Origin of the sequence: Antarctobacter albus (assembly GCF_900101505.1) — a bacterium.
GTDB classification, from domain to species: domain Bacteria; phylum Pseudomonadota; class Alphaproteobacteria; order Rhodobacterales; family Rhodobacteraceae; genus Antarctobacter; species Antarctobacter albus.
Genome location: NZ_FMZI01000007.1, coordinates 1 through 113435 on the forward strand (window position 1 = coordinate 1; position 113435 = coordinate 113435).

Here is a 113435-nt window from a genome sequence, read left to right on the forward strand (position 1 = left end):
CCGTCGGTTCGGGCGTCGTGTCCAAGATCATCGAGTAAGGCGCCCGCCGCCACTCGGCTGAAAGCATTGGAAGGGCGCCCCGACCGGGGCGCCCTGACACTTCCGGGTTCGACGAAGGTTTGCGGTGGTCGCAGATCCTCCTCTCAACCCCAACATCGTGAACAAGGCTGTTCAATGAACCAGAACATCCGTATCCGGCTCAAGGCGTTCGATTACCGCGTGCTGGACGCCAGCACCCAGGAAATCGTCAACACCGCCAAGCGTACCGGCGCAACGGTCCGCGGTCCCATCCCGCTGCCGAACAAGATCGAGAAATATACCGTTCTGCGCGGTCCGCACGTCAACAAGAAGTCGCGCGACCAGTTCGAGATCCGCACGCACAAGCGTCTGCTGGATATCGTCGATCCGACCCCGCAGACCGTGGACGCCCTGATGAAACTCGACCTCGCCGCCGGCGTGGACGTCGAGATCAAGGTATAAGGGAGGCCGATGAACATGCGCTCTGGAGTGATCGCAAAGAAGATCGGCATGACCCGGCTCTTCATGGAAGACGGCAAGCAGATCCCCGTCACCGTGCTGCAACTCGACAGCCTGCAGGTTGTCGCGCAGCGCACCAATGACCAGCACGGCTACACCGCCGTCCAGCTGGGCGCAGGCACCGCAAAGGTCAAGCGCGTCAGCCAGGCGATGCGCGGCCATTTCGCCGTTGCCAAGGTCGAGCCCAAGCGGAAAGTCGTGGAATTCCGCGTCGACCCCGAGAACCTGATCGAAGTGGGTGAGGAAATCATCGCCGACCACTACTTCGAGGGTCAGTTCGTGGACGTCAGCGGCATCACCATCGGTAAGGGTTTTGCCGGCGGCATGAAGCGCCACAACTTCGGCGGTCTGCGCGCCACGCACGGCGTGTCGATCTCGCACCGTTCGCACGGTTCGACCGGCCAGTGTCAGAACCCCGGCAAGGTGTTCAAGGGCAAGAAGATGGCCGGCCACATGGGTTCTGTCCGCGTGACCACGCAGAACCTGCAGGTTGTCCGCACCGACAGCGACCGCGGCATCATCATGATCAAGGGCGCCGTTCCGGGCCCCAAGGGATCCTGGGTGACTGTCAAAGACGCGGTCAAGAAGCCGACCCCGGAGAACGTCATTCTCCCCGCCGCGCTGATGAGCGCCAAGCGGGAAGCGATGAAAGCCGCCGAGGAAGCCGCAGCCGCCGCAGCCGCCGAAGCCGAAGCCGAAGCCAAGCGTCTTGCCGAAGAGCAGGCCGCCGCCGAAGCCGAAGCGCTGAAGGCCGCCGAGGCTGAAATCGAGGCCGAGAAGAAGGAAGGCGACGAATGAAACTCGACGTGATCAACCTCGACGGCGGTTCCGCTGGCGAAGTCGAGCTGGACGAGGCCCTGTTCGGGCTGGAGCCGCGCGCCGACATTCTCCACCGCGTCGTCCGCTGGCAGCGTAACAAGGCGCAGGCCGGCACGCACAAGGTCAAGACCCGCTCGGAAGTGTCCTACTCGACAAAGAAGATCTATCGCCAGAAGGGCACGGGCGGCGCACGCCACGGCTCGCGCAAGGCGCCGATCTTCCGCAAGGGTGGCATCTACAAGGGTCCGACCCCGCGGTCGCACGGCCACGAGCTGCCCAAGAAGGTCCGCAAGCTGGGCCTGATGCACGCGCTGTCGTCCAAGGTGAAGGACGGTTCGCTGGTGGTGATCGAAGCCGCTGCATGCGACGGCAAGACCAACACCCTTGCCAAGCAGGTCGCGAACCTGGGCTGGAAGCGCGCGCTGATCATCGACGGCGCCGAGGTCAACGAAAACTTCGCCCGTGCAGCGGCCAACATCGAGGGTCTCGATGTGCTGCCGAGCCAGGGCGCAAACGTCTATGACATCCTCAAGCGTGACACGCTGGTTCTGACCAAGGCGGGTGTCGAAGCACTGGAGGCTCGTCTGAAATGAGCGCGAAGGCAGAACACTACGACGTGATCCGCAAGCCGATCATCACCGAGAAATCGACGATGGCGTCTGAGAACGGCGCCGTGGTCTTCGAGGTGGCGATCGACGCGGCCAAGCCGCAGATCAAGGAAGCGGTCGAGGCGCTGTTCGGTGTCAAGGTGAAGGCGGTCAACACCACCATCACCAAGGGCAAGCAAAAGCGTTTCCGCGGCACCCTGGGTCGCCGCAAGGACGTCAAGAAGGCCTATGTCACCCTCGAAGAGGGCAACACGATCGACGTGTCGACCGGGTTGTGAGGTCGGCGGGATGAACCCCGCCCTACGAATTCGGAGAGGCCCTCGCAGAGATGCGGGGGCCTTTTCCTTTGAGGGATATCCGCGCTCGGACGGTCAGCGGTACAGAGAAGTCAGGGGTTTACCGGGGCGCTTAAAACGACTGTTCACGCTTGGGCCAATCCGAGCCAGGGGACGATGTGCTGCATGTGGGGCCGCCTTGCGGTTGGTCGCCAGTATGGCTGCCCTCCGGTCATCCGCATTTGGCCATCGCGAAATCGAAGGCCCTGGAGAACCCGATCGCCGAAAAGGTGTAGAGTGGCTTTCCTTCCTGCGCCAGAAACAGACTAGAGCCGGGCGCGGTTTCCGCGGCTTTCATGGCTGCAACAGCCTTATTCGCATCGGATCGATATTGAATCCAGATTTCTTGCGCGCCGTTTCGGACCATGCTCGTCACCCGAAATGCGTTCTGACCGATCACCAGACGCAGCTTCCTGGCCGGTTGCAGGCGTTTCCCGGGCAGGAGATAGATCTCGGGGCGCGCATCGCCGCGATGTCTCCAAACATATAGCAGTGTGTTGCGGTCCTCCCGCGCAGGTGTAACCGCCCAACATACCCGGCGGCCATCGTGGGTTTCGACGAAAGTGGACCAGTCGCTTTCGGCAGCGCGGCCTGGGCCAGTTCCGCAGATTGCCGATACGCTCAGGGAAAGAAGAAAAACGAGAACCGTTCTGATGACGAGGTGTCTCTGCCTCATGAACCCAGCCTCCGAACCTCATTGCCCGGTATTTCGTGATGCGGACAATCCACGCGAGGCTTGCACGTCTGCCCCGCACCTTGCCAAATGTACCCAAGATTGGGTTCCGCGTCTTTGATGTACCGCAAAGGATCTGATCCGCTTTGTTCGGAAGACAGGACCCGGGGCACTTGACCCCACGCGCTTCCTCCCTTACCAGACCGCATCCGCAGCAGCCCCGGATTCGTCCGGGGCTTTGCTATTGTCTGCGGATGTTGAGATTCGGGCACCTTCGGGGGCCTATACCACCGGGCACCTGCGGACGTAAGTCGAGGGGCCTTTCACATAGCCCCGGACACTTTCCGGGGCGCTAGCTAACGGAAGACAGAAAGCATGGCACTCAAGTCGTACAAGCCGACGACGCCGGGCCAGCGCGGGCTGGTGCTGATCGACCGTTCGGAGCTGTACAAAGGACGCCCCGTCAAGGCCCTCACCGAAGGTCTGACGAAGAAGGGTGGCCGGAACAACACCGGACGGATCACCGCTCGCCGCCGCGGCGGTGGCGCAAAACGCCTCTACCGGATCGTCGATTTCAAGCGCAACAAGTTCGATGTCAACGGCATCGTCGTGCGCATCGAATACGACCCCAACCGTACCGCCTTCATCGCGCTCGTCCAGTATGACGATGGCGAACAGGCCTACATCCTCGCCCCCCAGCGCCTGGGCGTGGGCGATAAGGTCGTCTCCTCGCAGAAAGCGGACATCAAGCCCGGCAACTGCATGCCCTTCAGCGGCATGCCGATCGGTACCATCGTCCACAACATCGAGCTGAAGCCCGGCAAGGGTGGCCAGATCGCACGCGCCGCGGGCACCTATGCCCAGTTCGTCGGCCGTGACGGTGGTTATGCCCAGATCCGCCTCAGCTCGGGCGAGCTGCGCATGGTCCGCCAGGAATGCCTGGCCACGGTTGGCGCGGTCTCGAACCCCGACAACTCGAACCAGAACCTCGGCAAGGCCGGTCGCGTCCGCCACATGGGCAAGCGTCCCTCCGTCCGCGGTGTCGTCATGAACCCGATCGACCACCCGCACGGCGGTGGTGAAGGCCGGACCTCGGGTGGTCGTCACCCGGTGACGCCCTGGGGCAAGCCGACCAAGGGCAAGCGCACCCGCAACACCAACAAGGCGTCGCAGAAGCTGATCATCCGCTCGCGCCACGCCAAGAAGAAGGGGCGGTAATCCATGTCGCGTTCCGTCTGGAAAGGTCCGTTCGTCGATTCCTACGTCCTGAAGAAGGCCGAGAAGTCGCGCGAGTCGGGCAAGAACGAAGTCATCAAGATCTGGTCGCGCCGCTCGACGATCCTGCCCCAGTTCGTGGGCCTGACGTTCGGCGTCTACAACGGCCAGAAGCATATCCCGGTCAACGTGACCGAGGACATGATCGGCCAGAAGTTCGGCGAATATGCACCGACCCGTACCTACTACGGTCACGCAGCCGACAAGAAAGCGAAGAGGAAGTAAGCCATGGGCAAGGATAAGAATCCCCGCCGCGTGGCGGACAACGAAGCGATGGCAAAGCTGCGCATGCTGCGCACCAGCCCGCAGAAACTGAACCTCGTCGCACAGCTGATCCGCGGCAAGAAGGTGGACAAGGCCCTCACGGACCTGACCTTCTCGAAGAAGCGGATCGCTGTTGACGTGAAGAAGTGCCTGCAGTCGGCCATCGCCAACGCCGAGAACAACCACGGTCTGGATGTCGACGAACTGGTCGTCGCCGAGGCCTACGTGGGCAAGAACCTGGTCATGAAGCGCGGACGCCCCCGGGCCCGTGGTCGTTTTGGCCGGATCAACAAGCCGTTCTCGGAACTCACCATCAAGGTGCGCCAGGTTGAGGAGCAAGCCTAATGGGTAACAAGACCAATCCGATCGGCATGCGCCTGCAGGTGAACCGCACCTGGGACAGCCGCTGGTACGCCGACACCAAGGACTATGGTGATCTGCTTCTCGAGGATCTGAAGATCCGCGAGTTCATCTTCAACGAGTACCGCAACCCGCCGAAGCAGGCCGGCATCAGCCGCGTGATCATCGAGCGCCCGCACAAGAAGTGCCGCGTCACGGTGCATACCGCGCGCCCCGGCGTCATCATCGGCAAGAAGGGCGCGGACATCGAGGTGCTGCGCAAGAAGCTCTCGTCGATGACCGACTCGGAACTGCACCTCAATATCGTCGAGGTCCGCAAGCCCGAGCTGGACGCACAGCTGGTCGGCGAGTCGATCGCTCAGCAGCTGGAGCGCCGTGTCTCCTTCCGTCGCGCGATGAAGCGGGCCGTGCAGAACGCCATGCGCATGGGCGCCCTGGGTATCCGGGTGAACGTGGCTGGCCGTCTGGGTGGTGCAGAAATCGCACGGACCGAATGGTACCGTGAAGGCCGCGTGCCGCTGCACACGCTGCGCGCCGACATCGATTATGCCAACGTCGAGGCGACTACGCCTTACGGCATCATCGGCATCAAGGTCTGGATCTTCAAGGGCGAGATCATGGAACATGATCCGCAGGCCCGCGACCGCAAGAACCAGGAACTCCAGGACGGTCCGGCCCCCCGTGGTGCCGGTGGCGGCCGCCGGGATGATCGGAGGTAACCATGCTTCAGCCAAAGCGTACTAAATTCCGCAAGGTTCAGAAGGGCCGGATCAAGGGCCAAGCCAAGGGCGGTTCCGATCTGAACTTCGGCGGTTACGGTCTGAAGGCTCTTGAGCCTGAGCGCGTTACCGCGCGCCAAATCGAAGCAGCCCGTCGTGCCATGACGCGTCACATGAAGCGTCAGGGCCGCGTCTGGATCCGTATCTTCCCGGACACGCCCGTGACCGCCAAGCCCATCGAAGTGCGTATGGGTAAAGGTAAGGGCTCGGTCGACCGCTGGACCTGCAAGGTCAAGCCCGGCCGCGTGATGTTCGAGATCGACGGCGTGAACGAGGAAATCGCTCGCGAGGCCCTGCGTCTGGCCGCGATGAAGCTGCCGATCAAGACCCGCGTCGTGGTCCGCGAGGACTGGTGACGTGATGGGTCGATGACCCATCCTACGGAAATTGGCCCCCGGCGCGAAAGCGGCGGGGGTTTTTCTTTGCTCAGCCGGGAAAGATCGCGGCCATCGCCCCGTCGAACCGTGCCCATGTCATCGTTGCCTTGTTGCCGGCGTAGCCCTCGTAATAGCTTTCGCCCGAGGGCAGGGGCAGCCCGGCCCAGACCTTGGCCAGACGGTACATGAAACTGCGGCGGGTGATCTCTCCACGCTGGAAGGCGAGGAACCCGGCGTCGGCCAGCAGTTGATCGGCCAGGCGATCCTGCAATTCAGGGGTAAAGCGCATCCGCTTGTCGATGTTCAGTTCGGCCACCAGAAAGCGCAGCGTGTCGGGGATGAACTGGTAACGCCCTATGGCATGCGGTTGTCCCGGTGTGGCGGCGATCCAGTCGAGGATTTCCTGAACGGTCAGCTCTGTCGGGCGTTTCGGGGGCTTTACGCGAGCACCGTGAATGATCGCGTCATAGCCGTCAGGCCCTGCCTCGGCCTCGGCGATCAGGCTGCGCAACCGGGCGACCGCGGACTTGTCGGTCAAAGGCCCGGGGGATGGAGCCGGGGCAGGACCCGCGTCCGACATGGGCGCGAGGAATCCCAGACGCCCTTCGTCGGCGAACAGGCTGGCGGGCCGGGCCGGTTTTGGCTGTGCCGCTGTGCGCAGGGCGATCAGCGGGGCGCGCGCGCTGCTTTCGCCGCGCGGAAAGAGCGAGGCGGATTGAGCCGACGCAATTCCGCCAAAGGCGAGCAGCGCCATCAGGATCAGGCAGCGGATCGGGAACATTCTGTTCTCACCTCTCGTTTGGCTGCGACCATGCCGCCGAGAGGTTGAGATTCCATTTCCCCCGGTGTCCGGCTTGGGCTAAAGCGCGGACATGACCAAGATCCGTTCGCTTTTTGCCACCCGTCTTTACCAGGCCCGGCTGTCCGAGCATGGCGCCATCGACACCGATGAACTGGAAGGTTCGTGCTATTCCATCGCCGAGGATGACGAGGCGGGGCAGGACTGGTGCGAGGAACAGGGCTATCCCGGCTACACCTCTTACGCATCGCTGACGGACCTGCCCTGGCGCTTTCCGATCTTTTCCGACCTGGTCAAGGTGCTTGACAAACACGTGGCGGGTTTTGCCGAGGACCTGGAATTCGATTTGGGAGACAAGAGCCTGGTGCTTGAGGATATCTGGATCAACATCCTGCCGGAGGGCGGTACGCATTCCGGCCATATCCATCCGCATTCGGTGATTTCGGGGACGACCTATGTTGCCATGCCCGAAGGCGCCTCGGCGCTGAAGCTGGAGGATCCCCGGCTGGCGATGATGATGGCAGCACCCACCCGCAAGAAGGGCTGCCGCGAGGAACTGAAGTCTTTCGTCTACGTCGCCCCCCAGGTGGGCGATGTGCTGCTTTGGGAAAGCTGGCTGCGGCACGAGGTGCCGCTGAACATGGCCGAGGAAAACCGCGTCTCTGTCAGCTTCAACTACAAGTGGGAATGAGGCCCGGTTCGGGATTGCCTGAAGCTAATGCTGTCCGGAATTTGACTGCCGACCGAAAGGTCGCTGTCAGACCTCGGGGTTGACGGTCCGTCGGCGCGCGGAGGTGGCTGTCTCCAACAGGGTCGTGATCGCGGCGCGCAGCTCCGGGGCGGGCACGGGTTTCGCCAGGACCAGGTCGATCCCTGACCCCTCGCCACCTGTCCCGGGCTTGGCAAGGCCCGTCAGAAGAATCGTCGGTGTCGCCGGGTGCCTGGCCTTGATTTGTGCCGCGATCTCGGCCCCTGTGACGGCGCCGGGAACATGGTTGTCCAGCAGGGCAAGGTCAAAGGTGGCGCCGTCGATGGCCAAAAGAGCCTCTTCGGCATTGGCGGTGGCCGTGACCGTGAAGCCCCAGCTGCGCAGGTTGCGCAGCAATACATTGCGGATCGATGCCTCGTCTTCCAGCAGCAGCAGGTGCAACTTGTCGAATTTCGTGGAGTCGCCGGCCGGCGCGGGGGCCGCGGCCGTGCATTTTCCCCGGTGCAAGGGAAAGAACAGACGCACGCACGTCCCGACATCGGGCTCTGACTCGATGGCGATCTCTCCCCCTAGTTGCCGCATGAAACCCGCCGCCATCGACAGGCCCAGGCCAGACCCCTTGGAGCGCGGCTTGGTCGTGAAGAAGGGTTCGGTGACACGGGCCAGGTTTTGGGCGGCTATGCCCTGACCATCGTCCCGGATCGACAGGCAGGCGTATTCGCCTATGGCGACCATCGGACTGGCCGCCGCTGTTTCCGCCCGGACCCGGATCGTCCCGCCCTCGCGGATGGCATCCAGCGCGTTGATGAGAATGTTCAGGATCACCGATTGCAGGTTGTCCCGATCGGCAAAGATCGGAATGGCCGCCGGGGCGCGGTCGACGATCATGGTGGGCTTCTTGAGGGAGGTCCGCTCGAACATGGCGACGGCGCGGGCCGTTTCTTCGCCAAGGTCCAGCGCCACGGGCCGGATCGTTGCCTTCTGGGCAAAGTTCAGAAGGCTGCGGGTCAGGGTGCCCCCACGCTTGGAGGCGGTGACGATTTCCGTCAGCAGTTGGTCGGTCAGCTCGCCGCCGGCCTCTTGCTGCAACAGTTCGGCGTTGCCCATGACAACGGCAAGGATGTTGTTGACGTCATGCGCGACGCCCGCGGTCAGTTCCCCAAGGGCGGCGAGGCGGTTGGCCTGGGCGCGGCGTTCCTCGGCCCGCCGGGCATCGGTGACGTCCAGGCTGCTGCCGAGGCCGCGCACGATCTCACCGGTTGCGCTGACTTCGGGGGCAACGATCTCGCGGATATAGCCAAGGCTGCGATCAGGGCGGAAAAAGCGGTACTCCATCTCGATGGTCTCACCCTGCAGGAGGCGCTGATAGGCCTCGCGCAGCAGGTTGCGATCCTCGGGGTGAATCATCTCCATCTCGCCTTCCAGGCCGCTGACCGAGGCGATGAATTCCTGCGGTGTCTGGCCAAAGATCGCCGCGTGGCGGACCGAGCAGACCTCGACGATGGATTGCCGTACATTGAAGACGAAATAGCCCAGCTGTGCGATGCGCGCGGCCTGTTCCAGCATCAGGGCATGGGACTGTCCGTCGATCCCGATCCGGCTGTAAAGCGCGTCGTCGCCAGAGGTCGGCCGATCTGACATGCGCTGCATCCCCCTGCTCGTCAGGTGCAAGTATACCGAGGCCGCGAATACCCCTGCAAGCGGTCAGAACGGGGCGCGGGAAGAGGCCGCAGGCGCGGGTTGGGCATCAATCCCTTGTTTGGATCATGAGTCCCACGCAAGCGTTGAGCATTGGTTAATTTTTCCGGGCATTGTCATCTCTAATCGCTGACAGTCTGCATTTCGCCGTAGACCAATGTTTCACCTTTGCCGTCGCATTCTGGCGACAGAGACACTTCGGGGGTTCAGATGGATATTCAAGTTTCCGGGGGCGGGCGGCTGGCCGCGAAGCTGCATCAATGCCAAGCTTATTCGCAGCGGTCAGGTCCTAGCAAGTCAGCCTATTCCGTGGGCCATCGCGCCAAGGCGCTGGTGCAACAGGCCTGCGCAAACGGCGAGAGCTTGCGCCAGGGGCAGGTGGCGTCAGGGATCGCGCGCAGGGCAGAGGAGAGTGCGGTGATCGAGGCCAGTTTCGTCAACCTGACCTACAATGCGACGACGATCATCGCGCATGACGATTCCGATTTGCCTGTCGACCCCGTACCGGCAGCGGCAGAGGGCGTGACCCCGGAGGGGTCGCAAGGCGCTACCGAGGGGGTCTCTGCCTACGATGCATCGGCCATCTTCGTCTCGGCTCAGATCACATATTCCGCCGCAAGCGTGGCCTTGGAATTGTTGCGTTAGCCGGTAGGTGACCGGTGTAATCTTTCCGACAATACCGGTTGGCGGGCGAAGGCAGCAGGGATACGTTGCCGGTCCAGAACTCGTTCGGTGACTGTGCGCCGATGTCCGACAAATGGGGCAAACCAACAAGTGCTCAGGCGGCTCTCCTGCCCGAGCGCTTCAGGGATTTTCGCGCGGGCCTGATGACCGGGGAGAGTTTTGTTTTCGAGCTGACCGATTTTCGCGGATCGCGCTCGAACGCGCGTTTTCCGGAAACCACGCCGGGCGACAGGTTCGGCCATGTCATCGGCGGTCGCGGAGCAAGCTGAGCGCGCGGGTGGGCCTCATCGCAGATAGTCCTTGCATGGACAGGGATTCTGGCCTAATGGGGCCGCTCATCCACGGACTCCACCGGAATCAGGGTGACCCTGCATGCTCGCAGGCAGGGGCCTACCGGTGATGTTGCAACAAAGGAGAGGCGCATGAACGCCCAGGAACTCCGTGACAAGTCCCCGGACGAACTCCGGGACCAGCTTGTCCAGCTGAAAAAGGAGGCTTTCAACCTCCGCTTCCAGGCGGCCACGAGCCAGCTGGAAAACACGGCGCGCATGCGCCAGGTGCGCCGCGACGTCGCGCGCATCAACACCGTTCTGAACGAAAAAGCCGCTGCTGCGGCCTCGACTGCGGAGGCGTAACGAATGCCCAAGCGTATCCTGCAAGGCACCGTCACTTCGACCGCCAACGCCCAGACCGTGACCGTTCAGGTTGTCCGTCGTTTCAAGCACCCCGTGCTTCAGAAGACGATCAAGAAATCCAAGAAGTACCGCGCCCATGACGAGGCCGGTGCTTTCAACGTCGGTGACGCGGTCTCGATCCGTGAATGCGCGCCGAAGTCCAAGACCAAGCGTTGGGAAGTGATGACCGACGCCATGCTGGAAGAGCACAACAAGGCGCGCGCTGAAACCGCCGCAGCCGAACGTGCCCGTTTTGAGGCCCAGAAGGCCGCAGAGGCAGAAACCGCCCAGTAAGGGCAGAGTCGAGCCCCCTTGCGGGGCTCGGTTGCATACGAAACCCCCGGGTCAATGTCTCCTTGACGAGCGGCCCGGGACGTCGGGAGAAAACTTATGATCCAGATGCAGACCAATCTGGATGTTGCTGACAATTCCGGAGCCCGGAAAGTTCAGTGCATCAAGGTTCTGGGCGGTTCGCACCGCCGCTATGCCTCTGTCGGCGACATCATCGTGGTGTCGGTGAAGGAGGCCATTCCGCGTGGCCGCGTGAAAAAGGGTGACGTCCGCAAGGCCGTCGTCGTGCGCACCGCCAAGGAAGTTCGCCGCGAAGACGGCACCTCGATCCGCTTTGACCGCAACGCCGCCGTGATCCTGAACAACGCAGGTGAGCCGGTCGGCACCCGTATCTTCGGACCGGTGGTGCGTGAGTTGCGCGCCAAGAACTTCATGAAGATCATCTCGCTCGCCCCGGAGGTGCTGTAAGATGGCCGCGAAACTGAAAAAAGGTGACACCGTCATCGTCCTGACCGGCAAGGACAAGGGCAAGACCGGTGAGATCGTCAGCGTCGACCCCAAGGCCGGCAAGGCCGTCGTCGACGGGCTGAACATCGCCATCCGCCACACTCGCCAGACCCAGACCAGCCAGGGCGGTCGTATGCCCAAGGCGCTGCCGATGGACCTGTCGAACCTGGCCTTCGTCGACGCCAACGGCAAACCGACCCGCGTCGGCTTCCGCATGGAAGGCGACAAGAAGGTCCGCTACGCCAAGACCACGGGGGACGTGATCGATGCTTGATATGGAAAGCTACACCCCGCGCCTGAAGGCCCAGTATCGTGAGACCATCAAGGCCGCGATGAAGGAGCAGTTCGGCTACACGAACTACATGCAGATCCCGAGCCTGCAGAAGATCGTGCTGAACATCGGCTGCGGCGCCGAGGCGGTCCGCGACTCGAAAAAGGCCAAGTCGGCCGTCGAGGACCTGACCAAGATCGCCGGCCAGCAGGCCGTCGGCACCAAGGCCAAGCACAGCCACGCCCCGTTCCGCCTGCGTGAGGGCATGATCATCGGCGCCAAGGTCACCCTGCGTGACGTGCGCATGTATGAATTCCTCGACCGCCTGGTGACCGTTGCAATGCCGCGTATCCGCGACTTCCGCGGTGTGAAGCCGTCCTTCGACGGTCGTGGCAACTTTGCGATGGGCCTGAAGGAACACATCGTGTTCCCCGAGATCGATTTCGACAAGGTCGACGAGGTCTGGGGCATGGACGTGATCATCACGACCAATGCGAAGGAATATGGCGAGCACTCGGCCGACGCACAGGCCAAGGCCCTGCTGACCCATTTCAACATGCCGTTCACCAAGGCGTAAGAGGAGCGATATCATGGCTAAAAAAGCAATGATCGAGCGCGAGAAGAAGCGCGAGCGCCTGGTGGCCCGGTATGCCGCCAAGCGCACTGAACTGAAAGAAATCGCAAACGACGAATCGAAGCCGATGGAAGAGCGCTTCAAGGCCCGCCTCAAGCTGGCCAAACTGCCGCGCAATTCCTCGCCCACCCGGCTGCACAACCGCTGCCAGCTGACGGGCCGTCCGCACGCCTACTACCGCAAGCTCAAGATCAGCCGTATCGCCCTGCGCGACCTCGGTTCGAACGGCAAGCTGCCCGGCGTCGTGAAGTCGAGCTGGTAAGGAGGGGATGAGATGAACGATCCTATCGGCGATATGCTCACCCGTATCCGCAACGCACAACAGCGTGGCAAGTCCACGACGTCGACACCGGCGTCCAAGCTGCGCGGCTGGGTTCTGGATGTACTGGCTGACGAGGGCTATATCCGCGGCTACGAAAGCAGCACGGACGAGCGCGGCCACCCCGCGTTCGAGATCAGCCTCAAGTACTTCGACGGCACGCCTGTCATTCGCGAAGTGAAGCGGGTCTCCAAACCCGGTCGTCGCGTCTACATGAGTGTCAATGACATCCCGCAGGTCCGCCAGGGGCTGGGTGTGTCGATTGTCTCCACCCCCAAGGGTGTGATGTCGGACGCAAACGCACGCGCAGCCAACGTCGGCGGCGAAGTGCTCTGCACCGTATTCTAAGGAGGCCTGAACACATGTCTCGTATTGGTAAGAAGCCGGTCGAACTGCCCTCGGGCGTGTCGGCCAGCGTCTCCGGCCAGACCATCGAAGTGAAGGGCCCGAAAGGCACCCAGAGCTTTACGGCCACGGATGACGTGACCCTCAAGGTCGAGGAAAATGCAATCTCGGTGGAACCGCGCGGCAAGTCCAAGCGTGCCCGCCAGCAGTGGGGCATGTCCCGCACTGTGGTTGCGAACCTCGTCCACGGCGTCCAGAACACCTTCAAGAAGGAACTGGAAATCCAGGGCGTGGGTTACCGGGCTCAGCTGGCAGGCAAGGTCCTGAAGCTGAACCTGGGCCTGTCGCATGACGTGGATTTCCAGATTCCCGACGGCATCACCATCACCTGCCCCAAGCCCACCGAGATCATCATCGAAGGGCATGACATTCAGCAGGTAGGCCAGGTTGCGGCGAACATCCGCGACTGGCGCCGGCCCGAGCCGTATAAGGGGAAGGGTATTCGCTACAAGGGCGAGTACATCTTCCAGAAGGAAGGCAAGAAGAAGTAAGGACGCAAGGCAATGGCAAACAGCAAACGTGTACTGTTCCAGAAGCGCCGCCTGCGCGTCCGGAACAAACTTCGCAAGGTCAACGCAGGTCGCGTTCGCCTTTCGGTTCATCGTTCGAACAAGAACATTTCTGTCCAGCTCATCGACGATGTGGCGGGCAAGACCCTGGCAGCAGCATCCTCGCTGGAGCCGTCGCTGGGTGTTGTCGGCAAGAACAACGTCGAAGCAGCAGCCAAGGTGGGCGCGGCAATCGCCGAGCGCGCCAAGGCAGCCGGTGTCGAAGAAGCATACTTCGACCGTGGCGGCTTTCTCTTCCACGGCAAGGTGAAGGCCCTGGCCGACGCTGCGCGTGAGGGTGGCCTGAAGATCTGAAGTTTCGGTGCGCAGTCTCTGCGCACCGTTCGCAAGCTGCGCCTCCGGGCGCAGCTTATTTTGCAGGCGGGAACGCCTCGATGATCGAGGGGCCGGACGGCCCACTGCGATTGAACAAACCGGTGCTCTTGGGCACCACGAGAAAAGGAATGCCTTATGGCAGAACGTGAGAACAAGCGTGGCGGCGGCCGCGGTCGTCGTGACCGCGAGGAGCAGGCGCCCGAATTCGCCGATCGCCTGGTGGCGATCAACCGTGTGTCCAAGACCGTCAAGGGTGGTAAGCGCTTCGGCTTCGCCGCGCTCGTCGTCGTGGGCGATCAGAAAGGCCGCGTCGGCTTTGGCAAGGGCAAGGCCAAGGAGGTCCCCGAGGCCATCCGCAAGGCCACCGAGCAAGCCAAGCGCAAGATGATCCGCGTGCCGCTGAAAGAGGGCCGCACCCTGCACCACGACGCCAAGGGCCATCACGGCGCAGGCAAGATCACCATGCGGACCGCCCCCCAGGGTACCGGTATCATCGCAGGTGGTCCGATGCGTGCCGTCTTCGAGATGCTGGGTGTTCAGGACGTCGTTGCCAAGTCGACCGGCTCGCAGAACCCCTACGCGATGATCCACGCCACGCTGGACGCCCTGCGCAACCAGCAGTCGCCGCGCAACGTTGCGCAGCGTCGTGGCAAGAAGGTCGCCGACATCCTGCCCAAGCGTGATGACGCGCCCGCAGCCGAGACCGAGGAGGCCTGATCATGGCTAAGACCATTGTCGTCAAACAGGTCGGTTCGCCGATCCGCCGCCCTGCCATCCAGCGTCAGACCCTGGTCGGCCTGGGCCTGAACAAGATGCACCGCGTGCGCGAGCTGGAAGACACTCCGGCGGTTCGCGGCATGATCCGCAAGATCCCGCACCTGGTGGAAATCGTCGAAGAGCGCGACTGAGCCTCTTTGCCGATGTGAACAAAAAGCGCCCTCCGGTTCGTCCGGGGGGCGTTTTCCGTTTTACGGGGGCTATCTCGGAAAGTTCAATTTGTCGCCGGGCGGGGTCGCACTACCGTCTCCCGGGAACAGAACACTGGGAGCGCTACACATGACCTTCACCCGACGCAATTTTCTTCATACCGCCGCTGCCGCCGGCAGTATCACGGTTCTGCCTTTCGCGGGTCGTGCCGGTGGCCACCTGCCGAACGAGTTCAAGACCTCGGAAGGCACGGTTCTGGTGCATCCCGTGCACCATGCGTCCATCGTGCTGGAGACGCCGGTGGGCACGATCTACGTCGATCCGGTGGGCGAAGTCTCGGAATACGAGGGCTTTCCGGATGCCGATCTTATCCTGATCACGCACCAGCACGGCGATCACTACAATGCCGATGTGTTGGCCGCGCTGAAGGGCGAAAACACCCAGATGCTGACCAATCCAGCGGTTTTCGACATGCTCTCGGACGAATTGAAGGTGAACACCAACGCACTGGCCAATGGCGCCAGCGCCAGCCTGACCGACCTTCAGGTGGACGCCATCCCGGCCTACAACATGACCGAAGGGCGCGAGAACTTTCACCCCAAGGGGCGTGACAATGGCTATGTCCTGACGATGGGCGATTTCCGCATCTACGTCTCGGGTGATACCGAGGACATCCCGGACATGCGCGCATTGGAAGGCATCGACCTCGCCTTTGTCTGCATGAACCTGCCGTTCACCATGACGGCCGAGGCCGCAGCGGACGCGGTCCGCGAATTCGCTCCGACCTATGTCTATCCCTACCATTATCGCGGCCGGGACGGCGGCACGCAGGACCCGGCGATGTTCGCAGAGATGGTCGGTGACGCGGCCACGGTGAAGATGGGTGACTGGTATGCCCCGGGCGAGCTTGGCTGACAGCGCCTCTTGCCGAACCGAATGGCCTTCCGCAAAATCCTTGCGGGAGGCTTTTTCATGGCACTGGATGTTTCGACCTTCGATCTCAACGCGATCGGCCCGGATTTCATCGAAAATCCGCACCCGGTCCTGCACCGGCTGCGGCAGCAAAGCCCGGTCCACCGCAACGCGGACGGCTCTGTCTTTCTGACCCGCTTCGACGATTGCATGGCCGTCTACCGAAGCCGCGACATGCTGTCCGACAAGACAGAGGCCTTTGGCGAGAAATTCGGCCAGTGCCCGCTGCAAAAACACCACACGACCAGCCTGATCTTCAACGATCCGCCTTATCACACGGTGGTGCGCAAGCTGATCTCCGGCGCCTTCACGCCGCGCAAACTCGCCGAGTTCGAACCGCTGATCGACAAGATCGTGGATCGTCTGCTGGACCGGGTCGAAGACCTGGGAGAGCTGGACCTGATCGAGGACTTCGCCAAGGTTCTGCCGACCGAGATCATCAGCTTCATGCTGGGCATCCCTGAGGAATACCGAGCGCGGCTGCGCGGTTACTCGCTGGCGATTCTCGGTGCCCTGGACCCGGTGGTGCCGGAGGAGCGGCTGGCCGAAGGCAACCGCGCGGTCGAGGAGTTCGGAGAGATCCTTGGCGATCTCATCGACCATCGCCGCCGCAACCGCGAGGGCGCGCATGAAGGCGAGGTGCTGGAATCGCTGATCTTTGGCGAACACGAAGGGCGGCGGCTGACGCAGGAAGAGCTGATCCAGAACTGTATCTTCTTGCTGAACGCAGGCCATGAGACGACGACAAGTTTCGTCGGCAATTCTGTCGGCCTGTTGATGGACAACCCTGACCAGCACCGGATGCTGTTGGACGACCCGGACCTGATCGGTTCGGCGGTCGAGGAGTTCCTGCGGGTCGAAAGCCCGCTTCAGATCGGCAATCGGCTGGCTGGCGAGGAAATCGAGCTGTCGAGCGGGGTATTGCCCAAGGGCACATATATCCACACCTCCATCGCTGCGGCCAACCGCGATCCAGATGTCTTTCCCGATCCCGACCGGCTGGACATCACGCGCAAGCCCAACCGGCAGATCGCTTTCATCACCGGAATTCACGTCTGTCTTGGCGCCTCTCTGGCGCGGGTCGAGGGCAAGATCGCCCTTGGGAAATTCGTGCGGCGCTTTCCCAGGCTGGCGGCGAATGGCCCGCGCGCGCGGGTGCCGCTGGCCCGGTTCCGCGGGTATGCGACACTGCCGGTCCGCGTGCGATGAGCGACGCGCCCCGGGTCGACCTGGACCCCGCAGAACTGGTTGCCGATCCCTATCCGTCGCTCGCCCGTCTGCAGACCGAGACGCCCATCGCCTTTGTCCCGCAACTGGGGGCCACACTGATCACCCGGCGGAACGTGATCTTTGAGCAGGAAAAGCGGATCGAGGTGTTTTCCTCGCGCCAGCCGCAGGGGCTGATGACCCGGCTGATGGGCGAGAACATGATGCGCAAGGATGGCGAGGAACACGGGGCCGAACGACGCGCCTGTTTCCCTGCCTATTCGCCCCGTACTGTGCGCGACCGCTGGTCCGACGCCTTTCGCAAAGCGGCACAGGATGCGCTGGAGGACATGGCCGGACAGGGGGCGTGCGATCTCGTGCGCGACTACGCCATGCGCCTGTCGGGAGAGGCCTTGCGGGCAATCACCGGGCTGCACGGGCTGACCTGGCAAGAGATGGATGCCGTCAGCCAGGGGATGATCGACGGGATCGCTAATTACACCGGCGACCCGGAGGTCGAGGCCCGGTGCCACGCTGCGACGGCCCGGATCGATGCGGCCATCGACGCGCAGGCGGGCGATCCGCCGGAAATGTCCCTGTTGGATGTGCAGATGCGCGCCGGGCTGCCGATGGACAGCGTTCGGGCGAATATCAAGCTTGCGATCTCCGGAGGCCAGAACGAACCGCGTGACGCGATTGCGGGCTGTGCCTGGGCGCTCTTGGCCCATCCGGCAGAGCTGGCCCGGGTGCGGGCGGGCGAGGCAAGCTGGCAGGATGCTTTCGAGGAGTTTGCCCGCTGGATCGCCCCCATCGGCATGAGCCCACGTGAGGTTGCGCGGGAAGATGTGGTGGAAGGGGTGCGCTTCGATCCCGGCGACAGGGTGTTCCTGATGTACGGCATCGGAAACCGCGACCCGGAGGTTTTTGAGCGGCCAGAGGTCTTTGACGTGACGCGCGACACCCGGCCGAGCCTGGCGTTCGGCGCTGGTCCGCATTTCTGCGCAGGGGCGGCGGCGTCGCGATCGCTGATCGCCGAGGTCGCGCTGCCGATGCTGCTCGAGAGGTTTCCGGGGATGGAACTGGCCGGGCCGGTGGCGTTCACCGGCTGGGCGTTCCGGGGGCCGAAATCGGTCCCCGTAAGGCTCGGGGGCGCCGTTTAGCGCCCCCGGTCGAACTCAGGCCGCCTTGGAGCGGCGGGTGCGGCTGCGGCGCGGGCGCCCGGGTTTCGCGGCGTTGCCACCGGGGCGATTGCCGGGGCGCCGGTTTCCGCCGCCGCCACCGCGAGAGGGCTTCTTGACCGGCTCCCACGGTTCACCGCCCGCCACTGCGATGTCGCGGCCCATGACCTTGAGGATCGCATGGAACTCACCCATCTCGGTGGGCGCACAATAGGCGATGGCCGTGCCGTCCAGGCCGGCGCGCGCGGTACGCCCGATGCGGTGGACATAGTTGTCGGCAACGTTCGGCAGATCAAAGTTGTAGACGTAGCGCACCGAGGGAATATCGATGCCGCGCGCGGCCACATCCGTAGCGACCAGCACCTTCAGTTCGCCGTCACGGAACGCCTTGAGCGCGCGGTCGCGCTGGCCCTGGCTCTTGTTGCCGTGGATCGACCCGGCGGCAAAGCCCTTGGCTTCGAGGTGCTTCTTCAGCTTCTCGGCGCCATGCTTGGTGCGCGAAAAGACCAGCGCGGCCTCTGTGCGGTGTCCGTCCAGGTGGTTGACCAGCAGGGAGGCCTTGTGCGCCTGTTCGACGAAATGCACGCTCTGCTCGATGCGCTCGACGGGTTTGCCCGGAGGTGTCACCTCGATCCGTACGGGATTGGTCAGGTAGGCGGCCGCGATCTCTGCCATCTGCTTGGGCATGGTGGCCGAAAACAGCATGGTCTGACGTTCTGCGGGCAGATGCCTGGCGATCTGGCGCAGCGCGTGGATGAACCCGAGGTCCAGCATCTGGTCGGCCTCGTCCAGCACCAGGAACTCGGTCCCGTCAAGGCGCACCGACTTGCGTTCCATCAGGTCGATCAGGCGGCCCGGGGTGGCGACCAGCAGGTCGGTGCCCTTGGCCAGCCGCTGTGCCTGCGCGTTCAGCGATGCGCCGCCGGTGACGATGCCGATCTTGACCGGGGTGCCGGCGGCGTAGATGCGCAGGTTGTCAACGATCTGCTTGGCCAGTTCGCGCGTCGGCGCAAGGATCAGCCCGTGCACGGACTTGGCGGCGGGGCGCGCCTGCTTGCGCATCAGGGTCGAGATCAGCGGCAGGCCGAAGGCGGCGGTCTTGCCGGTGCCGGTCTGCGCCAGGCCCATGACATCGCGGCCGTTCATGGCGTGCGGAATGGCCTGGGTCTGGATCGGGGTGGGTTCGGTGATGTTCTGTTCGGCCAGGTTGGCCAGGAGGCGGGGCGGCAGCCCCAGCATGTCGAAATCCAAGAGTACGTCCTTTAGTGCGGGGGATGCCCGCGAAATCATGCGTTTCCCGCCACGACAGGTGTCGCGGCGCGCACGGGTGAGACCGCAGACCTGGGCGCGGGGCATCGTGCCATCGCGCCTGTTGCGGTTCTGGACCCCCGCGTGAAATGGGAACCATGTTGGAAAGAATGTGCCGAGAGGGCGCTTTCGCCCGTCAGCCCCGCTCACGCGGCGGGTGCGGCAACTGGAGCGTACATGCGGTGCTGCGGTGCAGAAGTCAAGGGTTTCGGTGTTCGCTCGGTTGTACGAGCAACTTGTACGCCGGAAGGACGCGACGACTAAGGCCAGTGTCAGGAAGACTCTTGGCCGCCCAAGAAACAATCCTGCAGCGCTTCCGTCAACCAGATCAATGTTAGCGGGGTAGCAATTACGTTGTCGCCGTCCAATCGCACAACTGTGTGTTGCTCTATCCTGCTTTCAAAGTATCTGAATACACTTCCTCCGCTGGAGTGACGGGCCGACAGCCACTCCAAGGCGGGTCTGGCCTCTGGCGCGAAACGACCAATCTCATCATTGCTCCATATCTCCAAACCAATATGAGAAGCTTGTCCTTCCAAGCCAAGGCTTCGGGCTTTTTCAAGCCTTTTGTCTCGTTCTTCCTTGAGTGTCTCTATCCACCTTCTCCTGACAATCTTGGCAAGATCCGCCGCTGAACCTGGAATGTTCCGACATACTTCATCGAAGAGGCTACGTAGGTCATGTCCGAATTTTTCGACTGCGGGTATGGCATGCCCTAGGCGCAAGAGGTGAGACTTCAACGTTAACTCCAAGCCGTGGGCAATCAGCAGGTAGAGAGGGTCAGCGCTCCGCAGAGCCAAGGTTTCCTGAGCCTGCCAGATTGCATGCGCAGATTTCACATAGTCGACGGACCGAATGTGATATGCCAAATCCGTTCTGTCTGCTTTGCCAGCCATCAGTTCTCCTTGCACGCTTGTTCGCGATTTACTATACGCCCCCGGTGGTCCGAGGGGACCCGATTCACAACCAAGAAACGCCGTGGTCTGTCCATCATCGCTTCGCGGGCAGCATCCGGCATAGGAGAAGCGACATGAAACTCAATGAACTGCGCGACAATCCCGGCGCAACCAAGCGCAAGCAGCGCATCGGCCGTGGCCCCGGTTCGGGCCGTGGTAAAATGGGTGGCCGTGGTATCAAGGGTCAGAAATCGCGTTCGGGTGTGGCCATCAACGGTTACGAAGGCGGCCAGATGCCGCTCTACCAGCGTCTGCCCAAGCGTGGCTTCAACAAGCCGAACCGCAAGGCATATGCCGTCGTCAACCTGGGCCTAATCCAGAAATTCGTCGACGCGGGCAAGCTGGACGCCGGCAACATCACCGAAGAAACGCTGGTTTCCTCGGGTCTCGTCCGCCGTTCGCTGGACGGTATCCGCGTCCTCGCCAAGGGCGAAGTGACCGGTGCCCTGACCATCAACGTCACCGGCGCGTCGAAATCGGCCGTCGCCGCCGTTGAAGGCAAGGGCGGTTCGCTGACCGTCACCACCGCGGCAGCGGCGGAATAACGACTTGTGAGCGGCGCGCCCGCCGCTTACATGTCCAACAGTTTTCCATTGCGCGCCGCCCGACGGAAAACCCGTCGTGGCGGCGTTTGACTGAAAAGAGAGATCCGCATGGTATCCGCAGCAGAGCAAATGGCCGCCAACACCAGCTGGGCGGCGCTTGGCAAAGCAACCGACCTGCGCAATCGCATCTTCTTCACCCTCGCCCTTCTGATCGTCTACCGCCTTGGCACCTACATCCCCGTTCCGGGGATCGACGGCGCCGCGCTGCAAGAGTTCGTCGAGCAGGCAGGGCAGGGCGTTGCGGGCATGGTGTCGATGTTCACCGGCGGCGCGCTGGGACGCATGGGGATCTTTGCGCTGGGCATCATGCCCTACATTTCGGCCTCGATCATGGTGCAGCTCCTGACGGCCATGGTGCCGGCACTGGAGCAGCTCAAGAAAGAGGGTGAGCAGGGCCGCAAGAAGATCAACCAGTACACGCGTTACGGCACGGTGGCGCTGGCGGTGATCCAGTCCTATGGCCTTGCGGTCAGCCTGGAGGCCGGGGATCTGGTGACAGATCCGGGCTGGTTCTTCCGCGCGGCCTGCATGATCACTCTGGTCGGCGGCACCATGTTCCTGATGTGGCTGGGTGAGCAGATCACCGCGCGCGGCATCGGCAACGGCATCTCTCTGATCATCTTCGTCGGCATCATCGCCGAGGTTCCCGCCGCGCTGGCACAGTTTTTCAGCCAGGGCCAGTCCGGCGCGATCAGCCCGGCGGTCATCGTGGGCGTGATCCTGATGGTGGTGGGCGTCATCACCTTTGTCGTCTTCATGGAACGCGCGTTGCGCAAGATCACGATCCAGTATCCGCGCCGCCAGGTCGGCATGAAGATGACCGAGGCCCAGCAGAGCCACCTGCCGGTCAAGGTGAACCCCGCGGGCGTCATCCCGGCGATCTTCGCCAGCTCGCTGCTGCTGCTGCCGGTGACGATCTCGACCTTCTCTGGCGGGTCGGACACCGGGCCGATCATGTCGACGATCCTTGCCTATTTTGGCCCCGGACAGCCGCTTTACCTCCTGTTCTTCGGCGGCATGATCGTCTTTTTCGCCTATTTCTACACGTTCAACGTTTCGTTCAAACCCGATGACGTTGCGGACAACCTCAAGAACCAGAACGGTTTCGTTCCGGGCATTCGCCCGGGCAAGAAAACCGCGGAATACCTGGAATACGTCGTGAACCGCGTGCTGGTCCTGGGCTCCATCTACCTGACGGCTGTTTGCCTTCTGCCCGAGATCCTGCGCACCCAATACGCCATCCCGTTCTACTTTGGTGGTACTTCGGTTCTGATCGTGGTCAGCGTGACCATGGACACCATTCAACAGGTCCAGAGCCATCTCTTGGCACATCAGTACGAAGGTCTTATTCAAAAGTCGCAGCTGCGCGGCAAGGGTAAGGGCCGCAAGAAACGGGGGGCACCAGCGCGTCGATGAACATAATTCTTTTGGGACCGCCGGGGGCGGGCAAGGGCACACAGGCACGTATTCTCGAAGAGAACCGTGGCATGGTCCAGCTGTCGACCGGCGACATGCTGCGCGAGGCCAAGGACAGCGGCACCGAGATGGGCAAGATCGTCGCTGACGTCATGGCCCGCGGTGACCTGGTCACGGATGAGATCGTGATCGGCCTGATCCGCGAAAAGCTGGAAACGGTCTCGGCCAACGGGTTCATCTTCGACGGCTTCCCGCGGACGCTGGCCCAGGCGGACGCACTGGGCAAACTGCTGGCCGATGAGGGTCAGACGCTGGACAAGGTGATCGAACTGCGTGTGGACGACGATGTCCTGGTGCAGCGCATCACGGCGCGGTCGACCTGCGGCAGCTGTGGTGAGGTCTACAACGATCTCACCAAGCCGATCCCCGAGGACGGCAAATGCGTGAAATGCGGCGGAACAGAGTTCAAGCGCCGCGCCGATGACAACGAGGACAGCCTGCGGACGCGGCTGATGGCCTACTACAAGCAGACCTCGCCGCTGATCGGCTATTACTACGCGCTGGGCAAGCACAGCAGCGTCGACGGGCTTGGCGAGATCGCCGATATCCAGTCGGCGATTGCCGGACAGCTCGACGCATGAGGATCGGACGGACGGCGGCGGCTCTGCTGATCGGCGGGCTGACTGCCGTCGCCCCCGCCCTCGCCGAAGAGATCCTCGACAATCCGGGCTACTGCGATCTGCCCTACGAGGATCGCGAACTGGCGGATATCGTGACGCTGACGCCCACCGGGATCGAAAGCCACGGCGCGCGCTGTTCTTGGTCCGGCGCGCGGTTTGTTTCGGGCCAGTCCCTGTCGGTCACGGCGACCTGTGACGACGGAGGCAGCCAGTGGCAGACTGGGCTCTGGATCAGCGAGACAAAGGGCGGCTACGTTCGGGTCGTGCCCGACGGAATCTTCCCTTTGCCAGAGATCTATTTCCCCTGTTCGCAATGGTCGCGAAAATAGCCTTGACAGGGGGTTGACCTTCTGGGCCCTGCCCAATAGGTAGCCCCATCCCGCAAGGGAGCCATTGCCCGAATCGTGGATCCAGGATTCGGGAAGATCACCTGAGTTATGACAGACGCCCGGCAGCCGCATGGCCCGGGCTTCCGTTGTGAAAAAAGGGCCTGGAGCTACGGGCTCGCAACGAAAGGAACAGAGACTTGGCACGTATTGCCGGCGTCAACATCCCGACCCACAAGCGCGTCCCGATCGCGCTGACCTATATCCACGGCATTGGCCCCGCCACTGCCAAGGAAATCTGCGCAGCCACCAACATCGACGTGGCACGCCGCGTCAATGAGCTGAGCGACGCAGAAGTCCTGGCCGTCCGTGAATTCATCGACGCCAACCTGACCGTCGAAGGCGACCTGCGCCGCGAAGTTCAGATGAACGTCAAGCGCCTGATGGACCTCGGCTGCTACCGTGGCCTGCGCCATCGCCGCAACCTCCCCGTCCGCGGTCAGCGGACCCACACCAACGCACGCACGCGCAAGGGCCCCGCAAAGCCCATCGCAGGCAAGAAGAAGTAAGGGGAGAACGGAACCATGGCACGCGATACTCGCCGCGGTGGCGGCAAGAAGAAGGTCTCCAAGAACATTGCAGCCGGTGTGGCGCATGTTAACTCGTCCTTCAACAACACCAAGATCCTGATCTCGGACGTGCAGGGCAACGCGATCTCCTGGTCGTCGGCCGGCACGATGGGCTTCAAGGGTTCGCGCAAGTCGACCCCCTACGCCGCTCAGCTTGCTGCGGAAGATGCCGGCAAGAAGGCGCAGGAACACGGCGTGAAGACGCTGGAAGTCGAAGTGCAGGGCCCCGGTTCGGGCCGCGAATCCGCGCTGCGCGCGCTGGCTGCCGTCGGCTTCAACATCACGTCGATCCGCGACGTGACGCCGATCGCACACAACGGTTGCCGCCCGCCGAAGCGCCGCCGCGTCTGATCCATCGGACAGTTTTTCGCGGGGCCGGGCCTTTTGCCCGGCCTCGCGCCGTCGTTTTGAAACCTCGGGCGTCGGTGCCTTCGGACATGGGGCGCTGGCAGGTATGGAGGGAACTGCATGATCCACAAGAACTGGGCTGAACTGATCAAGCCGACGCAGCTTGAGATCAAGCCGGGCGCCGATCCGTCGCGCATGGCCACCGTCGTTGCCGAACCGCTGGAGCGCGGCTTTGGTCTGACTCTGGGCAACGCACTGCGCCGGGTCCTGCTGTCGTCGCTTCAGGGCGCGGCCATCACCAGCGTGCAGATCGACAACGTGCTGCACGAATTCTCCAGCGTGGCCGGTGTGCGCGAAGACGTCACCGACATTATCCTGAACCTCAAGGGTGTGTCGCTGCGCATGGAAGTCGAAGGCCCCAAGCGCCTGTCCGTGACCGGCAAGGGCCCGGGCGTCGTGACCGCTGGCGATATCGCCGAAAGCGCGGGCATCGAGGTGCTGAACCGCGAGCATGTGATCTGCCACGTCGACGAAGGCGCCGAAGTGTACATGGAATTCACCGTGAACACCGGCAAGGGCTATGTCAGCGCGGACAAGAACAAGCCCGAGGATGCGCCGATCGGTCTGATCCCGATCGACGCGATCTATTCGCCGGTCAAGAAGGTCGCCTATGACGTGCAGCCCACCCGTGAGGGCCAGGTGCTGGACTACGACAAGCTGACCATGAAGATCGAAACCGACGGCTCGATCACGCCCGAGGACGCCGTGGCCTTTGCCGCGCGCATCCTGCAGGACCAGCTGTCGATCTTCGTCAACTTCGAGGAACCGGAGTCGGCGGGCCGCCAGGACGAGGACGACGGGCTGGAATTCAACCCGCTGCTTCTCAAGAAGGTGGACGAGCTGGAACTGTCGGTGCGTTCGGCAAATTGCCTGAAGAACGACAACATCGTCTATATCGGCGACCTGATCCAGAAAACCGAAGCCGAGATGCTGCGCACCCCGAACTTTGGCCGCAAGTCCTTGAACGAAATCAAGGAAGTGCTGTCGGGCATGGGGCTGCACCTGGGCATGGACGTCGAGGACTGGCCGCCGGACAACATCGAGGACCTGGCCAAGAAGCTGGAAGACTCGTTCTGAACCAATCGTAGGATGGGTGGTATCACCCATCCTACCGGGCATCCGCCCCAAGGAGAGCCGGTGACACGCATCGCCGGCCGGACAAAGCAAAACCGCCCGTAGAGGGCAAAAATCGGAGTAAAAACAATGCGTCACGCAAAAGGTTACCGCCGCCTGAACCGCACCCACGAGCACCGCAAGGCGCTGTGGGCAAACATGGCCGGCTCGCTCATCGAGCATGAGCAGATCAAGACCACCCTGCCCAAGGCCAAGGAACTCAAGCGCGTCATGGACAAGCTGATCACCCTGGGCAAACGTGGTGACCTTCACGCCCGTCGCCAGGCGCGCGCGCAGCTGAAGGAAGACAAGGACGTCGCCAAGCTGTTCGAGATCCTGGGCCCGCGCTACGCCGAGCGTAACGGCGGCTATACCCGTGTTCTCAAAGCAGGTTTCCGCTACGGTGACATGGCCCCGATGGCCATCATCGAGCTGGTGGACCGCGACGTGGACGCCAAGGGCGCAGCCGACAAGGCGCGCGTGGCAATGGCCGAGGCCGACGAAGAGTAATCCTCTCTTCCACGGAATTCATGAAGGCCCTGCCGGTGACGGCGGGGCCTTTTTCATGCCGTGCTTTTTCATGCCGGCTGGGCGTCCCGGAATTTTGTACAAAACGTACGAAACGTACGGCGATTCCAGCATTTTGTACAAACGGGTAAGATCCGGTTCACCCAGGTAAACCGCTTTCGATTTTCCAAATCCGTGACGGTGCAGCTCCGGGGCCGATCACTTGGCCGTGGGCAGGTCCCGCATGTCGCGGGCCAAGGCCTGCAACTCGCTGCCGAAACCTTCGGTCAGCCTGTCGGCGGCGGCAAGCCGGACCTCTTCGGGTTTGTTCTGGCCCAGCTTGAAGGTGCTCTGGACCTCCGTGATCTCCAGCCGGAAGGGCAGGATCATCCGCAGGAACCGCGCCTTTGTCTCGGCGCTCATCTTGTCCATCGTCCAGGGCGCCTTGTCGGGCAGCCGGGTCTCGAAGGCGGCGCTCTGGGCGGCCAGCAGCGGCTCCAGTTCAGAGACCGGGCGCGGGTGCAGCGTGCCGATGAGGTGGACGGCGGTGTAGTTCCAGGTAGGCACCTGGTCGTCGATCCCGTACCAGTCGGGTGAGACGTAGCCGTCCGGCCCGCTTACGACCAGCGTGACGGGTTGCGGCGTGGCGCAGGACCGCGCGATTGGGTTGGACCGGACAAGGTGCAGGTCGGCCTTTGTCCCGCTCTCAGACAGGAGGAAGGGGACATGCGCAAGCAGCGGCGCGCCCTCGGTCGAGAGAGTGAGCACCCCGAAGGAGCGGGCGCGCACAAGCGTCAATGCGGTGTCCCTGTCGGTCTGCCGGAAGGTCGGGTTGGGATGCATGGCTCAGGCCGTGAGTTGCTGGCCGTCAAAGCCGGTGATCCGCGCCTGCACGATCTGGCCGACGGGCTGCGGGGCGGCAAAACGCACCTCTGTGAATTGTTCGGTCCGGCCCATGTCCGGCGCCTCCATCAGCACCGCGTGGTCGCGGCCGGCCTGGGCGGCAAGATGCGCCTGCACCTGCGATTCTCCGGCGGCACGCAGGCGGGCGGCGCGTTCCTTGATGACGTTGCCGTTGATCTGCTGCGGGATGCGCGCGGCGGGGGTGCCGGGCCGGGCCGAGTAGGGGAAGACGTGCAGCCAGGTCAGGTCGCAGTCCGAGACCAGTTTCAGCGAGTTCTCGAAATGCGCCTCTGACTCGGTCGGGAAACCGGCGATGATGTCGGCGCCAAAGGTCATCTCGGGGCGCAGGCGCCGCGCCTCTTCGCAGAAACGGATCGCATCGTCGCGCAGGTGACGGCGCTTCATGCGCTTCAGGATCAGGTCGTCGCCGTGCTGCAGGCTGAGGTGCAGGTGGGGCATCAGGCGCGGCTCGGAGGCGATGGCCAGCATCAGGTTGTCATCGGCCTCGATCGAATCGATCGAGGAGATGCGCAGGCGCGGCACGTCGGTCAGCCGCAGGATGCGCATGACCAGATCGCCCAGGCGCGGTTCCCCGGGCAGGTCGGCGCCCCAGGAGGTCAGGTCGACCCCGGTCAGCACCACCTCGTTATAGCCTTGGTCCACGAGGCGCCTGATCTGGTCCACGACCACACCGGCGGGGACCGAGCGCGAATTGCCCCGGCCATAGGGAATGATGCAGAAGGTGCAGCGGTGATCACAGCCGTTCTGAACCTGCACATAGGCGCGCGACCGCGATCCGAAGCCGTCGATCAGGTGGCCGGCGGTTTCGGTCACCGACATGATGTCGTTGACCTGCACCTTTTCCGTCTCGCCGATGAAATCGCCCGCGAGGCCCTTCCAGGTGTCGGGGGCCATCTTTTCGGTGTTGCCGATGACGGCGTCGACCTCGTCCATCGCGGCAAAACTCGCCGGGTCGATCTGGGCGGCGCAGCCGGTGACGATGACGCGGGCGTCCGGGTTTTCCCGGCGCAACCGGCGAATTTCCTGACGGGCCTTGCGCACGGCCTCCTGCGTGACGGCGCAGGTGTTGACGACCACGGCGTTGCCCATGCCCGCCGCCTCGGCGAGATCCTTCATCGCCTCGGTTTCATAGGCGTTCAGGCGGCAGCCCAGGGTGGTGAACTTGGGCGCGCTCATGGGTTCGCGTCCAGCCAGTCTGCGGTGAACTGGCCGTCAAAGACATGCGCGGTGCCGCCGGTCATCCAGACGCCATCCTCGCGCCAGTCGACTTGCAGCGTGCCGCCGTCGAGGTCGATGCGGACGCTACGCCCGGTCAGGCCGCGCCGGGCGGCGGCGACGGCGGTGGCGCAGGAGGACGAGCCGGAGGCCAGTGTCACGCCCACGCCACGCTCCCAGACCCGCATTCGCAGGTGGTTTTCGCCCAGCAGGCTGGCCACCTGCACGTTGGTGCGCTGCGGGTACAGCGGGTGGTGTTCGTAGCGCGGGCCGAATTGTTCCAGCGGGATCGCCTCGGCATCCTCGACGAAGAAGGTGCAATGCGGGTTGCCCATGCCGGTGGCGGTCGGTCCGCCCTCGATGGGCAGTTCCAGCGTGTCCATTTCCTCGGCCAGCGGGATCTCGGCCCAGTCCAGTTGCGGCGGTCCCATGTTCACCGAGGTCAGCCCGTTGCCGGCATCGACGGCCTCGAGCGTGCCGCGATCGGTGGTCAGGCTCAGGCGGGTCTCTCCGGTCAGGTCCATCAGGTGCCGGGCGATGCAGCGGGTGGCATTGCCGCAGGCCGCCGAGGTGGAGCCGTCGGAGTTGTAGAAGGTCAGGTGCGGCTGGTTGGCGTTCTGGGTGATGACGGCCAGCTGGTCAAAGCCCACGCCCCGGTGCCGGTCGGCGATGGCCGCGATTCGCGCAGGGGTCAGCGCCGCCTCGCGCTGCCGCGAGTCGATCACCACGAAGTCATTGCCAAGCCCGTGCATTTTCATGAAGGGCAGTGCGCGCGCGTCCTGTGTCATGGCGCGCGATATACGCCTGTCGCGGGGTGGTTTCCAGTGTCCCGGCGAGCGATGAGAAAAAGCCTGCAAGATTCCTGATTTTTTGGCTTGACCCCGACCGGGCATATTCATAGTTAGGCCGCCACAGTGGGCCGTTAGCTCAGTTGGTAGAGCAACTGACTTTTAATCAGTGGGTCGTAGGTTCGAATCCTACACGGCTCACCACTGAATCAAGGGCTTGGTCAGAAATGGCCAAGCCCTTGTTCGTTTCCGGGGCACACTGCGCAGCTTCTTCGTGACCTTGATTGCCCGGGGATTGCCCGGTCTTGCGGGTTTGCACATTTCCACGGCAGCGCGCCGCGCTTTTTCCTTGTGATCGGGCAAGCGCCGCGCGGTTCTTGACGCCGATCAAGGGGCTGCTTTTCCAGACGTGGGATGACGGGGCAGGGATCAGACCCGGGAACAGGAGCGCCGGACGGATGGCGGATCAGGAAGAGGTCGTGACCTTGCTGCAGCAGCCCGCGCTGTACGCCGGCGCCGCGGACGTGGACGTGGTCCGGACGCATGGGGCCTATGTCTTTCTCGGCGGGGACACGGCGCTCAAGATCAAGCGGGCGGTGCGCTACGACTACCTCGACTACTCGACGCCGGAGCTGCGCGCGGCGGCCCTGCGGCGCGAGCTGGAGCTGAACGCGCCCGCCGCGCCGATGATCTATCGCGACATGGTGGCGGTGACGCGGGGGGCGGACGGTGCGCTGGCGCTGGATGGCGCGGGCGAGGTGGTGGAATGGGCGCTGCGGATGTGGCGGTTTCCGGACGAGGATCAGCTGGACCGGGTGGCAGGGCGTGGCGCGCTGGACCGGCCCCTGGCCGAGACGCTGGGCGAGAGCATCGCGCAGTATCACGCGGCGGCCCCGGCGCTGGCCGCGCCCGATGGTGCGCGGCGGATCGGAGACATCCTGGACGAACTGGGGCGCGAATTCGCGGGGATGGAGGGCGCGTTGCCCGCCGAGGGCATCGCGCGTTTTCTGGACCGGGCCAGGGAGGCGCTGGCGCGACAGGCGGCCCTGCTGGACAGCCGGGCAGAGGCGGGCCACGTCCGGCGCTGTCACGGTGACCTGCACCTGCGCAACATCGTCCTGATCGAGGGCCGGCCCGTGCCCTTCGACGCGCTGGAATTCAGCGAGGAGCTGGGCACCTGCGACGTGCTCTACGACCTGGCCTTCCTGCTGATGGACCTGCGCCACCGGGGGCTGGCCTGGGCCGCGAACGAGGTGCTGAACCGTTACCTGTTCGCCGCCGCGACCGATGACCATTATCGCGGGCTGGCCGCCCTGCCGCTGTTCCAGGCGGTGCGCGCGGGCATCAGCGCGATGGTGGCGGTCCAGACGGCGCGGGCGCAGGGCGGCAGCGCGCCCCTGTTGCGGGACGCCGGGCGCTATCTTGACGACGCCATTGCCGTGCTGGAGCCGGCGGCACCGAGGCTGGTGGCCCTGGGCGGGTTGTCCGGCACCGGCAAGACCACGGTGGCGCGCGGGCTGGCGCCGGACCTGGGGGCGCCACCGGGGGCGGTGCATCTGCGTAGCGACATGATCCGCAAGGCTCTGTGCGGGATCGATCCCCTGACGCCGCTGGATGCACGCGGCTATAGGCCGGAGGTCAGCGCGGCGGTCTATGACCGGATGGACGCGCTGGCGCGCGAGGTTCTGCAGGCGGGACAGACGGTGATCGCGGATGCGGTCTTTCTGAACCCGGACGAACGCGCCGCCATCGCGCAGGTCGCCCAAGACCTTGGCGCGGGCTTTGCCGGGCTGTGGCTGGAGGCAGAGGGGGCGGCGCTGGTCGCCCGCGTGTCGGACCGCCGGGGCGATGCCTCGGACGCGGATGCAGAGGTGGTGCGGACCCAATTGGCACGCGATACCGGACCCATCGGCTGGGCCCGTGTCGATGCCTCCGGCGCGGCGGACGAGGTGCTTGTCGCCTGCCGTGCCGCGCTTGGGGGGACTGGGCAGACGCCCGCCTGACGCGCGCTCAGGTCTGCAGAACGTAGCTGCCCGGCGCGGTCATCAGTGGCGGCAACCCGGCCTCTGCCCGGCCCATCGGCGGCGGGGCGCCCCTTTCGCCGGTGCTCTTGGCCTCCAGCCAGTCGAACCAGACCGGCCACCAGGACCCGTCCTGGGGATCGTGGCGGGTCAGCCAGGTGTCCGGGTCCATGTAGTTGCGGCCCGGCGGACGGTGCCCCCGGCGGAAATGGCGGTGGGGCTGTCCCGGCACGCTGAGCACGCCGCCATTGTGCCCGCCCGAGGTCAGGACAAAGGTCAGGTCGCCATCGGTGAACAGGGCCGTCTTGTAGACAGAGCGCCAGGGCGCGATGTGATCCTTTTCCGTGCCCAGCACAAAGAACGGGGCGGAAATGTCCTTGAGCGCGATCACCCGCCCCTCGACCGAGAACCGCCCGGCGGTCAGGCGGTTTTCGAGGAACAGCCCGCGCAGGTATTCCGAATGCATCCGGTAGGGCATCCGCGTGGCGTCCATGTTCCAGGCGGAGAGGTCGAACATCGGGTCCTCTTCGCCCAGCAGGTACCGGCGCAACAGGCGGCTCCAGACCAGGTCGCGCGCGCGCAGGATCTGGAAGGCGCCTGCCATCTGCGGCGCGTCCAGATAGCCCTTGTCCCACATCATGTCCTCGAGAAAGGCGATCTGGCTTTCGTCGACGAAAAGCATCAGCTCGCCCGCCTCGGAGAAATCGGTCTGCCCGGCCAGCAGCGTGACCGAGGCCAGCCGGTCGTCGCCGTCGCGTGCCATTGCCGCCGCCGCGATGGCCAGGATGGTGCCGCCCAGGCAATAGCCGCAGGCATGGACCCGGGGCGCCCTGGTGATCACCTGCACCGCCTCCAGCGCCTCCATCACGCCGCGGCGGCGGTAGTCTTCCAGCGACAGTTCGCTCTGCTCGGCGGTGGGATTGCACCACGAGATCGCGAAAACGGTAAATCCCTGCGCGACCAGCTGCGCGATCAGCGATTTCGGCGGGCTGAGGTCGAGGATGTAGTATTTCATGATCCAGGCCGGGACGATCAGCAGCGGCTCGGCGTGGACGGTTTCGGTCTGCGGGGCGTACTGGATCAGTTCGAACAGGTCGTTGCGATAGACCACCTGACCGGGTGTGACGGCCAGGTCCTTGCCCACGTCGAACCCCTCGGGGCGCGGGGCGGGCTGTTGCGCGATCATCCGGGCGCTGTCTTCGGCGAGGTGCCTTGCGCCCTCGACGAAATTGCGGCCGCCGGTCTTCAGCGCGGCCTCGACCACCTCGGGGTTGGTCAGTGGAAAGTTCGAGGGCGAGACCATGTCGAGCCCCTGTCGCACCATGAAATTCACCCTGTCGGCGCTGATCTTGCGCATGCCGCGAATTTCGGCGGTGGCCTCCGTCCACCAGGCCTCTTGCGCCAGGAAGGCGGTCTTCATCGCGCGGAAGGGGGGCAGGGCCCAGCCCGGGTGGTCGAAGCGATGATCGCCGGGCGCGGGCTGCGGTCCCTCTGAGCGTCCGGCAAGGGCCAGCGCGGTTTCACCCGCGATGCGGGAGGCTTGCTGGGTCAGTGCGGTCATCCGGCCGGGGGCCGCGGCCAGGTGGGACAGCCAGTCCATCCAGGCCGAGGCGGCGGAATGCGGCGAAAGGCCCCCGGTGGCCCGGGCGCTGGTGGCGCGCAATGCGCGGTCCAGCGTGTTGCTGTCGGTGTCGGTCATGGCTGGGTCCTGCGGTCGCTTGCCGGAAAGGTGAGTCGGGGGCACCCTAGGGGAGGTCCTGCAAAACCCCGATGACGTGGATCAAAGTTTCGGCGTGTCGCCGCGCGCGGCGGCTTGACGTGCGTCAAATCGTGCGGATCGCCCATGCCCTAGGTTGCCCGCGAACAGGACGCGCGTGATCCTGAAACCCTGAACAGACGGACGAGGTGCGGCATGATGGCGGACACTGGCGGGGCAGCCTATGGGCTGACCTCCACGCAGGCGGCGGACCGGCTGGCCGAGGTCGGGCCGAACCAGCTGGCGGAACGCAAACCGGTCTCGCGCTGGGTGATCCTGGCGCGTCAGTTCACCAGCCCTCTGATCGTGATGCTGATTGCCGCCGCCGGGATCGCCGCCGCGCTGGGCGAGACGGTGGATGCCGTGGCCATCGTGCTGGTCGTACTGCTGAACGGAGTGCTGGGCTTCGTGCAGGAATGGCGCACGGAAACCGCGCTGGCGGCGCTGCGGAACATGCTGGCGACAGAGGCGCGGGTGGTGCGCGACGGCGCCCAGGTGATGATCGACACGCGCCAGATCGTGCCGGGTGACCTGGTGATCCTGGACAGCGGCGACAAAGTGCCTGCCGACCTGGTGCTGACCTCCGGCATGCGGCTGAAGGTCGACGAGAGCGTGCTGACCGGGGAATCGGTGCCCGTGGACAAGCACCTGGGTGACGAGGACGTGCCCCTGTTCATGGGGTCGAACGTGGTGGCGGGCCGGGCCGAGGGCGTGGTGCGCGCCACCGGGCCGCGCACGGAATTCGGCCATATCGCGGAGCTGACCGCCTCGATCGACGTGGGCGAAACCCATTTGCAGGCGCAACTGGCGCGGCTGGCGCGGCTGCTGGGAGGTCTGGCGCTGGGGCTGGCGGGGCTGGTGCTGGTGGCCGGGCTGCTGTCGGGGCGCGAGTTGCACGAGATGTTCCTGACCGCGATTGCCCTGGCCGTCGCGATGGTGCCCGAGGGGCTGCCGGCGGTGGTTACGATCACGCTGGCTCTGGGCGCCTCGGCGATGCTGCGGCGGCAGTCCTTGGTGCGGCGGTTGCAGGCGGTCGAGACGCTGGGTGCGGCGACGGTGATCTGCACCGACAAGACCGGAACGCTGACCGAAAACGCCATGACCGTGACGCGGATCTGGACGCCCGGGCGCAGCTACGAGGTCACGGGCACGGGCTATGACCCGGCGGGCCATATCGCGGCGGAGGGCGAGCGCCTGCGCGCGGCGGATGATCCCCGTCTGGCGGACCTGATCGACGTGGCCCTGTCCTGCAACCACGCCGAGCTGGGCCACCGCGACGGCGGCTGGCACATGGTCGGCGACCCGACCGAAGGGGCGCTGGTCACGCTGGGGTTCAAGGGTTGGTCCGATTTGCCGAACCCGGCGGACCGGCTGGCCGAGATCCCCTTTGACGCCGAGCGCAAGCGCATGAGCGTGGTGATGCGAAGGGGCACGGGGCTGGTGCAGATGGTCAAGGGCGCGCCGGAATCCGTTCTGGACGTCTGTACGCAGGTGCAGGGGGATGGGGGCGCTGTCGAGCCCCTGACCGCCGACCGCCGGGCCGGGATCGAGGCGGTCGCGGCAGAGATGGCCTCGGACGGGCGGCGGCTGTTGGGGCTGGCGATGCGCCCTGTCGAGGACCCGCTGGCGGGGGAAGAAGGTCTGATCTTCCTGGGACTGGTGGGCATGATCGACCCGCCGCGCGCCGAGGTGAAACAGGCGGTGTCCCTGTGTCGCCGTGCCGGTATCCGCGTGGTCATGATCACCGGGGATGCAGCCCCGACAGGCGCCGCCATCGCGCGCGAGATCGGGTTGCGGGTGGATCGCATGCTGACCGGCGAGGATCTTGACCACCTGTCCGAGGATGAGTTGCACGAGCTGCTGAAGGGCGACGTGCATTTCGCCCGGACGGCCCCGGCGCACAAGATGCGGCTGGTCGGGGCCTTGCAGCAAAGCGGCAACCTGGTTGCGATGACCGGGGACGGCGTCAATGACGCGCCCGCCCTGCGGCAGGCCGATATCGGCATCGCGATGGGCAAGCGCGGCACGGACGTGGCCAAGGATGCCAGCGACCTGGTGCTGCTGGACGACAATTTCGCCACCATCGTCGGCGCCGTCGAAGAGGGGCGCCGCCAGTTTTCCAACATCCAGCGGTTCGTCCGCTACCTGCTGTCCTCGAACGCGGGCGAGGTGCTGGCCATCGTGGCCAACCTCTTCCTGGGCGGGCCGCTGATCTTCCTGGCGACGCAGATCCTGTGGATGAACCTTGTCACCGACGGGGTGACGGCGGTGGCGCTGGGCATGGAGAAACCGGCGCCGGACCAGATGGACCAGCCGCCGGTGCCCGCGGATCATCCGATCCTCGATCTGCCGGGGCTGGCGATGATCGCCTGTTTCGGCCTCTATACCGGGGGCGTCAGCCTGTGGCTGTTCTACGGCCACCTGGGACAGGGAGAGGACCTGGCGCGGACGATGGCCTTCGCGGGGATCGTGGTCTTTGAAAAGGCCAGCGTCTTTGCCTTCCGATCGTTCCGCCTGCCGATGTCGGGGATCGGCTACCTGTCGAACCGGCCCCTGTTGCTGGCCTTTGCGGTGACGATGGCGATGCAGGTGGCGGCGATCTACTGGCCGCCGCTGCAACACCTGCTGCACACCGTGCCGCTGAGCTGGGAGCAGCTGGGCCTGCTGGGGGCGCTGGCGCTGCCGCTGCTGTTGGTGCCGGAACTGGTGAAATACGCCCGCCGGTCGCGGGCGCGGGGGCTGACGGTGGCGGCGCGTTGACCTGAATCAACGAAGCCGGGCGCGTTTCTACTACCCTTCGGTCATTCCGAGGGGAGGGAGGACCCGATGGCTGACATGGACACGGACGACAGGCGCACCCTGATCTGGTTCGAGCATCTTCGGCGCGGGGACGTGGCGCTGGTGGGGGGCAAGAACGCCTCGCTGGGCGAGATGGTGCAATCGCTGGATGCCAGCCGCATCCGGGTGCCGCCGGGGTTTGCGACCACCTCCTCCGCCTATCGTGCCTTCATCGCGGCCAACGGGTTCGGCGCGGTGCTGCGGGAGGAACTGGCGGCGCTGGGCGAGGGGCGCAAGACATTGGCGCAGGCGGGCCGCGCGATCCGCGAGACGCTGGCGACAGGGGCCTTTCCGCCGCAGATCGAGGCTGACATTCTTGGTGCCTACCGCGAGCTGGGGCGGCGCACGGGGCGGGAAAATCCCTCTGTCGCCGTGCGCTCCTCGGCCACGGCCGAGGACCTGCCCGACGCCAGTTTCGCGGGCCAGCAGGAAACCTTTCTGAACGTCGAGGGCGAGCGCGCGCTGCTGATGGCCTGCCGCCGCTGCTATGCCTCGCTGTTCACGGACCGGGCGATCACCTACCGCGAGATCAACGGGTTCGATCACCTCGACGTGGCGCTGTCCATCGGTGTGCAGTTGATGGTGCGATCGGATATCGCCGGGTCGGGGGTTATGTTTTCCATCGACACCGAAAGCGGCTTTGACAGGACGGTGCTGATCAACGCGGCCTGGGGGCTGGGCGAGAACGTGGTGCAGGGCGCGGTCAGCCCGGATGAATACCAGGTCTACAAGCCCTTCCTGGCCCGGCCCGAACTGGTGCCGATCACGCACAAGGCGCTGGGCGCGAAAGAAATCAAGATGATCTACGGCACGGGAGACGGCGCGGCAACGCGCAACGTGCCGACCTCGAAGGCGGAGCGTGAGAGTTTCGTGCTGTCCGACGGCGAGATCCTGGAACTGGCCCGGGCGGCGGTCGAGATCGAGGCGCATTATGGCTGTCCGATGGACATGGAATGGGCGCGCGACGGGATCGACGGGCAGCTGTACATCGTGCAGGCGCGGCCCGAGACGGTGCAGTCGCGCCGGGGCGCGGGCGCGATGAAGACCTACAGCCTGGGCGCGCATGGCGAACGGCTATTGACCGGGCTCAGCGTCGGCGGGGCGGTGTCCTCTGGCGAGGTCATCATCATCGAGAGCGCGGCGGACATCGACCGTTTCGTCGACGGGGCGGTGCTGGTGACATCGACCACGGACCCGGACTGGGTGCCGGTGATGAAACGGGCCGCCGCCATCGTGACGGATCACGGCGGGCGCACCTCTCATGCGGCCATCGTCAGCCGGGAACTGGGCGTTCCGGCGGTGGTCGGCACCGGCAATGCGACCCATGTCCTGCACGATCAACAGCAGGTGACGGTCTCCTGCGCCGAGGGCGAGGAGGGGGTGATCTACGCCGGACGGGCCGAGGTGACGGTGGAGGAACTGGACTTGGCCCATGTCCCTGAGACCTGCACGCAGGTCATGCTGAACCTCGCCAACCCCTCGACCGCGGCGCGCTGGTGGCGGCTGCCGGCGGATGGGGTCGGACTGGCGCGGATGGAATTCGTGGTCTCGAACGAGGTCCGGGTGCATCCGCTGGCACTGACCCGCTACGAGCAGGTGGTGTCCGAGGAAGACCGGGCGGCGATCGACGCGCTGACCAGGGGCCATGCGGACCGGACCGCCTATTTCGTCGAGACGCTGGCGCGGGGATTGGCGCGGATCGCGGCGGTCTGGCATCCGCGCCCGGTCATCGTACGGATGAGCGATTTCAAGACCAACGAATACGCCGACCTGCTGGGCGGGCGGGCCTTTGAACCGCAGGAAGAGAACCCGATGATCGGGTTCCGGGGCGCCTCTCGGTACTACTCGGAAGGGTATCGCGACGGGTTCGAGCTGGAATGCCGGGCGATCCGGCACCTGCGCGAGGGGATGGGCTTTGACAACGTGGTGGTCATGATCCCCTTTTGCCGCACGGTGGGCGAGGCGGACCGGGTGCTGGAGGTCATGGCGGCCCAGGGGCTGGAACGCGGCAAGGCGGGGCTGGAGGTCTACGTCATGTGCGAGATCCCCTCGAACGTGATCGAGGCCGAGCGGTTCGCCGAACGGTTCGACGGGTTTTCCATCGGGTCGAACGACCTGACCCAGCTGACGCTGGGCATCGACCGGGATTCCGAGGCGCTGGCCGAGCTGTTCTCGGAACGGGATCCGGCGGTCTTGTGGATGATCGAGACGGTGATTGCCAAGGCGCGCAAGGCGGGGCGCAAGATCGGGCTGTGCGGTCAGGCGCCCTCGAACGATCCGGGGTTTGCGCGGCTGCTGGTGCAGGCGGGGATCTCATCGATTTCCGTGACGCCGGACAGCTTCCTGGCGGTGAAGCGGAACGTGGCAGAGGCGGAGGCGGGCTGAGCGGCCGGTGGGCGGCGCTTGCGATGCGGCGTCCGCTTGCGGGGGCGACGGGTTTCAGGGGGAAAGGGGGACCTCCGTCCCCTGCTTGATCCGGCGCAGGACAAACATCGTGGCTGTGCCGGCGACGTTTTCATGTTCCAGAACCCGGCGCATCAGGATCGATTCTAGGTCCGCGATGTCGCGCACCACGAGGTGCAGCAGGTAATCCCATTCGCCGGAGATCGAGTAGACCTCGGTGATGGCCGGTTCCGCCTCCATCGCGCGCTGGAATTCGGCGCGGGCGGCGGCGTCCTGGGATTTCATGCGCACCTGCACGAAGGCATCCATGCCGCGCCCCACGGCGGCGGGGTCGACGTGGCGCACCGGCGGGCCGATCACGCCGCGATCCTCCAGCGCGCGCAGGCGGCGCCAGCAGGTCGCCGGAGAGCTGTTCACCGCCTGTGCGAGCTCCTGCATGCTGCCCGAAGCGTCCTTTTGCAGGACGGCCAGGATGCGACGGTCGAGATCCGAGAGTTGAGGCATTTCGTTCGCTTTTTGGCCTGAGAGTGAATGGTTCACTGCAAGATGTGACCCAAGACTGAGAGATTGGAAGGTCTTTTTCAGCAGAACAGGTAAAAATCCCCCGATCCGCGACAGGGAGGATGCCATGACGGACCAGACGCCGATTCTGACCGATTACGCATTGGAAGACCGTTATACCCGCACCGAGGGCCGGGTGTTCCTGACCGGGACGCAGGCGATCCTGCGGATCGCGCTGGACCAGGCGCGGCGCGACCGGGCGCGGGGGCTGGACACGCGGGGCTATATCTCGGGCTATCGCGGCTCTCCGGTGGGCGGGGTCGACCTCGAGGTGTCGGGCCATGCCAAGCTGGTCGAAGAGGCCGGGATCACCTTTCTGCCCGCGATCAACGAGGAACTGGGCGCGACCCAGATGATCGGCACGCAGCAGGTGGAGACCGACCCGGACAAGACCTGCGAGGGGGTCTTTGGCCTGTGGTACGGCAAGGGGCCGGGGGTGGACCGGGCGGCAGATGCGCTGAAACACGGCAATGCCTACGGATCTTCGCCGCATGGTGGCGTGCTGGTGGTGGCGGGGGATGACCACGGCTGTGTCTCTTCGTCGATGCCGCACCAGTCGGACGTGGCCTTCATGAATTTCTTCATGCCGACGCTGAACCCGGCCAACGTGGCCGAGTTCCTGCCATTTGGCGAATGGGGCTATGCGCTGTCGCGGTTCTCGGGCATGTGGGTCGGCTTCAAGGCGATTTCCGAGACGGTGGAATCGGGCATGTCGGTGGAATTGCCCGCCGACCGGGCGTTTGTCGCACCGGACTACACGCCGCCCGAAACCGGGCTGCATTACCGCTGGCCCGACCTGCCGGGGATGCAGATCGAAGAGCGGATGGAGGCCAAGAAAAACGCCGTGCTGGCCTTTGCCCGCGCCAATCCCATCGACCGGGCGGAATGGGGGCACGAGGCCCGGTTCGGCATCGTGACCACCGGCAAGGCGCACTTGGACACCCTGGAGGCGCTGCGCCTGCTGGGGATCGATGAGGATCTGGCGCGCGAACTGGGCATCGACCTTTACAAGGTGGGCATGGTCTGGCCGCTGGAGGATCGCGGCGCGCTGGGCTTTGCGCATGAAAAGCAGGAACTGCTGGTCATCGAGGAAAAGCGCGGGATCATCGAGAGCCAGCTCAAGGAATATTTCTACGATTTCCCCGGGCAAAAGCCCGAACGCATGGTCGGCAAGCGCGACGAGCACGGTGACCGGCTGATCCCCTGGACGCATGAACTGGGCGCCGTGATGCTGGCGCGGATCATCGCGAAACGACTGGACCTGAATCTTGGCACATCACTCACGGAACGTGCCGAGGCGCTGGTGCCGCCCCCGAACCTGATCGAGGTGCCGGGGGCGGCCCGCACGCCCTATTTCTGCTCGGGCTGTCCGCACAATACGTCCACGAAAGTGCCCGAGGGCAGCCAGGCGCTGGCGGGGATCGGCTGTCACTTCATGGCAAGCTGGATGGACCGCAACACGACCTCGCTTATCCAGATGGGGGGCGAGGGCGTCAACTGGGTCGCGCGGTCGAAGTTCAACGGCAACCGGCATGTGTTTCAGAACCTCGGCGAGGGGACGTACTATCACTCGGGCTCGCTGGCGGTGCGGCAGGCGATTGCGGCGGGGACCAACATCACCTTCAAGATCCTGTTCAACGATGCCGTGGCCATGACCGGCGGGCAGGTGGTGGACGGGCCGATTTCCGTGCAGGCGATTGCGCAGACGGTGCTGGCCGAGGGGGCGAAACGGGTGGTCGTCGTTTCGGACCAGCCTGAGAATTTCCGCAAGGGCGACTTCCCGGCGGGGGTCGAGATCGAGCATCGGCGCGAGATGGACCGGGTGCAGCGCGAATTGCGCGAGATTCCCGGGACCACGGTGCTGATCTACCAGCAGACCTGCGCGACAGAGAAACGCCGCCTGCGCAAGCGCGGCAAGATGGAGGACCCCAAGCGGTTCGCCGTCATCAACCCGCTGGTCTGCGAGGGCTGCGGCGATTGCGGGGTGGAATCGAATTGCCTGAGCGTCGAGCCGCTGGAGACGGAATTTGGCCGCAAGCGGCAGATCAACCTGAACTCCTGCAACAAGGATTTCACCTGCCTCAACGGCTTCTGCCCCAGCTTCGTGACCGTCGAGGGGGCGACGCTGAAGAAGGGGCGCGGCGTGTCCGAAGCGCAGTTGAACGAGATGGTGGCCGGGTTGCCGGCGCCGATCGTGCCGTCGCTGGACACGCCCTGGGATATTCTTGTCACCGGCGTTGGCGGGACGGGGGTCGTGACCGTGGGCCAGTTGATCGCGATGGCGGCGAACCTCGAAGGGCGGGGCGCCAGCGTGCTGGACTTCATGGGGTTCGCGCAGAAATTCGGGCCGGTGCTCAGCTACCTGCGGATGTCTTCGCGCCCCGAAGACGTGAACCAGGCGCGGATCGAGCCGTCCTCGGCGGATGCGCTGATCGGCTGTGACCTGGTGGTAAGCTCTTCGCCCAAGGCCTCGATGACCTACCGGGCGGGGCATACGCGGGCGGTGGTGAACACGGCCCTGATGCCGACCGGGGATTTCACGCGCAACCGCGATGCGGACCTGAAGGCGGGCGACCGGCTGGCGCGGATTTCCGGGGCGGTGGATGGCAAGGCGCTGCAATCGCTGGATGCCAATGCCCTGTCAGAGGCGCTGCTGGGCGACACGGTCTTTGCCAACGTCCTGATGCTGGGCGCGGCCTGGCAGGCGGGGCTGGTGCCCCTCACCGAGGCGGCGCTGATGCGGGCGATCGAGCTGAACGGGGTCAAGCCGGAGCTGAACAAACAGGCCTTTGCCTGGGGACGGGTTGCCGTGACCGATCACGAGGGCGTCGAGCGGATCGCCGGGATCGAGGCGCGGCCCGTGCAGACGCTGGAGCAGATGATCGACCGGCGGGCGGATTTCCTGGGTGACTACCAGAGCCGGCGCTGGGCGCGGCGCTATCGCGATGACCTGCAAAAGGTGATCGAGGCCGAGACCCGCGTGGCGGGCGCGCCGGGCGCCCTGTCCGAGGCGGCGGCCAAGGGCCTGTTCAAGCTGATGTCCTACAAGGACGAATACGAGGTCGCGCGGCTGCACGCGCAGACAGGTTTCCTGGACGGGTTGAAGGACCGTTTCGAAGGCGAGTTCACCGTGCGCCACCACCTTGCGCCGCCAATTCTGTCCTCGGGCACGGATGCGCGCGGGCGGCCTCTGAAACGCAGCTTTGGCCCCTGGGTGCAGGTGGCCTTTCGCCAGCTTGCGCGGATGAAGCGGCTGCGGGGCACGGTGTTCGACCCCTTTGGGCGCACCGGGGAGCGGCGGATGGAACGGGCGCTGATCGGGGAATACCGCGCTCTGCTGGATCGGCTGGTCAACGGGCTGACGTCGGACAACCGCGAGGAGGCGGCGCGGATCGCTGGGCTTGTCATGGAAATCCGCGGCTTTGGCCCGGTCAAGGAGGAGGCCACGGAAAAGACCCGCAAGGCGATTGCCGAGGCTATTACGCAGTATGCTGCCTAAAATCCTTTAACCGACCGCGCGTTTGGGTTATCTCCGGTGCAGGACGCCCGTGGCAGGGGCGAGGAGAGGAGCCTTGACCATGACTACCGACAGCCCCGTTACCGTCACCCGCGAAGGCGATCTGGCCTGGGTGACCATCGACAATCCGCCCGTCAACGCCACCAGCACGGCGGTGCGCAAGGGTCTGGCCGAGGCCGTGAACGCGGTACAGGGCGCGCGTGTCGCAATCTTGACCGGCGCGGGGCGGACCTTTGTCGCCGGCGGGGATATGTCGGAGTTCGACGCGCCGCCCGTGGAACCGCATCTGCCCGATGTTGTGCAGATGATCGAGGACAGTGAAACGCCCTTTGTCGCGGTCCTGCACGGCACGGTGCTGGGCGGCGGGTTCGAGATCGCGATGGCCTGCGCCTGGCGGCTTGCGCAGGCGGGAACCCGGTTCGGTCTGCCAGAGGTCAACGTGGGGCTGATCCCCGGCGCCGGCGGTACGCAGCGCGCGCCGCGACTGATCGGGATGGAGGCCTCCATCGACATGGCGGCCTCGGGGCAGATGCTGGATGCCGCGACGCTCAAGGCGCTGGGCGGGCTTGATCTTGTGTTCGAAGGGGACTTGCAGGCGGCGGCGCGGGAGTTTGTGGCGGCTCTGCCGGAGCGGCCCTCCAAAGTGTCGGAACGGGTGACAGAGCCGCTGGCGGTCGACGCGCTGGAGGTCAAGCGCGAGGCGGTGATGAAACGCGCGCGCGGGCAGATGTCGCCGCTGTTGAACATCGACGCGCTGCAATGGGCCTATCTGCCCTTCTCCGAAGGCCAGCCCAAGGAACGCGCCCTGCACCTGGAGTTGCGCCAGAGCGCCGAGAGCCGCGCCCTGCGGCATGCCTTTTTCGCCGAACGCGAGGTGGCCCGCCCCAAGGCGGCAGCGGGCGCCGCGCCGCGCGACTTGCAGCGCATCGCGGTTGTTGGCGGCGGGCTGATGGGCGCGGGCATCGCCACGGCGAGCCTGGGCGGTGGGCTTGAGGTTGTGCTGATCGAGCGTGACGCCGATGCGGCGGCAAGCGCCCGGGACCGCGTGGCCGGGCTGATCGACGGTGCCGTGAAACGCGGCAAGCTGAGCGAGGCCAAGGCGGCAGAGCAGAAGGCACGGTTCACCGCGACGGCGGACTACGCCGATGCGGCGGGTGTCGACCTGGCGGTCGAAGCGGTGTTCGAGGATCTCGAGGTCAAGCGCGCGGTGTTCCGGCAACTGGCCGAGGTGGTCTCGCCGGAGGCGATCCTTGGCACCAACACCTCCTACATCGACCCGCGCGAGATTTTCGAGGGCATCCCGAACCCCGCGCGCTGTATCGGGCTGCACTTCTTTTCGCCCGCGCATGTGATGAAACTGCTGGAGATCGTGGCGCTGCCCGAAACCTCGGCCGAGGTGCTGGCGACGGGGTTTGCCTTTGGCAAGCGGCTGCGCAAGGTCTCGGTCCTGGCGGGGATCTGCGACGGGTTCATCGGGAACCGGATGTTGGCGGAATACCGGCGCGCGGCGGAATACATGCTGGCCGATGGCGCGCTGCCGCAGGAAGTGGACGCCGCCGCGCGCGAGATAGGCTTTCCGATGGGACCGTTCGAGTTGCAGGATCTGACCGGCCTGCAGATCGCCTGGGCCAACCGCAAGCGGCAGGCGGCGACGCGCGACCCGGCGCAGCGTTACGTGACCATCGCCGACCAGCTGTGCGAGATGGACCGGCTGGGCCAGCGCAGCGGAAAGGGCTGGTACGACTACGTCGAAGGAGATCGCAAGCCACGTCCCTCGGCCGAGGTCGAGACGGTGATCCTGGACTATGCGCAGGCCCAGGGGATCACACGCCGTGGTTTTGACCGCGAAGAGATCGTGACGCGTATCCTGTCCGTGCTGGCCAACGAGGGCGCGCGCATCGTCGAAGAGGGTATCGCCGAGAGTGACGCTGCCGTCGACATGGTGCAGATCCACGGCTACGCCTTTCCGCGCTGGCGCGGCGGGCCGATGCAAACGGCGGCCGAACGTGGCTGGACCGAGGTCGGCGACACCATGCGGCGTCTGGCCGGGGAAAGCCCGGACAGCTGGGTGCTGAGCGACCGTGCCACTGGCAGCTGACCGCCCCGGTCAGCCCTTTGGCGCGTCGTGGTGGCCGTGCAGGATGGCCCCATGTTCGCCCCGCACCGACCGGCCCGAGGAGTCCCAGCGGATGTCCCGGCTGGGAATCGTGCCGGGCGCGCTGAGCGAGAGTGGCCTTTGCTGTTGGCCGATGGCGGCGCGCCTTTGCGGGGCGCTCTCGATGAAACGGGACAGCAGGCCGATGTAGTCCGACAGTTCGTCCCGCTTGGCGCGCATGGTCTTGATGCGGGCAGCCAGAACGCGGGAGTCCGCCTCTGTCAGGCCGTTTTCCAGGATGTGGTCGAAGATCTCGAGCGCCGGGTACAGCAGGTCGCACAGCACCGGCAGGGCGATGTCGTCAATGTTTGGCGGGGTCTCGTGTTCGCAGCGCAGTCCCGGCCCAAGGACGTGACAGAGATCCCCTTCGGCACGGACAAAACGCACGCTGGCGGTTCCGCTGCCGGTCGGGTCGATCCGGGTCAGGATGCGCAGGCCATGCAGTGTCAGCTGAGGCAGCTCCAGTTTGAAGCCGGACCGGCTGTTGACCGCGGTGTCCTTGATCGCGGCAAGTTCGGCGTCGAGGATCCTGGCAAGTTCGGGCGCGAAGACATCCGCAAGCGGGCGCGGATCGTCGAGCAGCAAGCGTTGACTATGGTCGTGGTGCCGCAACCGGACGTTCACGACGCACCAGTCCTGCCCGTGGGCGGACTTGCTGAGCCAGGCTTCGATCGTGCTCGGCGACGATGTTGCTTCGGGCACGCACAGCTCCTGCAATTGCACCTAGGGGGTTCCTTGTTCACCTCTTGTAAAGCGTTTAACCCCAGATTTGGTTAACTATGGGTAAAGGAAGGCGCCGCTGAAGCCCTGGTGCCACAAGCCCGGCCTATTTCGGATCGAGTCATGAGCATTTCCAGGGATGTTGAAACGGTTGTTGGCATTGCCGCCTCGGCAGGCGGCTTCGAAGCCATGTCCCTGCTTGCCCAGCATCTGCCGGCGGACGCGGGCTGTGCCTATGTCCTGGCCCAGCACCTGTCCCCCCACCACGAAAGCGTCCTGCCGACCCTGCTGTCGCGCGAGATCCGGCTGTCGGTGAAGGCGGTCGACCAGTCGATGCCGCTGGAGCCGGACACGATCTACGTTCCGATTCCCAAGTTCGACCTGGTGGTCGAGAACGGCGCCGTCCACCTGCGACCGCCCTCTGGCCGCGCGGCAGAGCCGAAACCCTCGGCGGACCGACTTTTTTCTTCGATTGCAGAGCATTACGGAGAGAGGAGCGTCGGGATTGTCCTGTCCGGCACGGGCAGCGACGGGAGCTATGGCGTACAGGCGATCCGCGAGGCGGGCGGTATCACCATCGCCCAGGACGCGGCCTCGTCCCGCTATGACACGATGCCCAATTCGGCGATCGAGACAGGCTGCGTGGACCTGATCCTGTCCCCCGGCGAGATCGGCGATCAGCTGGATGCCATCCTGCGCCGCCCGCGCGACCTGTCGGGGCTGCAGGCGCAGATGGAACAGCCCACGGAATTCGATGATCTTTATCACCTGTTGCAGGTGCGCACCCGGGTGAATTTCCGCAACTACAAGGAAAAGACCGTGGGCCGGCGCATTCAGCGGCGCATGATCGCGCGCGGCTTCGAGGATTACGGAGCATACGTACAGTTTTGTCGCGACAATCCCGAGGAGCTGGATTCGCTGTATCGCGACCTGCTGATTTCAGTCACCCGGTTCTTTCGGGACCGCGATCAGTTCGACGCGCTGGCCGATGCCTTGCGGGCCTATGTCGAACAGACGGATCGCAGGCCGATCCGCATCTGGGTCCCCGGCTGCGCGACGGGCGAAGAGGCCTATTCCATCGCCTTCATCCTGTGTGACCTGCTGGGGTTCCCCAAGCGCGACGAGGCCCGCGCCTTTCAGGTCATCGCGACGGACCTGGATACGCAGGCGCTGGCCCGCGGGCGCGCCGGTGCCTACCCGATCAGCGCCGCGGCCGACATGCCGCAATCCATGACCGAGGCCTACTTCACCCAGCATGACGGTGTCCTTCGGGTGCGGCAGGAAGTGCGCAACCTGATCCTCTTCTCGCAGCACAACGTCTTTCAGGACCCGCCGTTCAGCGACATCGACCTTGTCAGCTTTCGCAACACGCTGATCTATTTCAACACAACCCTGCAGGAAAAGGTGATGTCCCGCCTGCTGTATTCGATGCGTCCGGGCGGGCTGATGTTCATCGGAACCTCCGAACATATCGGCGCGCTGGAACCCTATTTCGAACGGGTCGGCGAGGGCATTCGCCTGTTCCGCAAGCGCCGGGGCGGAACGCTGGACCGAAAGCCGCTGGAACGGTTCGGAATGGCGATCAGGGCTGACACCGGCAAGGGCGGTGACAGGTCGCATGTCGTCCCCAAGCCACTGGAGGACAACGAGGTCTTCGGCACCATCGCGGCATCTGTCGCGCCGATTGGGTTCCTGGCCAACGAACAGAAGGACCTGTTGCGCATCTTTGGCGACATCAGCCCCTTTACCACCGTGACCGACGACGTGCGCGGGCGGCTGACCACCCGGATGCTGAAGTCCGAGATCGCCTCGGAGGCGTCCAGCCTGATCCCGCTTTGCCTGAAGCACGGCAAGCCGCGCAACGGCGTCTGGCGAGAGATGCCGGGCCGTGGCTTCAACCGGGTCCGCCTGCGCGGGTATCCGATCAAGGCGGACCGTCCGGTGACGCAGGGGCGGCTGGTGCTGGTCTCGATCGAGACGGATTTCGTCGAAGAGACGGTGCTGCCGAACCAGGCGGATCGCGAGGCCTCGGACTACCTGGCCTATATCGAGCGGGAGCTGGCAGACGCGCGCGAGGCGCTGCAGATCACGATGGAGGAACTGCAGACCTCTAACGAGGAACTGCAGTCCACGAACGAGGAACTGCAATCGACCAACGAAGAACTGCAGTCGACCAACGAAGAGTTGGAAACCTCGAACGAAGAGCTGCAATCCACCAACGAGGAACTGATCACGGTCAACGAGGAACTGCTGATCAATTCAGAGGAGCTCAACCGTCTCGTGGCCGAACAGGCCGCGATCCAGGCTGCGCTGCCGATGCCCCTTTTGGTGCTGGACACGCGCCTGAACATCAAGAGCGCCTCGCGCAACGCGATCCAGCTGTTCGCCCTGACGGAACACGGAACCCATATCGGTCACATCAGCCAAGTGAACCTGCCGGTCGACGGTTTTCCCCGGCTGGTCGAGATCTGCAACGAGGTGCTGACCCTGCAAAAGACGCGCAGCGAGACCTTTGATTTCGACGGGGTCGTGCAGGAACTGCGGGTGGCGCCCTATTTCCTGAAGGGCGCTGAACTGGCTGGCCTGACGATCACCTTGCAGAGGGCCTGACCGGCGGCCCTTGGTCGGCGGTCAGCCGGGCGACAAGCTCCAGCAGGTGCGCCGGGGGAAAGGGCTTGGCCAGGATCTCTGTCGCGCCAAAGCTCTGCGCCGTGTTCAGCAGGTCCTTGGTCCAGTAGTTGTTCACGGCGCCGGACATGGCGATCGCGGGAATGTCCCTTGGCGTCTTGAAGGGGCGCGACGGCGATTGCTGGCGCAGCCGGGTCAGGAACAGCAACCCGCCGTCCGGCGACAGGGCGCCATCCACCATGATCAGGATGTCGACGATGACCAGGTCGATTCGGCGGTTCATGACGATCTCGAGCGCGGCCTCGCCGGAGGGGGCGATGGTCACGCTATGCCCGGCCTCGGTCAAGCTTTGCCCGACGAGGTCTGCAAAATGCGCATCGTCCTCCATGATGACGATTTCGGCCATGTCACTGAATTCCCTGTCCTGCACGTCTTTTTTGTATCCGAGTTGGTCAAGCATTTGAATGCGAATGTTTATATGTGATCCGGGGTCGCGCCTTCGGCTTGGGGCATGGGGACTCTCGCCAGTGCCGAAATCCGCCGAGACCGCTTGCATCCGCAGCTGGAACCTGTAATTGACTAAAAGAGTAAGGATTTAATTCAAGGGAGAAACGTATGACCCTCAAGACTGGACTCGGCGCCGCAGCGCTTGTTGCCCTGGCCGGGCTGACCCCGACGGCGGGCATCGCTCAAGGCGAGGTGAACATCTACTCGTCGCGCCACTACGACACCGACGAGCGCCTGTATTCGGACTTCGAGGATGCCACCGGCATCACCATCAACCGCATCGAGGGCAATGCCGACGAGCTGATCGCGCGAATGCAGGCCGAGGGCCGCAACTCGCCCGCCGATATCCTGCTGACGGTCGATACCTCGCGCCTGGAACGGGCCAAGGACGCCGGTGTCCTGCAGCCGATCGAAAGCGCCGTGCTGGAAGCACGCGTGCCCGGCTACCTGCAGGATGCGGAAAACGAATGGTTCGGCTTTTCGCAGCGTTCGCGCATCATCTTCTATGACAAGCAGGACGTGACAGAGCCGCCGGCCACCTACCAGGATCTCGCCGATCCCAAGTACAAGGGCCAGGTCTGCATCCGCTCGGGCACCAACGCCTACATGCAGACGCTGCTGGCCGCGCTGGTCGAGCACATGGGAGAAGAGGCCGCGCGTGACTGGGCCGCCGGTGTCGTGGCGAATTTCGCGCGTGATCCGCAAGGGGGCGACACCGACCAGCTGCGCGGCATCGTCTCGGGCGAATGCGACGTGGTTCTGTCGAACACCTACTATTTTGCACGCGCGATCCGGACCGAGGTCGACGGCCTCAGCGACAGCCGTGACATGATCGGCTGGGTTTTCCCGAACCAGGATGGCACCGGTGCCCACATGAACCTGTCGGGTGGCGGCGTGGCCGCGCATGCGCCCAACAAAGAGAACGCGATCAAGTTCCTCGAGTACCTGGCCAGCGACCAGGCACAGAAATATTTCTCGGCGGGCAACGACGAATACCCGGCCGTCCCGGGCGTGGGCCTCAGCCCCTCCGTGGCCGAACTGGGTTTCTTCAAGCCCGATGACGTGAACCTCTCGGCCGTGGCCAAGCAGATCCCCACCGCCCAGAAAATCTTTAACGAGGTTGGCTGGAAGTAATTTCAGCCAGTGTACCGAGTGGAAAAGGCGGGGGAGACCCCGCCTTTTTTTCGCGCGCCCGCCTATTCCAGGGGTGGGCCGGTGAAGATCTGGCCGAACTCCTCTGAGATGCGGTTCAACTCATCCATGTCGTCGGGCAGTTTCAGGTGTTTCGTCGCTTCGAAAAAGCCTTCAAACCCGCCGGGTGCAACGATCACCAGGATCTTGCCACCTTCTTCGCCGGTCAGGCGGAAGGTGTGATCGACCCCCTTCTGGACAAAGGCGGCCTCGCCGGCCTTGACCAGCATCACGTCGCCGTCGGCAAGGAACTGTGCCTCGCCTTCGAGAACGTAGAACGCCTCTCCGGCGTCGTCGTGGATATGGCGCGGCGGACCGCCGGGGCCGACGAAATGCGTGGTGAACATGCCCATGTCGCCACCTGTCATTTCCTTGTCGAGCAGGACGTGCACTGTCGATCCGTTCCATTCGATCGGGTCATGGGCCAGGGCGGGACAGGCCAGGGCCGCGACGGCGGCTGCAAAGAACGGTAATCTCATCTCTTCCTCCAAATCATGTGGCGGCGCGCCCTTGTTTTGCGAAACGAGCCGAATTGACGTAGGGTAAGATTTAGCCAGCCAAGTGATCGAATTACCGAACGAAAACCGGTGAAAATTTACGAATTCGAAACGACGGACTGCACCCTGGACGGTACGGACGGGGCGCTGCGGACGCCAAACGGCGCTCTTGTGGATCTGCGCCCGCAAACACGCGAGGTTCTGCGCCTGCTGGCCATGTCGCCCAATCGGACCATCGAAAAGGCGGAATTTGCCGAGCAGGTCTGGGAGGGGCGGACCGTTGGGACGGACAGCCTCGTGCAATGTATTGCCGAGATCCGCGGCGCGCTGGGCGATACCGATCGCAAGGTGATCCAGACCGTCCCGCGCAAGGGTTATCGCTTTGTCCCGCCCAGTACCGCCGTGACCCCGACCGACACGCCGAAACGCATCCTGCCGCTGTTGCTGGCGGTTGTTTTGCTGTGTGCCGGTGTCCTGGGCATGGCCTTCTACCCCGAGGACAACAGCCACGCGCGGGCGCCGGTTCTGGCCGTCCTGCCACTGGAGGACCTGAGTCCCGAGCCGCTGCAGGGCTACCTGAGCGACGCGCTGGTCGAGGGCATCATCACCGAGCTGGCGCGCTTTCCGCAGTTCAGGGTGGTCGCGCGCAATTCCAGTTTCCAGTTCCGCGAGACGCCGACCGACGTGCGCGAGATCGGGCGGGTGCTGGGCGCGGGCTATGTTCTGGAAGGCAGCCAGCAATACGACGGACAGCGGTTGCGGGTCACCATCCAGTTGATCGAGACGGGCACAGGCGCGCATATCCTGTCGGACCAGTACGAGCGTGACCTTGACGACCTCTTCGTGGTTCAGAACGAGATCGTGCGCCATGTGGCCTCTGTTGTCGGTGAAACGGTGATGATCGACCTGCCCGACCGGACCGGTGCGGGCGGCGTGGATTCGCTGTTGCGGGGGATGCAGGCACGCAAGCTGATGAGCCAGCTCAGCCGCGAGCACTGGGAGCAGGCGATTGCATTGGAGCGCACCTCGATCCGCGAGGAACCGGAGTCCGAATGGGGCTATATCGGCACGTCGCTGATGCTGGGCACGGCCAGCCACATGGGCTGGATGACGCCGATGGACGACGTTCTGGACGAAGCCGAGGAGCTGGCGGAAATCGCCATGCGCAAGAACCCCCGGAACTACATGTCCCACTACACGCTTGCGCGGGTGCTGTCCCGGCGCGGTCATCATGTCGAGGCCATCGAGCACTACAAGCGCGCGGCAGAGCTCAATCCATCGGATTCGCTGGTGCTGATCGCCATGTCCATCCCGCTGGTCTACGAGGGCCGGGCCGATGAGGGGATCGAGGCGCTGGAACGGGCAAAGCGGGTGGACCCGCTGCACGGGGACTGGCTGCGCTGGCAGATGGGCTGGTCCTATTGGCAAAGCGGTGACTGCGAGGCGGGGCTGGAGGCGATGCTGAGCATGTCCTCGCCGCCGCCGCCGTCGAACAAGGCGCTCGCCGCCCTGTTGATCTGCCTGGGCAGGACCGATGAGGCGCGCGACGCGATGGCGCGCTTTCTTGCGGTTGAACCGGGTCACACGCTGAAGGTCGAGGTGACGCGGATCGCCCCCAACTGGAAACCCGAGGGCACCGCGGAGCGCTGGCTGGACGTCATGCGGGAGGCGGGAATGCCCGAGGGCTAGTCTTCCTTGCGCATCCGATGGATCAGCAGGACGACCGGCAAGAGGCCCAGAACGGCGATCACGAGGCTGGGCACGGCGGCGCCTTCCAGCCTTTCGTCGGCGGCCAGCCGGTGCGCCTGTACCGCCAGCGTGTCATAGTTGAATGGGCGCATGATCAGAGTCGCGGGCAGTTCCTTCATCACGTCGACAAAGACGATCAAACCGGCGGTCAGCAGGCTGGGCCTCAGCAGTGGCATGTGGATGCGGCGCACGGTGCCGACGGCGTTCTGGCCAAGCACCCGCGCGGCGGCGTCCATGTTGGGGCTGACGGTGGAAATCCCGCCCTCGTAGGCGCCGATGGCGGCAGCCAGGAAACGGATCATGTAGGCGCCCACCAGGACCCAGATGGAGCCGGTGAACAAAAGGCCGGTGGAGATGTCGAAGGTGTCCCGCATCCAGCTGTCCAGCGCGTTGTCGAAGGCGGCGAAGGGCACCAGCAGGCCAACGGCGATCACCCCGCCGGGCACGGCATAGCCCAGCCGCCCGACATAAAGTGCGATGCCGGTGAGCCGGCCGGGCAGGATACGGCTGATGCTGCCCAGGATCACCGCGGCCCCGACGGTGACAATCGCGGCGACGGTGGCCAGGGTCAGCGAGTTCTCGATGAACCGGATGTAGCGGCGGCTGAGGATGTCCTGTTCCGATCCGATCGCCATCGTCAGCAGGGCCAGTGCCGGGATCAGCGCGCCCAGCAGCACCGGCAGGCTGCAAGCCACCAGCGCGGCGGCGTTCAGCCCGCCCTTGAGGGGGGCACGCGGCACCGGCTCTCTGCGCCGTCCCGAATGGTAGCGCGCCTGCCCCCGGCTCTTGCGTTCCAGCACCGCCAGCAGCAGGGCAAAGGCCAGCAGCCCCAGGGCCAGCTGCGCGGCGCCGGCCCGGTCGGCCAGGGAAAACCAGCTGGTGTAGATCCCGGTCGCAAAGGTCTGAACCCCGAAATAGGACACGGTGCCATAGTCTGCGATGGTCTCCATCGCGGCCAAAAGGACACCTGCGGCAATGGCGGGACGCGCCATCGGCAGTGTCACGGAAAAGAAGGCCCCCAGCGGCGTCCGGCCCAGGGAACGGGCGGCAAAGACCGTGGTTGCGCTCTGGCTGATGAAGGCGGCACGGGCCAGCAGGTAGACGTAGGGGTAAAGCACCAGCATCAGCATCGCCGCCGCGCCGCCGGTCGACCGGATTTCCGGGAACCAGTAGTCGCGCGGCCCCCAGCCGGTGATGTCGCGCAGGGTGGCCTGCACGATGCCGGGATGGTCCAGCAGATGCGTGTAGGCATAGGCGATGACATAGGCCGGAAAGGCGAGTGGCAGCACCAGCGCCACCTCGAGGATGCGGCGTCCGGTGAATTCGGTCATGACCACCAGCCAGGCCGCCCCGGTGCCGATCAGCAGCGTCCCGACAGAGACAAGCGCCAGCAGGATCAGCGTGGTCGCGGTGTAGCGGCCCAGCACGGTTTGCGCGAGATGGGCCAGCGTATCGCTTTCGGCAGAGACCGCGGCCAGCAGGACACCAAGATGGGGCAGGGCGCAGAACGCCGCGATCAGGATTGCGACGGCGTATAGTAGCCGCTCGGTCACTGTGCGGTGCCGTTGCTGCATGGCTGCCTCCTCTGGGCGCGGGTCTTTCACCCGGCCGAGCGTTTTGATCGGGATTGGCGAGGATCGGCAGGAGAGTCAAGCGTCGCGGCCCCTGTCGGGGCGGGGACAGGGGGTGGCAGGCGGTCAGGCGTAAAAGATCATGTCACTGGTGATCTGGCCCAGTTGCTGGTCGTTGAAGACCACGGTCACGCCCTGGTCCTGAAAGATGACGTCATCGCCCTGCTGGCTCATCCGGGCCAGGGCCGCATCCGCATCGGCATAGCCGAAGTCGGACAGGTCCACCCGATCCCAGGGTTCCAGGTCGGTGACAAGATGGGTGCCATCGTCGCTACGGTCAAAGACGAAGGTATCGCTGTATAGCCCGCCCGACAGGATGTTGTCGCCGGTTCCCGCCTCCAGCATATCGTCGGGGCCGAGGCTCAGCATGTAGGCGTGCACCGCCGCGTCGTTGGCCGTGATCGCGGCGGGGCTGCCGACAAGGTCGAGGATCACCTCCGACCGGGCAAGCCCGCCCTCCAGCGCCGCCGTCCAGCTGGCCAGTTCGGCGCCGTTGGGGCTGCGATCGAGGAGGTTGCGGTACAGCTGGGTGACGAACTGGGCATCGCCCACGGCCCCAAGGCCGGACTGGTAGGCGGGCAGGGCCATGAGACCGGCCACCGCATCCTGCATCGTCGCCCCCCCTGTCAGCGCCTGCATCCAGTCCTGGAACGTCGCGGCGTCGGGGTCCGTGTTCAGCATGGCCTGGTAGAGGCGGAACAGGTCATCCGACCAGTTGGACGCATCCCACCGGCCATCGAAAGCGGCCTGCGCATCCTGGGTGCCTGCCCGGTTCTCGGGGCTTTCGGCGAAATGCCGGACCACCATCTGGCGCGACATGCCTCCGTCGAGATAGTCCAGCCATGCGGCCATCCCGGCGGCATCCGGCGCCCGGGACAGCACGTTCTGGTACAGCAGGGTGACGAATTCGGCGTCCGTGGTGGTGCCATAGGTCCGCTGGAACTCGGGCGAGGACATGAAATGTCCCGACACCTCTGCGTGGCTCATGGCCGAGGAGGCAAGCTGTGTCACCCAGTACTGGTGCCCGTTCACGTCCGGTTCACGGCCAAAGACCGCGTTGTAGATGCGAAAGACCTGTTCCGACATCTCTGTCCCGTAGAGCCCGCGCCCCTCGGCGATCAGCAGGTCGTCGCCCGCGCCCCCGATCAGCGTGTCCTGTCCGCCCTGACCCAGCAGGATGTCGCTGCCATCGCCGCCGCTGATGATCTCGCTGTCGGATGTGCCGGTCAGCTGGTCGTCGTTCGCGGTGCCGTAGAGGCCGGTGGGCGCGCCGCCGATCTCGTTGAGGTAGTCTGTGACGGACACGGTCCGGTTGTCGAAGTCCAGCACCTCGACCCCTTGCAGCCGGACATCGGCATCGGCGCTGACCAGCCGCAGGACCCCGTTGCTGAAACTGGCCGAATAGCTGCCGCTGGCTCCGTCCAGCCGCACCGTGTCCTTGCCCGCGCCGCCCTGGATGATCTTGGTGCCGGTGCCGGCGACGATCAGATCGTCCCCGGCGCCGCCAAGCACGGTGTCATTGCCACTGCCCGCGACGATGTAATCGGCCCCCGACCCGGCATCCAGGTGGTCGTCCCCGAAACCGCCCTTGACCGTATCGTCCCCCTCGCCGGTCGTGATCGTGTCATTGCCCTCGCGTCCCAGGACGACATCCTGGCCGAGGCCGCCGGTCAGCCGGTCGCCCGCGGCACTGCCTTCCTGGACCCATTTCTTTTCGATCACGATCTGGACCACGTCGTAGGGCAGCATGGACAGTCCCACGCTGCCCCTGTTCAGGTGATCGCCCGTCACATCCACCAGCATCGGTGCCACATCGACCTCTGTGGCAAAGTAGTAGTCCGAGATGCCCTGCGGATTGGCGACCAGCGCCACGATGCCTGTCGCGGTCGGAAGGTAGGTGCGGTACTGGCCGCCTCCCAGGTCCTGAACATGGTTCTTGTTGGTCTCGTCGAAGAAGGCCAGTTGCGACAGGATCGCCAGTTCATCGGCGTCGATGTATCGGCGCCCGATCCGGTTGAGCCCGTTCTCGTCCGCGAGGTCGCTCAGCCCGTCCGAAGAGGCGGGATCCATCGTCAGCCGCGTCACCGTCACGCCCGTGGCCTCGTCGAGGAAAGGCGCAAGGTCCAGCGTGACCGTCCCGGGATCGAGATCGCGCAGAGAGACATAGATCACGTCGTGGTAGGGGCTGGCGTAATAGTTGATCTCGACCTCGCCGCTGCTGCCGTTCCATTCAGTCTCGATGCTTTCAAAGCGTTCGACATGGCCCGTTTCCGCGCTGGTTTCCGGGCGCAGGCTGTCGGCCATCATCCGGAAGGCGCCGCCGCCGGCGGAAAGGTCCATGTCATCGGCGCTGCGGTTGCCGGCGATGGTGTTCGAGGTGCGGTGCTGCAGCGGCCAGATAAAAGCATCGGCGGTTTCGGTCTGAACGATGAACTCGAACATCTCGACCAGGGTCGAGGCGGCGGCCATGCCCTGCTGGTTCGCGTTGGAATTCAGGACGTTCCATTCGGTGATGTAGACGGGCACATCGCGGCCGAGGTGCATGTTGAAGTTGTCGATGCGCAGGTCGATGCTGCGGCCCGTCTGGTTGCTGTCCTCGAAGACAACCGAGTCATCATGCTGGATGTTGTAGTAGTAATGCGCGACGGCACCGTCGATCGCGTCCAGCGCGCGCTGGTCCAGCCAGGACAGGATCGCCTCGTTCGCCTCGTCCCAGTTGCCGTTGCCCTTGTAGGCGCTGCCTGCGCCGCTGATGTCGCCCAGCTGGATCAGGATCGCCGGGTCGTGGCCCAGCTCGGGGTGATCGCGTTGCAGCCGGTCTATGGCATCCTGAGCTGCATTGATGACCCGGTTCGCGGCGATTCCGTATTCGGTCTCGTTCATGGACGAGACGAAATCGCTGTCTGGGTTGTCCTCCGGGTGGGTGCTGCGGTCAAAGCCGTCGACACGCTTGCCGATGGAATATTCGTTGCCGATCTCCAGGCCCGAGACATGGTCGCCGTATTCCTCCAGCAGGAGGTAGACGAAGGCCTCGATCTGCGCGGCGGGGATGTCCACCTTGGTCGGCAGCACGAAGGTGACCTGGATCATGTGGCCGGGCGAGCTGTTGGCAACCACCCAGTCCATGAAGGCCCGCACCTCTGCCCGCAGCTGGCCGTTGTCCAGGCGGGTGATGTCGATCGTGTTCTCGGCATGGCCGCCGGGATACCGCAGATGCGTCAGGTCCAGAGCGTCGACCGCCGCAACGAAGCCGTCATAGGGCAGCATGTCCCCATCGGTGGCGATGTTGATTTCGTGCAGCGCGTTGGTGCCGAAATGATAGTCCTGAACAAACGTCCCAGTGGCCGTCGCCGATGCCAGGGACATGCTGAATGCCGCCATGACTCACCCCTCTTTCCGGGCGAGACTCGACCTGTTGCGCGCCTTGTCCGGGGCCGGGGTGTGGCAAAAAATTGGACTTAAGGCTCTATTTTAAATGATTTTTATGTGGTCGGATGATCGGCGGGTCGCACGGCCATGAAAAAAGGCCCGCGCAGGTGGCGCGGGCCGAACCGGGCAAAAGATGGGGTCCTCAGCCTGCCTGCCGCACCTGGGCGATATCGGGCCCCATATCCAGCCCGAGGTCGGTCAGGGCGCTTTCCGCGATCAGGACGATCTGGTCCATGTCCGGAGCGTCTTCGGTGGGCAGGGTGGCCAGAACCTCGTCCCCCAGCAGGATTTCGGTCAGTGACGGATTCTCGGCATTGGGGCGCATGTCCAGGTCCGGCTCATCGCCGTGCAGGCTGTCGTTGTAGACGACCATCAACTGGTCTTCATCGTCATCGTAATCGAGGATGTCGGCGCCGCTCTCTGTCATCCATTCGCCAAGGACCAGCACATCTGCCCCGGCGCCCAGCGAGACAACGTCGCCTTCGCCCGCAATCACCGTATCGTCCCCGGTGCCGCCGTTGAGGAAATCGCCCGCGTCGTCATCCTCGCCCGTCTCGTCCAGGTGGACGCCGGACAACAGGTCATTGCCCGCGCCGCCGAACAGCGTGTCCTCTCCCTTGTCCCCCATCAGCGTGTCGTCGCCGTCGCGGCCATGCAGCGCGTCGTCATGCGCGCCGCCGCGCAGATAATCAGCGCCCTCGCCGCCATTCAGCCTGTCCTCGCCATTGCCGCCGGACAGCAGGTCATCGCCGGCGCCACCGTACAGGTCGTCAGGCCCGGCCTGGCCTTCCAGGCTGTCGTCGCCATCACCGCCATCCAGCCGGTCAGCCCCGACGTCGCCGCGCAGGAGATCGTTACCCGCCGTGCCCGTGCGCAGGTCGAAGTCATCGGTTCCCTCGAAGTCAGACAGATCACCAGTTCCGTCCGGCGCGGTGTCTTCGGAAACGGGGCCGGCGGGGGCGGGTCCTTCGGCCGCCTCGGGGGCGGTATCGGCTGGGGCGGTATCGGGTGGAGACGTGTCCGGCAGGGGGAAGTCGTCCAGGGTATCGACAGGGGCGTCCCCGACGGCGTCTTCTTCGGGGACCCTGGCGAAATCGTCGTCTTCGTCGCCGTCGTCACCGGACCCGATGCCGAGGAAGGCCAGCGATCCGATCGCCATCATGCCCAGTAGGCCGGTCAGAAAGATCATGGCTCTGCCTCGTTTCTCTTGTCGTTTTGCGCAAGGAGTGTCGCGACCCTGGCCGTGCAAGGCAAATGTTCTTGTCTCCTGCGGTTAACGCCAGCTTTGAAGCACGGCGCCGCTACGATCATGCGGCGAACCGGCCTGTCGGGAAACCCGCTTGCCGGGAATAATCGCGCCAAACAGCGGCAAAGCGACGCCGAAAGGCTGCCAAAGGCATTTACCGTGGTTCGCTTCCTGCTTTGCCGTTCGGGTGGAAACACTTACATCTTGGAACATGATTCTGCGCAGCCGCAAACAGCCGTCCCAGGAACCGGACCTTCCCCAAGAGCCGCTTCGTCCCGAAACCCCGTTTTTCGCCATTGGCGATGTGCATGGGTGTGACCGACTTCTCGATCGCCTGCTGCATCGCCTGGACAAGCTGGGACATCCGGAGGCGCTGCTGGTCATGGTCGGCGACTACGTCGACCGGGGCGAGGAAACCGCGCGTGTCCTGCGCCGCATGACGGTGCTGAGCGAGGCGGCCGGCGACCTGATGCACTGCATCATGGGCAACCATGAAAAGATGCTGCTGGACACCCTGGATGACCCGGTTGCCAACGGACCGCGCTGGCTGCGCTATGGCGGGTTGCAGACACTGGCCAGCTATCGTGTGCCGCCCGTCCTTGGCGAACGCCCCGAGGCCGAGTGGATCGAGATGCGGGACCGCCTGGCCGAGGCGCTGGGCGAGGCTACGATCGCCTGGCTGCGCGGGCTGCCGCTGACCTGGCAGACCGGCAACGTTGTGGTCGTCCATGCGGGCGCGGACCCGGCCCTGCCGATAGCCGGGCAGGAACGCGGGAATTTCCTTTGGGGGCATCCCGATTTCCGCCGCAAGCCCCGGGCCGACGGCCTCTGGGTGGTGCATGGGCATACGATCACCGAGTCGCCGAAGGTTGAGCAGGGCCGTATCCCGACCGACACCGGTGCCTATGCCACCGGCGTCCTGTCCGCCGCCCTGGTCGAGGCGGATGGCGTGACCTACATCCACGCCTAGTTTCGCGGCGAATCCGAGAGCGATTTCCGCGACGATCCTCCGGGGGTTGCCGGGGCGCTGACCAAGCATCTGACAGGGCTAGAGAAGTCGCGGATCAGGCTGGTTTTTCTGCAGGTGCAAACACCCGGATAGCGGTTGAATTTCCCCCTGAGGTTGAAGATTGCCTGCGCTTTTTCCCGAATAGAATGATCACGAAAGCAGCAGGCCAAAACATGTCAAGCTGTTGAATCTTAGATGTCTTCCTTAGCTTGCTTCAAATTTTGGCGAAAACGTGCCGTTTGGGACTCAGCCCGGGACCTTTAAGGTTTTGTTAATTGACTTTGCGACTGACGCTACCCTACATCAGATATCAATAAGTGTGACTGTGCAGGTGCAGCGTTTAATCTGACATTATACCTCTTGGGGGCGATATGTTTGACGTCAGGACTCTGGATGAGACGGCAATTTCCGCCGGATTGTCCTACCAGGAAGGCGGCTTTGCCAGGGCCAGGGTTTTCCGGGCCACGAAGCGAAGCTTCGACATTTTCATGAGTATCCTCCTTCTGCCGGTTCTTGCCGTGCTTGCGGTGCTCATCCTCATCCTGAACCCGTTCTACAACAAGGGCTCGCTGTTTTTCGTGCAGCCCCGCATGGGCCGCGACTGCAAGCCGTTCCAGGCGATCAAGTTCCGCACCATGCGCGCTGTGCCCAAGGTCGAGCGCGGCGCGGACAGCCCGCTGGAACATGACCGGATCACGACTCTGGGCCGCTTCATGCGCAAGTCGCGCATCGATGAGCTGCCGCAGATCATCAACGTGCTGCGCGGCCAGATGAGCCTGATCGGCCCGCGCCCGGACTATTTCGATCACGCGGTGGAATACCTCGAAAAGATCCCGGGCTACCGCGAACGCCACGCCGTCCGCCCCGGCATCAGCGGTCTGGCGCAGACCGAACTGGGATATATCGAGGGCATGGACGCCACCCGCCGCAAGGTGAAGGCGGACCTCTACTACATCTCGCACATGAGCTTTGCGCTCGAGATGTGGATTTTCTGGCGGACGCTCAGCGTCGTCGCCAGGCGCGGCGGCGCCTGACAGTCGCCCCGATCAGTCGGGCCTGCAACTGCAAAGCGAATGGGCGCACCCACGGGTTGACCGGGGTGCGCCATACTTTTCCACAGGCTGCCGTGGTTTTTCCGATCTTGTTGCAGAATTGCCGCTTTCGGTCCTGATAGCGCATGGCAGATCATGGGCCCAGTCGCATTCAAGGCCCCACCGGGGTACATCATATAGGGATTATTGCGGTTTAGGTTTTTGCCGTCCGCCGCCGGTGCCGGGTGTGGGAACGATACGGCGCAGGGGGGGGACGCACAAAGGGGGCGAACTTGGCTACGGGTTTGAAAATGCATAATAGAATCGGGGGGCTGGCGCGTGTGGCCGTGCTAGCGATGGGCGGTCTCGCCGTCCTGTCCGGGTGCGGCGTCACCTATCACAGCCCGAAGGTGACCGAACGACAGGGCGAGCTGCCCGTTTCTGTCGTCGAACTGACGCCCAAGGCCGTGGCCTATGCCAATGCCTCGCACTACACGCCCCGCGCGCTGCCGGATGTCTTCTACGCCTATGCCGGATCCTACGGCGGGGCGACCGGTGCAGGGGCGCTGCCCGCGGCCCCTTACCTGCCGGATGAGTCGCGTCAGCGCCTGGAATACCGCCCGCTGCCCGACATCAACCCGCAGCCCTACCGCATCGGCGTGGGGGATGTGCTCTTGCTGGCGACCCGTGGCGCCGCCTCGACGGTTGAACAGCTTTCAGGCCTTCTGGCCGCGCAGAGCCAGCGTCAAGGCTATACGGTGCGCGACGATGGCTCTATCGCCATCCCGGACATCGGTGCTGTGCAACTGGCGGGCCTGACCCTGCAACAGGCCGAGGACCAGCTGTTCCAGGCGCTGGTGTCGAACCAGATCGACCCGTCCTTCAGCCTCGAAGTGGCCGAGTTCAACTCGCAGCAGGTTGCCGTCGGGGGCGCCGTGCGCACCGCCAAGCTGGTGCCGATCACGCCCAACAACCTGACCTTGGGCCAGGCGCTGATCACCGCCGGTGGTCTTGCCGTGCGCGACGAGGAATTCGCCTCGATCCGGATCTACCGCGATGGCACCCTGTACCAGATCCCGGTGGAAACCTACCGCGCGCAGCCCGCGATCAAGGACAAGCTCCTGCAGGCGGGCGACGCGGTCTTTGTCGATACGACCTATGACCTCGACCGGGCCTTCGAGTTCTACAAGACCAAGATCGACGTGGTGAACCTGCGGTCCTCGGCCCGCAGTCAGGCATTGCAGGCGCTGAGCACAGAGATCGCAATTCGGCGCAGCGCGCTGGACGAACGCCGCCGCCTTTTCGAATCCCGCACCGAGCTGGACGCCGAAGGGCGCGACTATGTCTACCTCAGCGGCGAAGTCACCAAGCAGAACCGGTTCCCGCTGCCCTATGGCCGCCAGGCGACGCTGGCCGACGTCCTGTACAATGAAGGCGGGTTCGACAACACTACCGGCGACCCGACCGAGATCTACGTCCTGCGTGGCAGCAGCGATCCTGCCAAGGTTGGCGAGATCGTGGCCTATCACCTGAACGCGGGCAATGCGGCCAACATGATCATGGCCACCAAGTTCGAGATGCGCCCCAACGACGTGATCTTCATCGAGGAACAGCCCATCACCAAGTGGGGCCGTGCCCTGCAACAGGCCTTCCCGACGCTGCTGAATGCGGCCGGCCGGGCGGCGCTCTGACCTGAAAACCAGCATCCGGCGCGGCGACTGGTCCCTGACCGCCACCGCGCCGGATCGCGCGTTCCCAAGCGATTTCCAACGTGCTAAGGCGCGGTCGAGACGCCGGTACAGGCGGACCGATGACTGTCATTTGATCCGCCGGCCCGGGCCAGCGGTAAATTTCGAAAGAGATCGAGACGTGACCAGGATTTCCGTCGTCACCGCCGTCTACAACCGTGCGCGTACCCTTGGAGAGGCGCTCGACAGTGTCGCCGCCCAGACCCATCCGGATGTCGAACACGTGATCCAGGACGGCGGGTCGACCGATGGCACGCTTGAACTGATCGAGGCGCGGAGCCAGTCCAACATCTCTCTGGTCAGCGAACCGGACGGCGGCATCTACGATGCGATCAACAAGGGCATCGCCCGCTGCACCGGCGACGTGATCGGGCTGATGCATTCGGATGATTTCTTTGCCAGCGACCGGGTTCTGGAGCAGGTGGCCCGGGCGATGGAAGACCCGGCGATAGAGGGCGTCTACGGCGACCTCGACTATGTTTCCGGCACGGACACCGGACGGATCATCCGCAAGTGGCGCTCTGGCAGCTACACGATGGATTCGCTCAAAAGGGGCTGGATGCCGCCGCACCCCACGCTTTACCTGCGGCGTGAGGTTTTTGATCGCTGGGGCGTCTACGACACCAGTTTTCGCATCGCCGCGGACTACGACGCCATGCTGCGCTACATGGTCAAGGGCTCTGTGCGCCTGGTCCATGTGCCCGAGGTCTTCGTCAAGATGCGGGTCGGCGGCGAAAGCAACAAGTCGATCGGAAAGATCCTGCGCAAGAGCCGCGAGGACTACCGGGCGCTGCGGGCCAACGGGGTCGGTGGCATGGGGGCGCTGGCGATGAAGAACCTCTCCAAGGTCAAGCAGTTCCTCTGACGAGGTCCTCCCGACAATGAAAAGGCGCTGTCCCTTGCCGGGGACAGCGCCTTTTGCGTTTTGTCGGGCCGCTTGGCCCAAGAGTCAGGAGTCGTAATAGCCCTTGGCGTATTTGCCATAGCTGCCGTAGCCATAGCCGTAGCGGCTCATGCCCTTGTGGTTGATCTGCGTCAGGATCAGGCCCGAGGGGCGCAGGTTGACCGTTTCCAGCAGGCGCAGGCCCTCGATCACCGTGGCATTGGGCGTGCGGTTCCATGCAACGCACATCAGCAGGCAATCGGCCAGCTGGCCATAAAGACGCGCGTCAGGAACGATCAGGACCGGCGGCGTGTCGATGATGATGTAGTCGAACTCCTGCCGCAGCATGGCGATCAGGTTGTGGAACTTCTCGGACGAGATGATGTCGGCGGCGTTCTTGGTCGCCTTCTCGGACCGCAGGACGTAGATGCCGTTCTGATCGTCGTAGTAGATGATCTCTTCCAGTGTGGCATCGCCGATGAGCGCGGTCATCAATCCGGGCTGTTCCTGCGGGAAGCCGAAGTAGTCGATGAAGTTGCGGCGCCGCATGTCGCCTTCGATGATCAGGACCTTCTTGTCGAGACCGGCAAAGTTCTGTGCCAGGGCAATGGCGGTCGTGGTCTTGCCTTCGCCGGGCAGGCAGGAGGTTGCCATGATGACCTGTGGCGGCGTGTCGATGTCGGAGAGCAGCACCGAGGTCCGCAGGTTCCGGATCGATTCCGCCCCTTCCGATGTCGGCTTGTCCCTCAGGTAGGGCAACAGCTGGTTGCGGCGCCGGATCGCCATCTTGGGGATCTGGCCCAGGATGGTGTGACCGGTGGCTGCCTCCAGCTCGTTCGTGGTGAGGAAACCCTTGCGGGTGAACTGGCCAATCAGGATCAGCACGGTGCCCGCGACAAAGCCCAGAATGGCCGAAACCAGCACCATCCGGAAACGGCGCGGCTCGACCTGCACACCGGGCACGGCGTTCGACAGCACGCGGCTGTCGGCCTGCTGCAGCCCGCGCTGGACAGAGGTTTCCTTGAGGCGGGTCAGGAACGTCTCATAAAGCGTCCGGGTCGCCTGGGTTTCGCGTTCCAGCTGCTGAAGCTCGATCAGCTTGGCGGATTCGGTTTCGATCTCCTGCTCGATCCGAGCCAGCGAGGCTTCCAGCGCATCGGCCTGGACCTGTGCGCGGTCCCGGTTGGACTGGACCTGCGAGATCAGCTGCTCGAACTGAGAGAGGATCAGGGCGCGTGCATTGGGGTCGTTGTTCTGCTGGAACTGGTTGTAGAGCCGGCGGATCGTGGGGCTGTCGGCCTCATCGACCATCCGGTCGAGATCGCCGCTGTCGCGCAGGGTTTCCAGCTGGCTGATACGGGCCTGGGAGTCCACGACGGTCTGGCGGGTCTCGCTCAACCGCCCGCGCACCTCGCGGGCTTGCTGGTTGATCGCCTCCAGCGCCTCGGGGCTGGCCAGCCCCAGGGCGGCACGCCGGTCCTTCAGCGTCTGTTCGCGTTCTTCCAGCTCGTCCTCGAGCTCGGCCACGCGTTCGGACAGCCAGAGCGAGGCGTTTTCCGTGGCCTGGAATTTGACGTCGATCTGGTCCTGGATATAGGCCTGCGCGATGGCATTGGCGATCCGGGTCGACTTCATCTTGCCTTCGGTGGTGACGCGGATGTTGAACACATAGGTGTCACGCATGTTCGAGGCGTCGATCTTGCGGCGCAGACGGTTGACCGCCTCGATGATGTCCGCCTCTTCCTGGGTCAGATCGCCGGGGCCGCTGGTCGGGTCATCGGGGCGCGTGGGGCGACCGATCAGGCTCTTGGCCGCCGATTTCGCCTTGTTGATGATGGTTCCCACCGAAAACGCCGGTTCGGGACGCAGCGAGCTGTTGAACTCGGGATCCTGGGTCAGGTCGAGGCTTGTCACCACCTTGGACAGGAGGCCCATCGATTCCATCACCTCAAGCTCGGTGTTGATGGTGTAATAGTCGGTTGAGATGCCGGAAAACACGTTCTGGATGTCGACGACCTGCTGTTTCTGCGGGCGCAGGACCAGGGTCGTGGTCGCCGCGTATTTCGGCACGGCCACAAGGAAGGCCTGGTAGCCGCCGATGGCCACGCCGACGACGACGCAAAGCAGGATCAACAGTTTGCGCGACCACATGACCCGCAGCAACTGGCCGATATCGAGACCGTCGGGAATGGAGGCCACGGAAAGCGCGGCGGCGAAACGTGGGTTCATCGAGGAATCTTGTGACGTATCATTCATTTCGGTGAATCCCATTCCGGGCCGGACATGTCAGTGATCCCATATCGCCCTGTGCATAACAATGATGATGATTACGGTTCATAACGGTGTATCAGCCCAGCTTCGCCGGTTTGGCGGGGCTTGCGGGCGGTTGCGGCTGCAACTGGATGCCCAGAACGTCCCGGATGGCGGTTTCCACGTCCGCGCCGGTCCGCTCCATGTGGCGTTTGACCTCAAATAACTTCATGTCGACCAAGTATCGATACCAGAAGCCCTGGAGAAAGTGAAACGCGGCGCCTTCTCGCCCATCGAGAAAGCCAAGCCGCAGGACATAGCGATACAGGAAATAGGCCAGCGCGCGACTGCCCGTGGGCATGTTGGCATAGACCTTCTCCTTGAGCCAGCGTTTGACCCCCGCCTGCTGCCCGCCCTTCAGGTCGGCCACGGTTTCATGCGGCATGAAGCCGTATTCGAGGTTCAACAGGTCCACCACCTCGCGGTTGGAATAGCCGTTGTGCTTTTCCGTCCACCAGGCCAGCGAGTTGTGGTTGTCGTCGATCAGCTCGCCGTCGAAATCGGCGGTCTGGCCGGGGACAAGGATATGTTCGTCCATCCAACGGTTCTCGCAGCGTCCGCGCCCGTTGCGGAACAGGCGCAGCACGCGCACCGGAAAGATGCCGCCAAAGCGGATGCGCTTGCGAAGGAATGTCATCCGGCGCGAGACATAGACGCCGTCGATCTCCTCGCCCAGGCCGCCCAGCTTCTGCACGATCTCCTGCGCCAGCGGTTCGGTGATGTATTCATCCGCGTCCAGCCGCATGACCCAGTCGGCCTCTGCAGGCACCCGGTCGATGCCCCAGTTCATCTGGGTGGCGTAATTGATCCAGGGGTTCTCCAGCACGGTGGCGCCCTTTTCGCGGGCGATCTCCCTGGTGCGGTCGGTCGATCCGCTGTCCACCACCAGGCATTGCGTCGCAAAAGACGCGACGGAGTCGAGGCAGCGCGCGATATGGCGTTCCTCGTTCTTGGTCAGGATGACGACGGTGACGTTCGGCTTGGTCATGCTGTGGCGTCCTCGGTCAGGGTGCGAAGCGGTTTCGCCGGGTTGCCGACGACGATGGTGCGGGGCGGGACATCCTTCATCGCCACGGCACGGGCGCCGACGATGGCGCGCGGGCCGACGGTGACACCGGGGCCGATGAAGGCATCCGCCGCCACCCAGGCATCGGCACCCACCTCGATCGGCGGTTTGACCAGCGGGCGGTCGGGCAGGGCGATGTCATGGCTGCCGGCGCAAAGATGCGCCCCCTGTGAGACGGTCGCGCGGGCGCCGATATGGATCGGGCCAAGCGCATAGAGGATCGCGCCGTCGCCCACGGCGGCATAATCGTCGATGGTCAGGTTCCAGGGCATGGTGATCCGCACGCTGGGATAGACATGCACCTGCTGGCCGATCCGCGCCCCAAAGCTGCGCAGCAGGAACCGCCGCCAGCCCCAGAAGGGGCGCGGCACGATACGGAAGGCTGGCAGCACCAGCGCCCAGAGCACACGGCGGATCTGTTCGGCGCGGCTCCATTTCGTGCCGGCGCGGTTCTTGGCGATGTCCAGTTCGCTCATCTCGGGCCGCTCAATCCTCATATCCCCAGCGCGTCAGATGCGGCGCTAGGGTCTCGTTGATCTCGGCGACAAGCTCGGCGTTATCCAGCTCCTTGCTGCGCTTGCTGCGTCCCTTGTTGAAGGTCAGCGTGCCGCCATAGATGTTTTCCAGCTTCACCTCGCTCAGCGGTTTCACCGGGCGGGTATGGGCGTGCAGCGCGTCCACCATGCCCTGCTGTGCGGCGGCGTCGCCGCCACCCTGCGCGCCGATCAGCTCCTCGAACGACACTTGCAGCACGTCCGGCGCGGTCCGCCAGCCATAGGCCCGGTCCAGCACCGTGGTGAAGGGGTACAGCGTGTAGCCCGTGCCCGGCCCGCCGCGCAGCAGCCGCGCGATGCGGGCGTCGCGGGAGAGGCCCGCGAAGTCCTTGTGCATGTAGAAATCCGGACGCGAGCCGATCCAGTCCGCGAAGGACACCAGGATGTCACGCGGATCGCGCCGGATGCAGATCATCCGCGCGCCGGCCTCGCGCAGCACGCCCTCCAGTTCCTGGGTATGCGCGGCGTGTCCGCCCATGATCTTGCCCGACAGTTTCCCTGCCGATGCGGCGATGTATTTCCGCGATACCAGCGCGTCGGTCTCCAGGCCCACCTGCACCGCGTCCGACTGTCCGCGCGGGCGGCGCAGGATGCGTTTCAGCCACTGGTGTTTGCCGAACAAAAGGTGGGCAGAAATGCCGTTGAAGGGCCCTTCGATGCCCAGCTCGTTCAAGGCGGAATAGACAAGGTGATTGCCCGATTTCCAGATGCCGGTGACAAAGATACAGGCGGTGCCGTCAGGGGCGGTTCGGGTCATTCCGTCATCCTTGTGCAACACGTTCATAGTCCACCTCGATCCGTTCCGCGATCTTGTCCCAGTCGAATTCCTGACGCGCCCAGGCCCGGCCCCTTGCGCCCATTGCGCGCCGCTCTGCCTCGGGCAGCGACATGCCCTCTGCCAGGGCCCCGGCCAGCGCGCTCTCGTCCCTAGGCACCGACCAGCCCGCGCCCTCGGCGGGCAGCATCGACCAGGGCGCACCATCGGTCGAGATCACCGGCAATTCCGCCAGCAGGGCCTCGGGCACGGTCAGGGCAAAGTTCTCGCTGTCCGTGGGCAGGGCAAACAGTTCTGCCGACTGCAGAGCGCGCCACTTGTCGTCGCCAAAGAGCGGGCCGGGGAAAGCAACCCTTTCCAGGCCCAGGTCCCGCGCCAGCGATTGCAGCATCTCCAGGTGACCGTCCTTCGGGTCCGGGCCGATGATCCGCAGGTCCCAGCCGGGGAAATTTGGTTCCAGCTGCGCCCAGGCGCGCAACAGCCGGTCGATGCGTTTTTTCTTGTGCATCCGGCCCAGGGTGACAACGGTCTTTTGACGCAACGGCGGCGTCGCGCGCAGCGCGCCCGGCATGTCGGGCACGCCGATGGGTACCACGGCGACAGGCGCCGTCAGGCCATAGGCGCGGATCTCTGCCTCTTCCTCGGGGACGGTGGCGTGGTACAGCGCGGCGGCGCGGAAACAGCGATCCTGATACAGCGCCGAAACCACGCGTTTGCGCCCCCTGGAATAACTCAGCGCCACGTCGGACAGCATCCCGTGCGGCGAAATCACCAGCGGCTTGCCGGACCTTGTGGCCCAGCCCGCGGCGACGGCCGAACTGGCCATCCATATGCCGTGCAGGTGCAACACGTCCGGATCGAAGGCGCGGATCGCCCCGGCCCAACCCGGCGCATAGCCCAGGCTGCGCGGTCCCAGCGGCGGTTTCACCGTGGCGGGCGCGCCGTGCCAGTTGTCCTTGTCCCCCTTCTGCCATGCCGCGTCTTCGAGGCCGAAGACACGCACGTCATGGCCCCGGCGCGCCAGCGCGGCGGACAGATGTTCAGCCACTTCGCGCACGCCGGAGGCACGGCGCGACAGGTGTCCGGCAAGAAAGGCGATCTTCATGCGGGTCCCCCGGTCTGTTGCGCACCGGCGGTGGCCCGGACCCAGTCGCAGAACCTTGCCGCCATTGCCTGCGTGTTGAACCGTGTCGCGACCGTGTCCAGCGCTGCCCGCGAATAGGCGTTCAGTCTCTCGGGGTCGTCGGTCAGCGCCGCCAGTTGGCGGGCAAGGTCGGTGACGTCCTCTCGGGCGAAGGTGACGCCCGTCGTTCCGGCGGCAAAGGCCGCGATTTCGGGCATGTGGTCGGCGCGGCTGTCATGGACCATGACCGGCAGCCCGTAGGCCATCGCATGGACCAGCGACAGACCCACTGCGCCCGGATAGACGAAGACCCGCGCGTCATTGGCGATGGGGGCGATCTCGGCCTCGGTGAAACGGGGGCCGTGCCACAGGACCCGGTCTGCGCAGCCGAGCGTTTCGGCCCGGGCGCGGATCGCGTCTGGCGCGTCGCCGATCACGCTCAGTTCGACCGATGCCGCCTCGGGGCGGGCAAGCGCCTGCAACAGCAGGTCAAACCGCGATTTTTCGGTCAGGCGGCCGATGAACATGGCGCGGCGCGGGCGCGTCGCGGCATCATAGGGGGTGCGCAGGCCGACGATCTCGCGCGTGTCGATGCCGTTGTTCAGCGCCGAAGCGGGCAGGGTGCCGCCATCGGCGCCGTATTGGCCGGCCTCGTCATCGGTGTAGAACAGAACAGCAGCGCCCAACCGGTACATGATCCGGCGCAAGCCCTTGGCCAGCCCCCGGCTGCCAGCGCTATGGTAATGGCCCCACCAGATCACGGGGATGCCCCGCTTGCGCGCCCGGCGGGCCAGCACAAGGTTCGAGGCGGTGCGGATCGTGGCGCTGAGCACGAGCACGTCGACGCTCGACAGGTCCAGCGCCGTGGCGCCCTCCTGCCAGTCGATGCCCTTGGCGACGCTGCGCGTCTCGCCAAGGCGGCGGAACCAGTCCGGATCGCAGCCATCGGCGCGCGGGGTCACGCGGGCGGCATGGACGTTGAGGTCAATCCCCGGTGTCGCGGCGATCGAGTCGAAAAAGGCGATGCGGTAGTGCGGCACATGGTTCTGCAGAACCGCGACGCGCAGGTCGTTGCTGGTGGGAATGCCGGTTTCGATCATGCCGTCACCCCGTCCCCCGCGGCGGCGGGCGTGCCCCGCTCTGCCGCCTGGTCAAGGACATAGGCCCGCAAGTCGGCCTTTTGGGCGTCCGTCAGGTGATCCTTGCGCCGGGGCGAGGACATGGGCACCTCGTCGAACTGCCCATCGAACCCGGCACGCCGCCCGGCGTTTATCGCGACCCCCAGCCGGTCGAGCGCAGAGACAAGCGCCTGCCCCTTGCTGTCCAGAACCGTGTTCAGATCCAGGATGGCCACGTCATCCGGCGCCTGCGCCGCCATACCGTGCCAGAAGGTGTTGTAGTGGTGGTATTCCTCGAAGATGCGCTGCCGGTCGGCCAGCGCGGTTTCCACGTCGGGCCACCAGCGGCAGAACAGCCCCCAGTTCACGATCGAGACCGCCCAGCCGTCGATCCGCTTCTGCATCACCAGGTGGCGGGTTCCCCCGGGGTAGCCGGCGGTGCGGTTCAACTCGGCCAGTGTCCCGGCGGTCAGCCTGTTGGCAAAGCGCGGTTCCAGCGTGATGCTGGTCTTGTCCGGCTGCCAGCGAAAATGCTTGTGCGTGGGGGCGTTGCGGGCGCCGTCGAACATGTTGACCGGCAGCGTGCCAAGCGCGCGCAGGGACTTCAGGCAGTAGTTGGTGCCGGACCGCTGGATGCCGTGATAGGCAAAGGGGCGCCCGCCGCTGGCGCGCGCCCGCAGGCGCGGCCAGAGGTTGGCGCGCGGCCCCATCCGGGCGAGGATCTTGTCCGTGGTGCGGCCCAGGCTGCTCATCTCAACCGGCCTTTCCGGGCGAGGCGACGCGGGCGCGGCGCAGCTTGGACCGCAGGGTCCTGAGCGGTGCCGCCTTGATTCGCACCGGCCATTCGCCAAAGGCGAGCTTTTCGCGCCGCGAGGCGTGTTTGGCATGGGGGTAAAGCCGTTCGTACCCCAGCGGATCCAGCAGGCTGTTGGCATTGGCCTCGAAGATCTCGATTTCGCGCCCGCTCAGCTCGGTCTTCCAGGCCTCGGTGCGCACGGAGGCGATCCCGGCGCCGACCAGCGAATGCTGGTGTCTCGTGAACTCGGGGACGTCGTAATTGCCCTGGGCATTGATCTCGGCCTCGGTCAGGGTCAGGTCGGGATCGTCGCGCAGGAACCGCATCAACCGTGTCCATTCGGCCAGATCGCCGCTGGCCAGCCGCTCGTAGGTGACGGTGATGCAGGTGTCGGGGAACATCTGGCTGGCGGCCAGCCCGGCGGAGACCTGCGCCCGCCACCACCAGGCGCCCTCGACCGGGTTGTTCGGACCCCAGCTGAGTTTCTGGACCGAGGCATAGACCGCGCGGCCGTCGCGGACGATATGCACGAAACGCGCCAGCGGAAAGCTGTCGCGCAGGATGTTGAACAGGCTGAAGTTGACCGGCGTGTGATCGACCCAGATGCCGGTCGGATGGGTGTCGATCCCCTCGGTAAAGACCAGCCGCGCGAAATAGGGTTCGACCCCTTCGGCAGCGGCGGCGTCCAGCGCCGCCTGGTCGGGGCGGTCGGTCCAGAGCCGGTAGTAAAAGCTCTTGTCGAGGATGCCTTGCAGCTTGTCCGTGCGGCCCTTGGCAAAGGCGGCCAGCAGGTCCCGCTTGAACTGGGACTCCGGGGTGACACGACCGTTCAGCAGCGCGCCAAGGCGTTCGCCCAGAAAGGTCGTGCCGCTGCGCGGGCAGGCGCCGATAAAGACGGGGCGAAGCGGGCAGGCTGTCATGCGCAGACCTTTTCGGATGGGGACCGGTCCAGGGTCGTGGCGATCCATTTCAGCACCTGCATGCTGCGCCCGTCGCCATCGGTGAGGGCCGCCCGGTCTGCCAGCGCCCGGCGCATCCCCGCCAGGCGGTCGCTGTCAGAGGCGAGGTCGTCCAGCGCGGCGGCAATCGCGGCGGGGTCGCGCGGATCGACCAGCACCACGCCCTCCGCGGGCACCTGCCAGCGGATGTCGTCGATGTCGGAACTGACCACCGGCAGCCCGCAGGCCATCGCCTCGGCGATCACGTTGCAGCAGCCCTCGGCCAGTGTCGGCAGGACAAGCACATCCGCCGCGTTCATCCACAGGGGCAGTTGATCGTGACCGACACTGCCCTGAAACACCTTGCCCGCGAAATCCGGCTTCAGCTCTCCGCTGCCCAGGTAGGCGACCTGCACCGGCGTGCGCATCTGCTTGAGCGCCGCGTCGACGCGCAGCACGCCCTTGCGGTCCGAAAACCGCCCGACGTAAAGCGCCAGGAATGCCTCGGGATCGAGCCCCAGCTCTGCCCGGCAGGCGGCGCGGTCGCGCGGGCGAAACAGTGCCGGATCGGGCGCGTTGGGCATCAGTTGCACCTTGTCCGGATCGGCGCCCAGCTCGATGGCCTCGTCCCGCAGGCGCGGCGAAACGCAGACCACGCCCGTCGCGTCGGCCATGACCGCGCGCCGCTCGGCCAGGATGTGTTTCGGCCCGGTCAGCAAGGTCTTGCTCTCGCCCAGGTCGACGAAATACGGCTCTCCGGTGATTTTCGAAACCTTGCGCGCCATCGCCCCGGCCGAGATGAACTTGGCATAGATGAAGGCGCCGCGCTCGGCGCCGGTCATGGCGGCGACGACGCGCCCGTGGTTGTAACGTCGCATCCTGCGGCGGACCCGTTGCGGCAAGACCCCGCCGAACGGCTGCCCAAGGGTCGGGGCCCAGGTGACCTTGATGCCGGGCTGAGAGACATCCTGCGCGGGGCGCAACGCGCGCTTGATCCGAAAGCCAAGGGTTTCCACGCTGAAGACGTCGATCTGGCGGGCCGTCGCGCGCCAGGCGTCGGTCAGGTTGGCCAGGAAACGGCCACGTTCGGGGTGCCGGGGATGCGGGAAAACGGGGGTCACGACCCGTATACGGTCGAAGCCCGATATGCTCTCGAATTGGCTCATCTAATACACTTTCGTTCTGGCGCCCCTATACTGGCGCGGGCATGGGGCATCAACCGGACTGGCGGCGCAGGTAACCGAAAAAACTGAACGTGTTCACGAGCTTCATGGTGGACATGGAGGCGGCGACACCGATCACCGCGTAGATGGGATCGGCCATGACTGCCGCCAACCCGATGGCCAGCACGGCGACCGCGAAACCGGCGAGATTTGCGATCAGGTTCTTCTTTTCGTTGCCGCTCATGGCCAGCATGGCGCCGACCGGCCCGGCAAAGACATGCACCGCGGCCCCGACCATGATGATGGTCGCGAACAGTTCGAACGGCGGGTCCGTCGGAAAGGGCAGCGGCACCAGCGCATAGGCCAGCAGCAGGAAGGCCACACCGGCCAATCCCAGCGCCAGGCTGAACACCAGCATCCGGCGGTAGAGATTGCGCAGCTGGCGTGCGTTCTTGCCCGGCACGATGGGCATGACGTAGACGCGGCCCGGTTCGTTGAGATAGGTCAACAGGCTGCCAAATCGGTTGGCCAAGGCAAAGACGCCGGTGACCGTGGGTCCAAACAGCGCCGCGATGGCCAGTGTCGTGCCGTGCCCGTTGAAGGAGCTCAGCGTCTGGTAACCCAGGACGTGCCACTGGTCGCTGCCCAGCAACAGCCGGTAGCGGAACCCGGGCGCCCGTGCGGCGCGGCACTCGGCCAGGAAGGGGCGCAGCAGCAGGGCAAAGACCACGGACGAGGCCACGTAGCCCAGCGTCAGGAAGGCCAGCGCCGCGAAATGGCCGGTTTCGCCGAACTTGCTTTCGAACAGGACCGAAAGCCCGAAGAGCGCCACGCTGATGCCCACCGGCAGCGCATTGGCAAAAAGCGAGACCTGCACCTGTTTCTTTTGCGCCAGCAGGATACGCGACAGGATCATCGAACAGTTGAAGGCGGTGACAAAACCCAGGAAGATCAGGCTTTCCAGCGGCGGCCAGCTGCGCAGGATCAACACGCCGATCAGCGCCAGCGCCACGCCCCCCGCCAGGACAGAGGTCAACAGCGCCGACAGCAGGTAGTCTAGGAACTTCTCGCGCAGGATCTCGGGGCTGACCTTGTAGTAGCGCACCAGGATATTGTCCGCGGCCAGCCGCGCGATCAGGCAGGTAAAGACCTGCGCGCTGAGATAGGTCGAGACGAGACCGAAGCTGGTGGTGCCCAAGGCCGTTGCCCAGAGCGTCGTCTGGGCCAGCGACAGGGTGATGATGACCAGGCGCAACGACAGGATCCGCGTCGCGAAACCAATCATTTTCTTCATGCGGAATATCCCTGCCCGACGACGCGGGATGGCGCGGGGACGGGTCTGTCCCTCGGGCTGGTCTGCCCCGGCATGACCGCGATCACGAGGAAGATGAAGACGGCCTGCGGAAAGTAGAAGGTACTGCGCAGCAGCAGCAGGACCATCGCCAGGGCAAGGCCCCGGCGGCCCAGCCGCCGCCAGGCGATCAGCGTGATCAGAAACACTGCCAGCGCGCCGGTCAGCCCGCCGTGGAACACCATGTAGAACGCAAAGCCAAGCGACTGGGCATAACCGCAATAGTCGCAGACGTCATGGCGGTTGCCGATGAGCGTATCGACCACATTGCGCCCGGTCACGTCACCGATCAGGCGCCCCTTGGACAGGATGCTGCCGTCCGAGGCGCCCTGCGTGTCCAGCCGGTAGATCAGGTAATCCAGCGTCGGCAGCCCGATCATCGGCCCCACCTGGATCAGCAGGAAAGCGGCGCCGACCAGGGCCAGGACCGAGATGATCAGGTTCTTGGCGTTCAGCCGGTTGGCCAGCAGGATCGAGATGGTCAGGATCATCGCCATCACCACCGAGGTCAGCGACAGCGTGCTGGTCAGCGTGACCACTGTCAGCCAGTGGAACCAGTTGGGCTTGCGGTCGCCCAGCATGGACAGCACCGCCAGCGCGGCGAGATTGGCGGCAAAGTTGCCGGGCTCTGCCTGGTGCCCTGCGTAGCGGGCAAAGCCCCAGGTATAGGTCGTCTCGTCCCGGCCGGCGCCGCCATAGTTGAACACCGTGGGATCGAAGGGCAGACCCAGCTGCCCGGCAAGGATGATCTCGCCATAGTAGAGCCCGACGTTCAAGATCGCCGCGTAATAGGCATATTTTGGCAGGTTTCGGATCAGCGGCTCGATCGGGATGAGCAGGAAGAGTGCCGCGAAAAGGGTAAAGACCACCGCGTATTGCAACCCGTTGATCGACAGGCAGGCAAGGAACACCACGGTGCAGATCACCACGTAGGCGTCCTTCCGCAGCCGCATCCGGCGTGGCGGATCGGCCAGGTTCAGCAGCACCAGGCAGATCAGCGCCAACGGCGTGTAATACAGAAGATACCCGGTGGCGCCGCCCAGGACCGACTGGGTGAAGGTGATGAACAGAAAGGCGGTGCCAAAGATGTCGGCCGCCAGGTTGCGGTTGCGGCCGTCCGGTCGTGGGGCGGGGCCGTCACCGGGGCCGGCTATCGCGGCCGGAGGTCTCATGATTGCGCTGCGGCGGGTTCGGCCCGCGCCGGTTCGGGATCGTCCCAGGGCCAGCGCCGGGTGCGCAGACCGCTTTCGAAGTCATAGCCGAAAAAGGCGATGTCCTCGCCAAAGGCCGCCTCAAAAAGTTCGCGCGCCTCGGCGTCGAAATAATCGCGGTAGTCGCGCCGTTTCTTGTTCATGTTGGTCTTGGGCATTTCCTGCCTGGGCAGGCCAAGATGGTCGAGAAGCGCGGCAAGCCCCTGGTCCAGTTCCTCGTAGAACAGGATGCGGTCCACCGCCAGGCGTCCGTCCTCATGCGCGATCAGGCTGTGCTGCTGACGGACGATATGAACGAAGTCATGCCCCAGCCAGTCACGCCGCTGCGCGGACACGCCCTTGAGCGCCCAGGACAGGTTGCGGGCCCAGCGGCTGCCGAATTCCACAGCATGCGCGCGGCGTGCGGCCATGCTCTGATCCGGCAGAAAGACGTTGCGCAGGCTGATCGTTTCCTGCGGCAGGCAGCGCAGGACATCCTTGATCGGGCGGTGTTTCGAACGCTTGCAGTAAAGCCAGCCGGAAACGAACCGGTCCCAGGGATTCCGCACGATGGTGAACTTGAAATACTCCCGAACCTCGGGCGCGGTGTTCCACTCCTTCGACAGCAGGCCGTCGCTCAGGTAGGAACTGTTCCGGCTGCCCAGCTCGAAGTCCGGGAACACCCGTTTGACCGAGGTCCCGGCGGCCTTTTTCTGGTGGACGAAAATGCAGCGCGCTTCGTGCGAAATCATCTTGGCGAACAAAGCCTCTTGGTTGTCAAAACCCGAAACCGGTGTTGCGGTCGATGCCTGTCCGCCGCCCTGCCGGCCCGGGTCGAATCGTCCCGGCAATTATTTCTTTTCCAGCGTCACTCAACACGGATCGAATGGCCCGGCAAGCTGCCGCAACGTCGCTGGCGCCCCACTCCGCGGCTCGCGGCTCCCGGCGCCCAAGAGTTTGGCAGAGCAGGCCGCCAACCGGCAAGCCCTTGCCGATCTTCAGTTCACCGGCAGCCAGTTCCGCTCGGCCGCGACACGGCCGAAATGCTGTGCGCCTTCGATCGTCCAGTGGCCGTAATCATACATGGTTTTCATGCCCTCAGGTGTCGCGATGGCGCAGGTCTTGGCCGCGTCCTCGCAGATAAGGTCATGACGTGACAGGTAGGTGACACCAAGCGCGCCGGCCAGGTCCCGCAGCCGCGCGTTCCGGTCCCGCACCTGGGTGGCCTGGGCCCCGAAAGCGATCTCGTTGGCCCGGTCGAGGTTGCCCTTGCCGTGGTACTGCAGCATGTACCAGTCAAAGATCGGCTGCTCCCCCGGAGAGATGAACTCGACCGTGTTGCCGACCACGATCACCTCCTTGCCATCGGCCTTCATCCGCTCGATCACCGGCGGCAGCAGGGTCTCGAACTCGGTGTTGTAGCGCGGCGCCAGCAGGATGATGTCGGCGGCCTTGTAGTTCGGCGCATCGGTCAGCTCCTGCATCTGCTCCGCCGGGAACTGACCGTCGAGGCCAAAGCGGGCGAATTCGTACCCAGGGAACAGGGCGCGGTTCAGGTAGAGCGCGTTGAACATGTCCTTGCTGTGAGAGTTCCCGACCACCAGCACGTTGCGCCGCGCGTCGTCGCCGAACCACAGCTGCGTGGCCTCGTTGCGTGACGGTTCATGTGCGTTCCAGGCGCCGATCTCTTCACCGCCGGCAAGCTGTGCAAGCGGCGTCCAGGACACGTCGCGCAGGCGTTCGTTGTCGAAATCGTTGGGCCCGTAGATCTCTGCCAGCTCGGCGGCGCGGCCCTGGGTCAGCAGGGTCGTGCGCTCGCTCAGCCCGTAAAAGCCCGCGACCAGGGCCACCGCGCCGGTCATCGACAGCGCAAAGGCCCGCGATCCCAGCGTCCGGCGAAACGGGGTTTCTACGATGTGATAACCGATCCAGGACAGCGCAAAGGTCAGTGCGATCCACAGGGCCATGTCGGCGGCGCCGGGTGTTTCGACGCTGCTCAGCCGCCCGAAGGCGAAGATCGGGAAATGCCAGAGGTACAAGGAGTAGGACAGGCGTCCAACCCAGACCATCGGTCCGCTGGACAGCAGGCGGGTGACGATCAGGCCGGGCCCCGCGCAGTAGATCAACGCGCAGGTCGCCAGCACCACGGGCACCGTCGGCAGACCCGGATGGGCCAGGCCCGCCAGGTCGAATGTCAGCATGCACCCGACCAGAAAGACCAGCGCCAGCGGTTGCACGATCCGCGCCACGGATCCGCGCCCGTCCTGCTGGCGGGCCGGGATCATGGCCATGATCGCCCCGGCCAGCAGTTCCCAGGCCCGGCTGACCGGAGAAAAGAACGAGAAATCGGCCCGGAGCTGAGTGGTTGCCACGGACAGCGCCAGGCTGACGACGAAAAGCGCGACAAGGACGCTCAACAGCCCCCTGCGCGACATGCGCGGCAGAACCAGCGCCATGAAGGCGGGAAAGAACAGGTAGAACTGCTCCTCGATCGACAGGCTCCAGGTGTGCAGGAAGGGCTGTAGCAGCCCGGATTGCGCGCCGTATTCTTTCAGCTCGAAGAACCAGAAGAAATTGCTGAAGAACAGAAGGGCCGCCATCAGCGACTGGGCAAAGCGCTCGATCTCGCTGGGCAGGAGCAGAAAGAAGGCGACCGGCAGGCTGCAGATCATGACCAGCAGCAGGGGCGGCATGATCCTGCGGACCCGGCGCAGGTAGAACCCGGCCAGAGAGACGCGCCGCTCGCGCTCGAACTCGGCGATCAGGATGCGGGTGATCAGGAACCCGGAGATCACGAAGAAGATGTCCACGCCAAGAAAGCCGCCCTTGAACAGCACCTCGCCGCCCAGCGAAATCTTGAGGTGGTAGACAAGCACGCTCAACACGGCCAGGGCGCGCAGGCCGTCGATCTCGGGGCGGTATCTGATGCTCATACCTGCAGTCCTGTCGTCATGTGCTGGCCCGTGTCAGTCGGCGACCCGGGCGGTCTTTGCGCGAGCCGCATCGGTCAGACCCTGTCGGTAGGCCGCTTCGATCCGGTTGCGCAGCCGGGTTGTGGCAAGATCGGACAGGTGCCGTTCGTCCCGGAACATCTGGTTGCCCTGGGCGTCCAGGAACAGGACCTCGCCGGTTTCGCGGACAAAGGGGCTGGCCACGTCGACATAGGTGACACGCTCGCCGGCCAGGCCCGAGAGATGTGCATTGACCTCGGACCGGCGCAGGCGGTCGGCCTCCGGCTCGGCAAAGGGCGGGCGGGCGCCGTCGCGCATTGCCGCGCGCGTGGCGTCGGGCGGCAGCGCGGGCAACTGTCCCAGGATCACCACATGTCCGGCATGGGGCAGCAGCTTTTGCAGGGCCAGGTCGGCGCGGCCTTCCTGCCCGCCGGACAGCTTGCCCGACCAGTGGTTCGCCAGGATCACGACATCGGGCCGCGTCCGTTCGATGAACCCCAGGCTGTTGCGCCAGAGCGCGGGGTCCTTGCCCTCGGTCACCGGCAGGCTGTTCTTGCCCGCGACGCTCAGAACATGCAGCGTGCAGCCAAGGTCATGGCACATGTCGCGCAGCGTACGGCCAAAGTTCGACCCGATGCTGTCCCCGGCCAGCACCACAATGGGCGCGCCCTGCGGACCCGGGTAAAGCTTGCCACCCTCGGCGGCCTCGGTCACGCTGCTGTTGACGTAGAATTCCTTGCGGATCCACAGCCCGGCAGGCACCGACAGCGCCAGCACCACGGCAAACCCGGCAAAGACCGGCAGCCGCAGGTCCGGCCGGTTCAGGGTCCGCCGCGCAGGCGTTTCCAGCAGCGCGTAGGTCGCCAGTGTCAGGGCCAGCGTAACGACCACTTTCAGCCCGTGGCGCAACAGGTCGCTTTCGGCAAAAAGCGCATAGTCGACAAGGCTGAAGACCGGCCAGTGCCAGAGGTAGAGCGAATAGGAAATCTTGCCGATGGCCACCATTGGGCCCGAGGCCAGCAACCGCTGGCCGGGATAGGCGCCCCGGGTGCCGGCCAGCAGCAGCGCCGCGGTTCCGGCGACCGGCAGCAGGGCAACATAGCCCGGAAAGGCCAAGCCCTCGTGCAGGACCACAAGGCTGGCGGCGACCGCGGCCAGCCCCGCCAGCGCCAGGCCGGGTCGCAGAGCTGGCGGCAGGTGGCCCATCCGCCCGTTGGCGACAAAGGCGGCAAGGCCGCCAAGCCCCAGCTCCCAGGCCCGGAACGGCAGCAGGAAGAAAGCCGCCTTCGCGTTGACGAAGGTCATGGCGATGCAGGCCGCCAGGCTCAGTGCCGTGATCGCCAACAGGACGCGCGCGATGACCCTTGCTCCGAACCGGCCCAGCATCATCAGCATCAGCGGGTAGATCAGGTAGTATTGTTCCTCGACCGAGAGCGACCAGAAATGCAGGAAGGGCTGCGAGTCGGGCGAGATGTCGAAGTAGTTGCCCTGGAAATAGAACTTGATGTTGGCGACGGACAGCAGGGCGGCGGCGGAATTGACCCCGGCCGAGGCGTATTCCTGCGCGATGTAGATGAACCGGGCGGCGATCAGCGTCGCCACGACGACGACGATCATCGCCGGGAACAGGCGCGCGACCCGCCTTTGATAGAACGTGCCCAGGCGGATGCCGTCGCGTTCCAGGTCGTTCATCAGGATGCTGGTGATCAGGAATCCCGAGATCACAAAGAAGATGTCGACCCCGATGAAACCGCCCGGCAACCAATGCGGATCGAGATGGAAGACAAAGACCGATCCGACGGCGATTGCGCGCAGGCCGTCAATGTCACGGCGATAGGAAACCGAAAACCCGCCCGTTCCGGGGCTACTGTCCGTGCTCATGTTGGGCGCCAACCTCACTGACGGTCAATAACTTGCTCTTCGAGTCGATAGGTGGAAGCAAAATCAATTAGTTGCGCAGAAACTTGCGCGGAAACCCACCGCGCTTTCCCTACCAGTTGCCCTTGCAGCGATCAATACCTGCACTGCCGACCCAGGGGAACGGAAACTTGGTCCGCTCAGGGGGGCAGGCGGGCAGTTGCACAAGAAAGGGGCGGATGGAAATCCATCCGCCCCAAGGCCCCGGTCAGCTCCGTCGCCGGATAGGCATCGCCCGGCGCGTTCGGTCAGATCTCGGCCCGCCAGGACAGGGTGACGGGCGTGCTGGCCAGCGGCAGGTCGGCTCCGTCCTTGACCACGACCGTCATGTTTTGCGCGTCAAAGAGCTTGGTCTTGGCGCGGTAGTCGTTGTCGCCGGTGATCTGCGCCGCGGTAAAGTCCGGCTGGCTCAGCAGGCCATGCGCAAAGGTGATCTCGCCATTGGCGTCGGTGCTGGTCTGCAGGGTGCCGCGTCGGTTGATGCCGCCGCGCGGATCGCGGCCCAGGGCCGCCACCGCGTTTGTCCGCAACTCGACCAGGGCCATGATCTCGTCCGGGGACAGCAGCCGATCATAGACCAGCACCTCGTCGATCACCACGGTCGAATTCTGCCCGCCGTTCAGCTTCCAGTCGGTGTATCCGCCAGAGGTCAGGGCCGGGGGCACCGCGCGCGTCACCTCGTTGATCGCCTCGCCATTGGGGGCGTGGAAACGGATCGTCCCGGCGGTGGCATCGTGGCTGATGACGTACCAGACCGGTTGCCGCAGGTAGTTGTCCTGCACGTTGCCCAGGTCGTCGCTCACCCGGCCGCCGCCGTTGTCCTCGGTGCGCACGCGCAGGTAGCCGGGGCGGGGCGACAGGTCCAGCGAGCTGTCCGTGACGCTGTCCTCGATGCTGAAGGCCAGGTGGTTGCCGTTGGTGGTGTTGTAGCACAGAAAGCCCACGGTCCAGTCCGCGGTCCAGTCGATGCTGGTGTCGTTGATGATCACCCCGCCGCCGGATCCGTCACCCGCGACACCATCGCCGTAACGGGTGTGCGTGCCGGTCTTGCTGCCGCCGCCGATCACCTCGGCCCGTGCGCCGCTGATCGGACAGTGGAAATGGTCGTCACCCTCATCGACGAAGGACCAGGCGCGCACCAGCCCGCGCGAGGTGAAGCCGGTGAAATGGATCGAGTAATCCTCGAAGGCGGCGCGGCCCAGCGGGATCAGGCGGCCGCCGTTCTGGATGAAGCCGCCGCTGACGTTGCTGTCCTGCTGGGTGATGTCGCCCGAGACATAGAGCGTCCCGGCATTCAGCACGATGTTGCCGTTGGTGTTGTGTTCGAACCAGGCCTGGCCGTCGATCTGCCACGTCAGGCGTTTGCCGCCGCTGTCGCCATCCACCAGGATTCCGATGTCACAAGCGCCCAGTTCGGCCGCGCGCAGCTCGATCCGGCTGTGGTTCTGCTGTCCGCCGCCCAGGCGGATTCCGGTGCCGCAGCCGTTGATTTCCCGCACCCCCAGGTGCAGCGCCTGGATAAAGGGCGAAACCTGTCCCAGCGGCGTCGGGCATTCGATCTCGACACCTTTGACACAGTCGTAGGCATTCAGGTTGTCGGTGTCGACATAGGCCACGGCCCCGCCTTCTCCGGTAAAGCAGAAGGCCGTCTCCGCCCCTTCGATATAGATGTTGCGAAGGTGCGACTTCCGGAAGTCATACGCCAGGATGCCGACGAAGTTGCGGTAGTTCGGATAGCCCGGCTCCGACACGATCGCCAATCCCTCGACCGCCGCCGACACGCAGGTGACGGCCCCGGTGCCCAGCTGGATCGCCGCGCCCGTGCCGGTGTAGTTCAGCGTCACCGCGTGGTTCGACGTCCCGCCACCACGGGTGCCGCCGGTTCGCGCCGACCCGATCAGAGAGACCGAGGGCGGCACGATCAGCGTCTGTGTCGTCAACCAGCGTTTGGGCGCGACCGGCAGGATCACGCAGCCGCCCCCGTCGACAGAGGCGGCATCCAGCGCCTTCTGGATGGCGGGGCCGTCATCGGCCTCGTTGTCGCCCACTGCGCCAAAGGCACGCACGTCGAACCCGTTTCCGGTCGCGACCACCTTCAGCTTGACCCCGCCTGCGGTGATGACGTCCGGGGCAGATGCGCTGGGCGACAGCACGCGGTAGGTAAAGCCGCACTCGTTGACGGTGATGTTCTCGCCCAGCGACACCCGTCTGCGGCCCAGTGCAACCCCGTAGCCCAGAACCCGGTCCGCAAGCAGTTGCGAGACGGTGTTGAAGGTCTTGGCCGTGCCAAAGGAGAGCGGCGAGGTGACCGAGATGTCATCCTGGCTGAACAGGATCTTGTCCCGGTCGGTCGTGATGACGACCTTGTAGTCGCCGTCGACCAGGAAACACAGCTCGAACTGCCCGTTCTCGTCCGCCACCAACGGGTTGGCCATCATCGTGGTCAGCCCCACGTCGCTGTAGACCGGGCAGGCCTGGTCGGTGCCGGCCCACATGATGTATTTCTTGGCGTGGGCGACCGGGGTGCTGTTGTGGTCAAGGGCGATGCTCGCCGATTCCAGGTTCAGGAGTCCCATTGAATTACCTCGTCTGAGCGTGACTGTTCAAAGTCAGCGTTTCCTAGGGGAAGCCGAGGCCGGACAGGCGCCAGTCACCCGCACTGCGTTCAACAGCGCTTCAGTGGCGTGGCCCGTCCTTCGGTCTTCCCGAGAGCGACAAGGTTATTGGCTGGTCCGGTAAACAGCGGCCTGCGCCACAGTCCGGTGCCCGGGCGTTCCGGCAACGGCTGGCGGCGTGTCACGGCCCGGCCGGTCACGTGACCGGCGCTGGGTCAGAAGTCCTTGAGGTAGTTCTTCCAGCGGTTCGGGACGACCTTGACCAACCCCTTGGGCAGCGCTTTCTGCGCCCATTTTGCCAGCGGCCCGTTGATCGACTTGTTCCGGCGGCGAAAGGCCGATCCCGCGTCGAAGTCAAAGAAGGCGTTGACCGCCTCCGGGTCCGGCGCGTCGATATCCATGATCAAAAGCCGCTCCGCCGGGATCTCGGCGCGGACGGCGGCAAGATGCGTATCCCAGTCACGCTCCCACTTCTCGATCACCTGTTCACGCGTCAGGCCATAGCAGGCGGCATAGCGTTCGGGGTAATTCGCAAAGCCCAGCCGGGACTTGATCCAGTCGTCGCGCTTGCGGATGTTGAGGATGAACTTCATCTCGGGATAGGCGGCGGCGATCTCGCGGAAATGCTTGTAGCCTTCGACGATCCGCTCTTCCGAGGTGTATTCCACGTCCGTGAAGGCGTCGATATCGTCCATTCCGTCCAGCGGCGGCCGTCCTTGTTCCAGGTTGTCGGCGATGGTCAGGGCGATATTCCGCTTCTCGCCGTCGCGCAGGTAGGAATGGTGAACCGCCGTCAGGCCCTGGCGTTCCAGCATGTCGGCAATGGATGTCGTCCCGCAACGGTTGAACCCAACTTGGAAAAATCGCGGCTTCATAGAATGTTCCAGTCTGTTTCCGGGAGGGCGGGCCATGCCTGGCATCGTCCGTTTTTCCGGGTCACGTGCGTCAATTCACGGGCGCCTGTTACCCGACTCGGCGGGATCGGTCCAGCGATCATGACGGCGCGGAAACCGCGCGGAGGGTCATCGCCGGGCGGCTGCCTCTTTGATGGTCGTTTCCACGCCGCGACGCCCGTCACAGGTGGCTGTGCAGGTCATTCCGGGCTCGCCGACATCCCTGCCGGGAGCGCAGGAACGCCTTGCCCGAACAGCGCCCGCGTGCAAATTTTTGGCGCTTTTTCGCCCGTCTTCCGGCCCCCCGGCCAGGTGGCCGCTTTCAAGTTGCGCCTCCGTGGGAAACTACGATATGCGGACGCCGACGCGGACACCGGTCGATTATGCGGCCGCCTCAGCAAAGAATGGTTGATTGATGAAGAAAGCTCTTATCACGGGTGTGACTGGTCAGGATGGCTCTTACCTGGCGGAACTGCTTCTTGAGAAAGGCTACGAAGTGCACGGCATCAAGCGCCGCGCCTCGCTTTTCAACACCGAGCGTGTCGACCATATCTACCACGATCCGCACACCAGCGGTAAGAACTTCACCCTGCATTACGGCGACCTGACCGACACCTCGAACCTGACGCGTATCCTGTCCGAGGTGCGCCCCGACGAGGTCTACAACCTCGGCGCCCAAAGCCATGTGGCGGTCAGCTTCGAGGCCCCGGAATACACCGCCGACGTGGACGCCACCGGCACCCTGCGCCTGCTGGAATCGATCCGCTTCCTGGGCATGGAAAAGACCACCCGGTTCTACCAGGCCTCGACCTCGGAACTCTACGGCCTGGTGCAGGAAATCCCGCAGACCGAAAAGACGCCTTTCCACCCGCGCAGCCCCTACGCGGTGGCCAAGATGTACGCCTACTGGATCACGGTGAACTACCGTGAGGCCTATGGCATGTACGCCTGCAACGGCATCCTGTTTAACCACGAAAGCCCGCGCCGCGGCGAAACCTTCGTGACCCGCAAGATCACCCGCGGCATGGCCAATATCGCACTGGGCCTGCAGGACTGCCTCTACATGGGCAACATCGACGCGCTGCGCGACTGGGGCCATGCCAAGGACTATGTCCGGATGCAGTGGATGATGCTGCAACAGGAGGTGGCCGACGATTTCGTCATCGCCACCGGCGTTCAATACTCCGTGCGCGAGTTCATCCAGTGGACCGCCAAGGAACTGGGGATCGAGCTGGAATTCTCCGGCGAGGGCGTGAACGAGATCGCCACCGTCGCAGCCGTGACCGGTGACCTGGCCCCGGCGGTCAAGCCGGGCGACGTGGTGCTGCGCATCGATCCGCGCTATTTCCGTCCCGCCGAGGTGGAAACCCTGCTGGGCGATCCGACCAAGGCCAAGGAAAAGCTGGGCTGGGTCCCCGAGATCACGGCCCAGGAAATGTGCGCCGAAATGGTCGCCGCCGACCACAAGGTCGCGCGTCGCCATGCACTTCTGAAAGAACACGGTTACGATATTCCCGTCGCGCTGGAAAACGGCTGAGTTCCCTCCCGCGCGATCGCCATTCGAAGTCAGGAGGCACATTATGCCCAAGATCTACGTCGCAGGCCATCGCGGTATGGTGGGCGGGGCCATCACCCGCAAGCTTAAGCAGCGCCAGGAGGCGGGGGAGGACATCACCCTCGTCACCCGCACCCATGCCGAGCTGGAACTGACGAACCAGGCGGCGGTCAAGGCCTTCATGCAAGAGGAAAAGCCCGACATCGTCGTGCTGGCCGCGGCCAAGGTCGGCGGTATCCTGGCCAACAACAGCTACCCGGCAGAGTTCATCTACGACAACCTGATGGTGCAGTGTAACGTCATCCACGCCGCCTGGGAGGCGGGGGTGGAGCGGCTGCTGCAACTGGGGTCGTCCTGCATCTACCCCAAGGCCGTGCCGCAGCCCATGCGCGAGGCCGCGCTGCTGACCGGCCCGCTGGAACCCACCAACGAACCTTATGCCGTCGCCAAGATCGCCGGCATCAAGATCTGCGAAAGCTACAACCGCCAGTACGGCGTGGATTATCGCTCGGTCATGCCGACCAACCTCTATGGGCCCGGGGACAACTTCCACCCGGAAAACAGCCACGTCCTGCCCGCCCTGATCCGACGCTTCCACGAGGCCGCGCAAGAGGGCAAGGACGAGGTGGTGATCTGGGGCAGCGGCAAGCCCCGGCGCGAATTCCTGCACGTCGACGACATGGCAGAGGCCTCGCTTTTCGTGTTGGACCTGGACAAGGCCACTTACGATGCCAACACCCAGCCGCAGCTGAGCCATATCAACGTGGGTTCCGGCGTCGATGTCTCGATCCTGGAACTGGCGCAGATGGTGGCCGAAGTGACGGGTTTCCAGGGCAAGATCGAACTGGACCGGACCAAGCCCGACGGCACCATGCGCAAGCTGATGGATGTCAGCCGCCTGGCCGACATGGGGTGGAAAGCCTCGATCGACCTGGAAAACGGCGTGCGCGAGACCTACCAGTGGTTCCTTGACAACCAGGACAGCTTCCGCCGCTGATCCGCTGACCAATCTGCCGACGCGCCGGGCCGTTGCCCGGCGCGTTTGGGTTTTCGGGGCTCAATCCACCGGCAGCCCCGAGGGCACCCGCTCCGGCCGCCCCATTGGCCGCCGATCCACGCCGGCCCCGGTCAGGGACTCAAGGAAGGCCAGCAGATCCGCGACTTCGGCATCGCTCAGCGCCACCGGCACGATGTCCAGCGCCCGCGCCTGCCGCGCCATCTCGATCCGGTCCTGCCGGATCGCGAAGTCCCCGGCGGCCAGCCAGGGCACCCGGGGCAGGCGGGCCTCGGCCTCCTGCCAGGCCGCCCGGCTGGCGTCCGGGTCCAGGTGGTGCCGCACGATCCCCTCCAGTGTGGCAAAGGCGCCGTTGTGCCCATAGGGCGCGGTCAGCGCCACGTTGCGCAGGGATGGTGTGCGAAAGCGATAGGCGTCCTCCAGCAGGTCGGTCTCTCCCATCCGGCCCACGTCGCGCGGCATCGGATCGAAGACCCGCGTGCGCCCCGGCCCGAAGGCCGGCAGGCCAAGGGCGTGGAACCCCTGATCAGTGAACAGCGGCCCGGAATGACAGGTGCCGCAGCGGGCCTTGCCAAAGAACAACTGGCGCCCCCGTTCGGCCGGGGCGGGCAGGGGCCTGCCGTCGCGCAGCCAGTCGTCCCAGGGGCTGTCGATGCTGATCCACTCGGCGGCGATGAACGCCCCCAGAGCATTGCCGATCTCGACGATCGTGACCTCGCTTGGATGGTCGATGTGATCGAAGGCTTCGACGAACAGCGCGCCATACTCGGGAATCGTCCGTACGCGTTTCGCTAGCACCGGCCAGCCCAGGTCGATCCGGTCATGCACGGCGCCCGTCACCGCGTTCTCGCCCACGTTTCCCGCCATCTCGAACTGTGCCGTCAGCGGGAAAAGCGCCTGTGCGGCCAGTATGTTGTCCAGCCCCTGCGGCAGCCATTCCTCGGCCGGGCTGTCAAACCCGTTGCCGAACTGTTCCGACACTTCCAATCGCCCGTCGTGGAACATCACCCGCACCGACCTGTGCCCGAGGTTCCACAACGCCGGTGCGTTGCGGGGGATGCGCTTGCGGATCATGTCAGCGCCGGTGCCGGGACTGCGCTTTGGCCCCAGCCCCTCGCCGCCCTCGCCGATCCCCAGGCTCAGCCCGTCGCCGCTGGACAGACTGTGATGGTGGCAGGTGCCGCAGGAAATGTTGCGGTTGCCGCTGAGGATGGGATCGTAGAACAGCAACTGGCCCAGCCGGGCTTGCGCGGGGGCCGTGTCGATGAAATCCTCCATCGACACCGGCTCGGCGCGGGCCGCGACAGCAAGCCAGAGGAGGCAGAGCACATGCAGGGCAGGGCGAAAGGCGCGCATGCGGTCATTCTGGCAGGCTTGCTGGGCTTCTCAAACCCCGTTCTTGCCGCCGACCTCGAAGAGGCGCGCGACCTGATGGAGGCGGGCGACTTTCCCGCTGCGATGGACCAGTTTCGCGTTCTTGCCCGGTCGGGCAACGCCGATGCCGAAGAACTGATCGGCGTCATGTATGCGCTTGGTCTCGGGGTGGAAAAAGATCCCGAACGGGCCTTTGAATGGTATCTGCGCGCCTCGCTCAAGGGCCATCCGGGCGCCCAGTCGGGCCTGGGCTGGTATTATGAACTGGGGCAGGGCCTGCCCGCGCCGGATCTTGTCCGGGCCTACCTCTGGTACGCGCTGTCGGCCATCGGCGGCGACGTGGACGCACCGGATTCGCTGGAGGAACTGACCCCGCGCATGACCCGCGAACAGCGCAAGCGGGCCGAGGTCCTGGTCGAGGACTACCGCGTCTGGATGTACCCGTTCAGGTAAGGCCGGTCCCGCTGTCCAGCATCCCGGCAATGCGGCTCACCCCGTCTCCGATCCGCTCCGAGGGAATCGAGCTGTAACCCAGCCGGTAAAACCGTTGCGACGCGCGGTCGCCGGCGAAGAAATGCGCGCCGGGTTCGATCAGCACGCTTTCGGCGCGCAGCCGTTCGGCCAGTTTGCCGCTGTCCACACCTTCGGGCGCCTCCATCCACAGGCTTGACCCGCCATGCGCGCCACGCCCGGCCACCCGCAGCCCATGCCGCGCAACCGCCTCTTCCATGACGGCCCGGCGTGCCGCCAGCGCCTTGCCGATGCGCCGCACCAGCGCATCGTAGTGGCCAAGGCTCAGAAAGTGCGCGGCGGTGCGCTGCACATGTCCGGGCGGATGGCGCAGAACGCTGGCCCTCAGCGCCCGCGCCTCGCGGATAAAGGGCTCGGACCCCACGAGATAGCCCAGCCGCAGCCCCGGAAAGAGCGACTTGGAAAACGAGCCGACGTAAATCACCCGCCCGTCTTCGTCGAGGCTTTTCAAAGCCGGGCTGGGGGGCGTCAGGTAGGACATCTCGAACTCGTAGTCATCCTCCACGATCAGTGCCCCCAGTTCCGCCGCCCGGTCCAGCAGGGCCTTGCGGCGCGGCAGGGGCAGCGTGGCCGAGGTCGGGCACTGGTGGCTGGGCGTGGTGAAAATCACCCGCGTGCCGCGCGGCACCGCCTCGGGCGGCAGCCCCTCCTCGTCCACCGGCACCGGCGACAGGCGGCTGCGTGCCTGCCGCAGGATCTGCCGCAGCGCCGGGTAACAGGGGTTCTCGACCGCGACGTCGCGCCCGGTGGCCAGGATCTGCGCCGCCAGCCACAGCGCGTTCTGCGCGCCCAGCGTGACCAGGATTTCCGACGGGCGGGCCAGGATTCCGCGGCGGGGCAGGGTGTGGCGCGCAATGAAACTGACCAGTTGCGGGTCGTCCGCGTCGAACTGGTCCTGCGTCAGCGCGTCGAAGTTCCGCGCCCCCAGCGCCTGCATCGCACACAGCCGCCAGTTGGCATGATCGAATAGCGTCGGGTCAGCCTGCCCGTAGATGAAGGGGTACTTGTAGCGCGTCCAGTCGGCGGGTTTGCCCATGCCCAGAGGCGGCCCGTCGGCGAATCTCTGCGCCAGTGCCTCGCCCCAGTCGACCCTGTCTGCCCGGTCCGGCGGCGTGCCGAAATCCGGCGGCTCTGGCGCGTTGTCAGAGACGAAATACCCTGATCGCCCGCGCGAGGCGAGATAGTCGTTCGCCAGCAGCTCGGTATAGGCCAGCGTGACCGTGATCCGGCTGACGCCCAGGTGCCGGGCGAGCTTGCGGGTTGAGGGCAGCTTTTCGCCCCGTTGGAACCGTCCGTCCAGGATGCCCTCGGCCACCATTTGTTGAATGCGCGCCTGCAGCGTGCCCTGCGCGCTGGGGGACAGGTGAAAGGTCTCGACCGGGATTGCCATGCGGCGCAGAGTAGGCTGGACCGATGCGGGGTGCAATCTGGACTTAGCCGCGACTTCGGGCGCATGTTGCTCGTTTCCGGACCGGAAACAACAATGGCGCGCACAGTCCCGAAAAGGCCCGGGTTAACAAGACCCTGACGGCTTGTACAAAATGCTGGAAAGCCCGTACGTTTTGTACAGAACGTACAAACTGCCGGTGCCCCGGTTCAGGTCTTGACCCGGTCCCCGAAGATGGCCGAACCGACCCGCACATGGGTCGCCCCCAGCGCGATGGCCTGTTCGAAATCGCTGCTCATCCCCATCGACAAGCCGCTCAGCCCGTTGCGTTCCGCAATCTTCCTCAGCAGCGAGAAATGCAGGCTCGGCGTCTCTTCGACCGGGGGAATGCACATCAGCCCGCGCAGCGGCAGGTCCATCTCGCGGCATTCCGCGATGAACCCATCCGCATCGGCAGGCAGCACCCCGGCCTTCTGCTCCTCTTCGCCGGTGTTCACCTGGATGAACAGCTCGGGACAATGCCCCTCTTCCTGCGCGATGCGCGCGATCGTGCGGGCCAGCTTGGGCCGGTCCACGGAATGAATCGCGTCAAATAATTCAAAGGCTTGACGTGCCTTGTTGGTCTGCAGCGGCCCGATCAGATGGACCGAGACTCCGCCGAAGCGGGCCTTGAAATCCGGCCATTTTCCTGCCGCCTCCTGCACGCGGTTCTCACCGAACAGGCGGTGGCCCTCTTCCAGCACGGCCTCGACCCGGTCCAGCGGCTGAACCTTGGAAACCGCGATCAGCTGGACCTCGCTCGTATCGCGCCCTGCCTCGGTACAGGCCTTGGCGATCCTGTCCTGTATCTCGCTCAATCCCACGGTTCGTCTCCCCAGGCTTCGATGAAGGGCGCCAATTCGCGCTCGTACTTGCGCCACGCCTCGCGCCGCCCGGCGTGAATCGGCTGCCGGACCTGCATCAGGCTCAGCGTCTTCACCCCGGATTTCGAGTTGTGGAAGTTCAGGCAGGCCTCTTCCCAGTCCAGTCCGGCAGCATCCACCAGCGCCCACGCGTTGGGTTCGGGATCAGAGACCAGGTCGTCGTAGCGCACTTCGTGGATTCGATCTGGAATCCTTTGCTTCCAATGCTCTACGGACCGGCGGAACATCTTGATCGCATCGGCGATGTCGGCCAGGTCGGTGGCATAGCGGTGCGTGCCCAGCTTGAAATGATTCTTGTAGATCGACAGCGCGGTGTCCCGCGGATCACGATGCACCACGATGATCCGTGCGCCGGGCAAGCCGCGCGCGATCAGGCCAAAGACCATGTGCGTCTGGATCGACTTGTCGGTCACGACGCCGCCTGTCTGCCCCGTGTCGCGGCGCACCAGCCGCGTGTAGGCCTCGGCCCAGTGGGACAGCTTGGCCTCGGACAGCTTGGCCAGCGGCGACATTTTCTGTGCCGGTCCGAATTGCGCCACCGCCTGTTTCAGGGCATGGCCCATTTCGCCGCCCGCATGGGCCTGGCTGTGGCTGGCGATGATCTGTTCGACAAGGGTTGTCCCCGAACGCGGCATCCCGGTGACAAAGACCGCGCGCGGCGCCTGATCATGGCCCAGCGTCGTGTAGTCGTCGCTTTCCTGGGCGTCCAGGTAGGCGCGCCATTCCGCCTCCCGTTCCGCCGGGTCGTATGGGGCCTGTTGGCGCTGCAACGCATTCGCCCGGTTGAGGTAGACAAAGACCTTTTCGGTCGCGCCGATATCCTCCATTGCCTTGGCCAGGGCGAAGCCCAGGTGCATGCGCGACATCTCGGGCAGTTGGTCATCCTTCCAGAGCGACAGCATCTGCTCCAGCAGCGGGTCGCCCTTGGGCATCTTGCGGCCAGAGCCGAGCACGCGGTAGATTTCGCCGTTTCGGGGGACGCGCTTCACGAGAGAGCGCAGGATCTTTTCTGCCTCGTCAAAGCGGCCGAGATGCTGAAGGTAGACGGCTTTTTCACCGCGCGGTTGATTGGATTTCGGGTCTGCCGAGATCAGGCGGTCATACAGGCCCAGGACCTTGTCCGATTCCTCCAGGCGCGAATAGGCCTCGATCGCGGACTTGAGCAGCGTCTTTTCGTAGGGCTTCTTGGCAAGCGCTCGATCCAGTTCAAGGACCTGCGCCTTGGTGTCTCCCCGCGCCTCCGCGATGCGGGACAGGTGGAAATGCACCTCCGGTGCGCCCTTCGTGGGCAGCAGAAGGGACTTCAGAGTGACCTCTGCGGGGTCGAGTTGCCCCTTGCTGATTTGCGAAAGCGCGCGACCGAACTGCGTCTTGATCTGCTGGGGCGTCATCACATGCTCTCTTGTCCGCTACGAAGGTCGTTCAACCAAAAGAAAAGAGCGGACGCAAGCGCCCGCTCTTCCCTAAGCCAGTTGGCTGGTGTCCTTAGAAGGACATTGCCAGACCCAGCGAGTAGCTGTCGTAGTCGCCAGCCGGCATGCCAGCGAAGCGACCGCCACCGATGCCGAACGCCGACGGGCCGACGTCGATGTCGCTCGAGCCGTAGCCGAACTGAACGACGAGGCCGCCACCCAGGTCATAGTTGGCTGCGAGGCCGAAGCCGCTGTCCTTGGCCGAACCCGGGAAGCTGTACTCACCGTAGTTTGCCGACAGGGTCAGGGCGTTCATGGTGTAGCCCAGGCCCAGGCCCCAGTGGTCAACGTCGGTGCCGGCGATGTCCCACTGCGAGTAGTTCACGATGGCCTGCAGGCCGTTGTCGAAGGTGGTGTCGACCGACAGGCCAACCACGTCGACGTCTGCGCCGAGGTCAACGGTCTGGTAGCCGAGGCCAACGCCGAGGTCCAGGCCGGCCAGCTCGCCGGAGTAACGGAAGCCGATGCCCCAAACCGGGTCAAAGGTGCCGGTGTCGTCGATTTCGGTCGAGATGGCGACCGAGAATGCGTCGAAGGCATAGTCGAAACGAACGACTTGACCGTCAAAGGTTCCGTCCAGGCCGCTGTTGAAGTTGAAGCCGGCGTGGGTGGTGTGGTCGTCAGCGATCGCGCCGCCGATGCCCACTTCGGTCAGGGCCCAGTCGAACGCACCGTCGGTGTCGCCCATGGTCAGGCGTGCGCCGCCGTAGGCGATGAAGACCGACATGTCGGACTCGCCGCACGGACCACCGGTGCTGGTGCCGCCTGCGGTCGGGCTCGAGCAGTAGTTCGGGTCGATTGCTTCGTCCAGGTCGATGGTGGCGCCGAAGGTCAGGCCGTTGTCAGCTTCGCCCGACAGGGTGAAGGTGACGTCGATGTCGCTGTGGAACTGGGCGGTGGACAGGTGGTCACCGTCGACCACACCCATTTCAGCGAAGCCGGTGACGGCAACTTCTGCCGCGGCGACGCCTGCGGTTGCAACCAGTGCGGTGGTCGCGAACAGGATCTTTTTCATTGTTTCCCTCATGTGTTCAAAGGCACGTACCAAGCCGATTGCCCGGCCTTGATGGGGTTTCTATGCGCTTTGGGGGGGCGGCAATGCAAGCCATCGGGAAAGCTACTCGGCAACAAGCAATCCAGTGATGCGATATTGCCACAAGGGTTTTTACCCAGCCCCATCTTTATGCGCTATTGCAGCGTCTTGCGCAGAATGTTGGGCAGAATCCCGCTCATGATCCGTGCTTGCCGCAGGTCCGTACCGCTTGTATGGAGGGCGGCAGTGTTGTTGACGCAAGAGGGACTGCCATGACCACGTCGCGAATCCTTATCGGCTCCTCGCTGTGTGCGGTGATGCTGGCGACGTCCGGTTGCGGATCCCTCGGGGGCAACGGTCAACCGCGCCAGCCGGTCGATACGCCGCCCGCCGAAGAGATCTTTCGGGATCTAGAAGCGGAAAAGGGCCGAGTGCGGTCTGAAAGCTCGGTCTGGGACATCTTCAAGAAGCGTGAGGATCCGGGCCGCGTCGGTGCGGTGAACCGGTACTTGTGGAATGCCTCGCTGGATGTGCTGGATTTCCTGCCGGTGCAGACGGTCGATCCCTTCTCGGGCGTCATCACCACGGGGTATGGCACACCGCCGGGCGGTGGTCGGGCCTACCGGGCAACGATTCTCATCAGCGACCCGGCGCTGGACGCGCGGTCGCTGAACCTGGCGCTGCACACCCGGTCCGGTCCGGTCGATCCGGCCACCGTGCGCGCGATCGAGGATGCGATCCTGACCCGCGCCCGCCAGCTTCGCAGGCAGGACAGCCGGCTCTGATCTTGATGCTCTGACCGCCACCGAATATCGGGCCGGCCCCTCGGGTGCCGGCCTTTTTCTTTGGAATTCTCCGGCGTTGGCCGAGGGCTCGGCGTTCAGTCGCGTGGCGGCCGCGCGGGCAGGTCTCCGAGGTGCCGCACCCAGTCCAGGTGGCGGGGCAGGCAGACGCTGTGCAGGTCGTACTGTTCCCGCACCAGCGCCCGCGCATTCGCCCCAAGGCGCGCTCGCGTGTCGGGGTCGTCCAGCAGGGCGTCGATCCGGTCCACCAGCGCGGCGCGGTCGAAGAAATCCACCATCAGGCCGGTTTCCCCCTCGGTCATGACCTCGCGCACCGGCGCGGTGTCGCTGGCCACGATCGCGGCCTCGGCGCTCATCGCCTCCAGCAGCGACCACGACAGGACGAAGGGGTAGGTCAGGTAGACATGCACGCGGCTGACCTGCATCATCGCCAGGAAGCGGTCGTAGGGGACGCGCCCCAGGAAATGCACGCGGTTCCAGTGCGGCGTGGGGATTCGTCCACGGACCTCGTCGATGAAGATCTGTTTCCAGGTCTTTCCCTGGGGCGGTTTCGACCCGTAGGAGGTGCTGTCGCCGCCCAGCATCACAACATGCGCGTTCTTGCGGCGCTTCAGCAGGTCGGGCAGGGCGCGCATGAAGACGTGGTAGCCGCGATAGGGTTCGAGGTTGCGGTTGATGAAGGTGATGACCTCGTCGTCGCGGGTCAGTGTCGGGCCATTCTCGATCTCCAGCCGTGCACCCGGATTCGGGCGCACCAGGTTGGTGTCGATCCCGTCATGCGCCACGGTCAGCCGGTCCTGCCAGTGATCCGGGAACGTCGCGGCCTGGAAGCGGGTGGGAGAGATTCCGGCGTCCATGACCTCTTCGTGCAGCCGGTTGTTGAGGTTCTTCATCCGGATTCGCAGCTTGTCGCCAGCCGGGTTCTGGCTGGGAAATTCGGGATCGAAGTCCACGAAGGGATGCGTGGTCAGGTGGTAGAGCTCGCAGTAGAGCCCCAGTCGCGCCTTGGGCCAGACGTCCTTGAGGAACATGCTCTCGCCCCATCCGTGGTGGGCGCAGATCACGTCCGGCTCGAATCCCTGTTCCTTCAGTCCCAATGCGCCCCGATAGCAGGAGGTGCCGCGCAGGATCTTGGTCTCGAAGTCCGCCAGCCAGGGGTGGATGCCCTTGGTCGAGGCGCCCTTGATCTCGTAGGGGATGATGCGGACGCCCTGCCAGGTCTGTGCCTCCTTCACCTTGCAGGTCAGCGCAACAACCTGGTGGCCCTGCGCGGCAAGCGCGGGGGCAAGGTGCTTGTACTGGCCCGGAAAGTTCTGGTGAATCAGGAGAATCTTCATCTGCGCGTCCTCTTGCGGCCTCTGGCGGGCAGCCTTCGGGGGCATCCTAGACGGCGGGTGCGTAAAAGGGAATCACTCGCGTTCCGGGCACCGCGGCCCGACCCATCTTGCGCTGGCACTGGACCTTGACCGCTCAGCACCCTATCACGCGGCCCGACAGCCGCCCGCCGGAGAGAGACACATGTCGCGTTACGACCCCGCTACGATCGAGCCGAAATGGCAAGAGGCCTGGGATCAGGCCGAGACCTTCAAGGCGCGCCGCACCGGCGACAAGCCGAAATACTACGTGCTGGAGATGTTCCCCTATCCTTCGGGTCGCATCCACATCGGCCACGTCCGCAACTATACGATGGGCGACGTGATCGCGCGGTACAAACTGTCGACGGGACACAACGTCCTGCATCCGATGGGGTTCGATGCCTTCGGGATGCCGGCGGAAAACGCGGCGATGAAATCCGGCGGTCACCCCAAGACTTGGACCTACGACAACATCGACACGATGGTCGGCCAGATGAAGCCGCTTGGCTTTGGCCTCGACTGGTCGCGCATGTTCGCAACCTGCGATCCGGAATATTACGGTCAGCAGCAGGCGTTGTTTCTCGATTTCCTTGAACAGGGGTTCGTCTATCGCAAGAACGCGGTGGTGAACTGGGACCCGGTCGACATGACGGTTCTGGCCAACGAACAGGTGATTGACGGCAAGGGCTGGCGCTCTGGCGCAGAGGTCGAGCGGCGCGAGCTGACGCAATGGTTCTTCAAGATCTCCGACATGGCCGGAGAGCTGCTGGACGCCATCGACGGGCTGGATGAATGGCCCGCCAAGGTCAAGCTGATGCAGCAGAACTGGATCGGCAAGTCGCGCGGGTTGCAGTTCTCTTGGCAGCTGGGCACGCCCACGCACGGGTTTGACAGCCTCGAGGTCTACACCACCCGCCCCGACACGCTGATGGGCGCGTCCTTCCTTGGCGTGTCTCCGGATCACCCGCTGGTCAAGGCGCTGGAAAAGGACGATCCGAAGCTGGCCGCCGCCGTGGCCGAGATGCGGAAGGGCGGCACCACTGCCGAGGCGTTGGAAAAGGCCGAAAAGCTGGGCTACGACACCGGGCTGACAGTCAAGCACCCGCTTGACCCCAGCTGGGAAATCCCGGTCTGGGTCGCGAATTTCATCCTGATGGACTATGGCACCGGCGCGATCTTTGCCTGCCCGGCACATGATCAGCGTGACCTCGATTTCTGCCGCAAGTACGATCTGCCGGTGATCGACACCTTTGTCGCGCTCGATGATCCCAAGCCCGTCGAGACCGAGGCCTTTGTGCCGCCCAAGACGGAAAAGGTGAAATGGATCAACCATTTCGCGGGCCTCGACGAGGCGACAGGCGAAACCGCCATCGAGGCCACCATCGACTTCATGGAAGGCAAGGGCCTGGGCAAGGGGGTCGAGAAATTCCGCCTGCGCGACTGGGGCCTTTCGCGGCAACGCTACTGGGGCTGCCCGATTCCGGTGGTGCATTGCGACGATTGCGGCGTGGTGCCCGAGAAAAAGGAAAACCTGCCGATCGAATTGCCCGACGATGTCAGCTTTGACATTCCGGGTAACCCGCTCGACCGCCACCTGACGTGGCGCGACTGTGCCTGCCCGTCCTGCGGCAAGCCCGCGAAACGTGAAACCGACACGATGGACACCTTCGTCGATTCGTCCTGGTACTACGCACGCTTCACGGCTCCGCGCGCGACCACGCCGACGGACATGGAGGAAGCCGCCTACTGGATGAACGTCGATCAGTACATCGGCGGCATCGAGCACGCGATCCTGCACCTGCTCTACTCGCGCTTCTTCGCCCGCGCGATGATCGAGTGCGGACATCTGCCGGAGAGCGCCGCCGAGCCTTTCAACGCGCTGTTCACGCAGGGCATGGTCACGCACGCGATTTACCAGACCCGCGATGAAAACGACCGCCCGGTCTACCACTACCCCGAGGACGTGCGGCTGGAAGGTGACAAGGGCTATCTGGCGGACGGCTCGGAGGTCGAGATCATCCCGTCGGCCAAGATGTCGAAGTCCAAGAGCAACGTGGTGGACCCGATGAACATCATCGCCACCTACGGCGCCGATACGGCCCGTTGGTTCGTGCTGTCGGACTCGCCCCCCGAACGGGACGTGGAATGGACCGCCAGCGGGGCCGAGGCGGCCAACAAGCACCTTGGCCGTGTCTTTCGTATCGCCGCCGAGATCGCCGCCAACGAGGCGCCCGAGACCGCCGAGGATGCCGCTCTGCTGAAAGAGACGCACAAGTGCATCCATGATGTCACGATGGGTGTCGAAAGCTTTGGCTTCAACGCGGCCATCGCACGCCTTTACGCCTTTACCAACGCGCTGTCGAAATCGCGTGCCGGCAAGGAGACGCGCACCTTTGCGGCCAGGACGCTGGCGCAGCTCATGTCGCCCATGACGCCGCACCTGTCAGAGGAAATCTGGCAGATGCTGGGCGGCGAGGGGCTGATCGCAGACGCCCCCTGGCCCAAGGCGGACGAGGCGCTGCTGGTCGAGGACACGGTGACCCTGCCGATCCAGGTCAACGGCAAGCGCCGGGGCGAGATCGAGGTGCCCAAGGACCTGCCCAAGGAAGAGGTTGAAAAGCTGGCGCTGGCACACGAAGCTGTGGTGAGGGCCCTCGACGGGGGCCAGCCGAAAAAGCTGATCGTGGTGCCGGGGCGGATCGTGAATGTGGTTGTATGACAGGCGAATGATCCTGCTGGGGGCGACAGCCCTCGGCGCCTGCGGGTTCACCCCGGTCTACGGACCGCAGGGGGGCGGTGGGGCGCTGCTGAACGCGGTGGCGCTGCCGGACCCGAACGATAACAGGGGCTATCACTTCAATAGCCGGTTCGAGGAGCGGTTGGGCCGCGGCGGCCCGTCTGCCCCCTACCGGTTGGATATCCGCATCCAGACGGATGAACAGGACATGGGGTCGACCTCGGCCGGGACAACGACACGATATCGCCTGATCGGTCGCGTCTTTTACACGCTGGTCGAGGCCGGAACCGCCAAGACCTTGCTGCAGGGCCGGACAAATGCCTTTACCGGCTATTCCAGCACCGGCTCGACCGTGGCGACCCGCGCGGCGGAAACCGACGCACTGAAACGCCTGATGTTCCTGCTGGCGGACCAGGTGATCGACGACCTGCTGCTCTCGGACATCACCGCTTCATGAAGCTTTCGCCGCGCGATGCGAATGCGTTTTTCCGCAAGCCCGATCCGGGTGTTGCGGGCTTGCTGATCTATGGCGAGGACGTGATGCGCGTGGCGATGAAACGGCAGGAGGTCGTCGCCGCCATCGTCGGCCCCGAGGGCGAGGCCGAAATGCGCCTGACCCGGCTGGTGGGTGGCGATCTGCGCCGCGATCCGGCGCAACTGCTGGATGCGGTCAAGGCGCAGGGCTTCTTTCCCGGCCCCCGTGCGGTGCTGGTCGAAGAGGCGGCTGACGGTATCAGCGCAGCAATGAAATCGGCGCTTGGCGACTGGCGCGAAGGCGATGCGCAGATCATCGCGACGGCCGGGCAACTGACAGCGCGCTCGTCCTTGCGGAAGCTGTTCGAAGGCGCCAAAAACGCTTATGCGGCGGCCCTTTACAACGATCCGATGGGGCGGGCAGAGATCGAGGCCGAACTGGCCCGCGCCGGTCTCAAGAACATCGACCGCGAGGCGATGGGAGCGCTGGAACATCTTGCGCGCGACCTGACGCCGGGCGATTTCCGCCAGACACTTGAAAAGATCGCGCTCTACAAGTTCGGGGACGAGGCGCCGCTGACCCCGGACGAGGTCACGCTGAATGCGCCCGCCTCGATCGAGGCACAGATGGACGAGATTTTTCATGTCCTTGCCGAAGGGCGTACTGGCGACATTGCCCCGGTCATGCAGCGGCTGACGGCACAGGGCGTGGCGCCGGTGACCCTGCTCATCATGGGGATGCGGCATTTCCGGACGCTGTTCGCCATCGCCTCGGCACCGGGCGGTCCGGCCCAGGGGATCGGAAAACTGCGTCCGCCGATCTTTGGTCCGCGCCGCGACCGGATGCTGCGCCAGGCACAAAGCTGGTCGTCCGCGCGACTGGAAGAGGCGCTGAAACTGCTCATGGATACGGATCTTACGCTGCGGTCTGCCGGTCAGAAGGCGCCGCAGATGGCGCTGGTCGAACGCGCCTTCGTCCGGCTTGCCTATCTTGGCCGGCGCTGATCGAGACAGGGGAGATAAACAGATGACGTATACGGTCTACGGGGCGGTTCGCAGTCGGGCCTTCCGGGTTCTCTGGTTGCTGGAGGAACTTGGCCTCGACTATTCGCATGTGCCCGCCGGTCCCCAATCCGAGGAGATCCGCAAAATCAGCCCGTTGGGCAAGATCCCGGTCCTGGTCGAGGGGGACGCCGTGTTGCGCGATTCCACCGCGATCCTGACCTATCTCGCGGACAAGCACGGCGGGTTCACCCATCCGGCCGGTACGATCGCGCGGGCGCAGCAGGATGCCTGGACCTTCCGCATCCTGGACGAGGTGGAATCACTGCTCTGGACCGCGTCCAAGCACACCTTCGTCCTGCCCGAGGCAGAGCGCGTCCCCGAGGTCAAACCGGCCTGTGCGGCGGAATATGCCCGCAATATCACACGCATCATGGAAGAGGCCGAGGGGCCTTACCTGATGGGTGACTCGCCGTTGGTGCCGGACATCATCCTTGGCCATTGCGGGACCTGGGCGCAGGTGGCGAAATTCCCTGACGGAGGCGCGGCCTTTGCGGACTACCTTGCGCGTTTGCGGGCGCGTCCGGCCTTTCAGGTGGCTGCGGCATCCTAGTGCCGGTCCGTGCAGTCGGTCGTTCCGATCGCGAGGTCTGACCCTCGGCCTAGCCTGCCGCGTGTTGCAGAGGCGCGGGCGCGAAAGTGAAACCGCCGGTTTCCGCAGGCCCCGAAATGCTTTCGACCACCTTGTTGCGGCCACAGTCCTTGGCCGCATACAGCGCCTCGTCCGCCCGATCCAGCAGCGCCTTGATCGCTGTGGGGCCTTCGCCGACGGCAAGCCCAACGGAGGCGGTCACCGGTTGCCCGCCGGCTTCCAGCGTTTCGGAAATTACCGCGCGGACACGTTCGCCCACCCGCCATGCATCCTCTGAATTTGCCTCGGGCAGCCAGATCACGAACTCTTCGCCGCCGAAACGGGCCAGCACGTCGCGCTGGCGTACCTCGCCCGCGATCACGCGAGCGGTTTCCTTCAGCACCGCGTCGCCGGTGGCATGGCCCAGCGTGTCGTTGATCCGCTTGAAATGGTCCAAGTCGATAAAGACGACGGCCCCGGTGCCGGTGTCCGGAACATGCGCGTCAAAGCCACGTCGATTGGCAACCCCTGTAAGCGGATCGGTCAGGATGGCGACCTGGTCCTGTGCCTGACGGCGTTCGATGCTCGCGGCCATCGCGTTGGTGCCCCGCATCAACAGCCCTATCTCGTCCCGGATGTCTTCGCGCAGGGGCGCGCGTGCCTCTCCACGTTCGATGGCGGTCAGGGTGGCGTGAATGCGCCGCGTCGGAGTGAGGAGGGCCCAGAGACCAGCCAGCGTAGCGCCGCATCCAACCAGTGTTGCGGTCAGCAAGAGGCCCAGCACATCCAGATGAGCCGCCAGCCCGCCGGTGCGTGCCAACGCATAGAAGACTGCCGCGATCAGCGGCACATGGGTGCCGATGAAGGCGACGAAAAAGACCTTTGCCGTGAAGCTGTTGGGGAACAGGCGGTTCAGCCACAGATAGAAAAACATGAAACGTCCCTTGTTGGGTTTCAAATAAGTATCCTTAATAGATGTTAACAGCTGGTTACTGCCCCTGGGGGGAAGATCCTGGAAATGGACAGCGGATCGCACGGTCCCGGAATATCAAAAGGGCCGGGCATTGCCTGCCCGGCCCGTGTTCAGGAAAATGCCTGCTCAGTTCAGATCGGCATCATAGGCGGCCTGAAGGTCGGCCTCTGCCTTTTCGACCGCTTCGATAAGCGCATCGAGGATCTTGTCTCCGCCGTCGACGTTCTCGCGGAACCAGTCCTGCACCGGCTTTGCGGCCTCGGCAAAAGCGGCCTTTTCCTCGGGAGAGGGCACGTAGATGTCACCGCCGCCTTCGACGAAATCCGCATAAGCCTGGATGGCGCCGCGTTTCGGTGCGGCAAAGGTGGCCTGTTGCAGCGCATAGAATCCATCAACCACGACGCGCTTCATCGCCGGGTCCATATTCAGGAACTTCTCGTTGTTCATCCACCAAAGGGCGCCCATGTAGGCGTGCCCGTCCAGCGTGATGTACTGCAGGCCAGCATCGGGGAACTTCATGCCCATGATGTCGGTGATGCCGTTCTTGGAGCCGTCCACGACCCCGGTCTGGAACGAGGTGAACAGCTCGGGCCACGGGATCGGAGTCGGCGCGGCCCCCAGTGCCTTGACCAGCTCCTGCGGCAGATCGGCGACCACGGTCCGGATCTTCAGGCCCTCCATGTCGGCGGGCGAGGTGATCCGGCGTTGGGTATTGGCGAAGTTGCGCCAGCCGCCGGTGTTGCCGATGGTCATCAGGCGCACGGTGTTGTCGCTGTCGTCCAGCGCCATGTCCCGCATGGTGCGCACGAAATCGCCCGACAGGACATGTTCGGCCACGCGGTCGTTGGCCATCAGGTAGGGCAGGTCCAGCACCTGGACATAGGGAAAGATCCCCGCCGCGCCGCCGGAGGTCGAGATGTAGATGTCGATCGAGCCTTCGGCCACGCCCTCGATGCATTCCGCCCCGGTCGAGCACAGCTGGGTGCCCATGTAGATTTCGACCTCGATGGCGCCGTTCGACGCGGCCTCGACGAAGTCCTTGAAGACGATCAGGCCGGCATAGTCTTCATCCGCCTCGTTCGAGTTGGCGGTGGCGACCAGCTTGATCGGGTCCTGGGCGAGGGCAGTGCCCCCGGTCAGGGTGACGGCGGCGAAGGCGGCCGCGGAGAATAGGTGTTTCAGCATTTGGTTCCTCCCGTTTGCTGGTGTCTGTCGTTATCGCGGCTCCGGACTGATGCAGGCCAGGTAGCCTGTATCGGGCGGGCAGCGGATGAAATCGGTCAGGTAGGGGACGGTCATCGAGATCTGCGGCACGTAGGTGATCAGGAAGATCACCAGGATCTCCACCGCGAGGAAGGGCAGAATGGCGCGGGCGATGGTTTCCACCCGCTCGCGGCTGACTGTCGAGGCCACGAAAAGCACCAGTCCCATCGGCGGTGTGGCCAGGCCCACGGTCAGGTTGACGCTCATGATGATGGCGAAATGCACCGGGTGCACGCCCAGTTCGACAAAGATAGGGCCCAGGATCGGGCCGAGGATGATGATCGCCGGGCCCGCGTCCAGGAACATACCCACGATGAACAGCAGGATGTTGATGAGAAACAGCAGGATCAGCGGGTTTTCCGACAGGCCGAGGATGATCTCTGTCAGGATCTGCGGCGCGTGGGAGAGCGAGACCACGGTCTTGAAGGCCACCGCCGCGCCGACCAGCAAAAGCACGGCCGAGGTAGACAGGGCCGAGCGGGCCAGCACCTCGTAGAGGTCCTTCAACGTCATGGACCTCAGCACCAGGAAGCTGACCACCAGCGCATAGGCCACGGCGACCGCGCTGGCCTCTGTCGGGGTCATGACGCCGATAAGGATGCCGCCGAGGATGATGATCGGCGTCTGCAGAGGCGCGACGGCCTTCTTGCAGACGATGCGGAAATCATGGCTGACCTGCCGGCGCCAGTACATCAGCAGGAAGTGCGCCGGAACCAGCATGGCAAGGTAGACCGCCCAGCCGCCGGAATTGCCGGGGATCGCGGCCGCCACGGCGTAGAACAGACCCGCAAGATTGATGCGAACGAGGATCAGGCTGACCCAGTATTCCGTTGTGCTGATCGTCTGGCCCTTGACCACGATGCGTTCCGCCTTGGGCAGGTCATAGCGGTCGGCCATGAGGCGAACCATGACCATCAGGCCGACACCCACCAGGATGCCCGGTACGATGCCGGCAAGGAACAATGCGGCCACGCTTTCGCCCATGACATAGGCATAGATGATCATGATCCCCGAGGGCGGGATGATAGGGCCGATGACGGAACTGGCAGCGGTGATCGCGGCTGCGAAGCGGCGGGAATAGCCGTTTTTCTCCATCGCCGGTATCAGGGTCGATCCCAGCGCCGAGGTGTCGGCCACCGCCGACCCGGAAAGCCCGGCAAAGAGGATCGAGGAGAGGATGTTGACCTGCGCCAGCCCGCCGCGCAGGTGGCCCATGATGGCCTGGCTGAACTCGACCAGGCGGATGGTGATGCCGCCGCGGTTCATGATCTCGCCCGCCAGCATGAAGAAGGGCAGCGCCATCAGCGGAAAGCTGTCCATGCCGTTGTAGAGGTTGCGGTACAGGACCGAGAGCTGGCGGCTCTGGTCGTCCATGACCAAGAGGCCAAAGGGCGCGGCGAGCAGGGCAAAGACCACCGGCAGCCCGATCAGAATGAGCACCAGGAAGACGGGCAGGAACCAGATCAGCATCTCAGTCCGCCCCCGCCATCGTGTCGTGGTGCAGCGGTTTCAGCCGGTCGCCGCCGCCCAGAAGCGTAATGACCTGCCGCAGGATCAGCTCGACGTTGACGAGGATCAGCAGGTTCACACCAACCCAGAGCGCGGCATACTGGTACTGGTTGGCGAACTTGGCCTTGCACTTGCCGATCTCGATCCCGAAGGGCCAGCGCAGCGACGAGGAACAGCCGCGCCCGGACAGGCTGTCGACGTGGTTGTTCAGCCCCTTGTCCCAGGCGATCAGCAGCACCCAGAGCGAGAGTCCCAGCAGCAAGAGCGACAGGAGCACGGCGACGATCCGGGGCAGGGCGCGTTCGACGATGTCGATGGCGACGAAACCGCCCTGCCGGTAGGCCAACGGCGCCATCAGGCCCACCAGCCACAGCATCCCGAAGCGGGCGGCCTCTTCTGTCCAGTTGGGAGCGTCATTCAGGACGTAGCGCCAGAAGATCTGGCCGAGGATCAGGCAGACCATCACCGCCAGCGCAAGCACCGCGATGACGCGGCCCACGGCAAGCAGGCCGGAGTTCAGCCGCTCCAGCGGCCAAAGCAGTGTCAGCAGCACCGGCATGGCGCTCCTCCCTATGATGGGGCTTTTTGCCCCTTGTTCTTCAGGCCGGGATCTTGGGCGCCCCGGTCCCTGTGGTCTCAGCCCTTGAGGCTGACGAACCGGCCGCCCTGGAACAGCAGGGGCAGGCCGGGCCGGAAAGCCGCGCTGGTCACGCGGCCAATGATGATGAGGTGATCGCCCGCGTCATGGGTGATCTCTTGCGTACAGTCGTAGCGGGCAAGGCATCCGGCGATCTGCGGCACGCCGTTTGCGTCCTCGGCCCAGTCGCAGGCGTGAAAGGCATTGGCTTCGCGCGTGAAGGCCCGGCATATGTCTTGCTGGTGGCCATCGAGCACGTGGATCGCGTAGTGGCGCGCATCGCGAAACAGTGGAAAGCGGCGCGAGGATTTCTGCGGCGACCACAGCACCAGCGGCGGGTCCAGCGAAACACTGGCAAAGCTGGAGGCGGTAATGCCTACCGGGCCATCGGGCCCCTGCGCCGTCACCACGGTCACGCCGGTGGCAAAGCTGCCAAGCGCCTCGCGAAAGGCGCGGCTGTCCTCGGCCGGGTCGAATGTCTGCATGGAATGGCTCAGGTCCCCGTCCATCAGGGCACCTCGTGGCCCAGTGCGGCGGTGTAAAGCTCGAACCAGAGTTCGCGGCTCATCTCGATGTCGAAGGCTTTGGAAAACGTCTTGATCCGCTCGATCGTGTTGGTGCCCATGACCGGCAGGATGCCCGAAGGGTGCGCCAGCAGCCAGGCCACGGCCACCGCCGCGCGATCGGCCAGGAAATCGTCGGCCACGCGGTCCATGAGCTGCGTCAGGTGCGTGTCCTCTGTCATCAGCGCGCCACCGCCCAGCGGCGACCAGGCCATCGGCGGAATGCCCCGTTCCTGCAGAAAGGCCACGTCGCCGTTGGTAAAGCCCTCGTGCGCCGACAGGCTCAGTTCGATCTGATTGGTCACAAGCGGCGTCTTCATCGCCGATTGCAGCAGGGTCCAGTCATGCAGCTTGAAGTTCGACACACCCACGGCGCGGACCTTGCCCGAGCCGACCAGCTCATCCAGCACCTCGCCCGTTTCACGGTGATCCATCAGCGGATCGGGGCGGTGGATCAGCAGCAGGTCGATCTCGTTGATGCCCATGAGGCTGAGCGAATGATCGACAGAGGCCAGGATATGCGCGCGGCTGGTGTCATAGTATTTCACTCGCGCGTCCGCGTAGCGGCCCACCGGGGCCACGATGTCGCATTTGGTGACGATCTCGACCTGTTTGCGCAGGTCCGGTGTCATCGCGGCCCCAAGGATTTCCTCGGCCATGTAGCCGCCGTAGATGTCGGCCTGGTCCAGCGTGGTGATGCCCTGATCCAGGCAGGCGGCGATCTTGTTGCGAACGTGGTCGGGGGCGGTGTTGGCATCGTCGCCCAGGCGCCACATGCCATAGACGATGCGGCTGAGGCTCAGCCCCTCTTGAAGATCTACGCGGTCCATTACTTGCGCTCTCCCACGCCAAGGGGCGTTGCCGGTGTTTCGTCGGGGACGCGGCCGTATGCATGTGGCAGCGAACAGGTTTTCAGCTCCGGCATGACCAGCTTGCCGAAATGGCGGCATTCGTCAATGTGCGGGTAGCCGGAGAAGATGAAGGCGCGGATGCCCATCTTGCGGTACTCTTCGATCTGGCTCAGGACCTGGTCGGCAGAGCCCACCAGCGCCGCGCCGCAGCCCGAGCGCGCCCGCCCGATCCCGGTCCAGAGATGCGGCTCGACATAGCCGAACTGGTCGGCCAACTCGCGGGCGCGGGACTGGTGAGAGACGCCCAGGGAGCCGCTGTCATGCGCGCGGTCGCGAATCAGGCGCCCATATTCGTCGTCCAGTTTCGACACCAGGCTTTCGGCGTATTCGCGTGCCTCGGCCTCTGTGTCGCGGACGATCATGTGCACCCGCAACCCGTAATCCAGCGTGCGGCCATAGCGTTCGGCCACGGCGTTCACGTCGGTCATGCGCTGGGTCAGCTGGTCCTTGGGTTCCGGCCACATCAGGTAGACGTCGCAGTGTTCGCCGCAAAGCTCCAGCGCGGCAGGGGAATACCCGCCGAAGTACAGCAGCGGTCCGCCGGTCTGGTAGGGTTTCGCAGGATCGGTGGTCAGGCCCGCGAAATCGTAGACCTCGCCGCTGAAATTGATCTCGTCCTGCGTCCAGGCCTGTTTCAGGATCTGCACCACCTCGCGCGAGCGCTGGTAGCGATAGGCGCTGTCGGCCTTTTCGCCGGGGAAGTCCGACGAGATCACGTTCAGCGTCAGCCGTCCCTTCATCATGTGATCCAGCGTGGCGACGGTGCGGGCCAGCATGATCGGATGCATCTCGCCACAGCGGATGGCGGCCAGCATGTTGATCCGGTCTGTCAGCGGCGCCATGCCCGCGACAAAGCTCAGCGTGTCCTGACCCACCTGGTAGGAGGAGGGCGCCAGGATGTTGCGAAAGCCCTGCTTTTCCGCCTCCAGTACGATGTCGCGGCAATGTTCGAAAGAAGAGCGCAGATCGCCTTCGGGCACGCCCAGGTAACGGTAGTCATCCGAACAGAGGGCCGAGAACCAGCTGACCTCGGACGCATCGAGATCGCGGGATGTGACGGGCACGACGGTCATTTCAGGGCCTCCCGGAAGTGCGCCGGATTCGGCGTCGATTTCCCCTTGCGTAGCATTCGGAAATTCATGCATCAATAGTGTATTAATTTTTGCCGCGACAGGAACGGGACCGCGGCGGGAGGAGGCCGACTTGGCGCGGGGAAGAAGCTCGGCGGCGTTGCCCAAGCACGCCCAGATCAGCGAAATGCTGATCCGTGACATCGCGGCCGGCAGGCTGGCGGATGGGGCGCGACTGCCGCCGGAACGTGAGATGGCCGAACAGCTGGGCATTGCCGTGGGCACCCTGCGCAAGGCGCTGGAGGCGCTGGCGACCAAGGGGCTGCTGGACCGGGTGCAGGGCTCTGGCAACTACGTCCGCGCACGGGACGGCGTGGCCTCGATCTATTCCATGCTGCGGCTGGAACTGAAGGCCGGCGGCGGGCTGCCCACGGCGGAGCTGCTGGGGGTGGAGCGGCTGACGAAACCGACGGATGCGCCGGCTTTCGGTCCCTCGCCCGAGGGGTGGCGGTTCCGGCGCCTGCGGTTCCTTGGCGGCGTTCCGGCAGCGATGGAAGAGATCTGGCTGGACGGGGCGCAGGCCGCGCATGTCGCGGCGCAGGACGTGCTTGAATCGCTCTACCTCTTCTATCGCGAGCGGCTGGGGCTGGTGATCCTCTCGGCAGAGGATCGGGTCGGCTTTGCGCCGGTGCCTGCGTGGCGCGACCCCCGGTTTCCGCCGGAGGTGGGCGATACGGCGGGGTATGTCGAACGTATCGCCCGGGACAAGGCAGGCACGCCGGTCGAATACTCGCGGACTTGGTTCGACGCGGAAACCGTCACTTATATCAACAGGATCGGCAGGGGATGAGCGTGGTCAGATACGGCGTGATCGGCTGCGGCATGATGGGCCGCGAGCATATCCAGAACATCAACCTTCTGCCGCAGGGCAGGGTGGTCGCGGTCTTTGATCCGGTCACCGACCTGGCGCAGAGCGCGGCAGAGCTGGCGGGCGGCGCGCAGGTCTGCACCACGCTGGACGATCTGCTGGCGGTCGAGGGGCTGGACGCGTTGGTGGTGGTCAGTCCGAACGATTGCCACGTCCCGCAGCTGCGCCAGATCGCGGCGACCCGTCCGCTGCCCGTGCTGTGCGAAAAGCCGCTTTATACCACGCCGGAAGACGAGGTTTTCCTGGCCGAACTCGCGCGCAGCTATCCGGCGCCGGTCTGGGTGGCGATGGAATATCGCTACATGCCGCCCGTGGCATTGTTGCGGCAGGAAGTGATCGGGGCGACGGGCGGGATTTCCATGTTGTCGATCCGCGAACACCGTTTTCCCTTTCTGCCCAAGGTCGGCGCCTGGAACCGGTTCAACGCGCGCAGCGGTGGCACGCTGGTCGAGAAATGCTGTCATTTCTTCGATCTCATGCGCTTGATCCTGCGGGACGAACCGGTGCGCGTCATGGCCAGCGCCGGGCAGGCGGTGAACCACAAGGACGAAACCTATGACGGGCGCGCGCCGGACATCTGGGACAACGGCTATGTGATCCTGGATTTCGCGGGCGGGGCCCGGGCGATGCTGGAGCTTTGCATGTTCGCCGAGGGGGCGCGCTACCAGGAAGAGATCTGCGCCCTTGGGCCCAGAGGCAAGATCGAGGCGCTGGTGCCTGGACCTGGCCGGTTCTGGCCCGCACACCTGGGCGAGGCGCCGGTGCCGCAGGTGATCGTCTCTCCGCGCGTTCCCAAGGGGCCGCGCGTGATCGAGGTGCCGGTGGAGGCCGAGTTGCTGGCGGCGGGCGATCACAACGGGTCGACCTTTTACCAACATGAGGGGTTCAATGCCGTGGTCCGCGGCGAAGGCACGCCAGAGGTGACGCTGGCCGACGGCATGGCCGCCGTGCGAATCGGGCTGGCGGCGCAGGAAAGCGCGCGGACCGGGCGGGCTGTGCTGCTGTAACAACGCCTATGCGGCAGGCAGCCCGAGACATTCCGCAAGGTTATTTGCCGGACCTTGATACGGATCATGACGCCTGAGACACTTCCCGCGCAGTTTGCGCGGGAAACGCGGAGAGGCTCATGGCGCGACTCGATGACAGGACCCGCGAGGTGGTGTTTCGCACCCAGGGGCTGACCAAGACATATGACACCGGCGAGGTGCAGGTGCATGCGCTGGCGGGTGTCGACCTGGAATTGTTCGGGTCGGAGTTGACCGTGCTGCTGGGCCCGTCCGGGTCCGGCAAGTCGACGCTGCTGAACATCCTGGGCGGTTTGGACCGGCCCAGCGGAGGGCGGTTCTGGTTCCGTGAAACGGAGCTGACCCGCGCCAGCGACCGACAGCTGACGCGCTACCGGCGCGATCACGTCGGCTTTGTCTTCCAGTTCTACAACCTCGTCCCCTCGCTGAACGCGCGCGAGAACGTGCAGCTGGTCACGGACGTGGCGAAACGCCCGATGAAGCCCGCCGAGGCGCTGGAGCTGGTGGGGCTTGGCCACCGGATGGATCATTTTCCGGCGCAGATGTCCGGCGGGGAACAGCAGCGGGTCGCCATCGCGCGGGCCATCGCCAAACGGCCCGACGTGTTGTTGTGCGATGAACCGACCGGCGCGCTGGACAGCCACACCGGCACGCAGGTCCTGTCGACCCTGCAGCGGATCAACGATGAGTTCGGCACCACAACGGCGGTCATCACCCACAATGCCGCCATCCGGCTGATGGCGCATCGGGTGATCCGCTTTCAGGACGGGCGTATCGACCGGATCGAGGAGAACGACAGTCGCCTTGCCGCATCAGAGATCCATTGGTGATCCGATGCATGCGATGGATCTCAAGCTGTTTCGCGACTTTCGCCGGCTCTGGGTACAGGGCGTGGCGATCGCCCTTGTGCTGGCGGCGGGCATCGCGGTCATCATCATGTCGGTGGGGATGAGCCGGGCCCTGAACGAGACCCGCAGCGCCTATTACGACAGCAACCGCTTTGCCCATGTCTTTGCCTCGGCCCGCCGGGCGCCTGACAGCCTGATTTCGCAGTTGCGCGACATCGAGGGGGTGGCGCAGGTGGAAACACAGGTCCGGTCCTATGCGATCCTGGATATTCCCGGGCGGGCCAAACCGGCGACGGGGCTGCTGATCTCTCGTCCTGAACTGGGCGAGCCGCTGTTGAACGTGCCGCTGCTGCGCCGGGGGCGCTGGCCCGAAGGCGCGGGTGAGGCGGTGGTGAACGAACCCTTTGCAGAGGCCAACGGGTTCCTTCCCGGCGACACGATCTCTGTCAACCTGAACGGACGCAAGCGCGCGGTGACGATCACCGGCACGGCCCTGTCACCCGAATTCGTCTATACCATCGGCCCCGGCGCCCTGATGCCGCAGAACGAGACATTCGGCATCCTGTGGATGCAGGCCGAGGTGCTGGACGCGGGGTTCGGCATGGCGGGCGCCTTCAACACGGTGGCCTTGACCGTGCTGCCGCGCACGCCGCTGGAGCCGGTCAAGGACGCGGTCAAGGCCTTGCTGGACCCTTACGGCGCGGCGACGCCGGTGGGGCGCGATGCGCAGCAGTCGAACGCCTTTCTGGATGCCGAGATCCAGTCGCTGGAGGTGATGGCCTGGGTGCTGCCGCCGGTCTTCCTGGGGATCACCGTCTTTCTGGTGAACATGGTCATGGGCCGGATCGTGCAGCTGGAACGGTCCGAGATCGGCCTGATGAAGGCCGTGGGCTACACCAACTGGGAAATCGGGCTGCACTACCTGATGCTGGCCGCGCTGATCGCCTTCCTGGGGGTCGGTATCGGCTGGGGCGTGGGGTCCTGGTTGGCGCAGGCCATGTCAAAGCTCTACGCCAAGTATTTCGACTTTCCCTTCCTCGTTTTCGGCGTGCCGCTCAGCATCTATGCGCTCTCGGCGATGCTGGGGCTGGCGGCGACCAGCGCGGGGGCGTTGAGCAGCGCCATGCGCGCGGCGCGGCTGGCGCCGGCGGTGGCGATGGCCCCGCCGGCCCCGCCGAGTTTCCACGGGTCCACGCTTGACCGGCTGGCGGATCTGCTGCGGTTGGGACAGCCGACACGGATGATCCTGCGCAGCCTGCTGCGCTGGCCGCTGCGCGCCGGAATGACCATGCTGGGCATGGCACTGGCGGTTTCCGTGCTGGTGGCGTCGAACTTCTTTCCCGACGCGATGGACGAGATCATCGATACCGCCTTTTACCAGTCGAACCGGCAAGACATGCTGCTGCTCTTCGATCCGGACGCGCCTGAAACCGCGCTGGAAGAGGTCAGGCGCCTGCCCGGGGTCCTGCAGGTGGAGCCGCAGCAGTACCACGCCGCCCGCCTGATCTATGGCTCCTACGAAAAGCAGGTCCCGGTCTCGACCGTGGCCAATGCGGCGGATCTGGCGCGGGTTGTGGATGGCAACGGGCAGGTGATCGCGCCAGATCCCTTTGGCATCCTGTTGTCGGACCGGCTGGCCGCGGCGCTGCATGTCGAGGTGGGCGATACCCTGACCGTCAGCTTCGAGAGCGGTCGCCGAGAGACCTTTGAGGTGCCCGTGACCGGCATCGTCACCCAGTTCTTTGGCCTGGGCGCCTATTTCGCCCATGACACGCTGAACGCCATGTTCCGGCAAAGCCCGCGCGTATCCAATGTCAACGTGACGCTGGCCGACCCACAGGCGGCAGAGGCCTTTCAGGAGCGGATCAAGGACGTGCCCCGGCTGATGGGCACGATCAACATGACCGAGAACCGCCTCAGCTTTATGGAGACGTTGAGCCAGAACATCCTGATCGCCACCACTGTCTACGGCATTCTTGGCATGATCATCACGGTCGGCGTCGCCTACAATGCCGCACGGGTGCAGCTGTCGGAACGGGCGCGAGAGCTGGCCTGCCTGCGTATCCTGGGCTTTGGCAAGGGCGAGGTCGCCTATATCCTGGCCGGCGAGGTATTGTTGCTGGCGGTCCTGGCGCAGCCGGTGGGCTGGGTGATCGGCTATGGCGTGGCGCGGCTGATGACCGAAGGCTTCACCAGCGATCTCTACGCCATTCCGCTGGTGCTGGAGCCGGCAACCTTTGCCCGGGCCAGCCTGATCGTGCTGGGGGCCGCGGCGGTCTCGGTGGCGCTGGTGGCGCGCCGGCTGGGGCGTCTCGACCTGATTGCCGTCATGAAAACGAGGGAGTGAGGACATGTGGTCCCTGCGTACCATAGGACTTTCGGCTGTCGGCCTCGCCCTGGTGGGCGGGCTGGCGATCACCGCCTTTCGCACCGATCCGATCCCGGTGGATACCGCGCCATTGGTGCGCGGCGCGCTGAGCGTGACGGTGGACGCGGATGGCAAGACACGGATCAGGGAGGTCTACGAGGTCTCCTCTCCCATCGCGGGCACGGTCTTGCGCCTGCCGGTTGCGGTGGGCGATCCGGTCGCCAAGGGGGTGACCGTGGTGGCGCAGGTGCAGCCCGCCGTGCCCACGCTGCTGGATGCGCGCAGCCGGGCGCAGGCGGTCGCGGCCCTGCACGAGGCCGAGGCCAGCGTGAAATTCGCCGAGGCCGAGGTGGCCCGGACAGAGGCGCAGCGCGCCTATGCCCAGTCGCAGTTCGACCGGGCCAAGGCCTTGGCGGATCGGGGCACCGCCTCGTTGACCGCGCTGGAGACGGCGGCCCAGCAGCTGCAACTGGCCGAGGCGGACAAGCTGAGCGCCGAGGCGCGCCTGGCGATGTCGCGGGCGGCGCTGGAAAGCGCGCAGGCGGTGCTGGCGGAACCCGAGCAGGCGCCCGGCGACGGCGATTGTTGCCTGCCGATCCTGGCGCCCGCCGATGGCGTTGTCCTTTCGGTCGAGGGGGAAAGCGCGCGCCCCGTGATGGCCGGTGCGCCGCTGCTCAGCATCGGCGATCCGGACGATTTGGAAATCGTTGTCGATCTTTTGTCCTCTCAGGCGACCCGCCTTGCGCCCGGCGCCTCCGTCGAGGTGGGCCGCTGGGGCGGCGAGGGTACGCTGGCGGCGGAATTGCGGCTGATCGAACCGGCGGCGCGCACGGTGGTCTCTGCCCTGGGGATCGAAGAACAGCGCGTGGACGCGGTGCTGGATTTCACCTCGCCGCCCGAGATGCGCGCAGGGCTGGGTCAGGCCTATGCGGTCTTTGTCCGGATCGAGGAATGGCGCACCGAGGACGCGCTGCTGATCCCCCTGTCGGCGATCTTTCGGCGTGAAGGGCAATGGTTCACCTATGTCCTGGCCGATGGCACCGCGCATGAGATCTCGATCGAGATCGGCCGCCGCGACGGGCGCAGCGCCGAGGTTCTGGCGGGCGTCAAAGCGGGCGACCGGGTGATCCTGCACCCGCCGGACACGGTGGGGGACGGTGTCGAAGTGGTCGAGCGCGACTGGCAATAGGCGCGGCCCTCTCGCGACCAATCCCGAAAACCTCCCGACCGGGGCTTGTGATTTGACGCGCGTCCAACTTAATCTTGACGAATGCGGGCGCGGCACCCAGCTTGATAATATTGCGCGCGTAAAGTTTATCTGCGGGTGCGGCGGGCGTGGCGTCCGATGCCGGAGGGGGAGACAGGGTTCATGACCGGCCGTAAGATCCGGAACATGGAGGAGTTCGCCGAGGTCAGCGGGATCTCGCGTCCGACCGTGTCCAAGTATTTCAACGATCCTGACAGCGTGCGCAAATCGACCCGCGCGCGGATCGAAAGCGCGTTGGAACAATACGACTATCGCCCCAACATCTTTGCCATCAACCAGAACCGCAAGCTGACCAAGAACATCGGCATCGTGGTGCCCTATCTTGCCGACCCCTTCTTTGCCGAGATCGCGCGGAACCTGGAAATGCTGGTGATCGCGGCAGGCTATCATCCGATCCTTCTCAGCTCGCACGGGTCCACCGCGCAGGAGAATGACAACTTC

104 protein-coding genes, 1 tRNA gene and 1 pseudogene (1 of these 106 running past the window's edge) are annotated in these 113435 nt (G+C 64.8%); 61 read left to right on the forward strand and 45 right to left on the reverse strand.

The features are described from left to right. The first annotated feature begins 174 nt into the window (after window positions 1-174). The 4 genes from rpsJ to BLQ71_RS13060 are packed head-to-tail and all read left to right on the forward strand — an operon-like array spanning window position 175 to window position 2242. Window positions 175-480, forward strand: coding sequence for a 30S ribosomal protein S10 (rpsJ, locus tag BLQ71_RS13045; protein WP_023849092.1), 306 nt, complete (start codon window positions 175-177; stop codon window positions 478-480). A 15-nt stretch (window positions 481-495) separates the two neighbouring features. Next, on the forward strand, window positions 496-1335 hold the full coding sequence (gene rplC / locus BLQ71_RS13050) for a 50S ribosomal protein L3 (protein WP_043137682.1): 840 nt from the start codon (window positions 496-498) through the stop codon (window positions 1333-1335). Further along, complete coding sequence (rplD, locus tag BLQ71_RS13055) at window positions 1332-1949, forward strand: 50S ribosomal protein L4 (protein WP_043137409.1); 618 nt, start codon at window positions 1332-1334, stop codon at window positions 1947-1949. The genes rplC and rplD overlap by 4 nt, the downstream gene beginning before the upstream one ends. Beyond that, entirely contained in the window at window positions 1946-2242 is a 297-nt protein-coding gene (locus BLQ71_RS13060) for a 50S ribosomal protein L23 (protein ID WP_043137403.1), read from the forward strand. Before rplD ends, BLQ71_RS13060 begins: the two co-directional genes overlap by 4 nt. Window positions 2243-2471: 229 nt before the next feature. On the opposite strand, the gene BLQ71_RS13065 is transcribed toward BLQ71_RS13060, so the two are convergent. Next, window positions 2472-2975, reverse strand: coding sequence for a hypothetical protein (locus BLQ71_RS13065; protein ID WP_074622038.1), 504 nt, complete (start codon window positions 2973-2975; stop codon window positions 2472-2474). 372 nt (window positions 2976-3347) lie between these two features. Between BLQ71_RS13065 and rplB the strand changes: the two genes are divergently transcribed. From rplB to rplP, 5 genes are read left to right on the forward strand one after another with little or no spacing between them, the layout of a single operon-like run. Beyond that, window positions 3348-4190: a 50S ribosomal protein L2 gene (gene rplB, locus BLQ71_RS13070; protein ID WP_043137397.1), complete on the forward strand. Its 843-nt coding sequence runs from the start codon at window positions 3348-3350 to the stop codon at window positions 4188-4190. A gap of 3 nt (window positions 4191-4193) precedes the next feature. Continuing rightward, window positions 4194-4472 carry a 30S ribosomal protein S19 gene (gene rpsS, locus BLQ71_RS13075; protein WP_043137396.1) on the forward strand — a complete coding sequence of 93 codons (279 nt, stop codon included), beginning with the start codon at window positions 4194-4196 and terminating at the stop codon, window positions 4470-4472. A 3-nt stretch (window positions 4473-4475) separates the two neighbouring features. Continuing rightward, window positions 4476-4856, forward strand: a complete 381-nt coding sequence (gene rplV, locus BLQ71_RS13080) for a 50S ribosomal protein L22 (RefSeq protein WP_043137394.1) — start codon at window positions 4476-4478, stop codon at window positions 4854-4856. Beyond that, a complete protein-coding gene (rpsC, locus tag BLQ71_RS13085; RefSeq protein WP_043137393.1) occupies window positions 4856-5590 on the forward strand; it encodes a 30S ribosomal protein S3 in 735 nt (244 codons plus the stop codon). Before rplV ends, rpsC begins: the two co-directional genes overlap by 1 nt. 2 nt (window positions 5591-5592) lie before the next feature. Further along, complete coding sequence (rplP, locus tag BLQ71_RS13090) at window positions 5593-6006, forward strand: 50S ribosomal protein L16 (RefSeq protein WP_043137391.1); 414 nt, start codon at window positions 5593-5595, stop codon at window positions 6004-6006. Between the two features lie 70 nt (window positions 6007-6076). Here rplP and BLQ71_RS13095 read toward each other — a convergent pair whose 3' ends face one another. Next, window positions 6077-6808: a lysozyme family protein gene (locus BLQ71_RS13095; RefSeq protein WP_074622039.1), complete on the reverse strand. Its 732-nt coding sequence runs from the start codon at window positions 6806-6808 to the stop codon at window positions 6077-6079. 91 nt (window positions 6809-6899) lie between these two features. On the opposite strand from BLQ71_RS13095, the gene BLQ71_RS13100 reads away from it, so the two are divergent. Further along, window positions 6900-7517, forward strand: a complete 618-nt coding sequence (locus BLQ71_RS13100) for a 2OG-Fe(II) oxygenase family protein (protein WP_074622040.1) — start codon at window positions 6900-6902, stop codon at window positions 7515-7517. A 66-nt stretch (window positions 7518-7583) separates the two neighbouring features. Here BLQ71_RS13100 and BLQ71_RS13105 read toward each other — a convergent pair whose 3' ends face one another. Next, a complete protein-coding gene (locus tag BLQ71_RS13105; protein WP_162846274.1) occupies window positions 7584-9176 on the reverse strand; it encodes an ATP-binding response regulator in 1593 nt (530 codons plus the stop codon). A gap of 267 nt (window positions 9177-9443) precedes the next feature. On the opposite strand from BLQ71_RS13105, the gene BLQ71_RS13110 reads away from it, so the two are divergent. The 16 genes and pseudogenes from BLQ71_RS13110 to BLQ71_RS13185 all read left to right on the forward strand — a co-directional run bounded on the left by BLQ71_RS13110 (window position 9444) and on the right by BLQ71_RS13185 (window position 18167). Further along, window positions 9444-9878, forward strand: a complete 435-nt coding sequence (locus BLQ71_RS13110) for a hypothetical protein (RefSeq protein WP_133066126.1) — start codon at window positions 9444-9446, stop codon at window positions 9876-9878. Window positions 9879-9916: 38 nt separating this feature from the next. Further along, window positions 9917-10186 carry a hypothetical protein gene (locus BLQ71_RS13115; RefSeq protein ID WP_133065657.1) on the forward strand — a complete coding sequence of 90 codons (270 nt, stop codon included), beginning with the start codon at window positions 9917-9919 and terminating at the stop codon, window positions 10184-10186. 153 nt (window positions 10187-10339) lie between these two features. Further along, the gene (gene rpmC / locus BLQ71_RS13120) at window positions 10340-10552 is read left to right on the forward strand and encodes a 50S ribosomal protein L29 (RefSeq protein WP_043137381.1); all 213 of its coding nucleotides are present in this window, start codon (window positions 10340-10342) and stop codon (window positions 10550-10552) included. A 3-nt stretch (window positions 10553-10555) separates the two neighbouring features. Next, window positions 10556-10777, forward strand: a pseudogene (rpsQ, locus tag BLQ71_RS13125) (30S ribosomal protein S17); the annotation flags it as partial. A 204-nt stretch (window positions 10778-10981) separates the two neighbouring features. Then, window positions 10982-11350, forward strand: coding sequence for a 50S ribosomal protein L14 (gene rplN, locus BLQ71_RS13130; RefSeq protein ID WP_023851005.1), 369 nt, complete (start codon window positions 10982-10984; stop codon window positions 11348-11350). A gap of 1 nt (window position 11351) precedes the next feature. Next, complete coding sequence (gene rplX, locus BLQ71_RS13135) at window positions 11352-11663, forward strand: 50S ribosomal protein L24 (protein WP_043137376.1); 312 nt, start codon at window positions 11352-11354, stop codon at window positions 11661-11663. Continuing rightward, a complete protein-coding gene (gene rplE / locus BLQ71_RS13140; protein ID WP_074622043.1) occupies window positions 11656-12237 on the forward strand; it encodes a 50S ribosomal protein L5 in 582 nt (193 codons plus the stop codon). Before rplX ends, rplE begins: the two co-directional genes overlap by 8 nt. Window positions 12238-12250: 13 nt before the next feature. Continuing rightward, on the forward strand, window positions 12251-12556 hold the full coding sequence (gene rpsN, locus BLQ71_RS13145) for a 30S ribosomal protein S14 (RefSeq protein WP_043137373.1): 306 nt from the start codon (window positions 12251-12253) through the stop codon (window positions 12554-12556). A 12-nt stretch (window positions 12557-12568) separates the two neighbouring features. Next, window positions 12569-12961 carry a 30S ribosomal protein S8 gene (gene rpsH, locus BLQ71_RS13150; RefSeq protein WP_043137371.1) on the forward strand — a complete coding sequence of 131 codons (393 nt, stop codon included), beginning with the start codon at window positions 12569-12571 and terminating at the stop codon, window positions 12959-12961. 14 nt (window positions 12962-12975) lie between these two features. Next, a complete protein-coding gene (rplF, locus tag BLQ71_RS13155) occupies window positions 12976-13509 on the forward strand; it encodes a 50S ribosomal protein L6 (RefSeq protein ID WP_043137370.1) in 534 nt (177 codons plus the stop codon). Window positions 13510-13521: 12 nt separating this feature from the next. Beyond that, on the forward strand, window positions 13522-13881 hold the full coding sequence (gene rplR / locus BLQ71_RS13160) for a 50S ribosomal protein L18 (RefSeq protein WP_043137368.1): 360 nt from the start codon (window positions 13522-13524) through the stop codon (window positions 13879-13881). Between the two features lie 156 nt (window positions 13882-14037). Beyond that, window positions 14038-14619 (forward strand): 30S ribosomal protein S5, encoded by a 582-nt coding sequence (gene rpsE, locus BLQ71_RS13165; RefSeq protein ID WP_043137365.1) that lies wholly within the window; start codon window positions 14038-14040, stop codon window positions 14617-14619. A gap of 2 nt (window positions 14620-14621) precedes the next feature. Continuing rightward, a complete protein-coding gene (gene rpmD, locus BLQ71_RS13170) occupies window positions 14622-14810 on the forward strand; it encodes a 50S ribosomal protein L30 (protein WP_043137362.1) in 189 nt (62 codons plus the stop codon). Window positions 14811-14958: 148 nt separating this feature from the next. Further along, complete coding sequence (locus tag BLQ71_RS13175; RefSeq protein WP_074622044.1) at window positions 14959-15744, forward strand: MBL fold metallo-hydrolase; 786 nt, start codon at window positions 14959-14961, stop codon at window positions 15742-15744. 57 nt (window positions 15745-15801) lie between these two features. Further along, window positions 15802-17010 (forward strand): cytochrome P450, encoded by a 1209-nt coding sequence (locus BLQ71_RS13180; RefSeq protein ID WP_074622240.1) that lies wholly within the window; start codon window positions 15802-15804, stop codon window positions 17008-17010. Next, complete coding sequence (locus BLQ71_RS13185) at window positions 17007-18167, forward strand: cytochrome P450 (protein ID WP_074622045.1); 1161 nt, start codon at window positions 17007-17009, stop codon at window positions 18165-18167. Before BLQ71_RS13180 ends, BLQ71_RS13185 begins: the two co-directional genes overlap by 4 nt. Window positions 18168-18182: 15 nt before the next feature. Here BLQ71_RS13185 and BLQ71_RS13190 read toward each other — a convergent pair whose 3' ends face one another. Both BLQ71_RS13190 and BLQ71_RS13195 read right to left on the reverse strand, forming a co-directional pair. Next, window positions 18183-19436: a DEAD/DEAH box helicase gene (locus BLQ71_RS13190; RefSeq protein WP_229754856.1), complete on the reverse strand. Its 1254-nt coding sequence runs from the start codon at window positions 19434-19436 to the stop codon at window positions 18183-18185. A 329-nt stretch (window positions 19437-19765) separates the two neighbouring features. Next, the gene (locus BLQ71_RS13195; protein ID WP_074622046.1) at window positions 19766-20389 is read right to left on the reverse strand and encodes a hypothetical protein; all 624 of its coding nucleotides are present in this window, start codon (window positions 20387-20389) and stop codon (window positions 19766-19768) included. Window positions 20390-20523: 134 nt separating this feature from the next. Between BLQ71_RS13195 and rplO the strand changes: the two genes are divergently transcribed. From rplO to rplQ, 8 genes are all read left to right on the forward strand, one after another. Beyond that, complete coding sequence (rplO, locus tag BLQ71_RS13200; RefSeq protein WP_043137351.1) at window positions 20524-20994, forward strand: 50S ribosomal protein L15; 471 nt, start codon at window positions 20524-20526, stop codon at window positions 20992-20994. 108 nt (window positions 20995-21102) lie between these two features. Then, window positions 21103-22470 (forward strand): preprotein translocase subunit SecY, encoded by a 1368-nt coding sequence (gene secY / locus BLQ71_RS13205; protein ID WP_069210856.1) that lies wholly within the window; start codon window positions 21103-21105, stop codon window positions 22468-22470. Continuing rightward, complete coding sequence (locus BLQ71_RS13210; protein ID WP_043137346.1) at window positions 22467-23111, forward strand: adenylate kinase; 645 nt, start codon at window positions 22467-22469, stop codon at window positions 23109-23111. Before secY ends, BLQ71_RS13210 begins: the two co-directional genes overlap by 4 nt. After that, complete coding sequence (locus tag BLQ71_RS13215) at window positions 23108-23479, forward strand: hypothetical protein (protein WP_074622047.1); 372 nt, start codon at window positions 23108-23110, stop codon at window positions 23477-23479. Before BLQ71_RS13210 ends, BLQ71_RS13215 begins: the two co-directional genes overlap by 4 nt. 197 nt (window positions 23480-23676) lie before the next feature. Next, window positions 23677-24045: a 30S ribosomal protein S13 gene (rpsM, locus tag BLQ71_RS13220; protein WP_043137341.1), complete on the forward strand. Its 369-nt coding sequence runs from the start codon at window positions 23677-23679 to the stop codon at window positions 24043-24045. A gap of 15 nt (window positions 24046-24060) precedes the next feature. After that, on the forward strand, window positions 24061-24456 hold the full coding sequence (gene rpsK, locus BLQ71_RS13225) for a 30S ribosomal protein S11 (protein WP_043137338.1): 396 nt from the start codon (window positions 24061-24063) through the stop codon (window positions 24454-24456). 117 nt (window positions 24457-24573) lie between these two features. Then, window positions 24574-25590 (forward strand): DNA-directed RNA polymerase subunit alpha, encoded by a 1017-nt coding sequence (locus tag BLQ71_RS13230; protein ID WP_043137336.1) that lies wholly within the window; start codon window positions 24574-24576, stop codon window positions 25588-25590. Window positions 25591-25716: 126 nt separating this feature from the next. Continuing rightward, window positions 25717-26136, forward strand: a complete 420-nt coding sequence (rplQ, locus tag BLQ71_RS13235; RefSeq protein WP_069210859.1) for a 50S ribosomal protein L17 — start codon at window positions 25717-25719, stop codon at window positions 26134-26136. 216 nt (window positions 26137-26352) lie between these two features. Here the strand turns inward: rplQ and BLQ71_RS13240 are convergent, their stop codons facing one another. The 3 genes from BLQ71_RS13240 to dapF are packed head-to-tail and all read right to left on the reverse strand — an operon-like array spanning window position 26353 to window position 29060. Beyond that, entirely contained in the window at window positions 26353-26922 is a 570-nt protein-coding gene (locus BLQ71_RS13240) for an FMN-binding negative transcriptional regulator (protein ID WP_367888667.1), read from the reverse strand. 57 nt (window positions 26923-26979) lie between these two features. Then, window positions 26980-28233 (reverse strand): tRNA (N(6)-L-threonylcarbamoyladenosine(37)-C(2))-methylthiotransferase MtaB, encoded by a 1254-nt coding sequence (mtaB, locus tag BLQ71_RS13245; RefSeq protein ID WP_074622049.1) that lies wholly within the window; start codon window positions 28231-28233, stop codon window positions 26980-26982. Next, window positions 28230-29060 carry a diaminopimelate epimerase gene (gene dapF, locus BLQ71_RS13250; RefSeq protein ID WP_074622050.1) on the reverse strand — a complete coding sequence of 277 codons (831 nt, stop codon included), beginning with the start codon at window positions 29058-29060 and terminating at the stop codon, window positions 28230-28232. The genes mtaB and dapF overlap by 4 nt, the downstream gene beginning before the upstream one ends. 128 nt (window positions 29061-29188) lie before the next feature. Between dapF and BLQ71_RS13255 the strand changes: the two genes are divergently transcribed. Both BLQ71_RS13255 and BLQ71_RS13260 read left to right on the forward strand, forming a co-directional pair. Further along, window positions 29189-29264 (forward strand) — tRNA-Lys (locus BLQ71_RS13255). A 254-nt stretch (window positions 29265-29518) separates the two neighbouring features. Then, window positions 29519-31063, forward strand: coding sequence for a bifunctional aminoglycoside phosphotransferase/ATP-binding protein (locus tag BLQ71_RS13260; RefSeq protein WP_074622051.1), 1545 nt, complete (start codon window positions 29519-29521; stop codon window positions 31061-31063). A 7-nt stretch (window positions 31064-31070) separates the two neighbouring features. On the opposite strand, the gene BLQ71_RS13265 is transcribed toward BLQ71_RS13260, so the two are convergent. Then, on the reverse strand, window positions 31071-32780 hold the full coding sequence (locus tag BLQ71_RS13265; RefSeq protein WP_074622052.1) for a PHA/PHB synthase family protein: 1710 nt from the start codon (window positions 32778-32780) through the stop codon (window positions 31071-31073). A 213-nt stretch (window positions 32781-32993) separates the two neighbouring features. Between BLQ71_RS13265 and BLQ71_RS13270 the strand changes: the two genes are divergently transcribed. Both BLQ71_RS13270 and ppsA read left to right on the forward strand, forming a co-directional pair. Continuing rightward, on the forward strand, window positions 32994-35597 hold the full coding sequence (locus tag BLQ71_RS13270) for a cation-translocating P-type ATPase (protein WP_074622053.1): 2604 nt from the start codon (window positions 32994-32996) through the stop codon (window positions 35595-35597). 66 nt (window positions 35598-35663) lie between these two features. Then, window positions 35664-38060, forward strand: coding sequence for a phosphoenolpyruvate synthase (gene ppsA / locus BLQ71_RS13275; RefSeq protein WP_229754857.1), 2397 nt, complete (start codon window positions 35664-35666; stop codon window positions 38058-38060). 54 nt (window positions 38061-38114) lie between these two features. Here the strand turns inward: ppsA and BLQ71_RS13280 are convergent, their stop codons facing one another. Next, the gene (locus tag BLQ71_RS13280; protein ID WP_043137321.1) at window positions 38115-38582 is read right to left on the reverse strand and encodes an Lrp/AsnC family transcriptional regulator; all 468 of its coding nucleotides are present in this window, start codon (window positions 38580-38582) and stop codon (window positions 38115-38117) included. A 124-nt stretch (window positions 38583-38706) separates the two neighbouring features. On the opposite strand from BLQ71_RS13280, the gene BLQ71_RS13285 reads away from it, so the two are divergent. After that, the gene (locus BLQ71_RS13285) at window positions 38707-42138 is read left to right on the forward strand and encodes an indolepyruvate ferredoxin oxidoreductase family protein (RefSeq protein ID WP_074622054.1); all 3432 of its coding nucleotides are present in this window, start codon (window positions 38707-38709) and stop codon (window positions 42136-42138) included. A gap of 79 nt (window positions 42139-42217) precedes the next feature. After that, entirely contained in the window at window positions 42218-44254 is a 2037-nt protein-coding gene (locus BLQ71_RS13290; RefSeq protein WP_074622055.1) for an FAD-dependent oxidoreductase, read from the forward strand. A gap of 9 nt (window positions 44255-44263) precedes the next feature. On the opposite strand, the gene BLQ71_RS13295 is transcribed toward BLQ71_RS13290, so the two are convergent. Next, complete coding sequence (locus BLQ71_RS13295) at window positions 44264-45013, reverse strand: hypothetical protein (RefSeq protein WP_133066127.1); 750 nt, start codon at window positions 45011-45013, stop codon at window positions 44264-44266. Between the two features lie 141 nt (window positions 45014-45154). Between BLQ71_RS13295 and BLQ71_RS13300 the strand changes: the two genes are divergently transcribed. Further along, a complete protein-coding gene (locus BLQ71_RS13300) occupies window positions 45155-47641 on the forward strand; it encodes a chemotaxis protein CheB (RefSeq protein WP_074622057.1) in 2487 nt (828 codons plus the stop codon). Here BLQ71_RS13300 and BLQ71_RS13305 read toward each other — a convergent pair. After that, entirely contained in the window at window positions 47622-48065 is a 444-nt protein-coding gene (locus BLQ71_RS13305; RefSeq protein ID WP_175459239.1) for a response regulator, read from the reverse strand. The two genes, BLQ71_RS13300 and BLQ71_RS13305, sit on opposite strands and share 20 nt — an antisense overlap. 209 nt (window positions 48066-48274) lie before the next feature. Between BLQ71_RS13305 and BLQ71_RS13310 the strand changes: the two genes are divergently transcribed. Then, window positions 48275-49300, forward strand: coding sequence for a Fe(3+) ABC transporter substrate-binding protein (locus BLQ71_RS13310; RefSeq protein ID WP_069210869.1), 1026 nt, complete (start codon window positions 48275-48277; stop codon window positions 49298-49300). A gap of 62 nt (window positions 49301-49362) precedes the next feature. Here the strand turns inward: BLQ71_RS13310 and BLQ71_RS13315 are convergent, their stop codons facing one another. Continuing rightward, entirely contained in the window at window positions 49363-49836 is a 474-nt protein-coding gene (locus tag BLQ71_RS13315) for a cupin domain-containing protein (RefSeq protein ID WP_074622059.1), read from the reverse strand. Window positions 49837-49944: 108 nt separating this feature from the next. Here BLQ71_RS13315 and BLQ71_RS13320 point away from each other — a divergent pair, with 108 nt between their 5' ends. After that, on the forward strand, window positions 49945-51543 hold the full coding sequence (locus tag BLQ71_RS13320) for a winged helix-turn-helix domain-containing tetratricopeptide repeat protein (RefSeq protein ID WP_074622060.1): 1599 nt from the start codon (window positions 49945-49947) through the stop codon (window positions 51541-51543). On the opposite strand, the gene BLQ71_RS13325 is transcribed toward BLQ71_RS13320, so the two are convergent. The 3 genes from BLQ71_RS13325 to BLQ71_RS13335 all read right to left on the reverse strand — a co-directional run bounded on the left by BLQ71_RS13325 (window position 51540) and on the right by BLQ71_RS13335 (window position 57852). Further along, window positions 51540-53177 carry an ABC transporter permease gene (locus BLQ71_RS13325; protein WP_052244263.1) on the reverse strand — a complete coding sequence of 546 codons (1638 nt, stop codon included), beginning with the start codon at window positions 53175-53177 and terminating at the stop codon, window positions 51540-51542. The two genes, BLQ71_RS13320 and BLQ71_RS13325, sit on opposite strands and share 4 nt — an antisense overlap. Window positions 53178-53300: 123 nt before the next feature. Beyond that, window positions 53301-56615 (reverse strand): DUF4214 domain-containing protein, encoded by a 3315-nt coding sequence (locus BLQ71_RS13330; protein ID WP_074622061.1) that lies wholly within the window; start codon window positions 56613-56615, stop codon window positions 53301-53303. A 190-nt stretch (window positions 56616-56805) separates the two neighbouring features. Beyond that, window positions 56806-57852 carry a calcium-binding protein gene (locus BLQ71_RS13335; RefSeq protein ID WP_074622062.1) on the reverse strand — a complete coding sequence of 349 codons (1047 nt, stop codon included), beginning with the start codon at window positions 57850-57852 and terminating at the stop codon, window positions 56806-56808. A 268-nt stretch (window positions 57853-58120) separates the two neighbouring features. Here BLQ71_RS13335 and BLQ71_RS13340 point away from each other — a divergent pair, with 268 nt between their 5' ends. The 4 genes from BLQ71_RS13340 to BLQ71_RS13355 all read left to right on the forward strand — a co-directional run bounded on the left by BLQ71_RS13340 (window position 58121) and on the right by BLQ71_RS13355 (window position 62562). Then, window positions 58121-58879, forward strand: a complete 759-nt coding sequence (locus BLQ71_RS13340; protein ID WP_074622063.1) for a metallophosphoesterase — start codon at window positions 58121-58123, stop codon at window positions 58877-58879. 455 nt (window positions 58880-59334) lie between these two features. Next, window positions 59335-59952, forward strand: coding sequence for a sugar transferase (locus BLQ71_RS13345; protein ID WP_074622064.1), 618 nt, complete (start codon window positions 59335-59337; stop codon window positions 59950-59952). Between the two features lie 308 nt (window positions 59953-60260). Next, window positions 60261-61640 carry a polysaccharide biosynthesis/export family protein gene (locus BLQ71_RS13350; RefSeq protein WP_083342246.1) on the forward strand — a complete coding sequence of 460 codons (1380 nt, stop codon included), beginning with the start codon at window positions 60261-60263 and terminating at the stop codon, window positions 61638-61640. A gap of 178 nt (window positions 61641-61818) precedes the next feature. Continuing rightward, the gene (locus BLQ71_RS13355) at window positions 61819-62562 is read left to right on the forward strand and encodes a glycosyltransferase family 2 protein (protein ID WP_074622065.1); all 744 of its coding nucleotides are present in this window, start codon (window positions 61819-61821) and stop codon (window positions 62560-62562) included. An 84-nt stretch (window positions 62563-62646) separates the two neighbouring features. Here BLQ71_RS13355 and BLQ71_RS13360 read toward each other — a convergent pair whose 3' ends face one another. The 16 genes from BLQ71_RS13360 to BLQ71_RS13435 form a co-directional block, all read right to left on the reverse strand. Next, window positions 62647-64809 (reverse strand): GumC family protein, encoded by a 2163-nt coding sequence (locus BLQ71_RS13360; RefSeq protein WP_074622066.1) that lies wholly within the window; start codon window positions 64807-64809, stop codon window positions 62647-62649. Between the two features lie 118 nt (window positions 64810-64927). Continuing rightward, a complete protein-coding gene (locus BLQ71_RS13365) occupies window positions 64928-65878 on the reverse strand; it encodes a glycosyltransferase family 2 protein (RefSeq protein WP_074622067.1) in 951 nt (316 codons plus the stop codon). Further along, on the reverse strand, window positions 65875-66432 hold the full coding sequence (locus tag BLQ71_RS13370) for an LbetaH domain-containing protein (protein WP_074622068.1): 558 nt from the start codon (window positions 66430-66432) through the stop codon (window positions 65875-65877). Before BLQ71_RS13370 ends, BLQ71_RS13365 begins: the two co-directional genes overlap by 4 nt. Before the next feature lie 10 nt (window positions 66433-66442). Next, the gene (locus BLQ71_RS13375; RefSeq protein WP_074622069.1) at window positions 66443-67267 is read right to left on the reverse strand and encodes a hypothetical protein; all 825 of its coding nucleotides are present in this window, start codon (window positions 67265-67267) and stop codon (window positions 66443-66445) included. Window positions 67268-67271: 4 nt separating this feature from the next. Beyond that, window positions 67272-68390 carry a glycosyltransferase gene (locus BLQ71_RS13380; protein ID WP_074622070.1) on the reverse strand — a complete coding sequence of 373 codons (1119 nt, stop codon included), beginning with the start codon at window positions 68388-68390 and terminating at the stop codon, window positions 67272-67274. After that, complete coding sequence (locus BLQ71_RS13385; RefSeq protein WP_074622071.1) at window positions 68387-69508, reverse strand: glycosyltransferase family 4 protein; 1122 nt, start codon at window positions 69506-69508, stop codon at window positions 68387-68389. The genes BLQ71_RS13380 and BLQ71_RS13385 overlap by 4 nt, the downstream gene beginning before the upstream one ends. After that, entirely contained in the window at window positions 69505-70278 is a 774-nt protein-coding gene (locus BLQ71_RS13390; RefSeq protein ID WP_074622072.1) for a hypothetical protein, read from the reverse strand. The genes BLQ71_RS13385 and BLQ71_RS13390 overlap by 4 nt, the downstream gene beginning before the upstream one ends. Before the next feature lies 1 nt (window position 70279). Continuing rightward, a complete protein-coding gene (locus BLQ71_RS13395; RefSeq protein ID WP_074622073.1) occupies window positions 70280-71242 on the reverse strand; it encodes a sulfotransferase in 963 nt (320 codons plus the stop codon). Next, window positions 71239-72426 (reverse strand): glycosyltransferase, encoded by a 1188-nt coding sequence (locus BLQ71_RS13400; protein WP_074622074.1) that lies wholly within the window; start codon window positions 72424-72426, stop codon window positions 71239-71241. The genes BLQ71_RS13395 and BLQ71_RS13400 overlap by 4 nt, the downstream gene beginning before the upstream one ends. 49 nt (window positions 72427-72475) lie before the next feature. Next, window positions 72476-73717, reverse strand: a complete 1242-nt coding sequence (locus tag BLQ71_RS13405) for a lipopolysaccharide biosynthesis protein (protein ID WP_074622075.1) — start codon at window positions 73715-73717, stop codon at window positions 72476-72478. After that, a complete protein-coding gene (locus BLQ71_RS13410; RefSeq protein ID WP_074622076.1) occupies window positions 73714-74946 on the reverse strand; it encodes a hypothetical protein in 1233 nt (410 codons plus the stop codon). The genes BLQ71_RS13405 and BLQ71_RS13410 overlap by 4 nt, the downstream gene beginning before the upstream one ends. Beyond that, window positions 74943-75716, reverse strand: coding sequence for a sulfotransferase family 2 domain-containing protein (locus BLQ71_RS13415; RefSeq protein WP_133066128.1), 774 nt, complete (start codon window positions 75714-75716; stop codon window positions 74943-74945). The genes BLQ71_RS13410 and BLQ71_RS13415 overlap by 4 nt, the downstream gene beginning before the upstream one ends. A gap of 246 nt (window positions 75717-75962) precedes the next feature. Next, a complete protein-coding gene (locus tag BLQ71_RS13420) occupies window positions 75963-77897 on the reverse strand; it encodes an acyltransferase family protein (RefSeq protein WP_074622078.1) in 1935 nt (644 codons plus the stop codon). A gap of 33 nt (window positions 77898-77930) precedes the next feature. Further along, entirely contained in the window at window positions 77931-79796 is a 1866-nt protein-coding gene (locus tag BLQ71_RS13425; protein WP_133066129.1) for an acyltransferase family protein, read from the reverse strand. A gap of 284 nt (window positions 79797-80080) precedes the next feature. Further along, window positions 80081-82408 (reverse strand): LamG-like jellyroll fold domain-containing protein, encoded by a 2328-nt coding sequence (locus tag BLQ71_RS13430; protein WP_043137284.1) that lies wholly within the window; start codon window positions 82406-82408, stop codon window positions 80081-80083. 254 nt (window positions 82409-82662) lie between these two features. Beyond that, window positions 82663-83322: a sulfotransferase gene (locus BLQ71_RS13435; protein WP_074622080.1), complete on the reverse strand. Its 660-nt coding sequence runs from the start codon at window positions 83320-83322 to the stop codon at window positions 82663-82665. Window positions 83323-83755: 433 nt separating this feature from the next. Here BLQ71_RS13435 and gmd point away from each other — a divergent pair, with 433 nt between their 5' ends. Further along, window positions 83756-84877, forward strand: coding sequence for a GDP-mannose 4,6-dehydratase (gmd, locus tag BLQ71_RS13440; RefSeq protein WP_043137280.1), 1122 nt, complete (start codon window positions 83756-83758; stop codon window positions 84875-84877). A gap of 43 nt (window positions 84878-84920) precedes the next feature. After that, entirely contained in the window at window positions 84921-85892 is a 972-nt protein-coding gene (gene fcl / locus BLQ71_RS13445) for a GDP-L-fucose synthase (protein WP_043137277.1), read from the forward strand. A gap of 60 nt (window positions 85893-85952) precedes the next feature. Here fcl and BLQ71_RS13450 read toward each other — a convergent pair whose 3' ends face one another. Then, the gene (locus BLQ71_RS13450) at window positions 85953-87188 is read right to left on the reverse strand and encodes a cytochrome-c peroxidase (RefSeq protein ID WP_373286041.1); all 1236 of its coding nucleotides are present in this window, start codon (window positions 87186-87188) and stop codon (window positions 85953-85955) included. Between the two features lie 51 nt (window positions 87189-87239). Between BLQ71_RS13450 and BLQ71_RS13455 the strand changes: the two genes are divergently transcribed. After that, window positions 87240-87737: a tetratricopeptide repeat protein gene (locus tag BLQ71_RS13455; protein ID WP_052244259.1), complete on the forward strand. Its 498-nt coding sequence runs from the start codon at window positions 87240-87242 to the stop codon at window positions 87735-87737. Here BLQ71_RS13455 and pdxR read toward each other — a convergent pair. From pdxR to BLQ71_RS13475, 4 genes are all read right to left on the reverse strand, one after another. Then, on the reverse strand, window positions 87730-89205 hold the full coding sequence (pdxR, locus tag BLQ71_RS13460) for a MocR-like pyridoxine biosynthesis transcription factor PdxR (protein ID WP_074622082.1): 1476 nt from the start codon (window positions 89203-89205) through the stop codon (window positions 87730-87732). The genes BLQ71_RS13455 and pdxR overlap by 8 nt on opposite strands. A 206-nt stretch (window positions 89206-89411) precedes the next feature. Beyond that, window positions 89412-90065 (reverse strand): YggS family pyridoxal phosphate-dependent enzyme, encoded by a 654-nt coding sequence (locus BLQ71_RS13465; RefSeq protein ID WP_074622083.1) that lies wholly within the window; start codon window positions 90063-90065, stop codon window positions 89412-89414. After that, window positions 90056-91516 (reverse strand): tetratricopeptide repeat-containing sulfotransferase family protein, encoded by a 1461-nt coding sequence (locus BLQ71_RS13470; protein ID WP_074622084.1) that lies wholly within the window; start codon window positions 91514-91516, stop codon window positions 90056-90058. The genes BLQ71_RS13465 and BLQ71_RS13470 overlap by 10 nt, the downstream gene beginning before the upstream one ends. Before the next feature lie 94 nt (window positions 91517-91610). Then, window positions 91611-92612 (reverse strand): porin, encoded by a 1002-nt coding sequence (locus tag BLQ71_RS13475; protein WP_043137263.1) that lies wholly within the window; start codon window positions 92610-92612, stop codon window positions 91611-91613. 290 nt (window positions 92613-92902) lie between these two features. On the opposite strand from BLQ71_RS13475, the gene BLQ71_RS13480 reads away from it, so the two are divergent. Next, window positions 92903-93415 carry a DUF3576 domain-containing protein gene (locus BLQ71_RS13480; protein ID WP_074622085.1) on the forward strand — a complete coding sequence of 171 codons (513 nt, stop codon included), beginning with the start codon at window positions 92903-92905 and terminating at the stop codon, window positions 93413-93415. Window positions 93416-93510: 95 nt separating this feature from the next. On the opposite strand, the gene BLQ71_RS13485 is transcribed toward BLQ71_RS13480, so the two are convergent. Beyond that, the gene (locus BLQ71_RS13485) at window positions 93511-94770 is read right to left on the reverse strand and encodes a glycosyltransferase (RefSeq protein ID WP_043137260.1); all 1260 of its coding nucleotides are present in this window, start codon (window positions 94768-94770) and stop codon (window positions 93511-93513) included. 181 nt (window positions 94771-94951) lie between these two features. Here BLQ71_RS13485 and leuS point away from each other — a divergent pair, with 181 nt between their 5' ends. From leuS to BLQ71_RS13505, 4 genes are read left to right on the forward strand one after another with little or no spacing between them, the layout of a single operon-like run. Further along, complete coding sequence (gene leuS / locus BLQ71_RS13490) at window positions 94952-97507, forward strand: leucine--tRNA ligase (protein WP_074622086.1); 2556 nt, start codon at window positions 94952-94954, stop codon at window positions 97505-97507. 7 nt (window positions 97508-97514) lie between these two features. Beyond that, window positions 97515-97982, forward strand: coding sequence for an LPS assembly lipoprotein LptE (lptE, locus tag BLQ71_RS13495; protein ID WP_229754860.1), 468 nt, complete (start codon window positions 97515-97517; stop codon window positions 97980-97982). Further along, entirely contained in the window at window positions 97979-99004 is a 1026-nt protein-coding gene (holA, locus tag BLQ71_RS13500) for a DNA polymerase III subunit delta (protein ID WP_043137253.1), read from the forward strand. Before lptE ends, holA begins: the two co-directional genes overlap by 4 nt. 22 nt (window positions 99005-99026) lie before the next feature. Next, a complete protein-coding gene (locus BLQ71_RS13505) occupies window positions 99027-99614 on the forward strand; it encodes a glutathione S-transferase family protein (RefSeq protein ID WP_074622088.1) in 588 nt (195 codons plus the stop codon). A gap of 49 nt (window positions 99615-99663) precedes the next feature. Here the strand turns inward: BLQ71_RS13505 and BLQ71_RS26020 are convergent, their stop codons facing one another. The 7 genes from BLQ71_RS26020 to BLQ71_RS13540 form a co-directional block, all read right to left on the reverse strand. Then, on the reverse strand, window positions 99664-100566 hold the full coding sequence (locus BLQ71_RS26020) for a diguanylate cyclase (RefSeq protein WP_133066131.1): 903 nt from the start codon (window positions 100564-100566) through the stop codon (window positions 99664-99666). 165 nt (window positions 100567-100731) lie between these two features. Continuing rightward, window positions 100732-101790 (reverse strand): TRAP transporter substrate-binding protein, encoded by a 1059-nt coding sequence (locus BLQ71_RS13515; protein ID WP_043137249.1) that lies wholly within the window; start codon window positions 101788-101790, stop codon window positions 100732-100734. Between the two features lie 30 nt (window positions 101791-101820). Then, complete coding sequence (locus BLQ71_RS13520; protein ID WP_069210889.1) at window positions 101821-103338, reverse strand: TRAP transporter large permease; 1518 nt, start codon at window positions 103336-103338, stop codon at window positions 101821-101823. Window position 103339: 1 nt separating this feature from the next. Next, window positions 103340-103936: a TRAP transporter small permease gene (locus BLQ71_RS13525; RefSeq protein WP_043137245.1), complete on the reverse strand. Its 597-nt coding sequence runs from the start codon at window positions 103934-103936 to the stop codon at window positions 103340-103342. A 77-nt stretch (window positions 103937-104013) separates the two neighbouring features. Continuing rightward, window positions 104014-104523: a flavin reductase family protein gene (locus tag BLQ71_RS13530; RefSeq protein ID WP_229754861.1), complete on the reverse strand. Its 510-nt coding sequence runs from the start codon at window positions 104521-104523 to the stop codon at window positions 104014-104016. Further along, on the reverse strand, window positions 104523-105407 hold the full coding sequence (locus tag BLQ71_RS13535; protein ID WP_074622090.1) for an aldo/keto reductase: 885 nt from the start codon (window positions 105405-105407) through the stop codon (window positions 104523-104525). Before BLQ71_RS13535 ends, BLQ71_RS13530 begins: the two co-directional genes overlap by 1 nt. Then, a complete protein-coding gene (locus BLQ71_RS13540) occupies window positions 105407-106561 on the reverse strand; it encodes an LLM class flavin-dependent oxidoreductase (RefSeq protein ID WP_074622091.1) in 1155 nt (384 codons plus the stop codon). The genes BLQ71_RS13535 and BLQ71_RS13540 overlap by 1 nt, the downstream gene beginning before the upstream one ends. A gap of 130 nt (window positions 106562-106691) precedes the next feature. On the opposite strand from BLQ71_RS13540, the gene BLQ71_RS13545 reads away from it, so the two are divergent. The 6 genes from BLQ71_RS13545 to BLQ71_RS13570 form a co-directional block, all read left to right on the forward strand. Further along, a complete protein-coding gene (locus BLQ71_RS13545; protein WP_268236861.1) occupies window positions 106692-107408 on the forward strand; it encodes a GntR family transcriptional regulator in 717 nt (238 codons plus the stop codon). Then, a complete protein-coding gene (locus BLQ71_RS13550) occupies window positions 107405-108493 on the forward strand; it encodes a Gfo/Idh/MocA family protein (protein ID WP_074622092.1) in 1089 nt (362 codons plus the stop codon). Before BLQ71_RS13545 ends, BLQ71_RS13550 begins: the two co-directional genes overlap by 4 nt. A gap of 119 nt (window positions 108494-108612) precedes the next feature. Further along, window positions 108613-109341 (forward strand): ABC transporter ATP-binding protein, encoded by a 729-nt coding sequence (locus BLQ71_RS13555; protein WP_074622093.1) that lies wholly within the window; start codon window positions 108613-108615, stop codon window positions 109339-109341. Then, a complete protein-coding gene (locus BLQ71_RS13560) occupies window positions 109316-111706 on the forward strand; it encodes an ABC transporter permease (protein WP_254780712.1) in 2391 nt (796 codons plus the stop codon). Before BLQ71_RS13555 ends, BLQ71_RS13560 begins: the two co-directional genes overlap by 26 nt. 4 nt (window positions 111707-111710) lie before the next feature. Then, window positions 111711-112916, forward strand: a complete 1206-nt coding sequence (locus BLQ71_RS13565; RefSeq protein WP_074622095.1) for an efflux RND transporter periplasmic adaptor subunit — start codon at window positions 111711-111713, stop codon at window positions 112914-112916. Window positions 112917-113096: 180 nt separating this feature from the next. Continuing rightward, a protein-coding gene (locus tag BLQ71_RS13570; protein WP_043137231.1) for a LacI family DNA-binding transcriptional regulator crosses the window boundary here: on the forward strand, window positions 113097-113435 show its 5' portion. 693 nt of this gene lie beyond the right edge of the window; only the first 339 of its 1032 coding nucleotides appear in the window; it begins with the start codon at window positions 113097-113099; its stop codon lies off the right edge, out of view.

What these genes read in the sequence shown, in the direction of transcription:
- rpsJ (WP_023849092.1), top strand. Translation starts at nt 175, where the DNA reads ATGAACCAGAACATCCGTATCCGGCTCAAGGCGTTCGATTACCGCGTG.
- rplC (WP_043137682.1), top strand. Translation starts at nt 496, where the DNA reads ATGCGCTCTGGAGTGATCGCAAAGAAGATCGGCATGACCCGGCTCTTC.
- rplD (WP_043137409.1), top strand. Translation starts at nt 1,332, where the DNA reads ATGAAACTCGACGTGATCAACCTCGACGGCGGTTCCGCTGGCGAAGTC.
- BLQ71_RS13060 (WP_043137403.1), top strand. Translation starts at nt 1,946, where the DNA reads ATGAGCGCGAAGGCAGAACACTACGACGTGATCCGCAAGCCGATCATC.
- BLQ71_RS13065 (WP_074622038.1), bottom strand. Translation starts at nt 2,975, where the DNA reads ATGAGGCAGAGACACCTCGTCATCAGAACGGTTCTCGTTTTTCTTCTT.
- rplB (WP_043137397.1), top strand. Translation starts at nt 3,348, where the DNA reads ATGGCACTCAAGTCGTACAAGCCGACGACGCCGGGCCAGCGCGGGCTG.
- rpsS (WP_043137396.1), top strand. Translation starts at nt 4,194, where the DNA reads ATGTCGCGTTCCGTCTGGAAAGGTCCGTTCGTCGATTCCTACGTCCTG.
- rplV (WP_043137394.1), top strand. Translation starts at nt 4,476, where the DNA reads ATGGGCAAGGATAAGAATCCCCGCCGCGTGGCGGACAACGAAGCGATG.
- rpsC (WP_043137393.1), top strand. Translation starts at nt 4,856, where the DNA reads ATGGGTAACAAGACCAATCCGATCGGCATGCGCCTGCAGGTGAACCGC.
- rplP (WP_043137391.1), top strand. Translation starts at nt 5,593, where the DNA reads ATGCTTCAGCCAAAGCGTACTAAATTCCGCAAGGTTCAGAAGGGCCGG.
- BLQ71_RS13095 (WP_074622039.1), bottom strand. Translation starts at nt 6,808, where the DNA reads ATGTTCCCGATCCGCTGCCTGATCCTGATGGCGCTGCTCGCCTTTGGC.
- BLQ71_RS13100 (WP_074622040.1), top strand. Translation starts at nt 6,900, where the DNA reads ATGACCAAGATCCGTTCGCTTTTTGCCACCCGTCTTTACCAGGCCCGG.
- BLQ71_RS13105 (WP_162846274.1), bottom strand. Translation starts at nt 9,176, where the DNA reads ATGTCAGATCGGCCGACCTCTGGCGACGACGCGCTTTACAGCCGGATC.
- BLQ71_RS13110 (WP_133066126.1), top strand. Translation starts at nt 9,444, where the DNA reads ATGGATATTCAAGTTTCCGGGGGCGGGCGGCTGGCCGCGAAGCTGCAT.
- rpmC (WP_043137381.1), top strand. Translation starts at nt 10,340, where the DNA reads ATGAACGCCCAGGAACTCCGTGACAAGTCCCCGGACGAACTCCGGGAC.
- rplN (WP_023851005.1), top strand. Translation starts at nt 10,982, where the DNA reads ATGATCCAGATGCAGACCAATCTGGATGTTGCTGACAATTCCGGAGCC.
- rplX (WP_043137376.1), top strand. Translation starts at nt 11,352, where the DNA reads ATGGCCGCGAAACTGAAAAAAGGTGACACCGTCATCGTCCTGACCGGC.
- rplE (WP_074622043.1), top strand. Translation starts at nt 11,656, where the DNA reads ATGCTTGATATGGAAAGCTACACCCCGCGCCTGAAGGCCCAGTATCGT.
- rpsN (WP_043137373.1), top strand. Translation starts at nt 12,251, where the DNA reads ATGGCTAAAAAAGCAATGATCGAGCGCGAGAAGAAGCGCGAGCGCCTG.
- rpsH (WP_043137371.1), top strand. Translation starts at nt 12,569, where the DNA reads ATGAACGATCCTATCGGCGATATGCTCACCCGTATCCGCAACGCACAA.
- rplF (WP_043137370.1), top strand. Translation starts at nt 12,976, where the DNA reads ATGTCTCGTATTGGTAAGAAGCCGGTCGAACTGCCCTCGGGCGTGTCG.
- rplR (WP_043137368.1), top strand. Translation starts at nt 13,522, where the DNA reads ATGGCAAACAGCAAACGTGTACTGTTCCAGAAGCGCCGCCTGCGCGTC.
- rpsE (WP_043137365.1), top strand. Translation starts at nt 14,038, where the DNA reads ATGGCAGAACGTGAGAACAAGCGTGGCGGCGGCCGCGGTCGTCGTGAC.
- rpmD (WP_043137362.1), top strand. Translation starts at nt 14,622, where the DNA reads ATGGCTAAGACCATTGTCGTCAAACAGGTCGGTTCGCCGATCCGCCGC.
- BLQ71_RS13175 (WP_074622044.1), top strand. Translation starts at nt 14,959, where the DNA reads ATGACCTTCACCCGACGCAATTTTCTTCATACCGCCGCTGCCGCCGGC.
- BLQ71_RS13180 (WP_074622240.1), top strand. Translation starts at nt 15,802, where the DNA reads ATGGCACTGGATGTTTCGACCTTCGATCTCAACGCGATCGGCCCGGAT.
- BLQ71_RS13185 (WP_074622045.1), top strand. Translation starts at nt 17,007, where the DNA reads ATGAGCGACGCGCCCCGGGTCGACCTGGACCCCGCAGAACTGGTTGCC.
- BLQ71_RS13195 (WP_074622046.1), bottom strand. Translation starts at nt 20,389, where the DNA reads ATGGCTGGCAAAGCAGACAGAACGGATTTGGCATATCACATTCGGTCC.
- rplO (WP_043137351.1), top strand. Translation starts at nt 20,524, where the DNA reads ATGAAACTCAATGAACTGCGCGACAATCCCGGCGCAACCAAGCGCAAG.
- secY (WP_069210856.1), top strand. Translation starts at nt 21,103, where the DNA reads ATGGTATCCGCAGCAGAGCAAATGGCCGCCAACACCAGCTGGGCGGCG.
- BLQ71_RS13210 (WP_043137346.1), top strand. Translation starts at nt 22,467, where the DNA reads ATGAACATAATTCTTTTGGGACCGCCGGGGGCGGGCAAGGGCACACAG.
- BLQ71_RS13215 (WP_074622047.1), top strand. Translation starts at nt 23,108, where the DNA reads ATGAGGATCGGACGGACGGCGGCGGCTCTGCTGATCGGCGGGCTGACT.
- rpsK (WP_043137338.1), top strand. Translation starts at nt 24,061, where the DNA reads ATGGCACGCGATACTCGCCGCGGTGGCGGCAAGAAGAAGGTCTCCAAG.
- BLQ71_RS13230 (WP_043137336.1), top strand. Translation starts at nt 24,574, where the DNA reads ATGATCCACAAGAACTGGGCTGAACTGATCAAGCCGACGCAGCTTGAG.
- rplQ (WP_069210859.1), top strand. Translation starts at nt 25,717, where the DNA reads ATGCGTCACGCAAAAGGTTACCGCCGCCTGAACCGCACCCACGAGCAC.
- mtaB (WP_074622049.1), bottom strand. Translation starts at nt 28,233, where the DNA reads ATGAGCGCGCCCAAGTTCACCACCCTGGGCTGCCGCCTGAACGCCTAT.
- dapF (WP_074622050.1), bottom strand. Translation starts at nt 29,060, where the DNA reads ATGACACAGGACGCGCGCGCACTGCCCTTCATGAAAATGCACGGGCTT.
- BLQ71_RS13260 (WP_074622051.1), top strand. Translation starts at nt 29,519, where the DNA reads ATGGCGGATCAGGAAGAGGTCGTGACCTTGCTGCAGCAGCCCGCGCTG.
- BLQ71_RS13265 (WP_074622052.1), bottom strand. Translation starts at nt 32,780, where the DNA reads ATGACCGACACCGACAGCAACACGCTGGACCGCGCATTGCGCGCCACC.
- BLQ71_RS13270 (WP_074622053.1), top strand. Translation starts at nt 32,994, where the DNA reads ATGATGGCGGACACTGGCGGGGCAGCCTATGGGCTGACCTCCACGCAG.
- ppsA (WP_229754857.1), top strand. Translation starts at nt 35,664, where the DNA reads ATGGCTGACATGGACACGGACGACAGGCGCACCCTGATCTGGTTCGAG.
- BLQ71_RS13280 (WP_043137321.1), bottom strand. Translation starts at nt 38,582, where the DNA reads ATGCCTCAACTCTCGGATCTCGACCGTCGCATCCTGGCCGTCCTGCAA.
- BLQ71_RS13285 (WP_074622054.1), top strand. Translation starts at nt 38,707, where the DNA reads ATGACGGACCAGACGCCGATTCTGACCGATTACGCATTGGAAGACCGT.
- BLQ71_RS13290 (WP_074622055.1), top strand. Translation starts at nt 42,218, where the DNA reads ATGACTACCGACAGCCCCGTTACCGTCACCCGCGAAGGCGATCTGGCC.
- BLQ71_RS13300 (WP_074622057.1), top strand. Translation starts at nt 45,155, where the DNA reads ATGAGCATTTCCAGGGATGTTGAAACGGTTGTTGGCATTGCCGCCTCG.
- BLQ71_RS13305 (WP_175459239.1), bottom strand. Translation starts at nt 48,065, where the DNA reads ATGGCCGAAATCGTCATCATGGAGGACGATGCGCATTTTGCAGACCTC.
- BLQ71_RS13310 (WP_069210869.1), top strand. Translation starts at nt 48,275, where the DNA reads ATGACCCTCAAGACTGGACTCGGCGCCGCAGCGCTTGTTGCCCTGGCC.
- BLQ71_RS13315 (WP_074622059.1), bottom strand. Translation starts at nt 49,836, where the DNA reads ATGAGATTACCGTTCTTTGCAGCCGCCGTCGCGGCCCTGGCCTGTCCC.
- BLQ71_RS13325 (WP_052244263.1), bottom strand. Translation starts at nt 53,177, where the DNA reads ATGCAGCAACGGCACCGCACAGTGACCGAGCGGCTACTATACGCCGTC.
- BLQ71_RS13330 (WP_074622061.1), bottom strand. Translation starts at nt 56,615, where the DNA reads ATGGCGGCATTCAGCATGTCCCTGGCATCGGCGACGGCCACTGGGACG.
- BLQ71_RS13335 (WP_074622062.1), bottom strand. Translation starts at nt 57,852, where the DNA reads ATGATCTTTCTGACCGGCCTACTGGGCATGATGGCGATCGGATCGCTG.
- BLQ71_RS13340 (WP_074622063.1), top strand. Translation starts at nt 58,121, where the DNA reads ATGATTCTGCGCAGCCGCAAACAGCCGTCCCAGGAACCGGACCTTCCC.
- BLQ71_RS13350 (WP_083342246.1), top strand. Translation starts at nt 60,261, where the DNA reads ATGCATAATAGAATCGGGGGGCTGGCGCGTGTGGCCGTGCTAGCGATG.
- BLQ71_RS13360 (WP_074622066.1), bottom strand. Translation starts at nt 64,809, where the DNA reads ATGAACCCACGTTTCGCCGCCGCGCTTTCCGTGGCCTCCATTCCCGAC.
- BLQ71_RS13365 (WP_074622067.1), bottom strand. Translation starts at nt 65,878, where the DNA reads ATGACCAAGCCGAACGTCACCGTCGTCATCCTGACCAAGAACGAGGAA.
- BLQ71_RS13370 (WP_074622068.1), bottom strand. Translation starts at nt 66,432, where the DNA reads ATGAGCGAACTGGACATCGCCAAGAACCGCGCCGGCACGAAATGGAGC.
- BLQ71_RS13375 (WP_074622069.1), bottom strand. Translation starts at nt 67,267, where the DNA reads ATGACCCGAACCGCCCCTGACGGCACCGCCTGTATCTTTGTCACCGGC.
- BLQ71_RS13380 (WP_074622070.1), bottom strand. Translation starts at nt 68,390, where the DNA reads ATGAAGATCGCCTTTCTTGCCGGACACCTGTCGCGCCGTGCCTCCGGC.
- BLQ71_RS13385 (WP_074622071.1), bottom strand. Translation starts at nt 69,508, where the DNA reads ATGATCGAAACCGGCATTCCCACCAGCAACGACCTGCGCGTCGCGGTT.
- BLQ71_RS13390 (WP_074622072.1), bottom strand. Translation starts at nt 70,278, where the DNA reads ATGAGCAGCCTGGGCCGCACCACGGACAAGATCCTCGCCCGGATGGGG.
- BLQ71_RS13395 (WP_074622073.1), bottom strand. Translation starts at nt 71,242, where the DNA reads ATGACAGCCTGCCCGCTTCGCCCCGTCTTTATCGGCGCCTGCCCGCGC.
- BLQ71_RS13400 (WP_074622074.1), bottom strand. Translation starts at nt 72,426, where the DNA reads ATGAGCCAATTCGAGAGCATATCGGGCTTCGACCGTATACGGGTCGTG.
- BLQ71_RS13405 (WP_074622075.1), bottom strand. Translation starts at nt 73,717, where the DNA reads ATGAAGAAAATGATTGGTTTCGCGACGCGGATCCTGTCGTTGCGCCTG.
- BLQ71_RS13410 (WP_074622076.1), bottom strand. Translation starts at nt 74,946, where the DNA reads ATGAGACCTCCGGCCGCGATAGCCGGCCCCGGTGACGGCCCCGCCCCA.
- BLQ71_RS13415 (WP_133066128.1), bottom strand. Translation starts at nt 75,716, where the DNA reads ATGATTTCGCACGAAGCGCGCTGCATTTTCGTCCACCAGAAAAAGGCC.
- BLQ71_RS13420 (WP_074622078.1), bottom strand. Translation starts at nt 77,897, where the DNA reads ATGAGCATCAGATACCGCCCCGAGATCGACGGCCTGCGCGCCCTGGCC.
- BLQ71_RS13425 (WP_133066129.1), bottom strand. Translation starts at nt 79,796, where the DNA reads ATGAGCACGGACAGTAGCCCCGGAACGGGCGGGTTTTCGGTTTCCTAT.
- BLQ71_RS13430 (WP_043137284.1), bottom strand. Translation starts at nt 82,408, where the DNA reads ATGGGACTCCTGAACCTGGAATCGGCGAGCATCGCCCTTGACCACAAC.
- BLQ71_RS13435 (WP_074622080.1), bottom strand. Translation starts at nt 83,322, where the DNA reads ATGAAGCCGCGATTTTTCCAAGTTGGGTTCAACCGTTGCGGGACGACA.
- gmd (WP_043137280.1), top strand. Translation starts at nt 83,756, where the DNA reads ATGAAGAAAGCTCTTATCACGGGTGTGACTGGTCAGGATGGCTCTTAC.
- fcl (WP_043137277.1), top strand. Translation starts at nt 84,921, where the DNA reads ATGCCCAAGATCTACGTCGCAGGCCATCGCGGTATGGTGGGCGGGGCC.
- BLQ71_RS13450 (WP_373286041.1), bottom strand. Translation starts at nt 87,188, where the DNA reads ATGGAGGATTTCATCGACACGGCCCCCGCGCAAGCCCGGCTGGGCCAG.
- BLQ71_RS13455 (WP_052244259.1), top strand. Translation starts at nt 87,240, where the DNA reads ATGCAGGGCAGGGCGAAAGGCGCGCATGCGGTCATTCTGGCAGGCTTG.
- pdxR (WP_074622082.1), bottom strand. Translation starts at nt 89,205, where the DNA reads ATGGCAATCCCGGTCGAGACCTTTCACCTGTCCCCCAGCGCGCAGGGC.
- BLQ71_RS13470 (WP_074622084.1), bottom strand. Translation starts at nt 91,516, where the DNA reads ATGACGCCCCAGCAGATCAAGACGCAGTTCGGTCGCGCGCTTTCGCAA.
- BLQ71_RS13475 (WP_043137263.1), bottom strand. Translation starts at nt 92,612, where the DNA reads ATGAAAAAGATCCTGTTCGCGACCACCGCACTGGTTGCAACCGCAGGC.
- BLQ71_RS13480 (WP_074622085.1), top strand. Translation starts at nt 92,903, where the DNA reads ATGACCACGTCGCGAATCCTTATCGGCTCCTCGCTGTGTGCGGTGATG.
- BLQ71_RS13485 (WP_043137260.1), bottom strand. Translation starts at nt 94,770, where the DNA reads ATGAAGATTCTCCTGATTCACCAGAACTTTCCGGGCCAGTACAAGCAC.
- leuS (WP_074622086.1), top strand. Translation starts at nt 94,952, where the DNA reads ATGTCGCGTTACGACCCCGCTACGATCGAGCCGAAATGGCAAGAGGCC.
- lptE (WP_229754860.1), top strand. Translation starts at nt 97,515, where the DNA reads ATGATCCTGCTGGGGGCGACAGCCCTCGGCGCCTGCGGGTTCACCCCG.
- holA (WP_043137253.1), top strand. Translation starts at nt 97,979, where the DNA reads ATGAAGCTTTCGCCGCGCGATGCGAATGCGTTTTTCCGCAAGCCCGAT.
- BLQ71_RS13505 (WP_074622088.1), top strand. Translation starts at nt 99,027, where the DNA reads ATGACGTATACGGTCTACGGGGCGGTTCGCAGTCGGGCCTTCCGGGTT.
- BLQ71_RS26020 (WP_133066131.1), bottom strand. Translation starts at nt 100,566, where the DNA reads ATGTTTTTCTATCTGTGGCTGAACCGCCTGTTCCCCAACAGCTTCACG.
- BLQ71_RS13515 (WP_043137249.1), bottom strand. Translation starts at nt 101,790, where the DNA reads ATGCTGAAACACCTATTCTCCGCGGCCGCCTTCGCCGCCGTCACCCTG.
- BLQ71_RS13520 (WP_069210889.1), bottom strand. Translation starts at nt 103,338, where the DNA reads ATGCTGATCTGGTTCCTGCCCGTCTTCCTGGTGCTCATTCTGATCGGG.
- BLQ71_RS13525 (WP_043137245.1), bottom strand. Translation starts at nt 103,936, where the DNA reads ATGCCGGTGCTGCTGACACTGCTTTGGCCGCTGGAGCGGCTGAACTCC.
- BLQ71_RS13530 (WP_229754861.1), bottom strand. Translation starts at nt 104,523, where the DNA reads ATGGACGGGGACCTGAGCCATTCCATGCAGACATTCGACCCGGCCGAG.
- BLQ71_RS13535 (WP_074622090.1), bottom strand. Translation starts at nt 105,407, where the DNA reads ATGGACCGCGTAGATCTTCAAGAGGGGCTGAGCCTCAGCCGCATCGTC.
- BLQ71_RS13540 (WP_074622091.1), bottom strand. Translation starts at nt 106,561, where the DNA reads ATGACCGTCGTGCCCGTCACATCCCGCGATCTCGATGCGTCCGAGGTC.
- BLQ71_RS13550 (WP_074622092.1), top strand. Translation starts at nt 107,405, where the DNA reads ATGAGCGTGGTCAGATACGGCGTGATCGGCTGCGGCATGATGGGCCGC.
- BLQ71_RS13555 (WP_074622093.1), top strand. Translation starts at nt 108,613, where the DNA reads ATGGCGCGACTCGATGACAGGACCCGCGAGGTGGTGTTTCGCACCCAG.
- BLQ71_RS13565 (WP_074622095.1), top strand. Translation starts at nt 111,711, where the DNA reads ATGTGGTCCCTGCGTACCATAGGACTTTCGGCTGTCGGCCTCGCCCTG.